Here is a 109,055-nt window from a genome sequence, read left to right on the forward strand (position 1 = left end):
TGAGTCGGAAGAAGATAGGCAAGTGCAGTTGGTTTTGGCATCGAACATTTCACAAACAGAAAAAGAGCAAATCGTTAAAGCGCGGCGCGGTCAGGGCTTGTTTAGACGAAGAGTGGCTCAGGTTGAGTCAGTCTGCAGGCTCACCGGTGTGTCGGATCCGAGATTTTTAGTGGCCAGTCATATCAAGCCTTGGCGTGTGTCAAATAATGAAGAGCGTCTGGCTGGACATAACGGCTTGCTGTTATCTCCGCATGTAGACCTATTGTTCGACAAGGGATACATCTCTTTTAAGGATGATGGGGCCATGCTGGTTAGCCAACGAGCCGCGGCGGTTCTACGAGCTTGGCAATTGCCCTTAACGGAGAGCGCTCGGCCGTTCACTCCTGAACAGAAAGTGTTTCTTGAGTATCACCGTGGGCATATTTTCAAAGAGTAAGCTCTTGTGTTTGTGGATTTATTATCTCCGTAGTGATGGGCAATAAAAACTGTCTGGTGGTCATGGCTTGATCCTAGAAAAGAAAAAACCCGTTGAGCGAATCAAACGGGGTTATGGGGTGTTGCTGTAGTAGTGATGCTTCATAGGGGATGCATCCTATGTCTTAGACACAGAGGATCGACTATGATCCCGGCGGGTGCAGAAAAACGAAATTGTTTGGAGATTATTTTGAAACGGGTGCTGCGCTGGCTAGAGGGGCCATGTCACTGGATCAACAAAACGGCAGCGAGATGGTGGGCTGAAACGCTATGGTTTTTTAGCTGTGCGCTAGTTGTGCTTATGGCCGGCAGCTATTTCCACACAGGGCAGGTATTTGGAGCTAAATGGTGGGAGGCCTTGACTGCATTCGGTACGCTTGCGGCAGTTTTGGTCGCTTTGTTTCTTGCTGCAAAGTCAGAAAAGGATCGGCGGGCATCAAATGAACTTCAAGCGAGTATTTATGCTGTTTACCTTACTAAGCGATTAGAACCAGTTATAGGCCCACTTAAAGCGGCTTGTACAGGCCCTTTGTTTGACTCCCTGGATGGCTCTGATAATAAATATCAGCGTTTCGTAGAGGAGTTCTCAGAGGTGAAGGTCGATGTTGATTTAGAGGATGTTGCTAAATTGGCAGACATGGGGAATTTGGCTGCGCAAAGAATTGCCGCAGCAATCGCCGATATTGAGTGCTTAAATTTAAAAATTCGCGAGTACGAGAGGCTTGATCAGTTAAGTTCTGCTGATAAACGCTTGCCGGACGAGTGGCTGGATATTGCGAACAGGGCTAGTGATTGTTTATCAGCAGCAGTAAATAGTCTCGTTTATGCAAATTTGCGTTATGCTTCGCCTCCCACTGGTGAAGAAATATACGGAAATCCAGAGGACTACGGCAGCATAAAAAAATGCTGATCTACTCAGTTTTTGCGCTCACCAGCTAACACCTCGACCAGATCGCTGATCATCTTGGCCAGTTCGGAGGTCATCAAGGTCATGTCGGCATCAAATATTTCGTCATCGTTGACAGCCGTCACGTCTTGTTTTTCAGTCAGGATGTCCAGCGGGCTGATGCGCTTGATGTCCAGCGCATCGGTCAGCACAAAGCTGATGCGATCAGCCCAGGTCATGGCCAAACGAGTGCATTGCTTGCCGGCTTCAACGTGCTTGCGCACTTCGTCAATGTCGGCGCTTTGTTTCACGTAGCGCACAGCAGCACCGCTATCGCCGGTGGAGCGCAGCTCGGTGTCCTGGTCGACCGTGAAGTTGGCCAGTTGCTCTTCGTCGACCAGCCAGGAGGTCATGGCCGCACCAGGCGATTGCTCGGTGTACAGAGGCTGCACGGGGAAGGGCTCCACGCTCTTGGCCAGCAAGCCCAGTACCTCATCACTCTTAGTCACGGCAGCGGTATCAATCACAAACCAGTGGTTTCTTGTGTCGATCCACACTAAAGTGCCGCGCTGTACAGCATGAGAGCGGGGCATCAAATCAATGATGATCTGCTCTTTGATTTCCTTCATCTGCTTGCGGCCTGGCTTGTAGCCTTGCTGCTCTTCGATTTCGCGGGCCTTCTCGCGGGCCGCCTGGTTAACCACAGCGCTTGGCAGCAGCTTCTTTTCGGCGCGCATGCAGATCAGATACTGCCCGTTTACTTCATGCACCAGCTCACCACCTTCACGCGGCGGCACCCAGCCTAGGCTGATCGGTTCTTGACTGGAGCCGGGGGTAAAGCTGTGCTTGTCCAGCATTTCGGCCAGTGCTTGGGCTGAGACCTCAAATTGAGGGTCCAGGCGGAAGATACGCAGGTTTTTAAACCACATGGGTGTATTCCTTTCAGGATGGGCTATGCTCACGCGGATAGAGTTTCTGCACTGAGTAGAGCAATGGAATTAAGTAAGAAGATGAGGCAGAAAGAGCGTGCGTTGATCAGTGCGCTGAAAAATACTGACCCTTCTGCGATCAATAGCTTGAATGATGCTAAAGGTGCTAGGTTCGCAATAATTTATAGCGATGAGTTTTCTGAGCTGGCATCGGAGCTCGTAAGGATTTATAGAAATGGGGGTGTTAAAGACCCTCTTTTACGCCTATCGGCAGTACTCCAAGAAAATGGAATCACCTCGTGTCGTGGTGCCGAGATGAGTTATGAGCGGGTGAAGTATTTCTTTGACAAGTACTTAGATAGAAAGCTTAGGCGGCATCCTGGGTACGTTTTTCCCAGCTCATTTGGCAAAGAAAAGTGCTCTGGCTGTGGGAGGTTGTTTGCAAACCTGTCGCATCACCTTGAGTTCTGCGCGGGCTAATTCCTGAGCCGTAGAAATGAGCGGATAACATTAAGTGCAGTACGCGTTGCGCGAGAGCAGGGGAGCGAATGGAATGTCATCGTCCATATCTGCCAAGTTGCCGGACGAGGGCGGCGGAGCCGGCCTTTGCTGCTGTCCACGCCCGGTAGCCTCTGCGTAATTGTTACGCTGCTGGCCCTGGGGCTGCCCCTGATCTTGCTGGAAAGACTCACCGTAACCATCACCGCCACCTTCACGGCCACCCAGCATTTGCATTTGCTCGGCAATGATCTCGGTCGTGAAACGCTCCTGACCGTCCTGCCCCGTCCATTTACGCGAACGCAGGCGACCTTCTACATAAACGGGACGGCCTTTGCGCAGGTACTTGCCCGCGATTTCAGCCAGACGGTTGTAGAACACCACACGGTGCCATTCCGTTTCCTCACGGCGCTCGCCGGAGGTACGGTCTTTCCACTGCGAGGTCGTGGCAATGGAAATATTGCAGATGGCCGAGCCTTCTGCGCTGTAGCGTACTTCTGGGTCGCGGCCGAGGTTGCCCACCAGAATGACTTTGTTGACTGAGGCCATTTATGCAGCCTCCAGCAAGGCGTCGCGCAGTTCGTGCTGATACTTGGTGACCGTCCGCTCAAACTCCATCAGGTCGGATTCAAGTGATTCAATCAGGTTGTCGTCGCGGTCGATGCGGATGATCTTCATGCGGCCCAGGTCGTGAACCCACAGCACCAGATCCACCCATTTACGTCCGAGCAACCACATTGCGCCATTGCACTGGTCTACATAGGCGGCAATATCGCCGTTCACAAAGGCGGTGAACAGCGTGTCGCTGCTGACCATCGTCTTGATTTCAATGATCCCGTCATTGCCCACCAAACCGTCTACGCTCACCCCAAATAGGCGGTCCGGCGTTGTGATGAAACCGGCCTCGTCAACGATGTGCCCTGTCTTACGCTCATAAACAGCGCGGGCGTAGGGCTCTTGCTCGGTGCCCAGGCGCATCGCGCCGTTCACAAAGACTTGCATGGGCTCACCGCCTTCGCGCTCTCGGGCCACATCCATGGCGTAGTCTAGGCATTTCTTGGATGGGGCACCGCTTTTCAGGCGGTCGCGGCAGTCTTTGAAACGGCTGCCGGTGATGACGCCCTTGCGAGCCTGGAGCCAGTCCGGCGTGCCCTGTTCGGCAGTGTGAATGATTAAGCCTTCCATTATTAAGCCTCCGTGAGTATCTTTTTCTTGTCCGATACGGCCTTTTTGAAAGCGTTGTAATCGGCAAGGCTGTTGGTTGCGTAGATGACGTTGCCGCCTTCCTGCCAGATGGTTTCCAGCCGTTCCAGCGTTTCGGCTTTGGCCACTTCGCTGATCCACTCGTCGCGCAGATCTGCGCTGATCTTCGAGTTCGCGCTGCCTAGCCCATCATCATCGTCACCTTTTTCAGAAACGCCAGTGATGGCCTTGAGGGTGTGGCGCTGCAGGTAAGTGACGGTGGATGCGATGGCCTGGATGTTGTTCTTGCTTCCGCTTTGGTCCGCATTGGCCTCAAGGGACACAGAATCGGTATGACCCTGGCGGTGTTTGAGAATGCAGGTTACGCGGATCAGGTCTTTCTCTTGATGGGTTTTCCAGCTCCAGGCGAAGCCATGCTTTGAAAGGGCAGGGCCGACCGCTTCGACCACATCGGAAAGTTCTGCGTGCTTGTAGTGAGTGCGCCCGTTCTTCCCGGCGAAGTCGACCGTTTTGCGTTTGATGATTTCGACAGCTTCGGACTTGAATGCAGCCAAGGCATCGTTGAAGGCCTTTTCGGCCTCGCGCTCTTCCCAGCGTTGCTGCAGGTTCATCATATGCTCCACCTGGTCGAGCGTGGCGCCTTGTTTCATGGCGGCCATCATCATGCCCATGGGGGAATTGGCGGGTACTTGATCAACCGGCGCGGTCAGGTCGCGCTGGGGAGCTTCAATAATCTCTGTGCTCATGGTGTCCTCAATATTGGATTCGGATGGCTGGGATCAGGCCCTTGGCGATCAGAATGACGGCCTGTTTGGCGCACTCGTTGGGCAACCCGTTTTCGATAAATGCGGCCAGAGCGGCGTTGTTGATACTGGCTTTGTGCGCGATATCGGCCTCGCGTTTTCGCTGTGCTGCTTCCTCGGCTGCCTTGGCGTCGGCTTGGCGCTTGATTTCTGCCTGGCGGGCAGCTTCGGCGGCATCCTTGGCGCGTTGCTCTGCGGCTAGCTTTTCAGCTTCGGCCCGGGCTTCGGCTTGTTTCTGGCGTTCGATGGCTTCGGCTCGTTCTTGCTCAGCACGGTCGGCGGCTGCTTTTGCATCAGCTTCACGCTTGGCGGCAGCATCACGTTCATCCTGGGCTTTGGCTTCCGCATCGGCTCGGGCCTTTTCAGCGGCTTGGCGGGCAATCTCCGCCTCACGGTCTTTCTGCTCCTGCTCGGCCTGCTTGCGTCGTAGCTCAGCCAGTTCTGCCTGCTCGGCTTCGTATTTCTGGCGCTCAGCCAGGGCTGCGTTCAGGATTTCCAGCGCTTTGGCCTTTACCCGGTGAGCCTCGGCCTCAAACTCTTCCCAGGACTCGTCCACGGCCACAGACTCAACCGCAGCCAGGCGTTGCCGGAGACTGTCAGCGTCCATGCCGCCAACATCCGTCGCACGGCCCGCGATGTTGGCCAGATTCGCCCTGTGCTGCGCCACGCGGCGCTCTTCCGCTTCTTCCCAGTCCGTCAGCGGCTTGCGGACCTCGTCGCGTAGCGAGTCCATCTTGGCGTTCCATTCCCGACGCTGTGCGTCGATCTGTTTCGGCACTTCTTTGTATTTCGCCGACAGCGCGGCACCCATCTTTTCAATAGCCGTCTTTGTACGCGTTACCTTGTAGGCGTCAGCGGCGCAGGCTTCACGGTCCTTGCGTATCTTCATGTCGTACACCGTGCCGCTGACCTTCTCGCGCACCTGCTCGACATAGTGATCCAAGCCGCCAGGTGTGGTGAATGTTGCCAGCGCTGTGTCTTCCGATGGCAGCTCAATCAGTTCTGTGGATTCGGTCATGTCATGCTCCAGCGGCGCGAGCTATTAGCGCCGAGCCGTAAAAAATAGCGCCGCAGAAGGCGGCGATAATGGCGATGCTTACAAGGATGGAAGGAAACCATCCCCAAGGTGGGGTGCTGCTATTTGGTGCGTAGCATCCCTGGCCATCGAACGGGTTACGGCGGCGAGTGCGGGGGAAGCCGGGGTTTTGGCTGTTAGGCATCAGGCTCTCCTTGCGTGGTGTTCCGGGCTCGTAACATTGCCTCTGCCATGCCGTATGCCATAAGAGCGGCTGTTTCCACATCCACTTCTGCAGTCATGCACATCGGTAGAGCGGAGATAGCGAACGCATCGCGCAGGCTCATTCCTGATAGCAGGCGGCGTACCTCTTCAACGTTTTTTGGCTCGAAGGTCTGATAGTCCCAGTCTGCAATTGGGTACGCTGGCCCGCCGTCATTAACTCGCGTTTTCATGGCTGCCTCCAGATACTGAGAACGCCCTCAATCCCGAGTGCGATAAAGAAAGCGGCGCAGCAGAAGAACACCGCAAAGATGAAAAACTCGATCAGCACGGCAGCGCCTCCAGTTCTTGCTGGGTCATGCAGTTATGCGTGGTGGTGTCTGCCCAGTCGCCGATGATTCGCTCACGCTCGGCGCGCAGGGCAGGGCGCAGGCTTTCATCATCAAGCGCAGCAAGCAGCTTGGCTGAATAGTCGAAGCCTGCCGAACTGGAAGCCAGAAGCGCATTCTCCATTTCTTCGATCAGCCCTATGCGGCTTACCTTTTGAGGAATCGATTGCAGGGTCCAGGCGATGTTTACGTACAGCGTTTTGCCATACAGGCAGTTGCGGATCTGCTCCGCGATATAGGCGCGGCGGCGCTCCGCCAGCTCGTAAGCGCGTACCTCGCGCTCTGCGATAGCGTTCATGGTTAGCTCCGTGGGGATTGCGCCGCGTCCGGCGCCATTGAAAGGGGAGAGGGTTAGCCTGCGTCTGCCGCCGTCACTGCATCTGCGCAAATGCAGGTGTTGGCGGGTTTCGGGGTTCTATGCCCTCTAGTCGCAGCACTCCCGCCGCCCATGGCGTGGGCGGTTTTGACATTGAAATGGTTGAGGGAGTGGGAATGCTGCGGCTGGAGAGCGTGAGTTTGGGGGTGGCTTAGTGGCTTACTTTGTAACAAGGCTATCTATATCTGTGAACAGCCCTCATAGTGTGTTCAGGGACATTTTTCCCTAGAATAATTAGGACATACATTGAAAACAGAAATTGGTATCGTGAAGTGGTTCAATAACGAAAAAGGCTTCGGCTTCATCATGCCGGAGAGTGGCGGTAAAGACCTCTTCGCACACCACAGTGAAATTCAGGGTTCTGGGTTTAAGTCTCTTGACGAGAACCAACGAGTTTCTTTCGTTGCAGGCGCTGGCCAAAAAGGCCCTTGCGCTACCCAGATCCAAATCGTTTGATCCCCTGCTTGCCTTCCTAGGCAAGTGTTGAGTTGATCGGTTAAGGCCGGACCCTTTGAAACATTGGGTTCGGCCTTTTCGTATGTAGGTGCCCGCTTTCACCATGCGGGCCATGGACCTGTGCGCCTACAGGCTGGCGTTGCTGACTATTGGATAACGCGAATATTCATTCAGCATCCCGTCGCACGGGGTGATGGTGGCCGGGTGCTACCCGTATGCCAGCGGCGGGGAGGCCAGCGGCACATCATCCCCGTTATTCCTGGCTGGCCGGATTACTCGATCCGGTGCCTGCTGGTTTCCTGCTGACCATCACATAGCAGCCCCGGCACTGATCTCCGGGTTGAGGCGCTTCTTAGGCGGCGTCGAGCTTGCTTATTCGCTTGAGCCATACCCGGGAGTCAGCCACGTCCCCCTGCGTATCAGCCTACGCATTGCTACTATGTGATGCCCCTGTCCTGGCGCAGGGGAGGCAGATCACTATCTGCTGCCAGTACGGCTACCCAGGTCGGCCCGCCTGGGCGGGTGATGATTCAGTAGGGCAGCCATGCCATGAGCGGCTTGCCTGTACGCTTATTGATGGAGCCGTCGGGTTTCGGTCCGCGAAACATCACGCGCAGACCGTTGGCTTTGACTGTCTTGTGCGCCAAGTCGATCCAGTCCTGGCAGAACTGCGGTGCGTCAAACTCAGGCGACACTTGTCGGGGCTTGCTCGATTTGAGAATTGTTGCCGCCCGCTCCGCGTACCACTCGTTCAGCTCTTGGGCAGTCATCTTCTCCCGCACCTTCTTGGGGGGGGCTTTACGCGCTGCCAGCGTCTTGGCCAGCGGCTCGGTCATACCAAATACACAAAATGCGGACATGGGTCTCTCCGTTGGTTGCCATCCGGCGCGGCTCTCAATGAAACCCGCCTCGGATAACTCCTGCGCCGGCCAAGAAACCACGATGGCCCGGCGCAGGTTGCCGACTTGCACGGCGCATCCCGGTTGGGCCGGGTGTCGTCTCCCTGATTACGTCGCCATCAGAGCGTGGGCGCTGGCTGTATCTCGCCAGTCACCAGCTCGCAGAACCCTTCACGCGGTCGCACACCGCAGGCCCTGGTCGCCAGTTTTCACCCTATTGCTGATCGGCGCGGGGTGCATTCGTCGCGCGCCTACCCGGTCGCATCTCTCCAAAAGAGCCGGGCGCATTGTCGTCGGGTTGTTAAAGAGCCTCCGCCGTAGCGGGCGCAGCCTTTGCTGCTGGCGCTCTCTCTGTACCGTTACTTACCGTGGCTTTGCCTAAAGGTGTTCTGCGGTTTTGGTGAAGCGTTGGAATGAAGTGTAAGAGTGCTAACAGATAATGTCAAGCATGCTAACGTATCTTTCGTAAGAATGCTTACGCTAGGTTTAGAAAAAAAGCCCGCATAAGCGAGCAGGGGAGTGTGGAGCGAGGCGCTCAGTCGATCAGAGTGCCGCTCTCAATGCCAAGGATTACGTCAATTAAGGTGCGGCGAAGGCTGGTCATGATGCGAAGCTTTGCATCGTCTTGTAGTGCTGGTGATAGCCAGGCGGCCTCTGCAGCGTCAATGACAGCACAGCTTTCTTCGAGCCTTTCTGCTGCAGCCCGCAGTAAAGCTGAAAGGTCGGCCGGAGGCTTGGTGTTCTGATTACTCGTCATATCGCAATGCTCTTCTCTTACAAGTGGGCGTTTTAGATACGCGCTCTGATTCGTGGGAGCTACGTGGAGCGCATCAATATGGCGGGGCAGGGGGATAGTAATACTGTATATCTGTACAGTATTACTGGTCAAGGCATTGCACTTTACTGGATGTCCGGACTGTTGTCGGACAGGTAGGCCACCTCAGCTTTCCGCTACCCCTGTTCTGGTAGCATTAGGTTTTCGACTGTTACGGATGGAGAAGGGATGAAAAGGCTATTTGTCGTGGCCGCATCTGTCGCTGCTCTTGCAGGCTGTGGGGATTCTGCTGAAAAGAATGCGCTGCGTAGCGAACTGGATGAGTTAAAAGGACAGCTAGATAAAGCCACTGCAGAGGTTGCTAATCAAAAGCAGCAGTTGCAAGCCCTAGGCGTGGAGCGAGACGGGCTAAAAAAGCAGGTGGAAGAACTGTCTATTACAGCTCCAATTATTTACGCTGAGCTTCAGGAGCTTATTAAAAAGGCTCAGTTGGCCGGGGCGAAGGATAAGCTAAGTACGCTACAGCAACGCTTTTCTTTATCACCAGAGTTTGCGAAGGCACAGAAAGATGTCGTCGAGTTAGAAAGCAAAATAAAAAAGCAGGAAGAAGAGCGAAAACGATTAGCTGCTGCAGGCTTTATGGGGCTGCCAGCTTCGGGGGCTATCAAGAATGGTGAAATACAGGTGACGGTTGGCCAACTGAGCAGTGAGCGGAGGTTTGTGTTTGATCGGTATGACGATTCATATCACTACAATGAGGCTGACCGAGATCATAAGTTCCTTGTAGCCACTATGAGCGTCACTGCAGAAAAAGGTATAAGTGACCCCAATCTTTTCGGTTTTGCAGCATATGCAGCGGATGGAGAAACTTTAAGGAGGTTGGGTGAGGTTAGTTTTCGATTGTCCAGATGGAGTGGGTATGCAACATATCTCGGCAATTATTCAGACTCACGCAACGATTTTGCAAAAACCAGTAAGATTAATTTCAATATTGGCGTTCAACTAAGCGATGAAGACTTGAAGCGCCGACCTATTTATCTTGTCGCCAGTACTGCCGCATGCATAAGTAGGAGTTGGGATAGGTTCGGTAGGCCTCCTGTGAGTTACACTGGGTATTGCGCTAATTTAAGAAACAGCCTCAAGCTTGATGATTTCCTGGGCGATGATCCATCTGTCGTGGTTGTCCGTCGCTTTGGATGAGGGATATTTATTCCGGTACCTAATAGTAAAGCCCCTTATGGGGGCTTTGTTTTATGTGGGAGCATTAATTGAAAAGGCCTTGCTCTCTTAATCTGGTACGATTTCGTCTTTATTCGTTACTTGGGAGAGGGGCGTGTATAAACAGACATCCGGTGCGCTGGGGATGATGGCCCTAATTTTTGCACTGGTTACCATTGTTGCTGCTGCAGTTGCTATCCACACCTACGGCGAAGTGACCATCGTAGAACCAAGCCTGTATGGGCTGTCTCCGTCTGTTAAGACAGTGACTAACTGGCCTCTGATTATTTCGTGCGTTTCCGCTGGGTTTTATTCAATAGCGTTTGCTGCTTTGTTTATGTACGTAGAAACGACCAGGAACGCAGTTGCCAAGATAGTCAATCATCTTGGAATCAAGGAAGAAGAGCCCAGTAGCATCCAACCAACAAGCCAAGCCGATGAGCAAGAACAACCAATTGCCAGCACGTCCCCAACGCAGAGGCAGGTTAGGCGGGGAAATCGCTCTGTATAGTGCAGTGACCGCAGTAGACAACAAGAAAGCCCCGGGAGGGGCTTTGTCGTATAGGCTCGTTACGTGAGCTGACGTATCAGAACGGAAGGCCGGGGAATCGGTCTTTTAGCTGTCGGATAAGTTTTTGCCGGGTCGACACCACTTGTTTTGTATAGGTTTGATGGCTTTCGACTGTTCGGCGAGCGGGCTCGCGCAACGGAGAAGTGTGTAGTGGGCTGCGACTAGCCTGGTTAAGTTTTTCGTAGATAGTAATACCTTCTGTATGACTTCAAATTACCGCTGCAGCCTGGAAATGGAGGTGATCCAAGGCAATGGTTCAGCAGAGAACTTAAAGGGTAGTGAGGTAGCGAGATTGCCACCTTTGAATGAGATCAGTCTCATTGTACCAGTATGGGCTTTTCGCTCACTTAAGCATAGAAGTGCTTTGTAACGCTTCCTGGGGCATAGGGGTGTCAGGGCCGCCTGGTCTGTACGCCTAACAAGAAAGCCCCGGGAGGGGCTTTGGTGTTTATGGGCAAAGAAAAGCCGCTTTGGTGGGCGGCTAGTGTTTCCAGGTAAAAGCGTTTGTTAGTCATAATCTATAACTAATAAAACTGATTTCGCTGTGTCGTAAAGTATGCAAAGGCTGTATGAGAATAATGAAAAAACCACAACGCCCATTGTGAACTCAAAGTCTATTATTTTTTCTTTGGCAATCGGGGAATCCCATGTTGCAATTGCTAAAAGAGTAAGAATTATTAAAGCTATCTGTTCTTTTATTGATAATAGCATTTGTTTTCTAGTGTTCTTGAAGAAATTATTGTCGTTTTTTTTATCTATAAGATCTCTTATTTTAGATAAAGTCACACTAAGCGTGGCAGAGTTAATGGCTAGTAAAGCTATTTGAAGTTGAGATGTATTGTTTTTTAACCATTCATTTAGAAAGGTGGTTCCTAGGTGATGCTGGATTGTTTGCGATATAAATCCAGCACCTAGGCAAAACAGCGAAGTTTTAACTATTTCTTTAACCATTGAAAAGGGCGGTGACCGCATCGATGATTTTTTCATGGTCTTCCGATTCTATTTCTAATTTATCAATTTCTGTTTCTCTGGTGTTGTCGCCAATAGTTACTTTTTTTCGTAATCCCCGTATTTTGACACGTATCTCTCCACCACCAGCACTACTATAAGAAACTAATCCTACAGCCTGCTGATTGTCTTTCTCTACAACAAGAGTGGAGTTTTCATGTGCCCTAATTTCAAGTTTGTTTTTGGCAGAGTTAGTTGATTTAGCGAATTCTTTCAAGTCCTCAGTGATGGCCTTCGAAATTGAAGACATATTTGGAGTGAGGAAAGAGAACTCTATCGCCTCAATCTTCCCTTTATGGCTTTCAATATATTGCCAGAACTCACTTTGGTTGTAAATGGGATAGGCGTACATGCTAAGTTGATAAATGTTTAGAAACTTGTTCGTATTTCTGACAATCGTTCTAAGTAAAGTGTCTGTTGATCCAAAAGCCTGTGGGTTATGTTGAATAGCAATCATTTGCTGTTCTGGATCATTCCATAATATAACTAGGCTGTCGGGCCAAGTATCTAGTATTTCTTCCTTAAAATCTTCAGTCGCTCTTTTTAATTTTCTTTCTACTCCACTTCTAAATATCGCAATATCTTTGCTGTCAAATATTTTTTTTGTTATTGATTTAGACCGATTGGAATGGAAAATGTCAATTTCGTCTTTGGCCTCCCAAAATAATTTATTTTTATTGGCAATGATATCTTCTACGCTACGACCGTCGAATATAGATCCTTGGAATGTGCGATCGTTTGGGAGTAACTGATACCGGTAGATGCGGAAGGAAATCATTACTAATTGGCCTCACCTGTTATAACAATCTATATATTTTTTCTTAAAGGATAAAAAATAAGGAGCTAAACGGCTCCTTGTCTCTTCCTGCTCAGTCCTTCTTACGTACAGCCTCCCTGGGCTGGGTCACGTTACCAGTCATTCACTTGCTCTCATCTTTCTTCACGTCCAGGCCGAGTTGGGCGGCGGATAGGAGGATGGCGGTTTCAAGCTGCATACGCTCTCTGTCTGGGTCTAGAGCGCGAACTTTCTGATCATCTATAGAGACGAAGGGCCAAGACTCAGCGGAAAGACGGTCTTTCATTTTCTTGTGGCCTACGCCCTTGGCTATCCAGAGAGCGCTGTATCCCGTGGCGCGCTCAAGGTTTAGTGCAACCTCCACATCGCCAATCGTGTGGATGATTTTGCTTCCTTTTCCAGCCCACTGAGACACGGCTGATCGACTCACGCCAGCGGCATTTGCCATCTGGGTGTCGTTCCAGTTCATTGAGGCCTTCACCTCTTCGATTCTTTCTTTAAGTTCGCTCATATGTAAGCGCAATTACACTCTATTTTGAGAAAAGCGTGCTTGCAATTAATACGTAAGCAAGCTAACATTCGTACATGAAGAAACAACATGCCATCCAGCTACTAGGCGGCTCTGTGAGTTCCGCCGCTTCTGCTATCGGGATCATGCCTCAGGCAGTTACCCAATGGCCGGAAGACCTGCCTCCGCGAATTGCAGATCGAGTAATCGCGGCAGTTGCTCGACAGAATCCAAAGCATTGGCCTGCTGCCTGGAAGGCGATAAAGGAGACCGCCAATGTGTGATTCAGAAAAGCGAGAGCCGATACCCATCGGCCCCACAGATATTTAGTGAAGGGTGGAGGCTCCGGCCTCACCTAAGCCGTGAAATTCATTCCATAGCAGTCGATCCAGCACGCCCTCTACATGGGCCTCTGTTGGGTATTCAAACATTTGCCTGGCCAGCTCTTCGGCACGGTCCAGCAGCTCCAGGCGCTCTAAGTCGATTTCTTCTTCCATGCCGGTAGTGTCCGGCCCATTCAGATTCTTATCCATACGTAGTTCCCGAGGATTGCAAAGGTCTCAGGGGCTACTTTACGAAAGCAGGACGGATCAATCATGCGAAACGAGTCGCACAAATCCAAGCTGAAGACCTTGCTGCATTACGTGGACCAGTGGCGCGCACGCGTGGGTAGCCGGGAGGCGGTGGCGCTGGCAATTGTTGAGACCCATCAACGCCACGGACTGGAGTCCAGCAGCAAAATCCGTTTCGAGACAGCCGGTGACACATTCACGCTGGCCAAGAATGCAGCTGATCGGATCTTTCGTTGGCTGGATGACCAGACCAAAGACAACAACTACATGCCAGCGAACTTTGAGCAGTCCATCCTGCTGGCCATGCCAGAAGACCTGCGCTACGCCTATGTGAACGAAATGCTGCGTCCGCTGGGCTTCTCCGCGCGCAAGTTCATCTTCTGCTTCGGGCAAGAGTTCGATGTGGTGGACCGCGTAAAGGCGATCAACAAGGAAGGCTCGGAAGCCATGGCGGCGGTGCTGAACCTTTCCCAGGACAGCAGCTTGGATGCGATGGAAGCCGCACACAAGGAACTGTCTGAATCAATCGGTACGCAGCGCGCGGCTCGCTCGGCTCTGGAGGAGCAGATCGCCCAGCGTAAGCATGTGGGAGCCTGATATGCGTTTGATCTATCGGGAGTTCACGCTTCGGGATGGACTGAGTTGGAACAACCTTGTGGCATTGGTGCGGGCGAATGCGCGTGCCGCGATCGACAACGATAAGCCGCTCAAGGTCATCGTGACTCAAGCAGAGGCAAAGCGTCGCAGCGTCCAGAATCGCTACTACTGGGCCGCGGTGATTACTCCGATCGCTGAGCAGGCCTGGGTAGGCGGGCACCAGTTCAGCAAAGAGTCCTGGCACGAACTGTATGGCCGGATGTTCGGAGTCTGCGAAGACATCACGCTGCCGGATGGTGAGGTAGTCACCCGCCGACTCTCCACCACCGATATGATGGTCTCGCAGTTTTCGGAGTACTGCGAGCGTGTTCAGGCTCATGCCGCCCAAGAGTATGGAGTGGAGTTCTCATGAGAGCCTGGAACAGTACCCTGCGTGCCAGTGGACCGCTGCGCACTTATAAGCCGATGAAAGCTACGGCCTGGAAGAAGCGGGCGCCCAAGAAGCGACCAGGTCGGCACGATGCCAAGCTGCGTAATGCCGTGCGTGGCCACCCCTGTTATTTGCAGATTCCCGGGCTGTGTCGCAGCTATCCCGACGACCCGACTGTGGTCCCGTGTCATCCCAACTGGCTGGAGTACGACAAGGCAGGCGGACTGAAAGCCCCTGATTTTTATACCGTCCCTGGCTGCCATGCCTGCCACGCAGAGCTGGACCAAGGACGACGGTTTACTCGCGATGAGAAGAAAGCGATCTGGGAGCGTGCATTCACTGCTTGGCGCCCAGTGCGGGATAAGGAGTTTGTATGAGCGTCAAGGTAATGACGGCCGTATTTGAACGGTACCCGGTCGGTGGCGGTGAGATGATTCTCGCCCTGGCGCTGGCCGATCACGCTGATGACGATGGGGCCAAGGTTTTCCCGTCCATTGAGCATCTGATGATCAAGACGCGGCAATCGCGCCGCACGGTCCAGTATCAACTGCGCAGGATGGAGGAGTCTGGCTGGCTGATTCTGGTCAATAGCGGTCATGGTGGACGTGGCCAGTCTCGCGAGTATCGAATCAACTTTGATTGGATTAAAGGTGGCGAACTACCGGGCCAAAAAAACGGTGCAGAAATTGCACCCATTTCCGATGAAAAAAACGGTGCAGATTTTGCGCCCATTAATCGACCCGAAAAGGGCGCAATTCACAACATAAAGGGCGCATCTGACGACACAAAGGGTGCAAACGACGACATGAAAGGGTGCAACGGGTTGCACCCGCATATAACCACCATAGAACCATCAAGTAACCGTCATAAACCATCAAAGGCTGGCGCCTTGGTTTTGCCTGATTGGCTAAATTCTGATGCGTGGTCGATGTGGGATGAATTCCGAAAAGAAAAATCCGGTAAGGCTTGGACGGAGGCAGCCAAACGGCTTTCTCTGCGAACGCTTGCCAAGCTGCATGCCGCCGGGCAGGACCCAACAGCCGCCATTGAGCAGAGCATTGAGCGTGGCTGGACCGGCTTGTTTGAATTGAAAAAATCGATTGTAGGAGCAGTGAAACATGGAAACTTTGCAGACCAAGACTACCGGGCAGGTGTCGGTGCAGACGGCAGTTTCTAGCCTGGTCGGCCAGATGCAGACCGAAGAACGGTCGTGCGTTCAGCATGGGCCTTATGTGTCCAGCTTTTGGGGTCTAGGCGGTGGTTTCTGGACTGACTGTCCTGCATGCGAGAAACAGCGCCGAGACCAGGAGCAGATAGAAGCCGTGCGCCAAGCAGAGCACAACAGGGCGCAGGCTCGTATGCAGAACGCGTTGCAACGTGCCGCTATTCCTGCTCGCTTTGCTGACCGACGATTTGAGAATTTTGAGCAGCATTGTGACGGCGCGGCCCACGCATTGACAAGCATGCAGGAGTACGCCGGGAATTTTGCTGAAACCCTGAAAGCGGGCCGCTGCATGCTGCTGGTGGGAACGGTAGGGGCGGGTAAGACGCACTTAGCAGCTGCGACCGCACATAGCGTGATAGCCCAAGGTTACTCAGCCGTGTTTGCCTCGGTGATGAGTGCGGTACGTAGCGTAAAGGAAACCTACCGACGGGATTCTGACCGCACGGAGCGCGATGCGATCGATGCACTGATTGCTCCTGACCTGCTGATCCTAGACGAGGTTGGCGTGCAGTTCGGGAGCGAAGCAGAAAAGCTGATCCTGTTTGAGATCGTCAATGGGCGCTATGAATAGGTCAAGCCCACGATCCTGTTAAGTAATCTGAATATAGAGGGCTTAAAAGCATACATGGGCGAGCGTGCTGTCGATCGATTGCGCGAGGGCGGGGGCAGGCAGATTGTTTTCGACTGGCCTAGCTATAGGGCTAACGTGAGCCGCGGCGGATAGTCATGTCTGAAATTGAAATATCTTTGAACATGCTCCCAGTGCCGAATTCTAATTTTTGGATTCTTACTGAGACAGTCTCTTTCACGAGATCAGTTAGTGCCAAGGAAATTGTTTCCTCGATTTCTTTAATAGAAAACCCTTTCATTACCTCAGACAAGGAAGGGGGATGGCGGGTTAAAGATAAATCATCAAAAGCATCGTGCGTCTTCAGCTCTTTGGAGTCAGTCATGGGGCCTCTACATAAAAAAAGCGGTGTGCTTCAGTGTATGAGAAAACTAATAACCGCGCAGCTTTCGGAGGCCGCATGAAGAGCAAGTACGGAAACCGCAAAGTCACGCTGGACGGCTACACCTTCGATTCCAAGAGGGAAGCCATGCGATACAGCCAACTCCAATTGCTGCAGAGGGCAGGGCAGATTACGGGCCTGGAACTGCAGCCGCGTTTCGAGCTGATCCCCAAGCAGCGCCGCGATGACGGCAAGCCCGAGCGGGCATGTGAGTACGTGGCGGACTTCCGCTATACAGATTCCGCTACCGGCCAGACCGTAATCGAGGACGCCAAGGGCATGCGTACGCGGGACTACATCATCAAGCGGAAATTGCTATTGCAGGTCCACGGCATTTCGGTGAGGGAGGTTTGATATGTCATACCCAAGCTGGATGTACCAAGACCCATCGAAGCATGTTGATTTCGTGCGCCGGAAGCGTCAGGAGCACGAAGCACGGCTGCCAGAAGCAAAACGGGAACGAGCGCGGGAAGGATTGAAAGAGCTTTTCGGGGAGAAGAGGAATGCAACGGTACGACGCTGATTCGATCCTGTGGAACTGGGCTCGCTGGTGCGCATCCGGCGAACGCGTGGGGAACATGTTGGATGTGGTGCCGCATTGCGACGACGAGGAAGCGCTTAAACCGGTCATTTTGCCGGAGCAGGCCGAGCAGGTCGACCGCCTGCATAAGACGCTGCCGCATCATGAACAGATGATCATCATTGCTGAGTATCCGCAGCGCCATGGCTTCTTTCGGGGGCTGCCGGCCCGCCAGCGACGCGAGAAGGCCCAGCGGTGGATTAAGGACGTGACCGGGGTGTGGATTCAGGAGCCGGAATACAAGCTGTACCTGGGGATGTTTAAAGAATTGGTGTGGAGGAAGGTGCGGTGAAGTACGCGAGCGAGGTTATCGGTTTGCTGGGCGCGCATCCAGGGCGTGCGTTCAAAATGATCCAGATCGTGCGCCATGTAGCTGATCGCCACCCCGGAAGCCCCAAAGAGTGGGAGCGCGTTCGCAAAGGGGTGCGCCGTGTTCTGGATAGCCTGGAAGAAAGCGGGCAGGTCAGCTCAACCCGGATTGGGGTAATGAATGGCGGCTCCGCCCTGTATCAATGGAAACCGGGACATGAACTTATGGCAAACCGGGACGTAAACCGGGACAATATCAGCAAGCACAACTGTGCCCATAGGTTTTGAGTAGGTCCGCCCATCGAAAGATCGGCGGGCTTTATTTCCATTAGTAGGAGAACATACCGGCTGTTGACACTACTTCGAACGTGGATTCAAGCACGGTGGTGGGGCTTCCGGGTTTAAAAGAGAAGAGATATTCATCGATACCTTCTGAAAAGGTGCTACTGTCTTTCTGGAGTTCAATCCTGGCTGGATTGCGACTCATTTTAGAATATTTGAAGTAATCCGTTAAGAGCGAGATGAGATGTTTAGGCGCTTCTTGGGAAGATGGATATGGTAAAGAATTTGAGATTAATTTAACTTCCCAGTTCATTGATGAAAGCAGCGCTCGGAATTCTTTGGTATTACTTTCTCCTCTTGGCATCCAGTGGATCTTACTGAAGATATCTGGTTTTGCAGATTTAAGTTGGGTTAAAAACATCAGCCAAGCCCCAGGAAGCGGGATTCTTAGAGGATATGCTTGACAGCTTGTTTGAAAGATTGCGAAAGCCTGCTCTTGCTGACGTAGGGTTAGACCCATTGCGCGAGAGAGCGCGAGCCAGTATTCCGCCTTCGGGTCGTCCAAATCAGGTCCATCGATTCTATATCTACCCATCGAAATATTTTCAGGCAATGGTCTCTGACACAGGAGCTTGGAGAAACTGCTTTCTGACAGACTCGGCAATGTCAGCTCTCGATCAAAAAATCTGCCTAGGTATTCCCGTCCACTAAAATTTGCACCATACACAACTTGAATGGATGCTGTTAGCTGAGCTAAGTTTGTGGCAAACACGAAGCAGACGTTATCTACGCTGAAAAGATGCTTGATTCCCTCTAAAAGCTGAACGGCAAAGTTGGGCCGACATCGGTCGAGTTCATCAATGATGATAATTACAGGTCCAATTGGCTCATTATCTAACGTTCTAGCGTCTGAGATTGAGCGAGCCAAAGATGCTAGATCGTCGCGGAACTTTGAGATAGACGCTTGATGAAGCTCATAATCAGACAGCATTTGATCTAGATAGGTGTCGAGAGCCTTATCCAAGATTTTCGTATCGCTATCAGCAATGGGCTCTTGATCATCCTCAGAGAGGGTTGCTGAGAAGTCAGATAAAGAGGAGCCTATTGTTCGTTTCAAAAAACCGCTTGCGGCAACGATGAGCATCGGTTTGATAGCTTTTTTGGCGCTTGCGATGGTTGTTTTTATTTTTGCTTCTATTGCCTCAGAGGTGGCTTTCTGAGATATGACGTGCTGGCTCAACTCCTGGAGCTGCCGCCGTAGCTCGCCGATTAGCGCTAACGATGGCTCAGGAGCGCCGTCGTGCTGCCAAGCATTGAAGCTGATGACGAATCGGCCATTGCTGATTAGCTGTTTCGTCCACCGCTCAACGAAAAACGTTTTTCCTGTCCCCCATCGGCCATCGAGTGCTAATGATAGCGGGGCATGGTTGCCAGCAGAGAATCTATTTATTAAATGATCTTCTAAGATCCTGCCGAGGGCTTTCCTTTCCAGCACGTCATCGTGCCAAGGGTCTTGCTCTTCAATCTGATTTTCTGTAGTCACGCCTGTGTTTCCATGTAACGGCGGTATACATCCGCCCGAGATTTCTACTATCGACTGATTATTATGCCCCTGACTCCAAAGCAGGAGGCCTTCGCCCTTGCTTATGTTGAGACGGGCAATGCTTCCGAAGCATACCGGCGTTCTTACAATGCCGAGAAGATGAAGCCGGACTCCGTGAATCGAAAAGCCAAGGAGCTTTTGGATCACGGCAAGATCACGGCAAGGATTAACGAATTGCAGGCTGGCCATGCTGATCGCCACAAGCTGACCGTGGATGATCTTCTGGCCGAGCTGGAACAAGCTAGGCTGGCAGCATTGACGGCTGAGACCGCTCAGTCCTCTGCTGCGGTAGCCGCAACGATGGGCAAGGCAAAGCTGCTGGGCCTGGATAAGCAGGTGATCGAGCACAGCGGCCCCAATGGCGGCCCGATCCCCACGTCGCCCACGGTGATTGAGTTGGTGGCTCCCAATGTCGAAAGCAAGGATTGAACTGCCGCCCAAGCTGATTCCGGTATTCAGTGGACAGGCCCGATACAGGGGCGCACACGGCGGGCGGGGGTCTGCCAAGACGCGCAGCTTTGCGCTGATGACTGCGGTGCGGGCGTATATGTTCGCTGAGGCCGGTGTATCGGGGGTGATCTTGAGTGCCCGCGAGTACATGAACAGCCTGGAAGAGTCCTCGATGGAGGAAATCAAGCAGGCGATCCGGGCGATACCTTGGCTGGATGCGTACTTCGATATTGGCGAAAAGTTCATCCGTACCAAGAATCGGCGCGTGTCGTATGTGTTCGCTGGCCTGCGCCACAATCTGGACAGCATCAAGTCCAAGGCTCGCATCCTGATCGCCTGGGTTGATGAGGCTGAGAACGTCAGCGAGGTGGCCTGGCAGAAGCTGGCGCCGACCGTGCGCGAAGCTGGGTCAGAGATCTGGGTCACCTGGAACCCGGAGAAAGACGGAAGCCCGACCGACAAGCGATATCGCAAGACTCCGCCGCCCGAGTCCAAGATTGCTGAGCTGAACTACACGGACAACCCATGGTTCCCGGCGGTGCTGGATCAAGAGCGCCTATCTGATCGGGAGCGCCTGGACGACCAGACGTATGCCTGGATCTGGGATGGCGCATACCGCGAGAACAGTGAAGCGCAGATTCTGTCTGGCAAATACCGGGTGGCTGAATTTGAGTTTGACCAGTTCGACGGACCGTATTTCGGGATTGACTGGGGATTCTCGCAAGATCCGACGGCGGGCGTCCGGCTGGGCATCCACGATCAGCGCCTGTATGTCGAGTACGAGGCTGGCAAGGTCGGCCTGGAAAACGACGACATTGCCAAGTTCATGATTGAGCGCTTGCCGGGCATTGAGCAACACACAGTTCGGGCAGACTCAGCACGGCCTGAGACGATCAGCCACGTCAAGAGCACCGGCGGCGGGATACGTCCGGCCATACCACGCATTGAGGGTGTGGAGAAATGGAAGGGCAGCGTTGAGGACGGCATTGCCCACCTGCGCAGCTACAAGGAAATCGTCATCCACCCGCGCTGCACTAAGTTTCTGCATGAGGCCAGGACGTACAGCTACAAGGTGGACCGACTGACAGGCGATGTTCTGGCCGACATCGTGGATAAGAACAACCACTACATCGATGCAACCCGGTATGCGCTTGGCCCGCTGATCAAACAGCGCAACGCAGCCATGGGCTTGATGATTCCAAAGCGCCTACTTCAAGGCAGATAAATGGCAATTTTCAATGTTTCAGCGCGAGACGGCAGCGTTTCGCTGGTTATCCGTGCGCGCTGCATGTCCTGTGCGCGGCAATTGGCGGCTGATCGGTCGCCTGTACATGAAAAGCGCTTGTGGCGTGATCCGGAGATGTCCAGCGTCGAGCTGGTCGACCATCCGGAGCGCCTGGGCTATTTCAGCGAAGGCATGAACGGGATACTTAAGCGGATTACGACATGACGGTAAGCAATCTACAACTGGCGGTGAATCATGCTATGCATGACGCCGCGTTGGCGCGTGCCCGCATGAACCTGCTCAATCCTTTGGGCATGGGACTGGACGATAAGCGGGTTGCTGCCTGGTGTGAGTACGGCTTTAAGCAGAACCTGGACTTCCATGACTTCTACAAGCTTTATCGCCGCAATGGTTTGGCCAGTGGCGCGGTAGAGAAGCTGGCCGGGACTTGCTGGAAAACGAATCCTGGGGTAATTCAGGGTGACGAAGAAGACGAGTCCCGCAAAGAGACGGACTGGGAAACGAAAACAAAGCGAGTGCTGACGGCCCGGTTGTGGCGTCGGTTTCGTGAGGCTGACGCCCGGCGCTTGGTGGGCCGTTACTCTGGCCTTGTCTTGCGGGTCAAGGATAGTGGCAAGTGGCATGAGCCGGTGAAGGGCGGCGCCAAGGCCCTTGTCGATGTTGTGCCGGTCTGGGCTGCAACGCTACGTGTATCAGAGTGGAATACCGATCTGTCGTCAGAGGATTACGGCAAGCCCAAGTACTGGAGCTATGTAGAGCAGAGCACAAATGGGCAGCCTGGGCGGAACATCAAGATTCACCCTGACCGCGTGTTCATCCTGGGCGACTACTCCGGTGACGCCATCGGTTTTCTCGAGCCTGTCTATAACAACTTCGTGTCACTGGAAAAGGTGGAGGGCGGCTCGGGTGAGTCGTTCTTAAAGAACGCAGCCCGTCAGCTCAACATCAATTTCGACAAAGAGATTGACTTTAAAAACCTTGCAGCGATGTATGGCGTTTCGGTTGACGAATTGCAGGAGCGGTTCAACGAGGCCGCAAAAGAAGTAAACCGAGGCAATGATGTGCTGCTGCCGACACAGGGCGCAACGGTCACGCCGTTAGTTTCAGCGGTTCCAGACCCCGGGCCAACCTACAACATCAACCTGCAGACCATTTCAGCCGGCCTGGATATTCCTAGCCGCGTACTGGTGGGCAATCAACAGGGGGAGCGGGCCAGCACCGAAGACCTGAAGTTCTTCTATGCGCGTTGCCAGTCACGCCGTATGGATCTGTCTTTCGAGATCGAGGATCTGGTTGATCACTTGGTGCGTATCGGCGTGCTGGATGCCACGGGCGAGAAGATAGTGATGTGGGATGACCTCACAGAGCAGACCTTTGCCGAGCGGCTGGATAACGCTGCGAAGATGAGCACGATCAACCAGACCGCTTTGGCGACGGGTGAGGAAGTGTTCAGCAACGACGAGATACGAGTTGCTGGTGGCTTTGACCCTAAAGACAGCGAGCCGTTAGAGGAAGGCGAGGAAGAGGACGAGGATGGCGACGAAACCGAAACCACCGATCCTGCCCCGTGACCTGCGTGACCCGACTGGCGTGGACACGCTGGAACGACGCGCAATGCGTGATTTCAATGTGCGCATCAAGAAGGTAGCCAAGGCTTACCGCGCTGCGCTGGATGAAATACCAGCTGAGCCAGTGGTTAACCGGCGCTACCAGTTCCGACTCGACACGTATTTGCTGCGCACCTTGCTGGCCAGGCTGGACGCCATTGTTGCTGAGATCCTACTGGAAGGGGGCGACGAGAATATCTGGCTCTTTGACCGGTACGTGGAGGTAGCCGCTACACGTGGCACGGCCCAGGTGTTCGCCAATCTGTCTCAGCAGTCCGCAGCTTACAGGGGCGGGCGAATTTCTCTGCAGGAGATTTTGCGCAGTGAGCCACATCGCCGCCGCATGGCCTTACTCAGCGCCCGGGTGGCGGAGGAAATGAAGGGTGTCGTCGGTGACGTGAAGTCAAACATGACTCGGGTGCTGACTGAGGGGATAGGGCGCGGCTTGAATCCCCGAGAGGTGGCAAAGAACCTGACCGCCCAGGCCGGTATTGAGACACGGCGGGCGCATCGGGTTGCACGCACTGAAATCACCACGGCGCTACGGCGTGCCAAGTGGGACGAGGCCAGCGATGCCGAGCAGGACTACGGCCTGCAAACTAAAGAACTGCATCTATCTGCGCTGAGTCCCACGACCAGGGCTACGCACGCAGCCCGGCACGGGAAGCTATTCACGCGGGACCAGGTTCAGGACTGGTGGAGCCAGAACGGGAACAGTGTGAATTGCAAGTGCACAACAGTGAGTGTGATGGTCGATGACGATGGGAAACCGGTTGTGCCTTCGATCATTCAGCGTGCGAAGCAAGCAAAAACCAATATGGAGAAACGAGGCTATGCCTGGTCAGACACAGAATAGCGGGCCGATGCAGGTCAACGTGACCACGCAGGTCAACAGCCAGCAGATCCGCAAAGTGACGCATAACAACCGTGAGCATTGGGTTCTGCCCAGCTACACGCTGCCTGCCAACGTGGTTATGAACGGCGGCTTGTACCCGGCCAGCGAGATCGACGCCCACTATCAGGGGCTGGAAGGAACACTAGCACCGCTGGGCCATCCGCAAGTGGATGGTCAGTTCGTGTCGGCATTCAGTCCCGAGGGGATCAATGTCGGGCACGTAGGTGCTTTTAACCGGAACGTGAAGAAATCCGGCAACCGCGTCTATCTTGAAAAATGGGTGGATGTAGAGGTTGCGCAGCGCACCGAGGAAGGCCGAGCCTTGCTTGAGCGCGTGGAAGCTCTGGAGCGTGGCGACGATGTGCCGCCGATCCACACCAGCGTGGCGGTGTTCCTGGATCGCCTGGAGGCGAACGAAGAACAGAAAGCGGCCGGGGCGGACTGGGTTGCCAAGATCAAGAGCATGGACCACGACGCCATCCTCATGGATGAGGTGGGGGCGGCCACGCCAGAGCAGGGCGTTGGCCTCATGGTCAATGCTGATCAGGCCAAGCCCTTGCAAGCCAATTCTGGCGCGTTGGTGGGTGAGTCGTTTCGAGAGCGTGAGCAACGCCTGGACCGAGCCGCCAAAGAGCGATTTGCTCAAGGCACTGACGAATATGCCTGGGTTGCCGACTTCACGGACAGCCAAGCCATCATCGTGCGCAACGGTGGAGCCGCTGAGGTTTATGGATACAAGACTGAGGCCGGGAAGATCGTCTTTGACGACACCGGCGCGGCTGTTGTGCGCCAAGAGTCCTGGGTGGCAGTAGTCGCCAACAGCATCAAGAAAGGCGCACAGAAGATTTTTACCCCGCAGGCCCGGCCTGCAGTCAACAACAAGGAGGGCGAAATGCCTCTGACTCCCGAAGAAAAGGCCGAGCTGACCAGCGATATCAGTAAAGCCGTAACTGCCAATATTGGCCAAGCCGTGGCCGACGCCATCAAGCCGGTTTCCGATGCCGTGACGGCACTGCAGGCCAATCATCAGGCGTTGTCCGACACGCTGACCGCAAACGCCAAGGCCGAAGAAGCCGACAAGCGCAAAGCCGTGGCTGCTGTGCACGGTGACATTGTGGCCAACGCGTTGTCCGGTGAAGCCCTGGATGCCATGCACAAGTCCCTGGGCACCGCTGCACCGCTGGGTGCCGGTCATATCGAAACCAACAGCAACGCGCTGACCGCTGATGTCACTGCGCTGCCCAAGGAGTAAGACATGAGCCGATACCGCCGTGTGAATATCGATGGCAAGTCCATCACTGAAACCCGTGTAGCCGCCACTGCGCTGCTGCCTGGCACGTTCACCGTCATTGATGCCGATGACAAGTTCGCCCAGGCCGCTGCCGCCGTCGGTCGCGTTTACGTCATCAACTGCGCCTATCACCAAGGCCTGAACATTCGCGATGCAGTCCCCGCTGGTGATTCCGCCGTGGGCGATTACGTCGAAGAAGGCCGCGAACTGGCTGTCCTGTGTCCTGCTGGTGCCTATAAAAAGGATTCGCCCATCAAGATCGGTACGAACGGCCAGGGCGCTTTGGCTACCGACGATACCGACACCGTGATTGGCTACAGCCAAGACGAAGTGACGCTGACCGCCGCTGACTTTATCCGCGTGCGCATGCGTGTCGGCACTGTCGCCCCTTAAAGGAGAAACACATGTTTTTTACCCAAGCGGCAATCTCCGCTCACCCACGCTTGATGGGTCACCTCCAGGCGTTGCAAGCCAATCGCAATATCTGGAACAACCAAGACGCGGCGTTGCTGGCAGCAAACCGTGCCGTGATGACGCCGGAAATGCTGCAGGCCAACGCACTAGCAGGTCTGGGCCGTGAGTTTTGGCAGGAGGTGGATAATCAGATCGTCTCTTACCGTGACCAAGAAACCGGCATGGAAATTGTCAATGACCTGCTGGCCGTGCAAACGGTGCTGGACATCGGCAAGACCGTGAAGTCGTACAATATCGCTGGCGATATCGCTGACGATGTGTCGATCAGCATTGACGGCCAGGCGCCGTACTCGTTCGATCACACCGAATACGACAACGACGGCGACCCGGTGCCAATCTTCACGGCAGGTTACGGCGTGAACTGGCGGCACGACGCAGGCCTGCGTACCGTTGGCATCGACCTGGTGCTGGATTCCCAAGCCGCCAAGCTGCGTAAGTTCTACAAGAGCATCGTCAGCTATGTGTTGAGCGGCTCCGAGCGAATCCGAGTGGATGGTAAACCCGGCCAAGGTCTGAAGAACCACCGCAATACGGTCAAGCTGAACCTGGGCAGCGGTGCCGGTGGCGCGAATATCGACCTGACTACGGCCACGCCGCAGCAGATCATCGAGTTCTTCACCAAGGGCGCATTTGCTCAAGCAGCGCGCAACAACAAGGTCGAGGCCTACGATGTGTTGTGGGTATCGCCCGAGATCTGGGGAAATCTGTCGCAGCCGTACCTGATTCAGCTGGGTACCGGTGGTGGCACTGTTGCTGGCTCCGTGTTGGATGCAGTCAAGAGCTTCATCCCCGCTCGGTCTATCCGCCAGACGTTTGCTCTGAAGGACAACGAGTTCATCGCTTACCAGCGCCGCCAAGATGTGGTCTCCCCTCTGGTTGGGATGGCAGTAGGCACTGTGCCCCTGCTGCGCCTGCGCCCGCAGGACAACCACAACTTCCAGATCATGTCGGCCATGGGCTTGCAGATCAAGCGCGACGGCGATGGTAAGTCCGGCGTGCTGTACGGCGCTGACCTGGACTAAGGAGATGGGAATGGCTAAATATCAAGTCGTTCGTGCTTGGCACGGGGTAACCGTTGGTCAGGTAGTAGAGATGGAGAAGGTGCACCCATCTCTCAAGGCCAACGTCATCCCGTTGACTCAAGTGGCTCCAGCCTCCGATGAGGCCGGCGATCTACTGAAGCAGGCCCAGGCGGAGATTGATGCGATGCGCGAACGTGCCCAAACCGAACTGGCGCAACGCGTGGAGGAAGCCAAGCAAGAGGCCCAGGCCGAGGCGGACCGCATTATCAGTGAAGCAACTGTCGAAGCTGAGCGTATCAAGCTGGACGCACAGCAAAAGGCCGGGGAACTAACGCCAGCAACGCCAGACGCGGGCAGTAAGCAGACGAAAGCCAAGTAACCGCCATCCAGGCGGTTTTTTACGCCCGTTCATTCGGGCAGACGCTTCCAAGCAACCTTAAATCGGTAGATGCCGAGCCCGAGAGGGTGGAAGAGCTTTGAAAAGTCCGGGGCTGCCCATTGCGGGCGGCCCTTTTCTTTTCGGAGAACGAAATGAGTTCGCTGACAATCATCGATACAGTTATTCAGCAGGATGGAGACGGCCGGTATAGCTTGAACGACCTGCACCGTGCATCCGGTGGCAGCCCTAAGCACCGGCCTGGGCAGTTTATGCGGCTGGACGCCACCAAGTCGCTTGCCAAGGAAATTCAGTGCGCAGATCAGCGCAGTGCATTTCACGTCGTTAATGGCGGGCCATTGCGTGGCACGTATGTATGCAAGGAGCTTGTTTACGCCTACGCAATGTGGATCAGCCCTGCGTTCTGCTTGAAAGTAATTCGTGCATACGATCAGGCGCAGACCAATGCTATGGGAGCCTATCGGCAGCTTCAAGCGCTGATTGCAGAAGAGGTATCTACGCAAGTACGCGCTTCGTTCGGCTCCCGCCTGATGCTGGAGCGCAAACGAGCCATCCCTGAGCTGCAAAAGCGGCGCGAACGCCTGGAGCATGAAATCCAGCCATCCCTAACACTTAACTGACCCGGCCAAGCGCCGGGTTTTCTTTTTTTGGGGGTTACATGATCACCGCTGAGCAAGCCCAGCAATATCTGGCCAGTCAAGGGATTAGCAAAGTCCCTGATTTCATCTTGGCCGCCTGGATTGAACTGGTGAATAGCATCCAGGGGTGCTTGGACGAGCATTACACGCCAGCGGTAGCGCTGCTGATCCAGTCCTATCTGTTGGCCCTCATGGCTTACGGACAGGGCGATAAGTACATCAGTAGCCAAACAGCCCCGAGCGGCGCGTCCCGTTCCTTCCGATACCAAAGCTTTGCAGACCGGTGGCGCGGGATGCTTGGGTTGCTGCGCGGCCTCGATAAGCATGGCTGCGTCACCGGGCTGATTCCTCCTGATCCTACAGTCCAGGCCCATGGCGGCCTGTGGATTGCCAAAGGGAATTGTTATTCCGGGGGGGCTCTGATGAGCGAGACAGCCAATTGGAGCTACACCAACACCGCCACTGTGAAGCCCTATATAGGCACGGACGAGTGGGGCGGCAGCAAATACGGCGAGCCTTACGAGATTGCCTGCACCTGGGCCGCCAAGTCAGAGCAGATGCGTGATTCGCTGGGCGCGGAGTTCGTCACGCGCAATCAGATCTACACCGAAGACAAACGCCCTCGCTTTCTGGACCTGATTCAACTCAATGGCTCGACTGAATGGCAGGAAATCCGAGCAGTAACAGGCTGGGATATGTCTTTTTTCGACGAAGAGCCTGACTTTCTACTGGTGACGTGATGGCAGTCCGAGGAATCAAGCAGGTCAAGAACAATATGCGCAAGCTCCAGGCTGAGATCCAAGGGCGCAGGACAGAGGCTGCCGTGTACGCGGTCCTGTCCCAAGGGGGCGCGGCTGCAGCCACGATGACGCCGGTGGATACCAGCACGTTGATCAACAGTCATTTCGTGGAAATCAAAGCTGACGGCGACAAGGTGACAGGCCGAAACGGCTACAGCGCCGAGTATGCCGCTGCTGTTCATTCTGCGCCTGGTGTGCTTAAAGGCCAAGACCGTCCCGGAAACCGGGGCCAGTATTGGGACCCGGACGGCGAACCTCACTTTTTGACGGCGGGCTTCGACCAGATCGCTGCAGACGTGCCGCGCATTTTAAGGAACGCATACCGTGCTTTTGATCGACGTTCGTAACTGGGTGGTAGCGGCTCTGCCGGCAGATTATTTGGCGATGTTCTCCTGGGTGGAGTCATCCAGGCCCGAGGATGCCGCCAGCCGCTACTGCATTGTCCAGCAAACAGGCGGATCTGGGCCCGTCGTTGAAACCCGCTATCCACGTTTTCGCGTGGTACTGCTGGGTAAGCGCAACGAGCGCAGCGATGCGCAGAAGGTCATGGCAGACATCGAAGCGTTGCTACAGGCAGCTATGGGCGATGCCTTCCCATGCGGGGCCGCCAGTATCCGAGCAATTACCGAGCCAGTCGGCCCGGGGTTCACCACAGAAAACCGGGCTTGGGCTCATGTTGATTTTGAGATCATTATTTAGGAGGGCCTAATGGCTACCTGCAAGAATCAGAAATTTGTCGGCCGCACGGCCATTTTGGAATACGCCATCGGTTGTGGCGACCAGATGCCCGCCGCGGCAGACTGGAAACGCCTGGGTGCCATGCGCGCCAAAGAGCTGACTATCGAATGGGAAACCACCGATGCGACGGCAGACGACTCCATTGGCGCATTGCGTGAGAACCTGGCTGCGTTCCAGACCTTGAGCGTATCTGGCGACGGTGTACTGAAGGTTGCGGGCACTGGCGCTGCTGCCTTGATCGCGCTGACCAAGCACGTCATTAAGCCAGAAGCAACGGGCGGCGAGCCAGTGGCTTGGATCCGCCTGACGTTCCCCGATCTGACGTTCACCTTCTTCTCGATTGTGACGAACATGTCGCGCTCTGCGCCTTATGACGATGTAGCCACCTACTCGTTTGAGGCCAGTGCGACTGCCAGTGACTTCGGCTTGATGGTGGAAGATACGCCAGATCCTGACGCTCCAGCTGTGGATACTGTGGTCGTTACTCCGGCTACTGCCAGTATTGTCGAGGGTGCTACCCGACAGTTGACTGCAGCGATCACGCCCACCGGCGCGGCCCAAGGCGTGATTTGGTCGTCCTCGGACACTGACACAGCGACAGTCTCCCAGACGGGGCTGGTCACTGCCGTAGTAGCCGGTACCGCCACTATCACAGCAACCAGCACGGCAGACTCGGCTAAGAAGGGAGAGTGCGCCGTTACGGTGACCGCATGATGATCCTTACGGATGTCGGTGAGGTCGGCGTCCACGTAGGCGAGCGGGTGCATATCCTGCGCCCGTCGCTCTACGCGATGTCGCAACTCGGCGAGCCTCGGGAGATTGTGGAGTTGTTTGCCGCAGTGATGGGCGAGGCCCCAAGTCTGGTGGATGCGCTGGCGGTGGTGCTGGCCTGCTCGGATGAGGATTTGTCCGACCTGTTTGGCTGTGTTTCGGCTGAGGGTGACAAGCTGACATACGCGCCAGGGCTAGTTGGGTCTGATGCCGTTGTGCTGCTGGCGCGCTGCCTGCTTAAGCATGGCATTACGGGCTCGTTGCCTGAACTGCCCCGGCCAGCCGATCAAGAGCCGGAGTATGTGCAAGAGTTTAATGCTCGTTCTCATGTCGCTATGGCTATGGCGCATCTTGGGGTTTCTGAGCGGGACGCCTGGCAGATGACCATGACCGGCTTAGTGGGGGCGCTGCGTGCGAAGTTTCCGCCATCGCAGAATGATTCGCCTGGCGCAAAAGCTCCTAGCAAGGCTGAAATGGAAGAGGCGCTGGCTTGGCATGATCGGGTTCTGGCCGCCAGGGCTTAGCGTTGTCTAGCGCGGGTTTTCTGCGTTGGTTAATATCTCCTCATGCATAAAGGGAGATAGGTGATGAGTAGATTGGTTTCCAGCTTGGGGCAACTGATTGGAGCGTTGTCCGGCTTGGTTCTGATTGTGGCCGGGCTGGCATTTATGGCCACAAATACTGGACCTGGGGGCTTGATTACCTTGGTTTGTGGTGTACTTTTGCTGCCACGAATATTTCCAAAGTTCGCCTCAAGATTTAAGCCACAGCATCAATTTTTAATTGGAATTGCACTGGTTGCTTTCTCTTTAGTCGCTGGCACTGCTTGGATAGGCGATCCGCCCGAGAAAGAGACGGCAGCAGACCGATACGTGGCTGCTATTGATGAAAGGCGCGACCGAGACAAGGCCATGTGCAGTGACACGATAATGGCCTATGTGATATCTCAAAATTTTGTAAAGGCCAAACTGGTAGCTCCATCTACCGCAGAATTCCCGTCGTTCTCTGATGTCAAGATACCTAAGTCAGGTGAGTGCAAGTTTACGGTGATTGGGTATGTGGATTCGCAGAACTCATTCGGCGCGATGCTAAGGACAACATATTCGGCGGATGTCCGATATGACCGCCAGTCAGGCAAATGGGCGCTTGAGAGTTTAGCAATGTAGTTGTGTAAATTGATTAGCAATAGCCACCTTCGGGTGGCTTTTTTTATGGAAGATCGAAATGGCCGAAAATGTCGGAGCTATCTATTACACAGTTGAGGCAGAAACTGCAAAGTTAATAGGCGAGCTCGGCTCCGTATTGAAAGGCCTCGACTCCCTAGGCGTAGGATTTAACAAAACAGATAAGTCAGCTCGCCAGACTGAAATGAGGCTGACTAAAGTGGCTAGTGCGGTGCAAGGCTTGGGCCGCTCAAGTTCAGCAGCTTCTCAGGCATTGAGAGGACTTCTTCCGGTCTTGTCTGGAGCTGCGCTGGTGAAGCTGGCGCAAGATATTATCGCCACTGCCGACGCGTGGACACAGCTTCAAAACCGTCTGCGTTTGGTGACTAACGGGACAAAAGAGCTTGCGCAGGCCATAGAGGCGGTTTTCAACATATCGCAGTCAACCAGCCAAGAGATTGATACTGTCGCTCAGGTTTATCAGCGATTCGCTCAGAACGCTAGCCGTTTAGGGCTGAGCCTAAATGACGTTGCAGAAGTGACGGATGTTGTGGCAAAAGCGGTGGCAATTTCTGGTGCCTCAGCAGAGGCGGCTAGTGCTGCCCTCACACAGTTCGGTCAGGGTTTAGCTTCCGGCACATTGCGCGGCGAAGAATTGAACTCAGTAATGGAGCAGACGCCTGCATTGGCGCAGGCAATTGCAACTGGTCTAGGCGTTAGCATCGGTCAGCTTCGCCAATTGGGGCAAGACGGGAAAATTACGGCAGGAGAGCTTATTAAGGCCCTGAAAGCCGCAGGCGATTCGGTAAACGAACAATTTGACACTCGCGTCAAAACGGCTGCGCAGGCCTGGACAGAGCTAAGAAACTCTGTAACCCGCTTTGTTGGTGAGCTAAGCGGTGCGACAAATATGTCGAATAGCTTGGCTGATAGCATTGAGCGAGTCTCAAAAGCCATCGACGAAGCCGACTTAGATTCTCTGGCTCAGGAAATTGAGAGCATAAAAGCCACAATTAGCCTGGTCGTGGACGGCGTTGAGGAGCTTTCTGCTGTTTTCAAGAGGCACTTCCCAGATATGGCTGGGACGGCAGAAAGATCGTTCACGCAGATGGCGCTAACCACCGCCAAAGAGGTGGATAGCATGGTGGCCGCATCAAGGGGTGCGGCTGGCGCAATCGGCTCACTCTGGGATGCATTGGCCCATAACATCCCCACGCTTTTTAAAAACGCTTGGAACATCGTAAAGAGAGATACGGCTGACACGGTTAACGCCTTGGCTGACATGCTGAACAAGCCTTTACAGGCTGTTGGGTTGGAGGGGTTCTCAAAAGTCACCTTCGGGGCGCAGGAGGTGGAAAGCCTCATAGATCTTACGGATGCACTTAAATTCGGCTGGGATAATGCCGCAATCGGAGCTGGCGCATACGAACGAACTCTGAAACGAGTGACTGACAACGCCATCGATTCGAGCATAAATGACTGGATGGAAAAGTACAGTGAGTCAACTGAGAAGGCTGTTACGGCAACAACCAAGCTAGATGAATCCATCAAGAAAAAGAAGAAATCACTATCCGATGCCGAGAAAGCCTCCCAACAAAATAAGAAGGTGATCGACGATTTGGCGACGTCGTTGTATCTGGCTGGCTTAAAAGACGAGGAGCTGGCAGCAGCCAAAGCGAAAATGGCGCTTAACCCCGCTGCTACAGAAGATGAGGTGTTAGCTGCTGAGGCCCTTGCTCGCGCCCTGTGGAATGTGGAGGAGGCTGAGCGCCAACGAGGTAAGTTCGGCGAGAAACCGAAGGATGCCGACCAGTACATCATGGGCGATACCTCACCCCTTTCAGGAGGTGTGTTTGATGATCAATATGCACGGTATGAGGCCGAGGCCGAAGCCGAGCAGAAGCGGTATGACGATCAGTTAGAGCGTTTACGCCAAGCTCGTGAACTGCAGATCGAGACAAAGCGATCCTATGATGAACTGGAGCAAGAGGCGGCTAAGCAGCACGCAGACCGAATGGCTCAGATTGAGCAGGCGAAAAATCATGTGATGTTGGCTTCGGCGAGCGATGCGTTTGGCGCCTTGGCTGGCGTGATGAAGCAGTCTCAAGGAGAGCAGTCAGGGATCTATAAAGCGATGTTTGCGGCTTCCAAGGCTTTCGCTATCGCAGACGCTACGGTCAATGCCTACAGTGCAATCTCGAAGGCATGGAACTCTGCTCCGTTTCCAGCAAACCTTGGGGCAGTTGCGGCAACAACGCCTCAAGTTATGTCGGTAGTGTCGGCAATCAGTGGCGCTAGCTATAGTGGCCGCCAATACGGCGGCCCCACACAGCCAGGAAAGATGTACCGCATCAACGAAAACGGGGCGCCAGAGGTGTTCAATACGGCCAACGGTCGGCAATTTATGTTGCCCAATACCCGTGGCCATGTCGTTAGCAACAAGGACGCGTCTGTCTCTAAAGGGGGCGAGGGCGCACCGCGCATCACGCTGAATCTGATTGAGGATGCCTCGCGTGCTGGGCAGGTAGATCAGCAGCAGTTAAACGACGAGCATATTTTAAATGTGTGCGTTGCCAGTATCAGAGGTGGTACACAGATGGCAGGCGCTATTGAAGGTACGTACGGAGTGCGGAGACAGGGACGATGATAGAAACCAGCATTGATTTCCCTGCAGGCCTCCCGAATGGACTGCGTGCTGACCACCAGGCCAACCATGTTCAGCCGTTCCAGCGTACGACCATGGCTGATGGACGGGCACGGCAGCGCCGTCGTTTTAGCTCCGTGCCCAGCATGCAGACCTTTACCTGGATCTTCAAAGCCAATGAAGCCGCGCTATTTGAGGCTTGGTTTCGGGACGCCATTAAAGATGGGGCAGATTGGTTCAACATCAACCGCCTGACTCCGCTGGGGATGTCTGTGCTGGTGTGCCGCTTTTCCAGCATGTATCGGGGGCCTGTGCTGCTTGGTGTAGACCGCTGGCAGTTTTCGGCGGAGCTTGAAGTATGGGAGCGACCACTTATGCCGGTCGGCTGGGGCGAGTTTCCCGAGTTCGTTCTTGGGTCGAGCATCATCGATATTGCACTTAACCTGGAGTGGCCAGAAGCATGAGTGTTCTAGAGATTGTGTATGCCAGCGCTCCGACCGATTCGATGCTGTTTTATACGCTTGAGGTTTCCGCACCTGGTGTGACCCCGGTGCGGATCGTTCAGGGGTATGAAGATCGAATGCTCGGAGTGGACGGCCAACTGGTGCTGTTCGAGGCAGCAGCCGTTGAGTTGTCGCTGCCGTCGCGTAACGCCTCAGGCCAACAGACTTTGCGGTTTGGCATTGCCGGGGCCAACGATCGAATCCGGCCGATTGTCGATGCCATGCTTGAATCTGGGCAGATGGTGACGCTGACAAGCCGGACGTACTTGGCAAGCGATATTACGGCACCGGCAGAGCGGCCGTATGTCATGACTGTGCTGAGCGGGCAGTTTGAGAACGGCACTTTTGTGGCGGAGGCCAGCTACTACGACATGCTGAATACGGCCTGGCCACGAGAGCGCTACACGGCAGAGACGGCACCGGGGATTCAATGGCTATGACGATCAATGACTTTCTGCGGACGCGGTACGTTCCGTTTGGTCGTGCCGTTCCGGAGCTTGATTGTTGGGGCCTGGTCAGGCTGGCCAGAGCTTCGCTGTTCGGCAGGGCCATGCTTCCAAGCTATTCGGAGACGGACCCGGAGGATAAAGCAGGCCTGACCGTGGCAGCCAGTAAAGTTCGGGAGCAGGGCGGTTTTAAAGAAGTGCAGCCCAGGCCAGGCGCAATTGCTACCGGCTGGCGCGCACGGCTCTGCGTGCATGTCGGGCTTATCGTAGAGGCGGACGGCAGACTCTGGGTGCTGGAGACAGACACTGGCACGGGCCCCACGCTTACCAAGATTAACGCTTTTGAGGCCCGCTACACGCGGGTTGTTTTTTATGACGATCAGAGTCTTTCTTAGCGGGACGTGTGAACAGCCTTGCGAGACGCATGAATGGACCGGCACTTTAGCCGGTTTTTTTGCGTCCAAGGGTTTGGCGTATACGCTGGCCGAGCTGCCTAAGTCGCACGTAACGGTGAACGGTCAACCACTGTCGATGCTGGAATGGGCCGATCGTCACCTGGATGCTGGTGATGACGTGGAAATGCGTCTGATACAGCATGGAGGCGTGTTCTCGGGGTTGGGCAAGTTGCTTGGCAGCATCTTCAACTTTGCCTTTGGCTGGCTGATGCCTAAAAGCGGGAGCCAGAACTACGGCTCCCCGGAGCAGGGCCAGCGTCTTGAGACGACTTCAGCAAAGGCCAATCAGCCCAAGCTGGGCGATGTTGTGCCTGAGCTGGCCGGTCGCTTTCGTCGCTTTCCTGATTACCTGACGCCGCCACGCCGACGTTTCGTGAACTGGCGCGAGCAGTGGCTGGAGTTCCACGCATGCATCGGGCCTGGCCAGTACCAGATACATAACGCAGACGTGAAAGTAGGGGACACACCGTTCTCTGCCTTGGGCGCGGATGGCTCCTATGCTATCTACGGCCCAGGGGCAGATCTGTCGGGAACGTCTACACATGAGCACTGGCACACAGTACCTGCGGTCGGTGGCACGTCCTCTGGCACGGCAGGTCTGGAAATGTCCACTGAGCTCGCAAACCGGGAGAACACGCAGCCAGCAAGTTACTCATTTGGTGGTAGCTATATCTGGCGCTCCTCGGAAAGCGAGTTTCCACAGGGCTGGGGAGCTGGGACGATCGTCAATATCACCCTGCCACTGACATACAGCGTCACGCGGGAGGGGGTAATTCTGAATGTGCGCAACCGCTTCCACGGCGAGTTTAAGCACCTGATGCCACTAGGAGCCACGCCGTTGACTATGGGGTTGAACGGCCAGACTTACACGGTGGTTGTTAGTGCATCGGATTTAGATGCGAACGGCGCTGGCTGGATTGAACTTCAATTCCCGCGTGAGAATCCGGAAGACCCGGTCAACTGGGTCAATTTTTTGGAGCCGGGGGGCTACACCATCACCTTCTCCCGCACCCCTGCGTCGCGGTGGCGCATTCAGCAGTACGCGCCCGACAATATCGTCGTTTGGCGGATGTTGCCCAACGGGCAAGACGACCCCGATTGGCTCGGCTTCCCAGCAGTGACCACAAGCGACGCAACGGTGACATTTAATGGCGGCACTGTGTATGGAGAGTGGAGCAGCGAGTTCGTTGCAACGCCAGGAAAGGAAACAACAACCGCTATCGAGATCGACTTCTTCTTTCCGAATGGGCTGGGATACATCCGAGATAACGGTGATGTGACCGCCCAAGGGCTGGGCATCGAAATTCAGTACCGGAACGCTGACGGCGGCCCACGCACGACGATCAGCAAGTGGTATGAGAACTGGACGCTGGACCAAATCGGGATTACCGAGTCGATCAATGTTCCGCAAATGCGGCCGTCTGTCCGTGTTCGACGGGTGGGCGCTAGCGCTACGTCAACGCAGGTCAAAGACACCATCCAGTGGTATGGCCTGAAAAGCCGCCTCCGGACGCGAACAAGCTACCCGCGCTGGACCACCATGGCGGCCAAGCTGCGAGTCGGTGGACGTCTGGGTGCGCAGTCGGAAAACCAGATCAACGTGGTGGCTACACGGATGCTGCCAGTTCTGCAAAGCGACGGCACCTGGTCAGCCCCGCAGCCGACGCGGGACATTTCTGCGTTTGCGCGCTATATCACCGGCTCGATCGGGTATTCAGACTTGAACCTTGATGCCGACGAGCTGCGGCGATTGGATGCAATTTGGAAGGCCAGGGGCGAAACGCTTGATCATGTGTATGACCTGACAATGGCTCAAGATGCCCTGAAACTTGCTTTTCGTGCCGGGTTCTCTGAGCTTACGGTGTCGCATGGCCTGATCCGACCGGTCCGCGATGATGTACGCACGCAGTTCGAGCAAAGCTACTCACCGCTGAGCATGAGCAAACCTTTGCGTGAAAGTGTGAGCCCCCGCAAACCCATGGATCCGGATGGGGTGGAAGTGGAGCACATCAACGCAGAGACATGGACATCAATGAGGGTGAAGTGCTTGCTACCAGGTGATCAGGGGTTCAAGCTGGAGAAGTTAAAGCTCGATGGCGTGACGGATCGGGTCCGAGCTTGGCGAATTGGTATGCGCCGGCGTCGAGAGCAGGCCTATCGAAACCGTGAGTACAGCTTCGGCACAGAAATGGACGCTTTTAACAGTGAGTACCTGTCTTATGTGCCGCTGTTTGATGACGAACCTGGTAACGCGCAGATGGGCCTGCTGGCCGATATTCAACCTGTCTCTGGTGGCGCACTGCTGCGCATCATTGAGCCTTTGCGCTGGGTTGCTGGTGCGCCGCATTCCGTGGGGTATCGAACACCAGAGGGCAAGTTTGTTGGTCCGTTTGTGGCGTTGCCAGGGCCTGATGACTTCTCGATCATTGCTGACATTCCGCAGCCTTGGCCAGAGGTCAGTCTGAAACAGGAGCTCCCACATATCTACTTCGGCTTGACTGCTGATTGGATAAAGCCAGCTCTGATCACGAACATTCAGGCCCGTGGCACCGACGCTACGGATGTGACAGCAGCCAATTACGACGTGCGTGTGTACGCCGATGACAACAACAATCCGCCGGATTAACCCCGGCACCAGCATCAATCAACCCGCTTCGGCGGGTTTTTTTATGGGCGTTTGAAATGACGACATACAAAACCGGAAACCCGCTCGGCAGTGTTTCGCCAAAGGATCTGTTTGATAACTCCGAGAACTTGGACTGTGCAGTCAATGGCGCCGCGTTAATCTGGAAAGATCGGTTTGATGGAAGCAGGCTCAGTTGGGCTGGCATTGAAGATCGCGCCCGAATCGATGTATTGGCAGCCGCTGAACTGGCGGCACGCGAGGCAACGGCCCAGGCAGCTGAACTACGCGATCAGGCGCAGGTTGCTCGGGACGATGCGCGTGAGGCTCGAGACGATGCCATCGCCGCCGCTTCTGCGAGTGGTGAGTTTGTGTTTGCCGAGACCTATGCTGACGCCCTTGGAAAGCTGCCATTGTCAGAGGGAGCTGTCGTTGAGGTTGGCCGCGATGAGACCTTAGATGAAAGTCGGACTCGGTACGTAGTCGAAGGAAATCAGCTTCGGTTCGCCGTAAATTTGGATCTCGTCCGGATTGCTTTAGCGCAACCTAATGGCGCTGAAATTGTTGGATTCCGTCGCCCGGAATCGACTGCAGTACGTCGGAACTTGCTGGATCGGGGTAATGACACGATTAGCGTCCTGGATTACATCGATACACCTGTCGACGGGGAAACTAGCAACCAGAACGGAATTGCCGCTGCTGTGGCGGCCGCCGAGGCGCTCGGCGCCGATCTGGTGTGGCCCGCAACGGAAGGTGATTACATCAGCACGGACAATATCCCAGGCTTCAACTCAGTTAGGCACTTAGGCCCTGGAGTAATCAGTCGGGGAACAGATCGCTTCTACATTAGCCCGCAAGGCCCTGGCGTGCGCAACTCTTTTTATTACTCTCCAACTGGTAGCGATTCCAATGATGGCTTGTCTGCTGATATGCCACGGCAAACTTTGTCCGACGTCGCACAGGTCCTGAATCATTGGTCTGGCGCTGGAAGTATGCAAGACGGCCGATGGCGTTTCCTATTTTCTGCTGGTGAGTGGGTGGATCAAACTCTGAGGATTAACTGTCGTGTTGATTCAAAATACCCAGTTGAGTTTGAGGGTGTGATAGACAGCTCTTCGGTGCCGACTTCGATTTGGCGACATACCTCATCTTCTGCGTTCTCAAATGTTGTTTGGATCGAACCTGGTGGAGAGTTTTCTTTTCGCAATCTCTACTTTAAAGGTGTCGACAACACTCAGTTCGCATCATACGGAATTATCCAGAAACAGGGCGGCCGCCTATCTTGCTATGACTGTCGTGTCGAGGGCAAGAGCATTGGGTTCGCGGTTGTCGATAGCGTAAAAGGATATTTCGCACGATGCTGGGCGGTGAACTGCCAGGACGGATTCCGCGTCAGCTATCAATGCACTGGCACTATTGGGGATGCCGAAGATACTTTATGCAGGGCACTCAATTGCACAAATACCGGCGCATTTATATCCCGCAATGGAACCGCTCATGTTGATTACTTCAATCCAGAAGACTGCCTGGTTGGTGTCTTCGTTGATATGGGTGCTCGAGCTGCCTGCGTTGCCGGCAATTACAAGCGCTGCTCTGTTGGCGTACGAACACAAGGCAGTGGCGAATTCACAGATGGTGGAATTAATTTTAATACAGGCACCCCTGATGCTTGCCTCATCACTTTCCAAAGCCAGGGAAGCGGCGGAGAAATTCGGCTTTATAGCCAAACAAGTCAAATGGAGCACAGGGCTGGGTGCGACGTTGGGAGCTGGAGCGTTTCTGGCCCTTCGTATTCAACATTAACAAATATCGTCGATTACAACGGTACGCGCTTAAAAATCCCAAAAGGCTGGTTCGTTGATTCAAAAAAGACGATTCGGCTGAAAATTTGGGGGGAGAAAATAGGCACTGCAGGGAATAAGTTCTTCCGCTTTATGGTCCTTAACCACGCGGATCAATCAAACCCGCAAACGCTCCTTACGGCCAACCTAGGCAATGCTGCTGGGGCGTTTATTTACGAAATCCTCGTTACCTCCACTGGCGTAAATAGCCAGCAGACGGACGGGGAGCTTCTATCATCTAGCGGAACGAGCATACTCCGATCTTCTGGCGGTGTTAGCTTCAGTGCGGCCGACCGCATGCTGAGGTTATATGGCATGACAGAAGATGCTGGTGACAGTATCGCTATTCGCCGATATGAGGTGACGTTGCTAGGTTAATTTACTGATGCTCCCCATATCTTACTGGTTACTACCCGCAATTTCTTTGATTTTTTTCAGGGCTAGGAGTTGCGAAGCTTCACTGAAATGAAAAGGGGAGGGACCCCATTGATGATCGTCAGGGCATGTTAATTCGTTGTTGTATTCAATGAACTGGCTTGATGGTAGAGACTTTTTTTGTGTTTCATATATTTTAGAAAGCAAATCGTTGATTCTGTTCACCCTATTTTCATCAAACTCAATTCCTTTTTCGGTCTTTTTTTGACAAAAAACCTTATTTATTAATATTTTTTCTTTTAGTTTTTTTTCTTCTAGAATTTTGAGCAGCTGAAGCCACCCAGCAGTCCACCACTCCATAAATAAGGGAGTGCCTGCTCTAATAGTTTTTGCGCTTGGAGGGACTTCCATCTTAGTTGATATCAACTCCGAAGATAGCGTGCAGCGCCCTCCATTTTGGAATGAGGCTATGCTAAATCTCTCATCAATGCTATCAACTATTACTACATCGGCAGATGCTGCTCGCAATCTATCTATCGATTTTTTCTTGATGTCCCATTCGACTAGTCTTCTCTGAAATGGTGATTTTAATTTTTCACTATATTCATCTTTAAATGGGGGCGGTGAAAACATTGAGGCTAATGAGCTTCGTGCTATGTATAAGGAAATTTCACAGTTTTCCGCCTCAGGTAGATTAATGATATCTCTTGAAACGCAACTTCCAATAATTAATATTTTCATTTTATTTCAGGTTTGCTTTTCCATACGGCAGGGCACAAGGGGTTCTTCTTGTATTTCAGCCCTTTATTCTAGCCCAGAGTGGCTGAGGGTAGCCAAGGGTAAAACATGGATGCGACTTGTGTGGTGCTTCGCGGGAGACAACTATGCTCCAAAGGACATTAAGAATGTTTGATAACGACGCAGCTCATCTGCCGATAAGCACTGGCTCTGCGCTGGTCATGTATGGATGGACGATGCAAGACTTTGTGCTGACGCTCTGGGCCGCCTATGTGGTGATTTTGATTGTGACCAAGCTGCCGGACTTTACTCGTGCGGCCGCGCGGATTGTGGGCGGGATCCAGCGTGCCTGGCGCCAGCTCAAGGAGTGGAAGCATGGATCTGAAGACTAAGCTGGGTGCAGGGGTAGTCTCGGCGGCGATTGCTTTGGTTGCCGCCTGGGAAGGGCGCTCTTTGATCGCCTATGTGGACCCGGTGGGCATCCCGACTATCTGCGACGGCTATACCCATGGCGTGAAGCTGGGCGATGTGGCTACGCCGGAGCGTTGCGATGCTTTGACTGGGCAGGAAGTGCGCAAGGCCCTGGCTGTTGTGGATGGCTCGGTGCCGCAACCCTTACCTGATGGTGTGCGTGTGGCGCTGGCCAGCTTTGTCTACAACGTGGGCCGTGGTGCTTATGGCAACTCCACTTTGTTGCGCAAGCTGCGGGCTGGCGATCTGGCCGGGGCCTGCAATCAGCTCCCGCTCTGGGTGTATGCCGGCGGCAAGAAGCTGCGCGGCCTGGAGCGACGCCGAGAGGCAGAGAGAAAGATATGTCTATCCGGTCTTCAGTAGTTGGGGCTGCTGTTCTGGCGGCCCTTTTCATTGGGCTGCAGCTCTATGGCTCAGCCCAGCAGAAGAAGGGCTATGACAAAGCCCAGGCCGAATACATGATTGCTGTCGCGCATGCAGAGGGTAGGGCACGACAGATTGAGCATGAGTTAACTGAAGAAATGGAGGCCCGTGATCGTGAGACCCAAGAACAACTGGCGCAAATTGCTATTGCTGAGCGCCGCGCTGCTGATGAGCGCGTGCGCAAGTCAGCCGAAGAATATGCAGCCCGTTATCGTCGGGATACCGCGCTTGCCAGCGCTGCCGCAGAGCGCCAGGCAGCCGACACCGCCATCGGAATGTTTACCGAGCTGCTTGGAGGGTTTGATGAGGCTGCGGAAGTCTACGCAGCAGAGGCTGATCGACGCCGAATAGCGGGCTTGGCGTGTGAAGCTGCATATGCCGATGCCCAGGTGCGATAGCTATTGCGCGGCCGCCCAGCGTCCGTTCCAGTGGCGCTCTGATACTGAGATCGACGCTACGCCGATCAGGGTGGTGCGCTACGTAGAAGTTGAGGCTGAAACTTGGGCGCAGCTGTGTCAGAGATAAGGCTAATGCAGACTGCCACCGATATGTTGGGAGTCAAGTGTCCGCTATCGACCTATAGCGTTGAAAAACGTGGGTTAAACGGAATTCGCCAGCCTGCCAGAAACTATGGTCAAATTTGTTATAATAATAGTTGGCCCGAAGCACGGGGCCTGCCTGCCCGAATTGGCGAAGCCGCAAATGGCGCGTGTGGAAAGAGAGTCTCAGTGACCTGGCTTTGTCTGCCGTGGTCTTTGACGGGCACATCGACTTGACGGCATTACTTAGCGAGGTTTCAATGCGAACTCATTTCACCACCAACAGTATCGACCGGCTAAAGCGCAACGCCAAAGACTTGCGTCGCAGCAATCCCTTACTGAAGCAAAGTCAAGCTCTTGACCATATAGCGCAGCAAAATGGCTGGCCAAACTGGGCACTACTCCAAAGGAATTCTGTCACTCCTAGGCTTGAATTGACTCTCCAGCCTTTTAAGCTTGGTTCTCGAGGAGTATTTTTCCTTAAGATTGCCATACGTGACACAAAAACATGTGCCGAATTGGAACGTGCTGGCGGCCTTTCATTCTACTTGCCACGCATACCCTCCAACTGGCTAATCCGCCGCTTCACTGCGGTCCGCGACTACAAGCCAGACCCATACCTGAGTTTTGTTCATGAACGACCACGAGGCAAATTCGTTAATGGCAAATTTCTCTGCATCGTCTCGACTAATGGCGTTCAAGAGCCCGAGATTGAAAACGAAATTAAAAAGGGATTGATGCCAATTGGAGCACAGCTTTGGGATGCGGCTATCGCAATGGCTGAGACTTCTCTTACACCTTCACCCATAGCTACCAATGTTCGACTCTTCTTTAGCCGACCCGGCACTAGCGATGTTTATCAGATAGAAGAGCAAACATTCGAAACACTGGAGGCAGCAAAGAACGCCACGCTGCCTTTAAGGGCTCAGCCTATTGGTATATCTGGGCCGGAAGGATGGTGCTCTTTCAGCCGTCATTTGGCTGGCAGACTCCGCAGTAGTAAGGATTCCCGTCAGTACAAAGGCTGACTCTGTATATCCATAATGCGAATAGCGCTGCATCCGCATAACCGAAAGAAATTGCGGATGACCGCTACTGGCTGATTATGTTGAAAAACTCTGCTGAATTGTAGAACCGTCACGTCGTTCTGGTGTCTTATCCTCATCAACGGAGATGTGCATCATGATGGGTCAAGCTACGGTTCAGGATCAGCTCTTCTACGCGTTCAACCTTGAGGACCATGTCCCACAAGGCCATCTCCTGCGAGGCGTTGACCGCTTTCTCGATCTTGGCGAGCTACGCCAGCATCTGGCGCCGTTCTACAGCCACACCGGCCGACCTTCGATTGACCCCGAACTCATGATTCGTATGCTCGTGATCGGCTACTGCATGGGCATCCGGTCTGAACGGCGACTTTGCGAAGAGGTTCACCTGAACCTGGCCTATCGTTGGTTCTGCCGCCTTGGCCTTGAAGACAAGGTTCCTGATCACTCCACCTTCTCCAAGAACCGACATGGCCGCTTCCGGCAGAGCGACGCGTTTCGCTTCGTCTTCGAGACCGTGTTGCGCCGGTGCATGAGCGAAGGTCTGGTTCAAGGTGAAGGGTTCGCCGTTGATGCCAGCATCATCAAGGCCGATGCCAATCGGGCAGGCAAGATGCCCAGCTCAGAGCTCGTCAATTGGCGTCAGGAGTCTCGGTGCAGTCGTGCTGTGCGCGAGTATCTAGAAGCATTGGATGCCGCTAATCCGGTGACCAAGGACGCTCTCGAGGCAACACCTGGCGCAGACGTTGCGCCTCGGAATATCTCTCCGACTGATCCTGCTGCACGCTGGACTGCCGCATCGGGTGGCCCTGCGTTCTACGCTTACTCCACTAACTACCTAATCGATCTGTCAGCCGGAATCATCATGGATGTTGAGGCCACACCGGCGCACCGCACGCGGGAGGTGGAATCTACCCGCACCATGATCGACCGAGTCGAGCAGCGCTTCGACATTAAACCTCAGCGCCTGGTGGGCGACACCGCTTATGGAACCGCACCGCTGCTGGGTTGGATGGTCCAAGATAAACAGATCGAACCCCATGTTCCGGTATGGGATAAGACGGTTCGCAAGGACGGTAGCCTGTCGATCGGCGAGTTCCAATGGGTGCCTGAACGCAACGAGTATGTCTGTCCGGAAGGACATGCACTGCGCAATGATCGACGCCAGTTCACCACGCCGCGTACACGCATCACCAAGGCAGACACCGTGATCTTCCGCGCGAGTCAGGCTAATTGCACTTCCTGTGTGCGCAAAGAGCATTGCTGCCCCAACACGTCGTTCCGCAAGATCGCGCGCAGCATTCATGAAGACGCGCGGGACGTGGCACGATCGATCGCTCAGACACCGGAGTACAGCCAGTCGCGCAGGCAGCGAAAGAAAGTGGAGATGCTCTTCGCACACCTCAAGCGCATCATGAAGCTAGATCGGCTCAGGCTGCGCGGGCTTAGCGGTGCGCGCGACGAGTTCTTGCTGGCTGCAACGGCTCAGAATCTGAGAAGAATGGCGAAGTGGCTGATGCCAGGGGCAACAAATGCAGGATTGAAGATCGCATGAGGTAGGCAGAGAGGTTTGCCTTGCGATCTACTCGCGAAAACTCGATCATGAATCCTGCGCAGCTGCCGCCGCCAAAAAATTCAAAGCGAGTTTTTCAACAGAATCGACCCAAAGGAATCAGTCAGTTAGGGTTTCTGGTAATCGACGCTGCAGTGCGAAACACGGAGGGGCATGTAAGTCTAGCTTGCAGGTCGTGCATCTTAATCGCCAAGCTAGGGGTTCTTTCGTGAACAAGAGGTCTCGTCAGCAGTCGGCACACGATAAGAGAGCTCGTCTCTTGCCAGGAGGTCTTCGTACCTTTCCTTTTCCAAGGTTTCAGTTAGGCGGTCACAAAGCAAATCAAACTCTGCGATAACCCAAGATTTTGCCTTTTGAATTAGGAGTTTGAGATTGCTGTAATTTCCTTGCTGAAGTGTTGCTCCATAAGCAGCGAAGCAAACAATCTTCTCAATCTTGTAGGCCTTCGTCCCATTGTTCAAAACCGCGCCCGGAATACTTTGAGCATAGGAGTTTTCATCATGGACGAAATGCTTGTTCCGAAGGTCTTTAAAGTAATTGAAAGCCATTAGTGCTTCTGGAGGCTGATCCTTGTAAATCTTAGCGGCAGGAAGCTGGAATCGAGCGCTATTACCAAAGCACTTTATAAAGTGAATAATGGCCGATCGCCAAAGGGCCTCACGGGCTACAGCTGGGTTCTCTGGTATTTGGTTGATTGCATCAAGACAAGTATCAGCAAATTCTAAGTCTTCCTTATGGAGAGACAGGTCAGCTAGACGCTTGGCCTCTGGGCCATTAATCGTTACTGCCTTTATGGCATCTGGGAAGCCTTCTAAGTGCAAACCTGAATCTGTCTTGCGAACGGAAAAATATTCCATAAAAACCTAATAAGAATTAGACGACAATCATATGCCGATCAGCAGACGGAACAAAAATTCTATTTTATCGAAAAAGCTCACAATATTGTTGTTTTAGAAAGCATGGTTTTTCCTCTTGAGATATTAGCGTATTAATTCGGATAGCAAGCGACCAAGGTTATATTTCGGCGATTGCAGTCACTAAATTAATAAGCTGTCGTCGTCAGCTATCTTTGAATCTCCGGGCGGGCTAGGATCCGGCTGATAACAAAACCACAGCATGGAGCCGCTTTGTAAACAAGGAACTGCGTAAACACGTTTTCAGCGATGAAATTAATGTGCGAATAAAGAATTGTATGGAATATAAAACAATCTTATTCAGTGAACAGTCTGCTTAATTTCACTTACTTCATCATGAAGCAGATTTGTATTCCAGCTACTGCCTCAGATTGCTGTTGGGTGATTTGTGTTCGGCGCTTGGTATTTCACATTGCTCATCTGACGAGTAACCGGATGCCACTTGAAAGCAGTCTCAGGCCGAGCAGTGCTCAACAACTCCAGCGCCGACTCGACGCTTGTGTCTGGCGAAGTCCATTTGCGAGCAGCATCAGACGATAGAACAACAGGTCTGCGGTCGTGAATATCCACCATCCCACCAGCTGATGCGTCTGTGACGATGGCAAAGCCGTGCTCAACATCTTCGGCTTTACCCGGCTGCCAGGCGGTAATTGCTGCCATATAGATTGGCTCTGCGTCTTTGGCATGAATGAACCAGGGCTGCTTATCACCAGTTTCTCCAGTCCACTCAAACCACCCGTCAGTCGGAACAAGCACGCGCTTACCGAGCAGGCCCCTCCACATGGGCGACTTCTTCAAGATGGTGTCCAGTCGGGCATTGATCACCGGCGAGCGTTTGTACCACTCTGGCTTGTAGCCCTAGAACAAGCGGTCGATCTGGTCGCTGCCGTCTCCAAGTCGGTGCATGACGAGAGGGCGGGTGCCAGGCGGAACGTTGTATTTCAGCCCGTCTGTAAGCTTTCCAAGGTTATGCGGGTTCCAGTTCATCGACTCTATATAGTCAACCGGTTCGCGGGCCTGTCTAATTCGTCCACACATGCATGTCCCCATCAAGGTTTGGTTGCTGGATCTTGCTTGTAGCGCTTTAGGTAGTATGCCATGTCGCCATCTCGACCTTGGGTGCGATGAGGGAAGTTGAGCCGGTCTCGATGCTCTGATGCCCGCATATACCCCTGAACGGCATTCTCCATCTTTAAGGCTTCGAGTAGTGGGCTCAGGCGTAGCCGGTTCTCACCCAGACCGTTCAAAGGCATGGTGCCCAGGATGGAGTAGGTCAGCACGGCAAGCTCGCGTAGGCGTTTCACCTCGCGCAACAGGTTCATCACGTCCTGATTGCGCCGGTTGCCTTCTTGTATGGCTTTCAGTTCGCGGTAGGTAAGCATGGTAAATTGCTGTATAAAAAAACAGTAATTTAGCACTTAACCGCTTGACAGGTGTTACAGGCCGTGGAGCGATAGGCAGCCTGTCTGCCTACGGCGTAATGGTGGGAAATTAAAAAAACCGCCCGAAGGCGGTAGTGTATCTTTTAGGACTGCTGCGCTAACGGTGAGCCACTACCGGGGTATCTCTCATCGGCTCATTGCGGCCGCTCAGGCCGGTTTTCCCAATGCCTGCTATGCTCTAGTGGAGGTGACAGGTTATTCGGATGATTCCTGCTGCCAAGATTAAACCGAGCGAACACAAAATAAGCGCAAGTTAACCAAACTGGAGAGATTCCCATAGGCACCAAAATTTTTACTGAAGCCGACCGTAAGCGTACTCCCCCTCCTGCCACTCCCAAGGGCGTGAGCCTTAGTACGAAATTCCGGGGTCAACGTGTTAGTCAGGAGCGTGGTGCGCATACCCGCAGCAAGAAAAATCCCGGCAAGCGCGCACATTCAGGCTAATTTCTGGCGGCTGACTGGTACCTGGCTAGGTTTTAATGGTGCACTCTAGGAGAGTTAACCAACTTCCAGACGCAAAAAAAGCCCGCTCTATAGCGGGCTGTTGATGAGTTGTCGGGGTTTAACTCGTACGGGAGTCATCTGCTCCCTGTAGAAGCACTTTCACTTTTGGGGGCATGGATGGGGGTACGAAGCCCATCCTCGAAAGATGAATCCCAAGCATAACAACAACCTAGCCGAACACCCCCGTTCCAGTACTGCCTACCAGAATACATGCACACAGCTCCAAGCTGTGCCAAGAAAAGCCCCAAAGATCAATGCTTTGGGGCTTTTTTGTTTTCTACAACTATAGCCTGCACTATTAATGCCTATATTGAATCCAGCGCGCGTCTAAGCTCTCTAGGCTCAGGGCTGACCCCAACGGCCCGTAAATGGCGATTACAGATAAACCAGATTTCGTCCCTGTCGTTAGCCAAAATAAAGAAGGCATCCGATGTCTCTGACGGGTTGAACATCCCCAGGGCACGGTAAGCAGTCTGCATATTGAATCCGCTTTGAAGCGGGGAGGGCTTGGGCCCATCCTTCAGCTCTTGAACACGAAGATATAGTCCCGTCTCTAGTGTGATCATGCAAGCCTCGCTTCTAGTTGCGTTGCTTTATTCTAGGAGCAGGAAAAGATCTTCGCCACAGGTCCGTACCTTTAGGTGTAATAAGACTTCATCAGATATAACAGAGCTTATGGCAGTCGACAAAAAAACCTCGGTAGAGGCTTTTTTGTGTGTTCGCGCCCGGGGTGTTTTGTCTTACATGACAACATACTGGGAGATGGCCAGAAAATGCGCAGCGCTGCCGGCCAGTACAAATAAATGCCAAATGCCGTGCCAATGTCGGAAGCGCTCGTCAAACACAAAGAACACGATCCCGGCGGTATAAATTGCTCCCCCAGCCGCCAGCCAGGAAAAACCTTCCGAGCCCAGGTTGTCTGCCAGCGGGCCCAGTGCCAGCAACACAATCCATCCCATAACGGCATAGATCACCAGCGATAGTATGCGTGCCGGCGAACGTGGTCGGATATCTTGAAGAATGCCAATCAGTGCCAAACCCCAGACCACGCCGAACAGACTCCATCCCCAAGGGCCTCGCAGCGTTACCAGGCAGAAGGGCGTGTAGCTGCCAGCAATCAACAGGTAGATGGAAAAGTGATCCAGCTTGCGGAAGACGTTTTTGGCCCGCCCCTTGAAGCAGTGGTACAAGGTGGAAATCAGGTACAGCAGGATAAGTGTGGCGCCGTAAATGGCCGTGCTGGTGATGCGCCAGGGGTCCCCGGTAAAGCTCGCCATGACAATTAACCAGGATACGCCGCCTACAGCCAGAACTGCACCGATCAGATGTGACCAGGCATTGAAACGTTCACCGTAATACATGATGCTTTATTCTCTCCGAACATTCGGCACGCCGATTGCAAGACCGTCGACGTGGTCGGAAAAGCTTAGCGCATAAATCAAGCTCTCGTATTGATCTCTGTTAGCTCAATGCGGGACATTCGTTCGCCGCTTTGGATGAGGAATGCCGGTCGAAGTGTCCACTACACAAAACCTGATGAGTTGCACTTTTTTCCTTGTTTGGGTTCTTGCCTGACTTGATGTCATATCTCTTGCGTTGTCAGTAAAAGAGGTGTGGTTTGATGGAAATTCAGTCACTTGTTGGCCTGCCACGTAAACCCCAATACCTGCTGACCAACTCCAGTTTTAGGATACGGTTTGCGCGACGTGCGCTCATACCTAAAGAGGGTCATCATGAAATTTGTGCTTTACAAGGACAAAAGTGGTGAATGGCGGTGGCGATTCAAGGCCGCGAATGGGAACATTATTTGCGTTAGCTCCGAGGGCTACAGCAGTAAGCAGAGCGCACAACACAGTATTGAGTCTGTGAAAAAAGGGATGGCTGATGCTCCGGTTGTCGAGGAGTAAGCAGAGACTTTCCTTAAGTTTTTACGCACAGCTTGTAGACTTATGAATAAAAAAAGCTCCCCAGCGAAAAGGGAGCCCAAAGACCTCGTCAAGATCCGAGGTCTTTTTTATGTCGACTCCGTACGGGAGGCGACTCAACAGCAGCGATCAATCCAGCATCGCTTCAGCCTCAATCTCGATCAGCCACTCAGGCTTGGCCAATCCACTGATCAAGATCCAGGAAGAGGGTGGTGGATTGACGGGAAATCGTTTCAGCAGCGCAGCGGCTATTTCGTCCTGCTCTTGTGGTGAGCTTGCATCTTCCCGGATAAAAATCCGCAGCATGATTACCTGATCAATCTTGCCGCCAGCCTCGGCCAGGACCAGTTCAATATTGTCCAAGGCGGCTTCTGTTTGCTCGCGCATACCGCCAGCTACGGTTTGCTCCTGAGCATTTACGCCTACTTGGCCAGACAGCATGACACGGCGGTTGCCAGTGACCACCAGGCCCTGGCTGAAACCGTATTGCAGGGAATTGAATACGGTGGAGGGATTAATAGCGCTTTTTGTCATCTTGATAAATTCATTAAAAGTTGAGTGGGTGTATTTACACACCACACTCCTACTTTGGGGCGTTACGCTGGAAAGCAAGGGCTTGTCTTTGAGGAGGTTTTTTGTGGGTTTGATAAGGGAGTGTTGAGCCTGGTTTTCAACGGAAAAAGGTAGGAAAAATTCTTCAAAATTAATTAAGTTTTATGTAAAGTGTCCATCGTCTGGCTTTATGCTTTTTTGTCCTTAATAGGCCGACCCTTCCTGCTATACTCGCCGCTTATTTTTTTTGGTAATAAAGGAAGCGGGAAATGAAGAAGATCGTATTTATAGCTGCCCTGTCAGTGGGCTTGGCGGGATGTGAAACGATGAACTCCATGACTAAAGGCATTGATGATGCGTTTGCCAGTGTCAATGAAGCGATGGGGGCGGGCCCGATTGCTGACACTCCGGCACAGATTTGTTCAGAGATGCGTTCCAATCATGCGCGTGCTGTGAACAAGTACAGTGGGAAAACCGTTGAGGTAACTGGCAAATTGGTGGCCATGGAGCAAAACACATTGGCTGAGGCCATGAGTGGCATGAACTCAAAAGTATGGGGCAGTGCCAAACAGTTTGACGTTCGAGTCAGCAGTGGGCCTATCGTCTTTTCTTCCTTGATCAACCGCCGCACCGAGCAACTGAATGTGTTCAATATGGGTGACACGGTGACCATTAAAGGCCGTATCAGGACGATTGGCAAAGGGAGGTCTTGCACCGTTAGCCTTGAAGAAAACATGAGCATCAAGCAGCAGTAAATGAGTAAGGGTCCGTTATGGCGGACTGCACGAATAAGCCCGCTTTGTAGCGGGCAATGTTGTTTCTGGGGCCCAGGTTTTGTTGCACCTGGCCTTGGGAAAGCCTCATATCGAATTTCCATTACGGGACGATTCAGCCGTTAGAATTGCTTATCCATCTACCTACAGAGGCTCGTATGGCAAACAATAAATCCACGATTCACGGCAACTGTCTGTGCGGTGCCGTCTCGATCAGTTTTCAGCAGCAAAAACCTTCGATCAGCGCTTGCCATTGCGGCATCTGCCGCAGCTGGTCCGGTGGCCCCTTCTTGTCGCTGGAGTCCCATGAGGCCCCAGTAATTGAAGGCGCGGAGCATGTGCGTTCCTATGCTTCTTCGGAGTGGGCGGAGCGCAGTTTCTGTGATGTATGCGGTACGCACTTGTTTTACAAGCTCAAGGCCGGTGGTTTCCATGCTGTTTCTGCTGGCTTGTTCAAGGACAGCGCGAGCTGGCCGTTCGAGCTGCAGGTCTTTATTGATGACAAGCCTGACAACTACGCATTCGCTAACAAAACGCGAGAGATGACGGGCGAAGAGGTGGTTAAGCTGTTTTCGTGATGCTATGACTGGCCAGATGCATATGCAGGGGCCAGGGCAGTGCTTGCTGAAAACTGGACTGGTCGAACTATCAAAGGACGATTCCATAAACTCGATCTTGGGTCATCTATAAGGAGAACTCCGTAATGAAAAGAATTTTTTTCCTGTCGCTGTCTACGTTATTGGTCGCTTGTGCTTCTTCCAATGCCGATCTGGCGACCCAGGAAGATGTAGACCTGGGTAAGTACATGGGCACCTGGTACGAGCAGGCGCGTCTACCCAATAACTTTCAGCGTGAATGTGCCGGAGATGTGCAAGCTAATTACGTGATGGAAGCGGACAAGACGATTACCGTTACCAATCGTTGTCAGGGTACGGACGGTGAGGTGAAGGAAGCCATCGGGCAGGGGCGCTTGTCGACGAGTGTGGAGCCTGTTGATCCGGCGATACTAGAAGTGCGTTTTGCTCCGAAATGGCTGTCCTGGTTCCCTATGGTGTGGGGTGACTACTGGATCATGAAGCTGGAAGGGGACTACCAGTATTCTTTGGTCGGTACGCCGGATCGAAAATATCTCTGGGTCTTGTCCCGACAAAAACAGGCTGATCCGCAGCTTGTCAGTGACTTGCTGGATTACGCGGCATCCCAAGGCTTTGCGGTCCAAAAGGTGATTTCCACCAAGCAGTAGCGTGCATTCGATGATCGAGGCTTCTGCGCCTGCATAAAACAGTATATCCTCTTAGCGTTTTTAGTTATAAGCATGGGGAAATTAGATCGTTTTGAAGAGCTTGCGGCTGTGGTCGAATGGCACGACGGTATGTATCGGACGTGCCATTTTTTTATCGGAATGTTTTTACTATGAAGTCGTTTTTAAGCATTGCCGCGACCCTTACCCTGGCGTTGGTGGCTGGAGTGGCCCAGGCTGATCGTCTGGATGACATCAAGAAAACGGGTGTCTTGAAAGTAGCGTCTTTCGACAGCAATCCACCTTTTGGTTTTGTGGATCAGAAGTCCCGCCAGATCACCGGTCTGGATGTGGATTTTGCTCAGGCTCTGGCTGACAAGCTGGGCGTGAAGCTGGAAGTCTTGCCAACCAACCCGGCCAATCGTGTGCCGCTGTTGACGTCCAATAAAGTAGATCTGGTTTTGGCCAACTTCACCATCACGGAAGAGCGCGCCAAACAGGTAGATTTCAGCATTCCGTACTTTGCATCGGGCCAGCAGTTCCTGGCTAAAAAAGGCGTCTTGTCCTCGCCCGAGCAGTTGAACTCGCTGCGTATTGGTGTGGATAAAGGGACGGTCAATGAGATCGTTCTGCGTGAAAAATACCCCCAGGCCAAGCTGCTTGCCTATGACGATACGCCCTTCGCCTTCACCGCTTTGCGTAACGGTAACGTGCAGGCCATCACTCAGGATGGTCCCAAGCTGATCGGTTTGCTGGCGAACGTGCCGGACAAGGAAAACTATGAAATCCCGGCCTTCAGCATTTCCGAGGACTTGATCGGCATTGGTATCCCCAAAGGCGAGACAGCACTGAAGTCTTTTGTGGATGAAACTTTGCTGGAGCTGGAAAGCCAGGGCAAGGCACAAGCCATTTATGACGCCTGGTTTGGCCCTCAGTCCAAAACACCGCTGGAGCGCTTGTACCGCATCGGTCAGCAACAGTAAGTCATCACTTGCTTGCAAGCCAGCCTTGAATGTTCAGGCTGGCCTTTTCCTGTTTGTGTTTTTAACAGCGGGATCACTTGATCCTGCTTTTTGGTGTTTGCTATGCCGTCTTCTGATTTCTGGCTGGCACCCCACTATGTGGGTTGGTTGCTGCAAGGGTTCTGGGTCACGATCCAGCTCTCTTTAGTCGTCTCCTTCGCTGCAACTGTTTTGGGTTTTCTGGTTTGTATTGCCAGGCTCTCGCCGTTTGCCTGGCTGGCCTGGCCAGTACGTGCTTACCTGAGTCTGTTCCGTAATACGCCCTTGTTGGTGCAACTGTTTTTCTGGTATTTCGGTGCCTCGGTGTTGATGCCGCCGGAGCTGGTTCAATGGTTGAACACCCAGCATGTCTTGCAACTGGTCTTGTTCGATGTGCATTGGCCCAGTTTCGAGATGCTGGCCGCTTTTGCAGGTTTGACGATCTACACCACGGCTTTTGTTGCAGAAGAATTTCGTTCTGGTGTGCGGGCAGTTCGCAAAGGGCAGTGGGCCGCAGCAGCCTCCTTGGGCATGTCTTCCATGCAGGTCTGGCGCTATGTGGTGATGCCGCAGGCCTTGCGCAATACCTTTCCCTCGCTGATCGGGCAGTACATGAATGTCATCAAGAACACCTCGTTGACCATGGCCATTGGCTTGGCAGAGCTGTCTTATGCGTCTCGTCAGGTGGAGACTGAAACTTTCAAGACCTTCCAGTCCTTTGGGATTGCAACGCTGTTGTATGTCTTGCTGGTCATGCTGGTTGAAGTGGCTGGGCAGTGGTTACAACGCCACCGTCTGCAAGTGCGAGGTGGGCTGTAATGGACTTCGACGTAATTCATGACAATTTGCTGTACTTCCTGGTGGGGGCGTATCCGCATGGCCCTTTGGGCGGTGCTGCGTTAACGCTCTTGCTAAGCGTGCTTTCAGCAGGCTTGTCGGCCGTTCTGGGCCTGGCTTTTGGTATAGCTCTGGTCTTGACGCGTGGTGTGGCGCATACCGCTTTGCTGCTGTTTCTGGGCTTTTTCCGCGCTATCCCCGTCATCATGCTGATTTTCTGGGTGTATTTTCTGCTGCCCATTCTGTTCAAGGTGGATGTGCCGGGCCTGTTTACCGTCGTCTGCGCCTTGTCCTTGATTGGTGGCGCCTATCTGGCGCACTCGGTATTTGCGGGCATCAGCAGCTTGCCGGCGGGGCAATGGCAAGCGGGCAAGGCCCTGGGCCTGAAAACTGCCCAAATCATGAAGTCCATCATCCTGCCGCAAGCTTTGCCGGTGATGCTGCCTTCTTTTATTAATCAGTGGGTTGCCTTGATCAAGGACACGTCGCTGGCCTACGTTATTGGCGTGGCGGAACTGTCTTTTGTGGCCACCCAGGTCAGCAACCGGGTTATGGTGCACCCCACTGAAATCTTCTTGTTTGTCGGGCTGATGTACTACGTGATCTGCGCAACGCTGGAGTTGATTGCGAATCGTGTGGCTCGACGTTATGACAAACATCTGCGACTGGATGGCGAATGATCCGTATCGATAGTGTTTCCAAGTGGTATGGCACGTTTCAGGTGCTCAAGAACTGCACGGCCCAGGTGGACCGTCAGGAAGTCGTGGTGGTGTGCGGGCCTTCGGGCTCGGGCAAGTCCACCTTGTTGAAAACCGTCAATGGTCTGGAACCGTTTCAGCAGGGCACGATTGTTGTGGATGGGATTTCTGTCGGTGATCCGGCAACGAATCTGTCCGACTTGCGCAGTCGGGTCGGGATGGTTTTTCAGAACTTCGAGCTGTTTCCACATCTGAACGTCTTGGCCAATCTGACCTTGGCGCAGCGTAAAGTGCTGGGCAGGGAGCGGGACGAAGCGAATGATCGGGCCTTGCTGTACCTGGACAGGGTGGGCCTGAAAGCGCTGTCGGATCGTTATCCAGCCAGTTTGTCGGGCGGGCAGCAACAACGTGTCGCCATTGCGCGGGCCTTGTGCATGGATCCGGTCTGCATGTTGTTTGACGAGCCTACTTCGGCTCTGGATCCTGAAATGGTCAACGAGGTGCTGGACGTAATGGTTAGTTTGGCGGAAGAGGGGATGACCATGATGTGCGTGACCCATGAGATGGGCTTTGCCCGCAAGGTGGCGGATCGGATGGTTTTCATGGATCAGGGTCAGATTCTGGAAGATGTGCCCACGGATGTGTTCTTTGGTCATCTGGATGGCAGGCCGCAGCGGGTGCAAACCTTTTTGTCCAAGGAGTTGCGGCTGTAGCTTGTTTCTTTGTACGGCAGCTAGTTTGATGTTGCCAAGCCAAGCCAAGCCAAGCCAAGCCAAGCCAAGCCAAGCCAAGCCAAGCCAAGCCAAGCCAAGCTGCGCGTAGCAGAAGCTGGAGTCCGCATCCATAAAAAAAGCCCGCCTGTTTAAAAATGGGCGAGCTTCTTTTATGGGCGAGCAAACCAGGCTTGATGAAACTGGGCTACTGGCATGCTTGCCCGGCCTGGAGAGTGTCGCTATGTGCTCAGGATGACTGAGTGGCTGTGTCGAACGATTGCAGCAGAGCTTCTGATGCCAGTACGGCACGGCGTGCCTGCTCGTGCTGATCATGCAGGGCCAGGTAACGTGCTTCGGCCTCATCGCCTCGCGCTACATCCCCGTTGTATGACTGCGCTACGTAGTTTGCGTACCAGATGGACTCGGCTACGGTCATACCCACAAACACGTCATTGTCGTCCTGATCTTGGGACAGGGCACGGATACCAGATAAATACGCCCGTTCACGGGGCTGAAATTCCAACATAAGACTCCTTAGATAAGCCCCCATTGTAGTAGGTGGGGTGAATCATGCCAGTGTTGGGCGTAGCACGGTGTTCGGTTGATGTTTGGCTGCTGGAGTATAAATAGTCTTGGGATTGGGGGTAATCAAGTGTTATTTTGAAAATGTCGAGGATAAACAGTGCATAAGTTATTTTCTAATTTGGTTTTGGGCCTGACCTTTGCCTCTGTACCAGCCTTCGCTTCAAGTATGCAAGAGAGTGCTCAACTAGGACGGATACACATACAGGCGGACCAGGTTGACGTGTTGAGCACGCATGAGCTGAAAGCTTCGGGTGATGTGACAGTAACCGGCAAGGAGAGCGTCATACATGCTCAGGAGGCTGTTATTCGTAGACGGGGCCCTGTGATTGAAGTGCTGGCACAAGAGTTGGTGCAGTTTGAGCCAAGCTCTAGGCCTTCTTCTGAGTTCAATCCGCTTAGCTTGCAAGATGCTCGTGCGGCAGGCGGGGAAATGCGGTTGCAAAAAGAAGGGTACGTGCCAGTGAGAGTGCAGGGTTTAAGTGCCATGTGGTGGAACGATTCAAACCAGACATGTATCACTGTTAAAACTAGCCAAGGGCGCTACAGTGATGTTAAAAAAGTGGGGGCCGAGGCATGCAGCGGGAGTTAGGTCTGGTCTGGCTTGGTTAAGGATGTATGCGGCTGTAAGGAGAGGGCATGGGCATTAAGTGGGAGTCGTCGTTTCATCAAGTGGCCTCTGTGCTGGCAACAGCTCTCTCTTCGCTCGTATTTATTCTGGCTCTGATCTTTTTAATTGATGGGTTGGCCAATCCACAAGTCCAGTATGGGGCAATCAATTATATATTTGCCAGTATCGGTGTCGGTTTTTCTTGGCTGATCTTTGTGGTGAACAGGTATTACGGCAGGGTTTGTCGATCCTTATCGATGGGTGCAAGGCGTGACGCCCGGCTTCTGGGCTGGTCCTTAAGTATCCTCTATGCCGTTTTGATTGGTTTGTTCATGCTGGGGGCCTTCGGCATAGGTGCCAGGTTGCTGCAAGGTCAGCATATTTTTGGTTAAGTGCCAAAACTGGGAAATTGTTGCAGAGGCAAGGTTTGGTCGGGCTTAGCCGATAGCCTGGGCAGCGCTGTTGTCCCTATGTCGGTATCGCTACCTTCTTCAGCCTGTATGCCAAAGCAGGGCGTGTCAGCCCCAGTCGTCGCGCAGCTTCTGAAATATTCCCGTTCGTTTTCTTCAGCGTCAGCTGGATGATCTGTTCTTCCAGGTCGTCCAGGTTGAAGGGCGTTTCCAGCAGGTTCTCCAGATATTGCGTCTGGTTTGCGCTGAAACAGGACTCTTTCGCCATAAAGCCTTGCGTATTCAAACTGCTCAAATACTGCAAGGCACTTTTCTGTTGCGGGAACAGGTGGTGAGTTTCGATTTCGTGATTGTGCTCGGTCAGGATGACGCCACGTTCGATCATGTTTTCAAATTCGCGGATATTGCCTGGCCAGTCGTATTGCATCAGTAATTCACGGCTGCGGTCGCTCACTCCCAGCACGTGCTTTTTGTACATGCTGGAGTATTTGTTCAGAAAGTATTCGGTCAGCAGCGGAATGTCTTCTTTACGCTCGCGCAGCGGCGGAATGTGAATGGGAAAGACATTCAGGCGGTAGTACAGGTCGGCACGGAAGGTGCCTTTCTGTACGGCTTCGGCCAAATCCTCGTTGGTGGCCGCCACCACGCGCACGTCGATATGGCGAGTGTTCTCATCACCCACGCGTTCCAGTTCCTGTTCTTGCAATACACGCAGCAGGGCGGCTTGGGACCGTGGCGATAGCTCCACGATTTCATCCAGAAAGATGGTGCCGCTCTGGGCACGCTCAAAGCGTCCGGGGCGGGATTTATGTGCGCCGGTATAAGCGCCTTTCTCGACACCAAACAGCTCTGACTCAATCAGCTCCGGGGGAATGGATGCACAGTTCACTGCAACAAAGGGTTGATCAGCCCGGTCGCTGGCGGCGTGCAGGCCGCGTGCGAAAGCTTCTTTCCCTACGCCGGTTTCCCCCAGCAGCAGCACGGAGACTTTGCTTTGCGCCGCCTTTTCCAGCAGATGACAGGCGGCCTGGTAAGCGGCGGACTGACCAATGGAGTTGGGCAAGGTGAAGTTGGCGCTGGAGTGCTTGAACTCCTGTTCGCGCAACTTCACCAGCTCACATCGCAAGGCAAACAGTTCGTCCTGGACTGGATCGGGCAGCATGAAACGGTCAATCTCGGGGTCATCATCTTCCCATTCCTCGGCTGGCTTGCCCACGATCTTGCAGTGGCTATGGCCCATGGCGCCGCATTGGGTTTCTTTGTAAATGATGCTCTTGCCCATATAGAAGCTGGTGTAGCCGCTGGCATAGCCCAGCAAGCTCCAACAGACCGGCTCGCTGGACTGGCCATGTTCTTTCTGGTGATTGCTGACTTCATAGGAGTCAAACCAGTCAAATTCGCCGTAGTACTGGCCTGCGTCGCGGTCAAAGGTCAGGGCGGTAGGGACGACTTTGACCATGCCGCGGATGGTGTGCATTTGCGGGCCAGCCAAAAAGGTCTCTTTCAGTGACAGGTCCGGGCGCACTTTTTGTGAGACCTCGGCATCTTTCATGCCCGCGTGGTAGCCAAAGCGCATCAGAAAGTATTTGGCGCGCTCGCTGCCCAAAGAGGCAATCAGCTCCTTGCGTAGCTGGCCAAAACCGCTGGCGTGCAGCAAGAGCATGCGCTGCTCGCCAAACCATATTTTGCCTTCCCGCGCATCAAAACGAATGGCGTCGATCAGGTCCTGACTTAATGGCAGTGTGAGTTCAGTAGCCCCCATGGCTGTCTCCATCCTGTGATTTCTTATTGTGGTTTTGAGTGTTCTAAAACCAGTATGCCGCCTGTCTTTCCAGTGACTCAAGGAAAACATAATAGTGTCCAGAGGACGGATAAAAGGGATTTTGCTAAGGTTTTACCCTAACTCAGCATTTGATGAAAACGGCGCTAAGCACTTGATCAAATGATCAATTTTCCTGCCGCCACCCCTTCGCAGGCCGCATTCCTTCTAGGCCGGGTTTCAGCTATCTCTTTAATCCTAAAGGGTTAAATCCTTCAAATTTAAAGTTGGCACGCGGTTTGCTATGAACAGGCTGTGGACACTCATGCAACAGCTTGATCAGGAGGAGAACAGATGTCAGACACGAGCTTGCCCACTTTGACAAAGTACGTACGCGTACGCAGTCCGGCCAACGCCCGTTTTGTGGAGTTTGATTTTGCCATCGGCCAGCCGGACCTGTTTGTGGAACTGGTCATGCCCCCGGCGGCGTTTGAGCAGTTTTGTCTGCAAAACAATGTCCAGCCCATGAGCGATGAGCAAATGCGGGTCAATGACGAGAACGAAGAGAAATGGCGTTTTGGTTATGACACTTTGGTCGGCAACAGTCGTCAGGCTGAAGCCCAGTAGGTTTTATTCAGGAGAACAAGAGGATGACATTAGAAATTAAAACGGCCAGTTTGCAGCCCGTGCGGCAAACCTTTGCCAACGTGGCCCGCCGCTTTGGCGAAAAACCGGCCACGCGCTACCAGGAAGCCACATACGACGCCCAGGCGACGGCCAACTTCCATTACCGACCCCTGTGGATGCCGGACAAGACCCTGAACGACCCCACACACACCGCCATTCAAATGAAGGACTGGTATGTGTTCCGTGACCCTCGTCAGTTCTACTACGGTGCTTACGTGCAAAACCGTGCCCGCATGCAGGAATCGGCTGAAACCAATTACGGCTTTTTTGAAAAGCGGGAACTGGCTCAGTATCTGAGCGAGGACGTCAAAGCCAAGGTCACCCGCTTGCTGCTGCCTTTGCGTCACATCGAGCAAACCGCCAACCTGAATTTCATGTCCGGCTCGGCTTACGGGTATGGCACCACCATTACCCAAGCCTGTCTCTATGCCGGGATGGACTCGCTGGGTATGGCGCAATACGTCTCCCGTATTGGGCTGCTGATTGATGGCAATAGCGCCGATTCCCTGAGCCAAGCCAAAGAGGCCTGGATGCAGGATGCGGCTTGGCAAGGTCTGCGCGCCTTGTGCGAAAAAACGCTGGTCCAGAAAGACTGGTTTGAACTGCTGTTGGTGCAGTCCTTGCTGATCAATACCGTGGTGCATCAAGTGGTGTATCAGGGTCTGGTCGCGGATCTGGCCAAGGAAGGCGGCCGCGATCTGGATATGCTGCTGGAGTTCATGCTGGAGTGCCATAAAGACCTGTCCAACTGGAGCGATAGCGTCTTCAAGATCGCGGCGGCTGAAAGTGAGGAAAACAAGCAGCAACTGCAAAGCTGGCTGAATCAGTGGCTGCCACAAGTGCAAGCCGCCTTCATGCCGTACATCCAGGCTGCCTTTGCCGACCAGGCGGATCAGGTCTGGGAGCAAGCGCAGGAAACCATTGCCAAACGCGTCACGAAAGCAGGCTTGAGCCTGGGTGGAGAAGCCTGATGACATCCAAGGTTTATATCGGTCTGCAAGACAACGACATGTCGCGCTACATCGTCGAGGCAATCGAAGAGGACAACCCGGACGCCACGGTGATTTATCAGCCAGCCATGATTCGCATTGAGTGCGTGGGCCAGCTGACCGTCAAGCGCGAGACCGTGGAAGAAAAGTATGGGCAGCAGTGGGACATGCAGGAGCTGCATCTGAATCTGATCACCTTGGGTGGCAACGTGGATGAAGATGAAGACCGCTTGTTTTTGCACTGGAACAGCTAAATCAGAAAAGGGGGCAACATGGCCACGAAAAAACTAAATATCAAAGACAAATATCGCTATCTGACTCGTGATCTGGACTGGGAATTCAGCTACCAGGATCGCAAGGACGCCTTCCCCTACGAGGAGTTTGAGGGCATCAAGATTACCGATTGGTCCAAATGGGAAGATCCGTTCCGTCTGACAATGGACGCGTACTGGAAATACCAGGCCGAAAAAGAAAAGAAGCTGTACGCCATTTTTGATGCCTTCGCGCAGAACAATGGCCAGATGAATATTTCCGACCCGCGTTACTTGAACGCGATCAAGGTGTTTCTGACCGCGGTGACCCCGCTGGAATACCAGGCTTACCAGGGCTACTCCCATGTGGGACGTCAATTCAGCGGCATCGGCGCACGTATTGCGTGTCAGATGCAGTCGATTGACGAGCTGCGTCACGTCCAGACGCAGGTTCACGCCATGAGCCATTACAACAAGTTTTTCAATGGCTTCCAGGACTGGAGCCATATGCACGACCGGGTCTGGTACCTGTCGGTGCCCAAGTCCTTTTTTGAAGATGCCCGCGCTGCCGGCCCCTTCGAGTTCCTGCTGGCAATCAGCTTCTCCTTCGAGTACGTGCTGACCAACCTGCTGTTCGTGCCCTTCATGTCGGGTGCAGCCTACAACGGCGACATGGCCACGGTGACTTTCGGTTTCAGCTCGCAGTCTGACGAAGCACGCCACATGACACTGGGCCTGGAAGTGATCAAGTTCCTGCTGGAGCAGCACGAGGACAACGTGCCTATCGTTCAGCAGTGGATCGACAAATGGTTCTGGCGCGGCACCCGCCTGCTGTCCGTGGTCGGCATGATGATGGACTACATGCTGCCCAACAAGGTCATGTCCTGGAAAGAAGCCTGGGAGGTCTATTTCGAACAGGCTGGTGGTGCACTGTTCAAGGATCTGGCCCGCTACGGCATCCGCATGCCCAAGTACAGCGAAGTGATCGAAAAAGAGAAAGAGCACATCTCGCACCAGGCCTGGTGGATCTTCTACAACTTCGGTCACGCTGCCGGTTTCCACACCTGGATCCCTAGCGACGAGGAATTGGATTGGTTGAGCGCCAAGTACCCCGATACTTTCGACAAGTACTACCGCCCACGCTGGGAAATGGCCAAGAAGATGGAAGCCGAAGGCAAGCGCTTTTACTCCAGCGGTCTGCCGCAGCTGTGTCAGGTATGTCAGGTGCCCATGACCTTTACCGACATGGAAAAACCCGACGAAATTACCTACCGTCAAAGCCAGTACAAGGGCGAGCGCTATCACACCTGCTCGGACGGCTGCCGCGACATTTTCGAGCACGAGCCCGAAAAGTACATCCAGGCCTGGCTGCCAGTGAACCAGATCCTGCAAGGTGGCTGCGGTGGTCCCGAGCTGGAGAAGATCCTGAGCGACTACTACCAGCTGAACGTGGGTGTCGACAATATGGACTTCAAGGGCTCGGTGGACGAGGCACGCTGGAACGAATGGAAAGGAGTGACGGCCTAGTCACACGAGAAAAAGGGCAGTGCCTCGGTGAGCACTGCCACTACCTATAAAAATTGGAGATCAATATGGCAGTTACTGCAATTACCCCGGACTACCAAGGCTATGCGCGCGACCAGCAGTCGCACTATGGCGACAGCATGTTGCTGTATATCGGCTGGGACGAGCACCTTTTGTTCTGCTCGGCCAAGGCCTTTCTGGTTCAGCCCGACATGACCGTGTCCCAGATGATCCAGCAACTGTTGCCTGCCGGCTTTGCCCAGCATCCTGACTTCGAGCAGATCGAATGGAGCAAGGTGCAATGGAATTTGAATGGCGAGGCGGTTGAACTGAATCCTGACGACACCCTGGGTTCCAAGGGCTTTGATCACAAATCCTTGTTGCGTTTCAAGACCCCGGGCCTGAATGGCTACAAGGGTACGGGCGTATAAGAGGCGGAGGCAGCAATGACGTATCAGGTAACCGTAGAACCCACAGGTGATGTGGTAGAGGTGGAAGATGGACAAACCTTGTTGGACGCTGCGTTGCGACAAGGGGTTTGGTTGCCTTTTGCCTGTGGACATGGCACGTGCGGCACCTGCAAGGTGCAGGTGCTGGAAGGCTATGCAGACGCAGGTGATGCGTCCAGCTTTGCCCTGATGGATTCGGAGCGGGACGAAGGCAAGCTGCTGGCTTGCTGTTGCCTGCCCGAATCCGATATGGTCATCGAGGCCGATATCGACGTAGACCCGGACTTCCAGGGCCTGCCGGTGGAGGACTATCAGGGCAAGGTCGTCCTGATTGAAGACTTGTCGCCCACGATCAAGCACATCCGTCTGGAACTGGATCGCCCAATGGCGTTCCAGGCCGGGCAATACATCAACCTTCATGTGCCGTCCATTGACAGCACCCGTGCCTTTTCCATCGCGAATCCGCCGTCCATGAGCGGCATTATTGATTTGCATGTACGCAAGGTAGAGGGGGGCGCAGGTACGACGTGGCTACACGAGGAACTGGAAGTGGGGCAGTCTTTGGACGTGTCCGGCCCTTACGGCCAATTCTTTGTGCGCAAGTCCGACCCGCAAGGCGCCATTTTCATCGCCGGTGGCTCGGGCCTGTCCAGCCCCGAATCCATGATTATGGACTTGCTGGAAGAGGGCGATACCCGTCCTATTTATCTGTTCCAGGGTGCGCGCAATAAAGCCGAGCTGTATCACGCGGATCATTTCTATCAACTAGCTGAAAAGCACGACAATTTCCACTACATTCCGGCCTTGAATGCGCCTTTGCCGGATGATGCCTGGGAAGGCTTTGTGGGCTTTGTGCATGAAGCCGTGGGGCAGTTCTTTGAGCAGCGTTGCTCGGGTAACAAGGCCTACTTGTGTGGCCCGCCCCCCATGATTGAAGCGGCCATTTCCACCCTGATGCAAAGCCGGCTCTTCGAGCGCGATATTCACATGGAACAATTCCTGACAGCCGCGGATGGCGCAACCGGCAAGGTACGTTCAGCGCTGTTCAAGCGTATCTAAGCGGTTTTAACTGACTGCCGAGCAGACCTTTTTTCAGTGAAAAGGTCTGCGGCTGGTGGTCGTGAACGCCGCATCTTTCTGGCCTTGCAAGAAGTGTTAACGACGCTTTGCAGGGCCTTTTTGTATTAGACGGGTGGCAGCCCGTTACTCAAGGCGCTGTGTCCCGGAATCAGCCAGGGCGGTTTCTCCGCATACATTTCCTCAATAAAGGCATGCATCTGGGCGATGTACCAGGAGTTGTCGTTTTTCCTGTGGCTGAAAATAATCGGCGACGTTACTTTCTCGTCGTCAATCAGCCGGTAGACCAGATCACTGCGTATCTGTGCGGCTGAAGGAATCAGGCACAAGCCCACGCCGCCGGCGACCAGTCCCATGGCCGTCTGCAACTCCAGTACTTCATGCACTTCGGTGGGAAAGATGGCGTTGTCATGCAGGATATTCAGCACATGATCGGCAAAGCTGGGGCGTGGGGACTTGGGATACACAATAAAGGCGTGATCGGCGATGACCTGCAAGGACACCGGCCCCCGATCCTTGGCCAAATCAATTTTCGGCGGAATCGCCAGCACCAGGCGCTCTTCACGCAAGACAGTACGGCACACCGCGCTGTCATGAATACGCACACGTCCAAAGGCAATATCAATGCGTCCGGCGCGCAAGGCGGCGATCTGCTGGCTGCTGGTGAGTTCCAGAAAGTGAAAGCGGATATCCGGGTAGGCGTGGCGGAACTTCTGAATCAGGATAGGCAGACCGCCGTACAAGGTGGAAGCTACAAAGCCAATCGACAATTGCGGGCGCTGGTTCAGGCCGACTTCAGTGGTCGCCGCTTTCATGACCTCCACACGATTGAGCAATTGCAGGGATTGCTCGTAAAAAATGCGGCCCGCTTCGGTTAGCTGCAGGGGGCGGCTCTCCCGTGACAGCAGCAAAACATTGAGCTCTTGTTCCAGCAACTGAATCTGTCTGCTGAGTGCAGGTTGGGCAATGTGCAACTGCTCGGCAGCGCGAGTGAAATTGCGCGCTTTGGCGACCGCAACAAAGTAGCGGATTTGTTTCAAGTCCATATGCTTTGCCCGTGGTCCAGGTCCAGAAAATCCGGACCAATATATCACCTATCTCGACCATCCAAGCTTCAAGCATATACCTGACAAGCTCTAGGGTTAACGATAGGTTTTGTTTTTCATGCCCTGCAAGATTCTGATTTTATTGGAAAAAAAACAAACTATAGCATTTTGCTATAGAGCGGGACCGATATTGTATTGGAAGCCTGCTGGAGCAAAGACTGTAATGAACGTCATGCAGAGCAGCCCCGAATTTCCTTGCGAAAGTGGGCTGGGCAATATCGGCCCGACGGTGTCCCTATCGGGTTTGAGTCAGGCTCAAGGCTAAGCCAGCAATACGCTGCCACGAGTCAGTCCGGTCTCAATCCGGAGCAATTTTTCTTTTCTATCACGCGTACTTGCTATGCCTTCATGGGCATGGGCAGGGACGGCTGCAACTCTCATAAAGGCCACATTATGTCAGTCCTTATGGATAAAACTAAAGATATCAGGCACTTGCTTGATACCGCCCTGGAAGAAAATAAAGAAACAGGCGTGTATCGCTGCCGTCGTGACATCTTCACGAATCCGGATCTGTTCGAGCTGGAGATGAAGCATATTTTTGAAGGCAATTGGGTCTACCTGGCGCATGAAAGCCAACTGCCCAATGTGAATGATTACTTCACTACGTATATCGGTCGTCAGCCCGTGTTTTTGACGCGTGGTAAGGACGGTGGTTTGAATGCCTTTATCAATGCCTGTGCTCACCGCGGCGCCATGTTGTGCCGCCGCAAGCATGGCAATAAGGGCAGCTTTACCTGTCCTTTCCATGGCTGGACCTTCAATAACGCGGGCAAGTTGCTCAAGGTCAAGGACGAGAAAAACACTCAGTATCCCGAGCAGTTCAATACCGAAGGCTCGCATGACTTGAAGCGTGTCGCGCGCTTTGAGAACTATCGCGGCTTTCTATTTGGCAGCCTGAATCCGGATGTGGTGTCTCTGGACGAGTATCTGGGTGAAACCAAGGTCATCATAGATCAGATCGTGGATCAAGCCCCTGAAGGTCTGGAAGTGCTGCGTGGCAATTCTTCCTATATCTACGATGGCAACTGGAAACTGCAGATGGAAAACGGCGCGGATGGCTACCACGTCAGCAGCGTGCACTGGAATTACTCCGCCACCATGGGTCGCCGAAAAGAGGGCGGCACGCAAGCGGTGGATGCGAACGGCTGGAGCAAGAGCCTGGGTGGCGTGTATGGCTTTGATTACGGTCATATCTTGCTGTGGACCAAAACCATGAATCCAAGCGTGCGTCCGGTCTACGAGCATCGCGAGGAGCTGAAGCAGCGTTTGGGCGAGGACCGTGCCGAGTTCATCGTGAATCAGACTCGCAATCTGTGCCTGTACCCGAATGTGTATCTGATGGATCAGTTCTCTACCCAGATTCGGGTAACGCGTCCTATCAGTGTGGACAAGACTGAAGTCACGATCTACTGCTTTGGTCCCAAAGGGGAAAGCGCTGAGCAGCGTGCCATCCGTATCCGTCAATACGAAGACTTTTTCAATGTGTCCGGCATGGGAACGGCAGACGATCTGGAGGAGTTCCGCGCCTGTCAGGAAGGCTATGCGGGTATTGCGGCGCCCTGGAATGATTTGAGCCGAGGTGCGCCTTTGTGGGTGCACGGGCCGGACGAGAATGCCAAAGCCATGGGCATGAAGCCCTTGATCAGTGGCGGGCGTAGTGAAGATGAAGGCTTGTTTGTCTGCCAGCACGAGTACTGGGCCAAGACCATGAGCCAGGCGTTAAAAGCAGAAAACGGGGAGGCCTGAGCCATGAACGCAACGTATCACTCTATTTGCGCTTTCCTGTATCGCGAAGCCCGCTTGCTGGATGACCGTCAGTGGGATGAATGGCTGGAATGCTATAGCCCCAACGCCCAGTACTGGATGCCTTGCTGGGATGATGATGATCAGTTGACCGAAGATCCGCATAGTGAGATTTCCTTGATCTTCTATCCCAACCGTAACGGTCTGGAGGATCGGGTGTTCCGCATCAAGACCGAGCGCTCCGGTGCCTCCACACCTGAGCCGCGTACCGCTCACATGCTCAGCAATATCGAGATTCTGGCCGAGCGCGATGGGCAGGTGGACGTCCGCTACAACTTTTTGACGCTTAACCATCGCTACCGGGTGACGGACCAGTTCTTCGGCACGATTTACCTGACCTTGTCGCCTCAGGAGCAGGGCTGGTTGATCGAGCAAAAAAAGGTAGTGCTCAAGAACGACTACATCCGTCAAGTGATTGATGTGTATCACATTTAAAGCTGGGGGTTAGTCGTGAACAGCTATCGTATTGCGCTGAATTTTGAGGACGGCGTCACCCGTTTCGTGGACTGTGGTGAACATGAAAAAGTGCTGGATGCTGCGTATCGTCATCAGATCAATCTACCCATGGATTGCTCGGACGGCGTGTGCGGCACCTGTAAATGTCAGGCCGAAAGTGGTCAGTATGAGCAGGGCGATGACTACATCGAGGATGCCCTGACGCAAGAAGAAGCGGACAAGGGTTTGGTTCTGACCTGCCAGATGATTCCCAAGTCTGACTGCGTGATTGCTGTGCCGATTTCATCGGGCGTGTGCAAGACGGCCGTGGCCAAGTGGCAGGGGCAGGTGTCGGAATGCCGTCAGTATGAGGACGCGGCGTACGAGCTGAAGATTGATGCCGCCGATGAAGCCTTGCCTTTTCTGCCTGGGCAGTACGTGAACATTACGGTGCCTGGCGGGCAGGCGCATCGTTCCTATTCCTTTAGCTCTGCACCGGGCGAGTCGCGCTTGAGCTTCTTGATCAAGCAGGTTCCGGGCGGTCTGATGAGTTCCTGGCTGGCGGCGCAGCCGTTAGGTCAGCAGGTGGAAATGACGGGGCCTTTGGGCAGTTTTTATCTGCGGCAGGTGACGCGCCCCTTGTTGTTCCTGGCTGGCGGCACGGGCCTGGCTCCGTTCTTGTCCATGCTGGAAGTCCTGGTCAAGCAAGGCTGTACGGAGCCTGTGCATCTGGTCTATGGCGTCACCCGTGATCAGGATCTGGTGATGCTGGCAGAGTTGGAGTCCTTTACCCAGCGTTTGCCCGGCTTTAGCTACACCACCTGCGTGGTGGACCCGCAATCCAGCCACGAGCGCAAAGGCTACGTGACCCAGCATCTGGATCCGGCGCATTGGCATGAAGGGCAGGTGGATGTGTACCTGTGCGGGCCGCCACCCATGGTGGATGCCGTCAGCCAGTTCATTGATGCGCAAGCCCATGCTCCCGCGAATTTCTATTACGAAAAATTCATCACCAGCCAATAAATGTATTCAGACAGCGCCCCTTTGCGGGGCGCCCTGTGTTGGATGACTCCTACAAGGAAAGATCATGACTGCGCCTGTGCGTTTTCATCAAAAAGTGGCCATTGTGACGGGCGCGGCCCAAGGCATTGGCCGTCGTGTTGCCGAGCGCTTGCAGGCTGAAGGAGCCTGGGTACTGGCCGTAGACCGATCCGAGCTGGTGCGGGAACTGGCCAGCGAGGCGGTCCTGACACTGGAAGTGGATCTGGAAACCGTTGAAGGTGCTCAGGCTGCGGCCCAGGCGGCGCTGGATAAATGGGGACGTATTGATATTTTGATCAATAACGTCGGGGGAACGATCTGGACGCGCCCTTACGAGCACTACACACCGGCACAGATCGAGGCCGAGATACGCCGTTCCCTGTTTCCAACCCTGTGGTCCTGTCATGCCGTTTTACCCAGCATGCAGGAGCAGGGTAGTGGTGCCATTGTGAACGTGTCCTCGATTGCCACTCGCAGCATTAACCGCGTGCCGTATGCAGCGGCTAAAGGGGGCGTCAATGCCTTGACCGCCTCATTGGCTTTTGAGAATGCCCAGCGCGGCATTCGGGTCAATGCTGTCTCGCCTGGCGGGACCGAGGCTCCGCCACGGCGTATTCCCCGCAATACCCAGAACCAGGATGATCCCCAAGAAGCGATCTGGTATCAGCAGATTGTGGATCAGACCGTGGCCAGCAGTTTGATGAAGCGTTACGGGAGCCTGGATGAACAGGCCGCCAGCATTTTGTTTTTGGCCTCGGATGAGGCTTCGTATATCACCGGCACTGTCTTGCCAGTAGGAGGCGGCGACCAGGGCTGATCAAACGATGCAGGCGGCTTGTAGAGCGAAGGGCATCAAGACAAAAAACTCCATTTGGGGGAGACAAATCATGAAAACACTAGACGTTAATGAAGTGATTGAGCAGGCGCGCTTCGGGCGCTTTCACTGGATGGTGATGAGCCTGTGCGCCTTGTTGTTGATATTCGATGGCTATGACTTGTTTATTTACGGTGTGGTTTTGCCGGTGCTGATGGACGAGTGGAATTTGACGCCGGTGCAAGCCGGGGCCTTGGGTAGTTACGCCTTGTTCGGCATGATGTTTGGCGCGTTTGTATTTGGGCCGCTGGCAGACAAGATTGGCCGTAAAAAGGGCGTGACGATCTGCTTTGCCTTGTTCAGTCTGGCTACCTTCCTGAATGGCTTTGCGAGCTCACCGACCGAGTTTGGTGTCTACCGCTTTCTGGCCGGCTTGGGCTGTGGCGGCTTGATGCCCAACGCTGTGGCCTTGATGAACGAGTATTCGCCCAAGCGCTCGCGTAGCACCTTGGTCGCCATCATGTTCAGCGGCTATTCATTGGGTGGCTTGTTGTCGGCAGCGATTGGCATCTACATGCTGCCTCGTTTTGGCTGGCAGTCCATGTTTTTCTGTGCAGCCATTCCGTTGTTGCTGCTGCCGTTTATCGTCTGGAAGCTGCCGGAGTCACTGGCGTTTTTGATGCGCCAAGGGCAAGAGGAAAAAGCACGCCGCATTGTGCAGACCTTGGCCCCAGAAATGGGTGTGTCCCACGATACCGTCTTGACCTTGCATGAGCAGAAAAAGACGGGAGTGCCCATGCTGGATCTGGTCAAGGAAGGGCGCTTGCTAGGCACTTTGATGATCTGGGTGGCGTTTTTCTGCTGCCTCTTGATGGTTTATGCCCTGGGTTCCTGGTTGCCAAAATTGATGGCCAACGCGGGCTATAGCCTGGGTTCCAGCCTGTCTTTCCTGGTGGCCTTGAACCTGGGCGGCATGTTTGGTGCGATTCTGGGTGGTTGGCTGGGGGATCGTTTCAGCTTGCCTAAAGTGGTGGCCTGGTTCTTTCTGGTGTCGGCGGTGTCCATTACCTTGCTGGGTTTCAAGAGCCCGACTCTGGTGCTGTATGTGTTGATCGTGATTGCCGGTGCCACCACCATTGGCACGCAGATCCTGCTGTACGCCAATACGGCGCAGTTCTATCCCTTGTCCATGCGTTCCTCGGGACTAGGTTGGGCTTCAGGCGTGGGGCGGATCGGTGCGATTGCCGGGCCTTTTCTGGGCGGCACGCTAATGGCGGCCAAGTTGCCCTTGCAGATGAATTTCATGGCCTTTGCCGTGCCGGGTGTCGTGGCAATGCTGGCTTTCCTGGTGTTTATGGTGTCCTTGCGTTCATCGCCCAAAGTGGCGCTGAATGCCGTGGCCGGTTGAGAGGGCTGAATTTTAAAGCTGACTGGAGTAAAGTTCATACACACTGTTTTCAATCGACGAATGCCAGCCTTTCAAATTGAATGGCTGGCATTATCTATGGAGCCTGCCGGAATCATGACCGCTAGTAGTCTTTTGCTGTTTCTGCCCGCCTGTTTTGCCCTGAATATGGCCTTCGGACCCAATAATCTGCTGTCCATGACGGTAGGGGCCAAGCAAGGGGTGTCGACTGCCATGGTAGCGGCCATGGGGCGTCTGGTCGCCTTTGCCATCATGATTGTGGTGGCGGCCTTGGGAATGGGAACCTTGTTGATGGTTTCGGAGACGGCCTTTACCGTGGTCAAGCTTGCGGGAGCGGCGTATCTGATCTGGCTGGGTATCAAGGTGCTGCGTGCCAGTAACAAAACATCAGCAGAGCAAACCGAGGTGAGCAAAAAAGATATCTGGGGCCTGGTGCGCCAGGAGTTCTTTGTGGCTATCGGCAATCCTAAAGCCATTCTGATCTTCACCGCCTTCTTCCCGCAGTTTGTAGATATGAACAACTATTGGGCTAGCTTCATGACACAGGGTGTGATTTTCCTGCTGCTGGAAGTGATCGCGATTGCGGCGTATGCCTATGTAGGCACTCGTTTGTCCGGCGTGATGCAAAATGCGCGTGGTCTGCGTTGGGTGAACCGCATTAGCGGCAGCATGATGATAGGTTTTGGCGTGATCCTGGCCATGGCTCGACGCTCCTGATGTAAGCCCCGATCTGGGGGCACAAGTCGGAAAATAAAAGGCTCTCCTTGCGAGAGCCTTTTTGATGTTTCTATTTGTACAGGGTAAACACTGAATATGCTATTTAGTGCTTGAAGTTTGTAAATTTTTTGTTAGGATAAAAATTCGTTCTAGGCTTTCTCGATTAAATAAACAGCAGGAGGTTTGGATATGAATGACACGCCCATGAACTGGCCCAGTGATTTTCCGAGCAAACACGATTCAATATAAAACCTCAAAAAAAACGGAGACCGTTAACTAGCCAGGCCGCCCTATGGGCGGCTTTTTCATTGGCGCCTCACTGTTATGATTTTTAGATCGATATGTCTTGAGATTGAGCTGCCCGTTTATTGATAAGATTCAAATTCTGAATTGCTCAGGATTGGAAAGTTTCACTGGGCTACCTGAAATTGGGTTTTATTGCATTTTAATGCATGGAGTGGCTTGGAAAAATACGGAGCGGAAAAAGAATGAATGACATCAAGGCCTTGTTTGCTTTGTGTTTTTCCCTGCTTCCTGCTGCTTGTTCCTGTATCGCCGTCACTTATCCTGGCGATCCCGAAGGAGCCACTGTTGTTTGCAATGGCAGTGCCTATGGCGAGACGCCACTGACAATTAACAGTCTGCTGGAGGGGCGTCGAAATGTTAGTGTCCCCTTGAGTAGGTATTAACTTGTAATATGGCTCCTGAACGAGCTTGGCCAAACACTCTAGCTAAGATTCTTTGTTTTTAAAATTTGGCTGATTCACTGCTTTGCTCTACGTAAACAAGCTCCCAGCGCTATGCTATTTTCCTCTCTCTCCCTTTTCTGATTGATCCAGCCTTGCCACGTTCCTCTGCTACCCCCCCTCGTCGTATCACCATCCGCGATGTCGCCAAGGCGGCAGGGGTGTCTTTGACTACGGTTTCACACGCCTTGAATGACAGAGGGGTGGTGGACCCGTTAACGCGTGCCAAGGTCAAACAGATCGCGGCTGATATGGGCTATAGGCCCAATGTACGAGCGCAGCGCTTGCGCTCGGGGGCGGCCAACAGCATTGCCCTGGTATCGTCCATGCCTTTTGCCGTGTCGGGTGGCGTTTCGCGTCTGGGCTTCATGATGGAAGTGGCGGGCATTGCGGCCGAGGCAGCTATGCGGCGTGGCCTGGCTCTGGTGTTCGTGCCGCCCTTGGAAAATGCCCAGGCCTTTCTGGAAGGTCTGGATATTGATGGGGCGATTCTGTTGGAGCCCATGACGGATGATCCCAATGTGCGCTTGTTGCAAGAGCGTGGCGTGGCCTTGGTGTCGATTGGGCGTCAAGGCGGTAGCGTAGACAACATTCCCTTTATCGATCTGCAATCGACCGCAACCGCGCATTTGTTATTGAATCACTTGTGGGAGCAAGGACGGCGACGTATCGCCCTGGTGCAAAGCAGTGCCGCACGTGACTCTTACGCCAGCCATAAAAAAGCCTACGAGAATTTCGCTGCAGCGCACGCCATGCCAGTGCGCTATATGCAGGTAGAGGAAAGCTTGGGTGAAGCCGGTGGATTTGATGCCTGCGCCCGGCTTTTAACACAGTATCCCGATACGGATGCCTTATGTGTGCCTGTGGATGCCTTTGCAGTGGGCGCCTTGGCGGCTGTGCAGCAGGCCGGTTTGCGTGTCCCGCAGGATGTAATGATCGCCACTCGTTACGATGGCTTGCGTGCCCGTACCGCAGAACCGGCGTTGACAGCTGTGGATCTTCATCTGGAACAAGTGGCCACCCTGGCGGTAGAACTGCTGTTCGAGCATCTATCGGGTGATAAGAGCCGCCTGTCGGCTTTGGGCCCAAAGCCGGAACTTCGGGCCCGTGCCTCTACACAGCTGGACGATTAAGTCAGCATGACGGCCAGACCGGAGACGGTCGCAAACATCAGAACGCCAATGCGCAAACGGCGTTGATCCAGCTTGTGATGTACCAGGCTGCTCAAGCCCATCCCCAGCAGCAATGCGGGCAGGCACAACACGGCGTAGCTCAGGTGGGACCACTGTAGCGCGCCGGAGATACCCAGCACGGCCAGCGAAATCACTTCTCCCACCAGAAAGCACAAGGCAACTGTCGAGCGCAAGGTGGCGACAGGGGCGTGTTGGTACACCAGAGCCAAAGGCGGGCCACCAATGCCAGTGGCGGTTTCAGTGATGCCGGTGACCAGACCTGTGGCAATAAAGGCCTTCTTGCCGGGCGTGAAGCTGGGAGCCAGCACCGACGCCAGTACAGCCAGCAAGGTACTGATACCGACAAACTGGTTTAACCAGTAAGTCGACAGCACCAGCAAAATCCCCAAACCGGCAAAAGTCCCTGCAAAACGTCCGACGGTGATCCAGCCCGCGCCGCAGCGGTCGATCGCCCCACGTTCACGCCAGGCAACATAGGCGTTCAGCGGCAGCATCAGAAACAGGAGCGCTCCTGGTATGGCCTCGGGATGAACCAAAGCCAGTACCGGGACTACGATCAGGGCAAAACCCATCCCGCTGGCACCCTGAATAAAGGCACCCGCCAGCACGGCGGCAAAAGCAATCAGCAAACCCACTGTCATGCCAAGGCCTTTTCCTGCTCGGCGTGACGAGCCAGGTGTTCGGTGGATGGGGCGTGCAGCTTGCGGATATCCGATTGCGCGACCGCATGGCGAGCCAGCTCACGCACTTCTTCCAACAAGGGCAGGGGATCCCAATCCACAGGCTGGCCTTCCCACAGACGCAGCTTGCCTTGGACAACGACAGCCCGAATCTGATCGCGAGCAGCAATCCGAACCAGTTCCCAAGGCAGATCCCAGGAGGGTGTCATCTCGGGCACTTGCAGATCGACCACGAGGAAGTCGGCTTGGGCGCCCACCCGAATCTGCCCGGTTTGAGCTCCCAGGCCTATGACTTCGGCCCCCCCTCGGGTCGCCATATCCAGCCAGGTCCAACCCGCACCGCAAGAGGAGTCGCCCACCATCATGCCGAAGGCAAAGCGTTGCGCCGCCTCGCCATAATCCATCATGCGAAAGGCATCGCTGCGAGTGCCGTCCGTCCCCATGCCCAAACGTATGCCTTGAACGCGCATGGCTTCGGCAGGAGCGACGGCATTGCCTTTCCAGGCGCTGGCAACCGGGTTGTAGGAAACGGCAGCGTTCAAATCAGCCATCAGCCGGATTTCGCTGGGGGTAACCAAGGTGGCATGGGCCAGCAAGGAAGCCGAACCCAGGGCACCAATATGGGCAAGATGCTCGATCGGGCGACGACCATGGGCATTCAAGGAACGCTCCACCGCGACCAAATGCTCGTTGGCATGGGTCTGGAATACACGGCCCGCTTCTTCGCTCATGGAATAGATACGATGCAACATCGCATCACTGGCGGCTTCGGGAATAGAGATAGCCAGTGAAGGGCTGATCAAAGCATGGTGCTCCCATTGCTGAAGGTGGGCCTGGGCGCGAGCCACAATAGGCTCTGCATCCAATAGTACCGCGCTGTGCTTGTCGTTGCAGATCAGCCCCAAAACACAGCGTATACCTACGTCTGTGGTGGCTTGCACAATCGCGTCCAGATCCTCGGACGATCGCGTGCCAGCGTCGCAAACCGTCGTGAAACCGCCCCGCAAGGCTTCCAGCGCAGAAAGCTTGCTGGAGGCATACAGATGGCGTGCATTCAAGGTGCTTTCCAGCGGCACCCAGACCCGGCGGAAAATTTCCGAAGGTTCGCCATATACCAACGACTTTCCATATGACTGGGTGACGTGATGGTGTGCATCCACAAAACCGGGCATCAGCAAATGGCCGGGCAAGCTCAGACGTGGCAGTCCAGGGTGGCGGGCGGCTATCTCTTCTACCGTGCCAATATCGCTGAAGCGACCTTCTTCAATCAGGACAGCGTGTCCGCTGACAGGTCCTTGGGGCAGCAAGAGGTGTTCGGGTTCCAGAATGCGGGCCTGAGCCAGGTCGTGGGATTGGAATAAAGAAGCGTGATTCATGGCACAGCTCATCAAGAATGTTGAAGGGGAGCGGGTTTGGGCGAGCGCTGGCCGAGGTGAATGAACAGGTAGTTCAAAACAGCCGCCGTCAGCGCACCCATAGCAACGCCGTTGGACAATAGCAATCGCACTTGGGAGGGAAGTTGGTCGTAAATGCCGGGAACGACGATGGGCAGCAAACCGACCGCCAGGGCCGTGGCAACCACATACATGGCGGCATGGCCGCGCAGGTCTACCTTGCGCAACATGTCTATGCCCATGGTGCCGACGATGGCAAAGACCACCAGCCCAGTTGCGCCAATGACAGAGGCAGGAATGACGCTGATCAGCGCGGAGAGCGGCGAGAACACGCCAAATAGAATCAGGAACAGTCCGCCGACGGCCGTGACATAGCGGGAGCGCACTTGGGTCGCGCGAATGATGCCGATGTTTTCACCACTGGTAATGATCAGCGAGGTCCCGAAAATACCGCCCAGCAAAGAAGCCAGCCCGTCGCCACGGATCGTATTGGGCACTTGTGCCTGTTGTTCGGCCTCGTTTTCCTTGCCCAGGACCTCATTCAAGGCAATGGTCTGGCCAGTGGCTTCCACCATGGAAATCAAGGTGAACAGCAGCAGCGGCAAAGCGGCGATCAGATCAAAGTTGGGCGGGCCAAAGGGGAAAGGTGATGGCAGGGCCAGCAGTGGGCCACTGCCCACGCCGCTCAAGCTGATGTCGCCCATCAAGGCAGCGGACAAGGCACCCACAATCAAGCCCAGCAAGATAGCCAACTGGCGGCACATGCCCTTGAGCAAACGGGCAAACAGCACCGTAGACGCAATGGTGATCAGGGCCAGCAGCAAATTGTCGGTATTACCGAAATTGGCCGAGCCGGGTGTGCCGGCAATTAATTTGCCGGATATTTGCGCCAGGTTGATGGCAACCAGCAAGAGCATGATGCCGATGACCAGCGAAGGGAAGTAACGCAAAAAGCGTTTGAAGATGGGGACGATCAGAAAGTACAGCAGGGCGGACAGAATCACCGCCCCGGAGGCGGTGGGCAGATCAGTTTGTTGCGCGATCAGAATGAACAGGATGATGGGCGCACCACCGGGCAGCATCACAAAAGGTAGTTTGGCGCCTATACCGGCTGGGCCGAAGGATTGGATCAAGGTGCCTATGCCACAGACCAGAAAGGTGGCGCTCAGCAGCTGAGTGGTCAGGGCAGCATCAAAGCCCAGGGCCTTGCTCATTAAGAACACGGCGGCGATAGGGGAGGCGGCCATGACCAGTACGTGTTGCAGCCCGAAGGCAATCATGCGCTGAGGGGAATACAGCTCATCCACTTGCGCAGTGGGGGTGTCTTTCATAAGTGTCTCCTGTGCTGCATTGTCAGGTGCTAAAGAGCCTGCTGCAGTCCTTTAGGTTTTTATCGAATTTATGAGTAAAACGATTTGGTTTTGATTTTATGCTCAACCAAAACGTTTTGGTATTGTATTTATGCTTAGCTGAAAAGTCGATGCGCAAATCAAATAAGGATTATTTCTGCAGGCTGAACTAGCCTGTTGGAGGCAGAGGCAGAGGCAGAGGCAGAGGCAGAGGCAGAGGCAGAGGCAGAGGCAGAGGCAGAGGCAGAGCGGGGCATTGGGCAGCCTGCCTGGCGATCTTATGCAGATGCAGGGCGCGGCATGGCGAGGGCCATCGTTACGGGGAGTGAGGCGATCGCTGGTTTAAAAAGCGGGAGGGGCAAACTATGAGGTGTAGATGACAAAAATGAACGTCAGCACAGAGGGATTGTTTACCCTTTAGATAGCCAGTTACGATCATCTAAAGGGTGTTTTTACGTAACAGGCTTTAATCCACGATGTAGAGTTTGGCGCCCGTCTGAGTGGAGGAACGGTGCGGCTCGGCATTGTCAGCCACATGGTAAGACTGTCCCGGTTCCAGGGTGAAGCGGCGGCCGTCTTCCAGTTCGGTATCCAGCCGGCCTTCCAGACACAGCAACATATGGCCCTTTACGCACCAGTGGTCGGCCAGATAGCCGGGGCTGTATTCCACCATGCGTACGCGAATGGGGCCAAATTGCTGGGTGCGCCACAGGGCCATACCTGTTTCGCCTTTGTGTTCTGTAGGAGTAATGTCGGACCAGTTAACGGTGCAAAAGGGTAGGTTCTGAATATCCATGCTTGCGGCTCGTGAGGAGGAATGACGTTTATAGTAGGCCTCTTTGCGAGGTTTGGTTTGTTGCCTTACTGATTCTTCCTGATACAGGCAATTTCAATTTAGAAATTTGCTGACGTCACAAACGCAGAGAGATCAGGAATACTCGCGCTCAACAGGGGCTTGTCATGGCACTTGTACTGACAAAAAGGGGAAGCGCATGAGTCTGTTTCAATCAACATTATTCGCACGGCACCGTGGACGGTGGGGCGTGCTGGCCGTTGCCTTGTTGCTATCAGCTTGCAGCAGTGTGCCTCAACAATCGGCACAGCGTGAGGCGGTCTCAGCGGCAGCCCCACAAACGGCCTCGACTTTGGGTACGCAATGGGGAGAAGGGCGTGAGTCACGGGCCTATTCGGTTCAGGCTCAGCGCGTCGAGCCTTTGCGTGATGAGCTGCAATTAGCCTATTCCGATGAACGCAGTATTCGCCAGGCTTTGGGCCAAAACCTGGATGCCCAGCGCAGTATTTTGCTGGATCAAGGCAAGGTGGAATTGTCTGTGCATGATGGGCGCGACGCACCTTTGACAATTTTCAGCAGCATCGGGCAGAAAAACTATCAGCTGGCGGGTAAAGCAGGGGAACGTTACGTTCTGGTCTATACCAATCGCAGCGCTACGCCTTATGAAATCATCACCACGGTAGATGGTCTGGATGTCTTGTCGGGCAAACCGGGCAGCCGCAGCTATAACGGCTATCTCTTGCAGGCCGGGGCCGTATTGCGTATCGAGGGCTTTCGTAAAAGTGCTGACGAAGTGGCCGCTTTTCGTTTCTCGGGCAAGGACCGGGCTTACGCGGCGAACACTCTGGCGGGTGACAAACGCAATATCGGTGTGATCGGTACGGTGCTTTACGAAGTACGCCCGGTGACTCCGACTCAAGCTACCGTGCCGTCGCCCAATCCTTTTCCTGCTGACAAAGGCAATGGGCAATACGCGCCTGCGCCGCGTTATTAAGACTTGACCGTTTCCTTCGGCAAAAGAGCAGTCGGATTTTGACGAAGGGACGAAAGATATTCACGCAAATATCAGGGCTCTTAGCGGGAAATTACGCGCTTGGAGCCCTGCAATGACTCTGTTAAGGTGTGCCAGGATTAGCCACTTTGCAAGGACAGCGCGTGCCGCCAGAGTTGATCCATCCAGAGCATTTTGTCCACGTACGCATCATCATTGGCATGGTGCTGGGTATCAGCATTTCCAGACTGATCGTAGGCGTCTCTGAATTCATCCAACACCCCAAAGCCAAGCGTATCTATCCCATTCACTTGGGGTGGGTGCTGTATCTGTTCCTGACGATTATCCATTTTTGGTGGTATGAATTCAGTCTGGTGAAAGTGCAGGTCTGGTCCTTTCAGCTGTATTTTTTCCTGATTTTGTATACCTGTGTGTTTGCCATCATGGCGTCCTTGTTGTTTCCGTCCAATATGGAGGAATACCGCGGTTTCGAGGATTATTTCCAGACCCGGCGGCGCTCGCTTTACGGCTTTTTTGTGCTGATTCAGCTTATGGACCTGGTCGATACAGCCATTAAAGGAAAAGAGTATTTCTTGTCGCTGGGTGTGGAATACCCCTTGCAGCAAGCCGTGTTCATTGTCATGGGCCTGATCGCCATGCTGGTGCCCAGCAAGCGCTATCAGGCGGCCTTGGTGGTGCTGACGATAGTCTATAAAGGGCTGTGGATTTTCCGTTTGTACGATATTTTGAATTGAGTCAGCCGCTCGTTTTTTCGGGTTCTGTCTGTCCTTAAAGGCGCAACGGTTTTCTCCGGCTGCGCCCCTTTCGTCTAGCTTGTCCGCATTTCTCTTTAGCTCCTGCCCGGTCAAATGGGGAATGGATAGGCTATAGGGCGGTCAAACATCCGCTTTAGCAGATCTGTCATTAAGGCTGGGCTAGAATCGCTTTTTTAGTTGTGTTCTTGGAGATGGTGACGACATGAGTGGCTCCTTTACTTTTGTGGTGATGTTGGCGTTCTTGGCTGTGGTCGTGGTGATGGCTGGGGTCAAAGTTGTGCCTCAGGGCCAGCAATGGACGGTCGAGCGCTTTGGTCGCTACACCCGCACCCTGACGCCGGGCTTGTCCTTGCTGGTCCCTTTTATGGACCGCGTGGGTCGCAAGCTCAAAATGATGGAATCCGTGCTGGATGTTCCCTCGCAAAATGTGATTTCCCGCGACAACGTGGCCGTGACGGCTGACGGTGTCGTGTTTTATCGCATCGACAATGCTGCCCAGGCTGCCTATGAGATTGATCACCTGGAAATGGCGATTGTGAACCTGACCACCACCAACTTGCGTTCGGTCCTGGGTTCGATGGAACTGGATCACATGCTGTCCAATCGCGAAGTGATTAACGATCGCCTGCTGGCAGCGGTGGATGCAGCGACGACACCTTGGGGGGTGAAAGTTACCCGCGTGGAAATCCGTGATTTGAATATGGCTCCCGAGTTGCAGGAAGCCATGAACCTGCAGATGACGGCTGAGCGTCATCGTCGTGCTGCCGTGACCAAGGCCAGCGGCCAGAAAGAAGCCGAAGTGCTGCAAGCCGAAGGGGAGAAGCAAGCGGCTGTGTTGCGTGCGGAGGGTGAAAAGCAATCCGCTATCTTGCGTGCTGAAGCGCGTGAGCGTGAAGCCGAGGCTGAAGCCCGTGCAACCCGCGAAGTGTCCGAAGCCATCAAGAGCGGTGATGTACAAGCCCTGCAGTACTTTGTGGGCCTGAAGTATGTGGAAGCCTTGCGTGATGTGGGCACGGGCCCCAATAGCAAGCTGGTTCTGATGCCTTTGGAGGCCAGCGGCATTACCGGTGCGGTGGCAGGTGTGACCGAGCTGCTCAAGACCACCGGCAGCAAGTTGGGACAAGGCTAAGCGGATAGCTGGAGGTGCTGATCTTGTCATTCATTTTTGATTCCTTTTGGTACTGGCTGGTGTCTGGCGTCGTGCTGATCGCTGCCGAGGTCGTCATCTCTGGCGTCTATCTGCTGTGGCTGGGTTTGGGGGCTTTGACGGTGGGCTTGTTTGCCGCCGCCTGGCCGGATGCTCCCTCCTGGTTGCAATGGTTGATTCTGGCCGTGGCCATGTTGGGGTGGGTGGTCGTTGGTGTACGTTGGCAACGGCGCAGCCGGGCCAATCAGCCTGATATTTTGAATACCGGCTTGAGTGCCTATGTGGGGGCTCGCGCGCAGGTCAGCGAAAGCTTTGTGAACGGCCGTGGACGTATTCGGCTCAACGATAGTTATTACAGTGCCACAGCGACCCAAAATCTGGAGCAGGGCGCTGCGGTTGTGGTCTTGGCGGTGGAAGGCGCTGAAATGCGTGTTCAGGCTGTTGAGTAAGACAAATAGCAGGATGTAGAACAATGATGAACAATCGCTACGGCAAGCTGGCTTCTTTGGTATATCACCTGGACAAGCCGGTAGGACGCTCTTTCGGGGATGTGGAGTACTACCTGGAGCGCTTGCAAGGCACAAGCGGACCCATTCTGGAACCCGCAGTAGGCACAGGGCGCATTCTGATTCCCTTGTTGCAGGCGGGGCTGGATATCAGCGGCTTCGATCTGTCGCAGGAAATGCTGGATTATTGCCACCGTGAATTGGAACTGCGTTCTTTGACGACACAGCTTCAACTGGCCGGTTTTACGGATTTCACAGCAGACCGCTCCTTGGAGGCGATTGTGGTGCCGGCTGGCTCTTTTCAGCTTCTGGATTCGTTTGAGCAAGGCATGGCCGCGCTAAGCCGTTTTCATGCCAGCCTGAAGTCAGGTGGGCGACTGTTGCTGGATCTGGACCCGGTGGCGGCGATTTTGAGTGTGCATCCAGGCATGCGGACTTGGTCGGCCGCTCCGCATGGGCTTATTACTCTCAATGCCACCGCCTTGGACAAGGACTATTGCGCTCAGGTAAGCCGTGAAATGCATCGCTACGAGTTGTGGGAGCATGGTGTCTTGCTGGAAACCCAGCTGGAACAGTTCTCGCTGCGTTGGTGGGGTGTTCAGGAACTGCGCATGGCGCTGGAGCAAGTGGGTTTTGGCGAGATTGTTATCTCCGGCGGGTATCAGTACGGCAAGACACCGCAGGACACTGACGGAATTATTTCGTTTGAAGCGCGCAAGCTGTAAGACTGGGGCTGGGACTGGGCTTGGTGCCAGTAATCGTATTAGTGTGGTGGCTAAGGTGGAAACTGTACGCGATATGAGCAATGGCATAGGTTCATGCGTGGATACTGGTACCGCAACCGCAACCGCAACCGCAACCGCAACCGCAACCGCAACCGCAACCGCAATTGCAGGATTGCAAGCTGCTGGGCTTGGATCCGGACGACGGATTCTTTCAGCCCTATCTGCTTTTATATTGGTTCTACTACCTGTATTCAGCCCCATCGCACAAGGGCAAAGCCTGATACAGGATGAACAAGGCTGGGTTTATGTGAATGAAAGGGGCGAAGCAGTTCTGCGTCCCTTTATTTACGACAACGGCCCTGATTACTTTGAAGAAGGTCTGGCCCGTTTCGTCGCCAAGGGGAAGATGGGCTTTCACGACCAGTCACTGAAAATCTGGATTCCGGCCCGTTACGATTTCGCCTTTCCTTTTGTGGATGGCAAAGCCAAGGTCGGCATGGATTGCAAGCTCATTCCACACGGTGAACACCATTCAGTTCACTGCCAGCACTGGGAAAATATTTCCAATCCTTTGACAGCACCAAAAGATCAACCTGAAAACTAGTCCGTGCACAGTACACTGCAGTACAGAATTTATCCGGAGAACACGATGACTAAATGGGGAATCCTGGGACTGGTCGGCGTCTTGGCTGCTTGCGCCAATCAAGCCTCGACACAGTCACCCGTGGGAATTGCCAATCCGGCCTCGGCTTATTGCGTGGAGAAGGGCGGGCGTTTGGATATCGTCAACACACCAACAGGGCAAGTGGGCATGTGCACCTTGCCGGATGGCACGGTGATCGAGGAGTGGGAGCTGATGCGCCGTGACCACCCTTCGGCAAAGTCCTGATGCCAGATCATAAAAGCCAGCTATTTGCTGGCTTTTATATTAGCGTTCGATACGGACCTCAAAGTACGCTTCGGACTCGCCCAGATCACGAAAGCCATCACTCATGGCGCGCGTGGCGGCGGCAATCCATTTTTTGGCCAGGGCAATGTCTTCCCCGGACAATTCCGTCTCTGCCGTTTCTTCGGCCAGTTGCCACGCTCGATAGGCCTGGACCACGGCCTCCGGGCCTTGCATGACTTTTTCTAAGCTGCGGCGAAAACGCTCCTCAGCCTCGCGGCGGCCGCGTTCGGTGATATCGGAAGGAGCGTCGTGCAAAGTGATGGTATAGGACATGATGCTTCTTTTTGCTGTATGGATGAACAGTAATTTAGCATGTCTTTTTATCTTGAGCCAGATTTTTTTGATGTCTGTTGCATCAACTATTAGTCGGCTTCTTCTGCGCCTCCAAACAGGCTGAAAAGATGTGTGCGCTTGTTCGACTTTGCACGACTGGCCCAGCTCTGATTTTCCACCATAGACTATCGGCTTGCGCCCGTGGGTATACTGCTCCAAGCAGATTCATGCTCTCTTTTTTCATGGCCGAGGTTCAGGGTGCAGCTTGTAGCGATTGGCAGTATTACCGTTGATATTGTGGTCTCAGGCATGCCAGCCGAGCTGGCGCGTGGTGACAAACAGGAAGTGGGCTCGATCGACTTGTATCCAGGTGGTGGGGCGCTTAATGCGACAGCGAGCTTCATGGAGCAAGGAGAATCGGTTCGCCTGCTTGGGGCACTGGGTCGAGACGGCCTGGGTGATCGTTTGCGTGCACATATCGAGCAGTTGGGGATTGATGTCAGCAGCATGCAGGTCTGTTCTGATCAGCCCACTGGTAAAGCCATCGTTCTGGTTGAACCGTCCGGGAGTGCTTCGGTGCTGGCACGACGTGGGGCAAATGCCTGCCTGCGTGTTCAGGCTCAAGATCTGCAAGCGGACCTGATTTATGTGGCTCCCTTGGCCTTGCAGCCTATGGAAAGTTTAGCGCAGGCCTTGGCAGACAGAAATGATACTTCGGCCTGCCTGGTAGTGAATCCCAGCGTGGCGTGTTTGCAGCATCAAGGTCAGGGATTCAAGCAGGTCTACGCACGCGCAGATGTGCTGGGCTTGAATGCAGTAGAGGCCCAAATGCTGGCAGGCGTTCAGGGTGCCGATATTCAGCTGGAGCTATCGATTCAGGAAGCGTGCGAGCTGGCTACGCGTCTGCAACACCATTCTCAACAAGCCTTGCTGATCACTTTGGGTGTCCAGGGGGCGGTGTTGGCTGTTAATGGTCAGCAGTATGTGGAACCTGCGTGCAAGGTGGCGGTGTGCTCAACGGTGGGGGCAGGAGACGCCTTTTTATCCAGCTTTGCCCTGGCCTGGAAAAGGGGGCTGGAGCCATCAGAAGCCCTAAAGTTGGCTAGCCAGGCAGCGGCGGCACGATTAGGGCAGTGGGCGGCCAATACCTTTCCGCCCATGTTCGGACAAGACGCAGCGCAAGCTCTGACTTTGTAAGTACCAAAAGCACAGCAAAACAAATCACAAAGGGGAGAGGATATGGCAGCCACTATCATTATTATTGGCTTGTATCTGCTGGTGACAGTCCTGCTGGGAGTCACACTCTGTCATACCCGTCCCAGGACATGGAAGCGTGATACGGCTTTATTAATGATTACCCCCTTGGCTGTCCCTGTGGTTTACGCCATTTTCACAATGCTCAATGGATAGGGGGCAGGCACAAAACGTCTCTTCCTGGCATTTTGTTGCATGTTATGCGCTTTTGCGAAGATTTTTGCCGCAAAAGTAAGCTTATGTAGTCTAATCCTAGTCTTTGTGTTGTCTCTGTGTCGGATCTTGACAATCGTTGACTTCATGTTTTGAAGGTGGCCCGCTACCATATTCTCAAGCTTGTTTTAGTTGGGACTTTGGGATGTATGCCATGATTAATGCCTCGAATCTGATCGATTATGTACCTATGGTATTAATGCTGGCTGGCTGCGGTATTTTGGGCTTTATTTTGTTGTCTTTTTGGCTGCATCGCTCTTGATCTACACCCAGCCTTGTCGTGCTTTGCAATAAAGCACCGATATTTACGCTTGATTTCAGCAGCTTCTTTTACCTGACGTGTTGCTTTTGCTGCACGCTTGCCTTCGTACACTTTTCATATCAAACAAGTGTAGTAAGCTACTTCCACGATCTGTTTCGCGACCAGCGCTTGAGGGTTTTAACCCTGCGCTAACAGCAGACGCGGCCTGGACAGTCTTCATCTCGAATGATTTGTCAGGCATCAGCAAACATCAGGTCAAGGAGAAGGAAATCATGTTTTTCCGCTTAGTTTCTGCCTGTGCAGGTTCTTTGATGTTGTCGGCATGCGCCAGCTCCCCCCAAACGGCCACCAAACCAGTCGGGCAGGCCAATCTGGCTTCCAGTTTTTGTCAGCGCATGGGCGGGCAAACCATTGTTCATGAAAGTGGACGTGGTGCCTATGGAACCTGCTTGATGAAAGATGGTTCGGAATCCGAAGAATGGGCCTTTTACCGTAGCTGGTATCCCCGGATGGACTGAATTCTTTGCCAAATGTGGTTTTTGTGGCGATACAACGCCGCGATAGCGGGCGAAGGTGATAAACTTATCCAATCAAATGTGTTATTTGGGAAGCAGAATCTTATGAACTCAACGCGAACTACCCGTCGGCAAATCTAGCCGTGGCCGCGTAGCGTTTCGTTTGCTTTCCAAGAACGTTCAATTCAAAAGCGCGGCTTTTTCAAGGCCGCGTTTTTTATTTCAGGAAGTGTTATGGTCCGAATCACACTGCCCGATGGCTCCCAGCGAGAGTTTCAGGGCCCGGTTTCCGTCAGCGAAGTGGCGAACTCGATTGGTACTGGCTTGGGCCGCGCCGCCCTGGCTGGCCGTGTCGGCACGCCCGGCACCGAGTCGCGTCTGGTGGACACCTCGTATGTGATCGACCAGGACAGCAATTTGGCCATCATTACCGCCAAGGACGCTGACGGTCTGGATTTGATTCGTCACTCCACTGCTCACTTGCTGGCTTACGCGGTCAAGAGCTTGTTTCCGGATGCCCAAGTTACCATCGGCCCGGTGATTGACAATGGCTTTTATTACGACTTTTCCTACAAGCGTGCCTTTACGCCCGAGGATCTGGAAGCCATTGAAAAGAAAATGGCGGAACTGGCCAAGAAAGACGAAGTGGTTACCCGCGAAGAGTGGTTGCGCGACGATGCCGTCGAGTTCTTCAAGAGCATTGGCGAGGACTACAAGGCAGAGATCATTGCCTCCATTCCGTCCAACGAGCCGATCAGCCTGTATCGCGAAGGCGATTTCATTGACTTGTGTCGTGGCCCTCACGTGCCATCTACTGGCAAGCTGAAAGTATTCAAGCTGATGAAAGTAGCCGGGGCTTACTGGCGTGGCGACAGCAATAACGAAATGCTGCAACGCATTTACGGGACTGCCTGGGCGACCAAGGAAGATCAACAAGCTTATCTGACCATGCTGGAAGAGGCCGAGCGCCGCGACCACCGCAAACTGGGCCGTGAGCTGGATCTGTTCCACTTCCAGGAAGAGGCCCCTGGTCTGATTTTCTGGCATCCCAAAGGTTGGGTGATCTGGCAACAGGTCGAACAATACATTCGCCGTGTCTATCAGGACAATGGCTACCAGGAAGTGAAAGCACCGCAAATTCTGGATTTGTCGCTGTGGAAGAAAACTGGCCACTGGGACAACTACGCTGAAAACATGTTCACGACTGAGTCGGAGAATCGTGTTTATGGCTTGAAGCCCATGAACTGCCCCGGTCACGTGCAAATCTTCAATTCCGGTCTGCATTCCTACCGTGAACTGCCTATCCGTTACGGCGAGTTCGGTCAGTGCCATCGTAACGAACCCTCGGGTGCCTTGCACGGCATGATGCGCGTACGCGGCTTTACCCAAGACGATGGCCATATTTTCTGTACCGAAGACCAACTGCAAGACGAGTGCGCTGCCTTTACTGCTCAGTTGCAAGCCGTCTACGCGGACTTTGGCTTTACCGAAATTCTGTACAAAGTGGCTACTCGCCCAGAAAAGCGCATCGGTGACGATGCGGTCTGGGACAAGGCTGAACAAGCCCTGATCGAAAGCTTGCGCCGTACCGGCTGCGAGTTCGAGATCTCGGAAGGCGAGGGTGCTTTCTACGGTCCGAAGATTGAGTACACGCTGAAAGACGCCATTGGTCGTCATTGGCAGTGTGGCACCATCCAGGTGGACTTTTCCATGCCAGCCCGTTTGGGCGCCGAGTATGTGGATGCCCAGGATCAGCGTCGTGTGCCTGTCATGTTGCACCGTGCTATTTTGGGTTCCTTCGAGCGCTTTATCGGCATGCTGATCGAAAACCACGCCGGTGCCTTGCCTGCCTGGTTGGCTCCTGAGCATGTGGTGGTATGCTGCATTTCCGAAAGTTCAGCCGATTATGCTCAATCCGTGGCGCAAAACCTGAAGAAAATGGGATTCCGTGCCTCCTCTGATTTGCGTGGTGAAAAAATCACTCGTAAAATCCGTGAGCACAGTATGCAAAAAGTGCCCTATATTCTGGTCGTGGGTGAAAAAGAGCGTGAAAACGGCGCAGTCGCCGTGCGTGCGCGTGGTGGCGTGGACTTGGGCGTCATGCCAATAGCCGATTTTTCAGCACGATTGAAGCAAGAGATCGATAGCCGTCAGTAAAACAGGAACGCTATCGTTTTTATCGACATTTTTAGGAGTTTTCGACATCGCAACCGAGAAAAAACATCGCATCAATGGTGAAATTCGTATTCCAGAGGTGCGACTCATTGGAGTCGAGGGTGAGCAGCTAGGTATCGTCAAGGTGCCTGACGCCTTGGCAATGGCAGAACAGCATGATGTGGATCTGGTGGAAATCGCCCCTGCGGCTGTACCACCGGTGTGCCGTTTGATGGATTACGGCAAATTCCGCTATCAGGAACAGAAACGCCAACAAGAAGCCAAGGCCAAGCAAAAAATCATTCAGATCAAGGAAGTCAAATTCCGTCCTGGTACGGACGAAGGCGACTACCAGGTCAAGCTGCGTAATGTGAAGCGTTTTATTGATGATGGCGACAAGGTCAAAGTGACCTTGCGTTTCCGTGGTCGTGAAATGGCTCATCAGGAACTGGGTATGCGCGTACTGGAACGGATTCGCGACGAAGTCAGCGAAATCTGTCAGGTTGAAGCCATGCCCAAGCTGGAAGGCCGTCAAATGGTCATGGTCTTGGCGCCTCGCAAGAAAGCGTCCTGATACTCTTGCACGATACTGCCTGGATCCGCCCAGGAGCATTATGCGTCGCTCGACTCGCTCCCAAGTAGCGGGTCGGGCACAATCGCCTTTGCAGCCCGGCTGCAAAGGCGTTTTTCTCTAGGTGTCATATGCACGTTTTATTCATCATTGATCCCTTGCCCAGCCTGTCGGCTTACAAGGATTCCTCCGTTGCCATGATGCGTGCATTTCTGGCGCGTGGTCATCGCGTCAGCGTGACCTTGCAGTCTGATTTGTACATTTCCCAAAGTCGGGTTCGTACGCGCAGTCAGGCTGTCAGTATTGCTGCAGATGCCGATTTGCGTGCGCCTTCGTGGTGGACACATCCCGAGCCTGCCACCGAGCAGGAATTGAATGTCTTTGATGCAGTCATCATGCGTAAAGACCCGCCTTTCGATATGGAATACTCCTATTCCACGCACTTGCTCAGCTTTGCGCAGGAGCAGGGGGCCAAGGTATTCAATTCAGGCGCGGCCATTCGCAATCACCCTGAAAAACTCGCTATTACCGAATTTCCGGAATTTACCCCACCCACCTTGGTCACCCGTGACATGGCCCGCTTGCGCGCCTTTCACCAGGAACACAAGGATGTGATCGTCAAGCCGCTGGATGGCATGGGCGGCATGGGTATTTTCCGTCTGCAAGATCCCGAACCCAACCTGGGTGCGATTCTGGAAACGCTGACAGCCAATGGTACGCAAACCATTATGGCGCAGCGCTACATCCCTGAAATCGTCAAGGGTGACAAGCGCATCCTGATCATTGACGGCGAACCTGTACCTTACGCCCTGGCTCGCATTCCCCTGGCCGGCGAGACACGCGGCAATCTGGCCGCAGGTGGCCGCGGGGTTGCCCAGCCATTGTCCGAACACGACTGGCACATTGCCCGTACGCTGGGCCCTGTGCTGGCCGCACGTGGCTTGTTGCTGATTGGTTTGGATGTGATTGGTGACTACGTCACGGAAATCAATGTGACCAGCCCAACCTGTTTCGTTGAAATTACTGAACAGACCGGCTTTGATGTTGCGCAGCGTTTTGCCGAGGCCGTCGAAAAAGCGACGGGACGCGCGTGATTCGCCTTGCCTTGATCATGCACGAGCCCCTGGCCAGCGCGTTTGCCAGCTGTGCCGAGCACGTCCTGGGCGAGAAGCCCGATCTGTTTGTCTTTGACATTCAGGCCGACGAATGCACGGATACGGCGGTAGACCGCTTGCTGGGGCTGTTGCAAACGCAAGCGCCGGACTCGCCCGCCACACTGATACTGTGTGATCTTTACGGTGCCACTCCCTTTAACGTGGCACGTCGAGTCCAGCAAGCTTTGCAAGATCAAGGGCAGGGCGCTTATTTATTGACCGGCACCAATATGTGCATGGTGTTGAAAGCCTTGACCGAGCGACGTGACAATCCCGAGCAGTTCGCTCAGGATGTCATGGCAGGCGCATTGCGTGGCATTGTTCACGCCGACTGCCATTGCTAATTTGAATTTTCACTTTCATTTTTCCAGTTGCCCTTATGCCTAGCGTATCCATCACGATCAGTAATAAATTAGGTCTTCATGCACGGGCAGCAGCCAAGCTTACCCAGTTGGCCGGCCGTTATAGCAGTGAGATTTTTATCGCGCGTGGCTCTCAGCGCGTGAATGCAAAAAGTATCATGGGTGTCATGATGCTGGCCGCCGGAATGGGGGTCACTGTGGTTGTCGATGCCCAGGGTGACGATGCCGATCAGGCCCTCAATGATATTCAGGCGTTGTTTGACGCCAAGTTTGGTGAAAACGAATAAGGAAGAAATCTGGTCATGAATAGTGCTGCAGCTCGAACCCCGGCGTCTGATTTGTCCGCGATGTTTACCGCTCAAGGTCAAGCAGTCGGTAAGGGGTATGCCATTGCCAAGGCCGTGGTAATGAGCGCAGCAGCACTGGAAGTCCCTCATTACCGGATTGCCGCCGAAGACGTCGATTCTGAAAGCCAGCGCCTGCTTAGCGCCATGGCCAGTACCCGTGACGAGCTTCGTGCCATGGTGGACCAGCTGCCTGTGGATGCACCACGCGAGCTTGCGCCTATCCTGACAGTGCACAGTCTGCTTCTGGACGATCCCATGCTGACGCAGCAAACCTGCGCCATCATTGCCGAGCGTCACTACAACGCAGAATGGGCTCTGACCTCGCAAGGTCAGATGCTGGTTGAGCAGTTCTCCCAAATGGAAGACGAATACCTGCGCGAGCGTGGTGCTGATGTGCGCCAGGTTATCGAGCGCGTATTGCGCGTTCTGGCAGGCAAGCCTGCTTTGCTGCCTGGTTTTTCAGCCGCTCAGGAAGAGCCGCTGATTGTGGTAGCACGCGATATTTCCCCGGCAGATATGCTGCGCTTGCGCGGTGGTCATTTCGCTGGTTTTCTGACGGATTTGGGTGGGCCCACCTCACATACAGCGATTGTGGCTCGCAGCTTGAGTGTTCCTGCTGTAGTGGGTTTGGGCAGCTTTCGCAGTCTGATACGCGATGGCGACTTTCTGATTGTGGACGGCTTCTCGGGTGCGGTAATTGTGAATCCGTCGGAGCAAGTGTTGGCCGAATACCGGGAGCGTCAGGAAGCTTATCGTCGCGAACGGGCTGAACTGGAAGAGTTGCTGGATGCGCCAGCGATGACGCTGGATGGGATTAACGTCCGCCTGGAAGCCAATATCGAGCTTCCCGAGGAGGCGGAGCTGGCTTTGAAAGCGGGCGCCGATGGCATTGGCTTGTTCCGCAGCGAGTTTTTGTTCATGGGACGCACGGATTTGCCTTCCGAGCAGGAACAGTACGAAGCGTACTCCCGTGTAGTAAAAGCCATGAAGGGCAAGGTCGTCACTATCCGTACACTGGATATTGGGGCCGATAAAACCCTGGATGGAGATGCCACGGTAGCGACTAACCCGGCCTTGGGCTTGCGTGCAATTCGCTACTGTCTGGACAGGCCCGAGATGTTTGCCACCCAGCTACGCGCCTTGTTGCGTGCCAGCTTGCATGGACAAATCCGTATTTTGATCCCCATGATTTCCTCCATGAACGAGGTGCATGCCAGTCGTCAGGCTATTGAGTCGGCAGCTCGGGAACTGGAAAAATCCGGTACCCCATTCGCACGCAACTATTTATTGGGGGCTATGGTGGAAGTGCCCGCCATAGCCATTGCCATTGAGCCCTTTGTACAGGAACTGGATTTTCTGTCCATCGGCACCAATGACTTGATTCAATATGTTCTGGCTGTAGACCGGGGCGATGCCGAGGTTGCCAGCCTGTACGACCCCATGCACCCAGCCGTCTTGCGTTTGATTGCACACACGATCAATGCGGCTGATCGTGCTGGCAAACCGGTGGCGGTCTGTGGGGAAATGGCGGGGGATGCTTCGGTGACTCGCATGTTGCTGGGGCTGGGCCTGAAAGAATTTTCCATGCATCCGCAGCAACTGCTGGATGTGAAAAAAGAAGTGCGCCTATCGCATTCCAATGCCTTGCGCGTGAAAGTGGCCAGTGCCTTGAACCGTGCCGAGCGCATCGATCTGGCTACCTTAGCCGCCTAAGTAATTGAAAACAGGCCAATTTAGTTGGCAAATATGTAACAAAGCCCAGCTGTAGTCCTACGAGGGATTCCATTTGTAACAACGTATCTGGACCTGTTCGCTCTCTAGATGCTTGTTGTTAAAGGGTTTGTCATGAAGCTTGAGCTATATCGTCAGAATAATTGAAATCAGGATTTACACTAATAGATTGGTCTGTGTGCTCAGCACCGATAGAATGGCTTCTAGGGGAGTTGTAACAGACCCAAGGCCGAGCCGGAAGTCGCACCAGGCATCGGCCCATTCTATCTAGCGACCTTGGAATAGTAGGAAGGAAATCTTATGAAACTGACTCGTGCTCATTTTGCTGTCATGGCCGCTGCTGCTTCGATGACTCTTTTGGCTGCGTGTTCCAAAGAGGACGACAAAGCCGCTACGAGCGCGCCACCTGCTCCTGTCGCTGCTCCACAATCGACAGCACCTGCCACTCCACCCGCACCAGAGGCTGACAAGTCCCTGGAGCAAAAAACGGAAGAACTGAAGCAGGACGCCGCTAAAGTTGCTGACGACGTCAAAAAAGAAGCAGAGGAACAGAAAGAGAACGCCAAGGAAAATACCCACTCCTTGAAGGAAGATGCCAAGGCTGCTGGCGATAAAGTCGCTGAAAAAGCTGGTGAAGCCAAGGATGCAGTAGCCGATGCTGCCAGCCGTACGGGCGATGCCATTAAAGACGGCGCTGCCAAGGCTGACAAAGCCATCCAGGACAAGCTGGGTAATGGTGTTGACTCCTCGCCATCTTCCGTGCCTTCGGAACAAGCCAAACCTTAAGGCTTGAATAATTCGGCTGATTGTCTGGCCAAATGCAAAAAGCGGGTGCCTTTGGCACCCGCTTTTTCTATACTGCTGGTAGTGTCAATATTTTAAGGAGAGGGACCATGATTAATCGTAGCGAATGGCTGGAAGATCTGCAAAAAAACGTCTCGGAGCTGATCGCCAAAAGTCCGGCTGCCGATATTGAGCGCAATGTAAAAGCCTTTATGGGTCAGGCCTTCAACCGTATGGACCTGGTTACTCGTGAAGAGTTTGATACCTACAAGCTGATGCTGGAACGCGCACTGGCTCGTGTGGCGGCTCTGGAAACACGTTTGCAAGCCTTGGAAGGGCGGCAAACTCCTGTTCCTCAAGATGGTGACACCTCTGCTCAAGAGGGCAGCCAAGGCTGATCACTTCATTTGAATACAGTCACCAGGCCTGGGGGCAAACAATCGGCCAGCCCCTTTTTTATTGCTGTTTTTCTGGTCTTGACCGGGGTGTGCGCCGCACAACATGTGTGGAAAGTACCCCCGGCCTTGCCTTTTATGCAGCGCGAACTGGGCATGGATCTGGTGCAGGCAGGTTTTCTGCTGGCCAGCGTGCAAATGGCCGGGATGTTGCTGGGGCTATGCATAGGCCTGATCTCCGAGAAAATTGGTCTGCGTCGCTGCATTTTGACGGGGCTGGGTATTTTGAGTCTGGCCTCGTTAATCGGCTCCTTGTTTGAACATAGCGCTCTGGTTTTGTTGGGGCGGATGATAGAAGGCTGCGGCTTTCTGATGGTGGTACTGCCCATTCCCGCCTTGATCAAACGTATTACTGATGCGGCGCGGTTGAGCCGAGTCATGGGTTTGTGGGGCTGTTACATGCCCGCGGGGGCTGTCTTGATGCTGTGGGCTGGCGCTGCCTGGTTGGCAGTTGGCTCCTGGCGTACCTTGTGGGTGGTTCTCGGTGTATTGACAGCCATCTTCATGATTTTGACCTTCCTTCTGGTGCCACCGGATTCTCAGACTCAAACCAGAAGTGCGGCGCAGCATACCTCTGCTCATCGCTGGACCAGACTGCTGCGCACGACTTTAAGCTCCGGCCGGGTTTGGTTGCTGGCTTTGGCCTTTGGTGTGTATGCGGCGCAATGGGCGGCAGTCGTGGGCTTCATGCCTACTATTTACAATCAGGCGCAGATAGCAGTCGGCACTGCCGGCTTACTGACAGCCTTGATTGCTGCTGGGAATGTCGTGGGTAATCTGGGGGCAGGGCGCTGTTTGCATGCCGGTATCCCACCTCATAGACTGCTGCAAGCAGGCTACTTGGGTATGATCGCATGTGCCATCGTTGCGTTCGGGCTGACACAAAGCTTGGTGGTTCAGTTTGTTGCCATCCTGCTGTTTTCGATTGTGGGCGGCTTGATTCCAGCTACCTTGTTCTTCCTGTCGGTCACGGCAGCACCTTCGCCGGAGACCACCTCGACCTCGGTGGGCTGGGTACAGCAATGTTCTTCACTGGGGCAGTTTGTGGGCCCCCCTGTTGTGGCGTCGGTTGTACATGCTTTGGGTGGATGGCAATGGGCTTGGGTCGCGACGGTTGGTTTTGCTGTATTGGGTTTGATCATTGCCTGGCGCTTGTCGCATTTGGGTCTGCCTAATGGCCGTTAGGCCTTGCTCAGATCAGCGCCGGATTAGATGAAAGAGATCATGAAAGAGCCAGCTCAATAAAGCTGGCTCAGTTTTTTTGGAAGGGAAAGCAGCATGCTCGTCAGTAATGTCCAGATCACAAGAGATGAGTTGGCTGATCTTTTGGCCGTCTCCCATGAGTCTTTGAGTTTCGAGAACTGCACTTTTGATGATGAGGATCTGTCGGGTCTGGAGCTGGATGGTGCGCAGTTTTCGGGCTGCAGCTTTTTGAATGCCCGCTTTACACGGGCGCATTTGCAAGACACGGTCTGGCAGCGTTGCAAGCTGGGTCAAGCGGATTTCAGCTTGGCTGATCTCAGTTCGGCGTGTTTTAGGGTTTGTGATCTGCACTTGAGCAAGTGGGTGCGCACCCAGATCGCTTCCTTGCAGATCGAGGATTCCAAGCTAAGCGGTGCTGTTTTCAACGAAACCCGTGGTTTGGACCTGAGCCTGCGCGAGTGCAAGCTGGTGGGTGCAACTTTGCGCGCCATTAATTTCCGTAAGCAAAATCTGGTGCAACTGGATTTCTCCTATGCGGACTTGGGCGGCTGCAATTTTCAGGATGCCGTATTTGAAGGCGGCAGCTTGAGGGGCGCCAGCTTGAGAGGGGTGAACTTCAAGGGAGCAGACCTGCGCAGTGTGGAACTGGGCAGCATCACCTTGTACGACTTGAATAACTCTTTCCAAGGCGCATGTTTGTCCGTAGAGCAGGCCGTCCAGTTGGTCAGTTCCATGGGGGTGCAGGTTCAGTAGGATCCTGGGACCGTACAAGTACGCAGTGATGTTTTAAGGCAGGCATCTGGAGCTTATTTCTCCCGACGGGCAGACTGAATGTTTGCCTTGGAAAGGGAGAAGGGCATATGTCCTTGGCCGTGTTGAACAGTTGTGCCTTGTCGGGCCTGGATTTTATCGACGTGCGTGTCGAGGCGCATGTCGCTCCAGGATTACCCGCCTTCCATATTGTTGGTTTGCCCGATGCCGGTATTCGCGAAAGCCGGGAGCGCATACGGGCCGCCTTGCAGGCCAGTGGCTTTGACTTTCCTGCAGCCCGACTGACTATCAATCTGGCGCCTGCTGATTTGCCCAAGGATTCGGGGCGCTTTGATTTACCCGTGGCTTTGGCGATTTTATTGGCCAGCGGCCAGCTGAGCCGCCCGGATGACAAGCAGCGTGAGCAAGCGATCACCGGTCTGGAGCGCTATGTCATGGCCGGGGAGTTGTCTTTGACAGGGGCCGTGGTTCCTGTGCAGAGTGCGCTAACGATTGCCCTGGGTATGGCGCGTCGGCATCCGGAGCTTTGTTTGCTTTTGCCTGCGCAGAGTGCAGAAATGGCGGCCCATGTTCCTGACCTGCAGGTCTACGGGGTTGCCAGTTTGGCAGAGGCGGCGAGGTATCTGCGAGGGGACAAGGAGCTGGAACCCGCATTGGCCAGGCCGTGGTCAGAAGAGTGGAATGATGGCCAACAACTTTGCTTGTCGGACGTGCTGGGGCAGCCTTTGGCTTGCCGTGCTTTGGAAGTGGCCGCTGCGGGTGGCCATAGCCTTTTGTTGAATGGCTCGCCGGGTGTGGGCAAGACCATGCTGGCTCAACGTCTGCCGGGTCTATTGCCAGACCTGGAGCGATACGCTCAGCTGGAAGTAGCCGCCTTGTATTCCTTTGTGCAGGAACAGGATTTTTTCAGCAGGCGACCCCCTTTTCGTGCCCCACACCATAGTGTGTCTACTCCTGCCTTGATTGGAGGTGGTAGCCGCCCAAGACCGGGGGAGGTTTCGCTGGCTCATCATGGCGTACTGTTTCTGGATGAGTTGCCTGAGTTCAGTCGGCGTTCACTGGAGGCGTTGCGCGAACCGCTGGAGCAGGGCTGCGTGCATATTTCTCGTGCCCAGAAGCAAGCGGTTTTTCCGGCGCAGTTTCAGTTTGTGGCTGCCATGAACCCATGTCCCTGTGGCTGGGCGGCGAGCCGTCATCGGGCGTGTCGGTGTTCTCCTGCTCAACGGGAGCTGTATCGGCAGCGCTTGTCGGGACCGATGCTGGACAGGATTGATCTTTTGGTGACCTTAAGCGAGTCCGAGCCGGAGCGTGATCAAGCAGCACAGGCGTCCAGTCAGGTCAGGCTGCGGGTACAGGAGGCGATCGAGAGGCAGTTGGCACGTCAGGCGGTACGAAATGCTCGTCTGTCAGTGGCAGGTTTGAAAGAGCATGGGGGCTTGTCTGCGGAGGCCTTGCAGCTACTGGCCAGTGCACGCAAGCGCTGGCATTGGTCAGAGCGAGTGCAGGGTAGAGTCTTGCGGGTAGCGCGGACAATTGCGGACCTGGCCGGAGTAAAGCAGATTGCCAGACCTCATATCGCGGAAGCATTGCAGTTCCGGCCTGAATTGCCTTGAATCGAGGTAAGAAGAAGGCGGGTGTCGCTAGGTGTGGCAGGATTGGGCTGACTGTAGGCTGAGGGCGACAGGCGCCATGACTTCCATGGTTGGCCTGTGCATTGCTTGATTAAATTTTCAGGCTGCGTATGAAACTGCGCGCCTCTGTGGGGGAAGGGGGGGAGGGCTTATCGCTGTTATCGGCTACCAGCACAATATTGGTGTTGATGTTCTCACCCAGCTTTTCGATAACTTGTTGCCTGATGTGGCCGTAATTGGTCTCGGAGAGTAGAGCCTTTAAATAAAACACATTAATGTTTCCAATCAGATTTTTGATTGCGAATTTCTGTGTGAATAATTCGTCGCTGACTGCCTGGCTGGTTTGGAAGAAAATATTGCACAGTGCGATTTCCGACCCTGTATGGGCAATACTGATTTGCAAGTTGACGCTATAAGTCTCTTTTTGGGGCGGTTTGATCACCTTGGTAGCCGCAGAGATCTGGGCATGTGATTTCGCGTTATAGAGGATGAAGGCAGGATCATCTTCAGAGAGTTGACTAAACAGATCAACACTTGCCGTGGCGCTATCGATTTGCGCTTGGTTGAGCCGTTTGAAAAAACTCTGCTCCAGTATTTGCAGCACGGTGATGCTTGCGGTACCGGCTGAGATTTTCAGCGTGCTGGTTCCCTGCTCGCTCAGGTTCCAGAACAGATTGCCTACTGTATTCTTGAAAAAACTCAGCCAGCCTGCGGGGTCAACAAAGCGGGAGCCCAGTTTTTTATCGGCGCCCATTTGGGCCAAAAGGTTGGAATGGATAAAGTCTTCATAGCTCAGCGTATTGGTGTCTTCCGTGGTGGCAGAAATCAGATTGCCTGACACCACATAGGTTTGCTCAGTAGAAAAAGCCATCTTGATTCTCCTTTGTTGAATCCAGTGTCTGCAAGCGCACTGCCCGGCTTTACAGGCCGGGCTTGATTCAGTGCTTAAATATCCAGATCCAGCACAAAGTTCACGGCGTTATCGCCGAGCTTGTCGATGACTGCCTGGCGTACTTTCGAGTACACCGATTCATTGAGCACAATCAGGTTGGCTGCGCGGTAGAGCCAAGCGGTGGATTTGCTCCATTTCCAGAACAGGAAGCTGCCGGATTGGATGTCGGTCCGTGCATTGATGGCGGTCAGCACCATGCTGACGGTGCCGTGCTGGTCCTGGCCAGCAGGCAGAATCTGGAATTTGCCGCGGTCTTCTTTGGTGCTGCTGTGGTCAAACAGCTTCATGGGTTTTTGATTGGCAGGCTTGTTCAAGGCGCCGAATGTTTCCTGGGCGATTTTGTATAGCGGATTATTGACGTTGTTAACCACTGTCAGTATCACCTCCAGTACGACCTGGTCCATGGTGACGTCCGTATTCTTGGGTTGGAAGCGTTCAAAGAAGCTACTGCTGCTACCCCAGCCCAGGTTGGTCAGCCCATCCGAGTAAAACTTGAACCATTTTTCGCGATCATTTTCGTTGGGGTATTTCTTGTCAGCGGCCAGTTGCATCAACAAGGTGCTGTTTTGCACGTCGGCGCGGGATTGTTCGGTCAGTCCGCTGACAAAGCAAGGGATGCTGGCTTTGGCAACGACGGCACCATCTTCGTCGGCACTGCTGGTCGCTCGTGCGGTTACACGGTTGCCGCCGGCCGGGGCGTCGGGAATGTCCAGGGCGTTAATCCATGCCAATACCTGCTTGTGGTCAGTAATCGTGCTCATGGTAATACTCCGAAATTAAAAAGGGTTTTTACTGCATCAAAAAGTCTTTTTCGATTTTCCTTTTGAGATAATCGATTTTTAAAAGACCTTAATTTTTAATTTGGTTTTATTTTTGGTTATTTATTAGTTAAGTCGATTGCAAAATTATTGTCAAAGACGTTTCCGAAATATATGAAAAGGTTGCAAGCGTTACCAGTTATGAGTTGGCTTGCAATATGTGATCTTACTTGAATTGCTTTGGCTGCCTATGGTGTGCTGGCTGCTTTGGTTTTCAAGTTAATCAATATTTAATTTAATCGAAGATTATTTTTTTGTTTGGTTATATTTTGATTTTATTAACGGTCTGTGCGTTATTTATTTATATTTAAAGTTCGTTTTTAGGTGTGGAGTGGATTTTTGGAAAATAGATACCACGCATGCGATGCATGCAATAAACAGCTGCGCAGCGACTGTTTGATCAAAGGTCGAACGGTGGTGATGGTGGGGAAGCACTGACAACAAGGTGTTGTAAAGCGTGGGCTGATCCATGCCTTGGGATCACCCGTAGTAATGAGGGCTTGTGAAATGCTTAGAGGCGGGTGGAGTCTTCCGCAAGGATTGAGCGGATCGCGTGTGCTGACGCGCATCCGGCTGGGTCATTGTTTCTGGTTTTCCTTTATGGCCTGCCGACAACGGCCCTCCTACAAAAATCCCTTTGATATCTGGACAATCCTTCAGGGATCACCCTATAATCAAGAGCTTTTCCCCTGTTTGGATCTGTTCTGGCAGCGGACAAAGAAAAAAATAAGTGCCTGTTTTGGGTCATACAAGTGTCCGCCAGCTTCCTAGGCGACCACCCGCAGACACAAATTAGTCGAGTAATTTCATGCCTAAAATGAAAACCAAAAAAAGCGCCTCCAAGCGCTTTGTGGTTCGTGGTAGCGGTTCCATCAAGCGGGGCCAAGCGTTCAAGCGTCACATTCTGACCAAGAAGACGACCAAGAACAAACGTCAGTTGCGCGGTGCCGTCGAGGTTCATAAAGCCGACGTCGCTTCCGTAAAAGCAATGATGCCTTTCGCTTGATTAGGGAGAATCGAACATGTCACGAGTAAAACGCGGTGTTAACGCACGCGCACGCCACAAGAAAGTAATTGCCCAGGCCAAAGGTTTTCGCGGCCGTCGCGGTAATGTATTCCGTATAGCCAAACAGGCTGTCATGAAGGCAGGTCAGTACGCCTACCGTGACCGCCGTAACAAGAAACGCGTATTCCGCTCGCTGTGGATTACCCGTATCAACGCAGCTTGCCGCGAACTGGATATGAGCTACAGCCAGTTTATCGCCGGCCTGAACAAAGCCTCCATCGCTTTGGACCGTAAGGTTCTGGCTGACTTGGCTGTTAAAGACAAGGCAGGTTTTGCTGCTGTTGTTGCACAGGCTAAGAACGCTCTGGCTGCTTAAGCGGTATCTGACTGTATAGTTCACAAACGGGGCCTTTGGGGCTCCGTTTGTTTTTGGAAAGTAACACGCCATGACTTCCTCCCACGACGATCTGATTGCCCAGGCTCGGGCCTTATTTGAGCAGTCTCAGGACGCCGCTTCGCTGGAAAACGCTAAAGCTCGATTTTTGGGCAAACAAGGTGCCATCACTGCCTTGATGAAAGGCCTTGCCCAGATGGAGCCGGAGCAGAAAAAAGCAGCCGGTGCCAGCATCAACGTGCTCAAGCGCGAAATTGAAGATCTGCTGAACGATCGTCGTGCTGCCCTGGCGGCAGAACAATTGAACCAGCGACTGGCTCAAGAACAAATTGATGTGACTTTGCCCGGCCGTGGTCGTGGCACCGGTGGTATCCACCCGGTGATCCAGACCTGGCAGCGTGTTGAAGCCATTTTCCGCTCTATCGGTTTCGATGTGGCTGACGGCCCTGAAATCGAAAATGACTGGACAAATTTTACCGCTCTGAATAATCCAGAGAATCACCCCGCTCGTTCGATGCAAGACACGTTCTATATCGATATGAACGACGAGCAGGGTTTGCCCTATTTGCTGCGTACGCACACCAGTCCCATGCAGGTGCGTTATGCACGCATGAATAAGGCCCCTATCAAGGTTATTGCTCCCGGCCGCACCTATCGTGTCGATAGTGATGCCACCCACTCGCCCATGTTCCACCAGGTGGAAGGGCTGTGGATTGCCGAGGATATTTCCTTTGCCGATCTGAAAGGCGTTTACACGAACTTTCTGCGCGCCTTCTTTGAAAGCGACGATCTGGTCGTGCGCTTTCGACCTTCTTTCTTCCCCTTTACCGAGCCATCCGCCGAGATTGACATGATGTTCTCCTCCGGCCCCAACAAGGGCCGTTGGCTGGAGATCTCCGGCTCCGGGCAGGTTCACCCGCAAGTGGTGCGCAATTTCGGTTTGGACCCAGAGCGTTACATCGGTTTCGCCTTTGGTTCCGGACTGGAGCGCCTGACTATGTTGCGCTATGGTGTTAACGATTTGCGCCAGTTTTTTGAAGGCGATCTGCGCTTTCTGAAGCAGTTCAATCGTTGATTCCTACTTCGCGCCGCTGGGCCTTTTAGGCCCGGTCGGTTCCGGTATACGCCGTTTTACGTCTCCATCTTTGCATCATGTTATTTTCCGAATCGTGGCTGCGCCGCTTTGTGAATCCCAAACTGGGAACTGAAGAACTGGGTCATCAACTGACGATGGCTGGCCTGGAGGTTGAAGAAATTCAAGCCGCCGCGCCAGCGTTCGAGAATGTTGTCGTCGGCTTTATTGCCGAGATTGCCCCTCATCCCGACGCTGACCGCCTGCGCGTATGCCAGGTCGATGACGGCTCGGGCAAGCTGCTGCAGATTGTGTGCGGTGCACCCAATGCGGCTCAAGGCATCAAGATCCCGGTCGCACGTGTGGGTGCAGAGCTGCCCGGTGGCATGAAAATCGGCCCGGTCAAAATGCGTGGCGTGGAGTCCGCCGGCATGTTGTGCTCGGGTCGCGAACTGGGTCTGTCGCAAGATCACGATGGTTTGCTGGTACTGGATGCTGATGCGCCCGTGGGCCAGAGCCTGCGCGAACTGCTGGATCTGGACGACCAGATCATCGAATTGAAATTGACGCCTAACCGTGCGGACTGCCTGTCCGTGCTGGGCGTGGCACGCGAAGTAGCCGCCCTGACTGGCGAGCCACTGACACTGCCAGACTTCACTCCTGTTCCTGTCACGATTGAGGATCGTGTTTCCGTTACCGTGAAAGACGCTGATTTGTGCGGCCGTTTTGCCGGGCGTGTGATTCGTGGCGTCAATGCGCGTGCCAAAACCCCGGACTGGATGAAAACTCGTCTGGAGCGCAGTGGCCAGCGTTCAATCTCCGCATTGGTGGACATCTCCAATTACGTCATGCTGGAACTGGGCCGTCCTACGCACGTGTTCGATTTGCAGCACGTACAGGCTGGTCTGGAAGTGCGTTGGGCACGTAAAGGCGAGACGCTGGAGCTGCTGAGCGGTTTGAATGTCGAGCTGGATACCGATGTGGGTGTGATTGCGGTTAACGATGTGCCGCAAAGCATGGCCGGTATCATGGGCGGCGAACAAAGCGCTGTCACACTGGATACGACGGATGTGTATCTGGAAGGCGCTTTCTGGTGGCCAGAAGCCATCATGGGCCGTGCCCGTCGCTACAAGTTTTCTTCCGACGCCAGCCACCGTTTCGAGCGTGGCGTGGACTTCGACTCCATTACCCAGCATTTGGAACGCACCACAGCGCTGATCCTGGAAATCTGCGGCGGCCAAGCGGGACCTATGGATGACCAGGTTGTGGCCTTGCCCGAGCGCAAGCCCGTTGCCATGCGCCTGGAGCGTTGCCGCCGTGTTCTGGGTATTCCTCTGGATCAAAAGCAGGTGGAGAGCATCTTCACCTTGTTGGGCCTGGACTTCTCGGTGGCTGACGAAGTCTTTACGGTCAATCCTCCCAGCTTCCGTTTTGATTTGACGATTGAAGAAGACCTGATCGAGGAAGTTGCCCGTATCTACGGTTTTGAAAATATTCCTGATCTGCCTCCGGTCGCTGCTGCACAAATGCGTGTGCCAGTCGAGTCCTTGCGTGGTCCGCACGCCTTGCGCGCTATATTGGCCGCCCAGGACTACCAGGAAGTGATCAACTTCTCCTTTGTGCAAGAGTCTTGGGAAAAAGATATTAACGGACAGGCTGACCCTATCCGTTTGTTGAACCCCATTGCCAGCCAGTTGGCGGTGATGCGTACCAGCCTGATTCCTGGTCTGCTGGCCAATATTGAACGCAACGCCAACCGCCGTCAGTCGCGCGTGCGTGTGTTCGAGTTTGGCCGCGTCTTCATGCGCGATGCCTCTCAAGAAAATGGTCCGTTGACCGTGGCCGGTATCCATCAGCCCAACCGCATTGCGGCCGCAGCCTGGGGCCCTGTTGTGACCGAGCAGTGGGGACAGCCCGATCGTCTTGTCGACTTCTTTGACGTCAAGCGCGATCTGGAAACTTTGCTGGGTCAACGTGCTGCTCAAGTCCGTTTCGAGCCTGAAGCTCACCCGGCCTTGCACCCAGGCCGTAGCGCCAGTGTGAAACTGGATGGTAAAACCATAGGCTGGATCGGTGAAATCCATCCTCAGTGGTTGAGCGAATTTGGTTTGAATCAAGCGCCGGTCGTCTTTGAGGTGGACGTTGATGCCATCTCTCACGACGAAGTGGTACACGCTCAGGAAGTATCCAAGCAACCCGTTGTGCAACGAGATCTAGCGGTTTGGCTGGATAAGGACGTATCCTATCAAGCTGTGCTGGATACACTGAACCAGGTGCGCAGCACGGCACCGCAAGCGGCTATCGTCAAAGATATTCAGTTGTTTGACGTCTGGCGCGACAAGAACGATGCATCGGAAAAGAGTCTGGCGATTCGATTCTGGCTGCAAGACAGCGCAAGCACGCTGGACGATGAACGCGTCGAGCAATGCCTGGATGCATTGTTGGCGGCACTGGTGTCTGCGCATGGCGCACGGGCACGAGCATAAGGAGACACAATGAACGTAGAGCGTACTCTGACCAAGGCGGATCTGGCCGAACTCTTGTTTGAACGTGTTGGCTTGAATAAACGCGAAGCCAAAGATATTGTGGATACTTTCTTTGCCGAGATCCGCGACTCCCTGGCTGACGGTGTCGAGGTCAAGTTGTCCGGTTTTGGTAATTTCCAGGTTCGGGACAAACCCCCGCGTCCTGGTCGCAACCCCAAAACGGGCGAGGTCATCCCGATTTCGGCGCGACGCGTGGTGACATTCCACGCCAGTCAGAAGCTCAAAAGTGTAGTCGAAGGGGCGCCAGTGGCGCCCGAGGATGACCAGGACTGAGCCCTGGTACGTTTGCGTACAGTTTTGCCTGACTGAACGTGTAAAATCACTCCTATTGTCGATGAGCATCAGTGGCTATGAGCACAAACGAAAAGACGGCGACCTTGCCACCTATCCCTGCCAAGCGGTATTTCACCATCGGTGAAGTCAGCGAGCTTTGCTTGGTCAAGCCCCACGTCCTGCGTTATTGGGAGCAGGAGTTTACGCAGTTAAAGCCCGTCAAGCGACGCGGTAACCGACGTTATTACCAGCACCATGAGGTGCTGCTGATACGCCGGATTCGCGGTTTGCTGTACGACGAAGGCTTTACGATCAGTGGTGCGCGCAATCGTCTGGGCGATGGTCCGGATATGCCTTTTGACCAGGAAGCCGCTGTGCGTCTGACCGGTCAGGAGATGCAGGCCTTGCGCACCAACTTGGGTCAGATCCAGGCAATGCTGGATCAAGCCTTGGCAATCACGGATCCTGGCTCGGCTCAGTAATCCGGGGTTGCTAAGCAGGAACGAAGGTCGGCCTTGGTGCCGGCCTTTTTTCATGGAAGGGATTAGCAGTGAACTTACGTAGTCAGGCTCTAAAGGCTTTGTTAGTACAAGAGCCGGCTGCCAAGCTGGCAGCAGTACGAGCAATTGCCCATGGCTTGCCCGTAGGGGCAGATGAGCATTTGGAAGAGCCGCCCGGCGTACCGGGACGGCCCGAGGGTTTGCGTTTTGTGAGCCCTCAGCATGTGCCCAAGCGGTCCGTGCGTACGATCCAGGGGCGAGCAGCCTTATTGCATTCCTTGGCGCATATTGAGTTCAATGCCATCAATCTGGCCTTGGATGTCTTGTGGCGTTATCCCGGTTTGCCCGACGCATTCTATGCGGGCTGGTTACAGGTGGCGGTGGAGGAGGCTTTGCATTTTGAGCTGCTGAGCGATCATCTTCAAACGATGGGTGTCCGCTATGGGGATTTGCCTGTCCATGACGGCTTGTGGGAGATGGCAGAGCGAACACGCTTTGATCTGCTGGCGCGTATGGCTTTGGTGCCGCGTACTCTGGAAGCACGGGGGCTGGATGCCTGCCCCCTGGTGCATAAGAAGTTGCTGGATGCTGGCGATGAAAAAGCCGCCGCGATTATTGCCATCATTTTGCGCGATGAGGTCGGGCATGTAGCGTTGGGAAATTACTGGTATCGCAAAGTCTGCCGGGAACAAGGCTTGCCTGATTTTGCTACGTATGGCGAGTTGGCGCAGCGCTATCGCGCACCGCGTTTGCGCGGCCCCTTTAATCGTGAAGCCCGCCTGGAGGCGGGCTTCACTGTCGAGGAAATCGACGAGCTGGAACGGCTGGATGCCGCTTTTAAGAGCGGGTTGCCGACGAGCTAGCTTCCGTGTTGGGCTTGGGCAGGTTATCCAGCTGCCCAAAGCTTACGATGCGGCCAATATACAGAACGGGGCCTTCCGGTGCACCACTATTGGAACCGCCTTCGGTTTCCAGTGTCATCTCAAAAATCTGCTCATCTTCTACGGTGCCAATCAAGGCCGCAGGAACGGTGATGGGGCGATTGGGATCAATCAAACCCAATGAACGAATTTGTGTGCCGCGTGGGGTGTGTGTCCATAGCTGCACCGACTGTGTTGCTTTGACTTCAGTGCTGACCTTGGGCACCAGCAGGACATTGCCTTGTGGGTCTACTGTTGCAATCCAGGCCGGAGTAGAGGATTGGCCAGGGGCCTGCAGGATAGCCGCCTGACGTGGCTTCATCTCAATAACATTGACAGGCGGTTCCGAGTTCATGTTCATGAGCAGGGCAATCACCAGGCCCAGAATCACGACCGCAGCCAAGCCGCCCCACAAAACAGGCATGGGCATGGCAAAGCCACGGGACTTGCGTTCGCCATCAACAGGTTCGGGTTTGCGTTTTTTCTCTAAGGTGACTGACTCAGGCTCGCTTTTGATGGGCTTTTTCTTGTCGGCGACCTTGGCTGGTGCTGTGGGCGCTGCTTCGGCTGTGACAGCAGCTGCTTTGGTGGCTGGGTCGGACTCTGCACGCAGCAAGGTGGGGAAGGGCGGTGTGTGATCGTCAGCCTTGTCGTTCGAGCTGTTGGCGGACCAGCGAGGTTCAGTGCGAGTGGCAGCTTCCGCTTTAGTGCTTTGGTCTGCCGAAATACTGATCTTGATACTAGGTTCCTGGCGCACTGCTTTGATAGCTGGAGCGCTTGTGCTGGCGTTGCCAGTGCTTTCCGATTTGGGAGCTTCAGCAGCCGGACTGCTTGTGCTCCCAGCCTGACGACGTGCGGCAGGTGGAGGCAAGCCCAGGGTATGGTGAATGTGAGCCAGACTAGTGGGGGCAGGCACTGTTGGGGTCAGGCAGTCCACTAGCTCCAGCCACGCTTGCTCCCAAGCCAATGCCAGACGCGCTGCCTGATCATTTTGCTGCATCAGGGTGTGGGCTTGGGCCAATTCATGCTGGCTGAGCAGCCCCAAGGTATATTCGCCAATCATCACTGCATGGCGTGGATCGTTGGCGTTGCCCTCATTAATCAGGGGAGTGAGCTGTTGCAAGCCATGCTGGACCACAGCACGCAATTGTGCGGGGGAGCGGTTCAGCTGAGGGCCCAACTGTTCGTAACTATTGCCGTGCAGATAGGCATGGATCATGGCGCGTTGGCTGGTGCCATCCAGCTTGCCCATGGCAGGGATGAAACGCTGTCCGGCTTGCGGCTTGATGGCAGGCAGGGCGTAATTGTTATCGCCGCTTTGCGCGCGTTGACGCAGGCGAGCCAGTAGCCTGAACCGCAGAATGCTGTAAATCCAGGCGCGCCCTTCGCCTAAATCGGGGTCATAGCCGGCAGCGTTTTTCCATAACAAAACAAAGCTATCGCGCAGAACCTCTTCGGCATCAATGCGGCGGCCCAACACGGCCTGGCCCAAAGCCAGCATCAAGGGGGCTTCCTGGTCGTACAGCACATCCAGCGCCTGGCTGTCCTGTGCGGCTAACTGGTCCAGGGAAGAAGAATACGAAAAAGAAGAAGACGGCATGGATGGATTTTGCACGGTAAAGGGATTCATGAGCCAGATGTCTGGTATCGGGCGCTATTTTTACTGTGTCTGCGCCAGTTTCAGACAAGCAGGTATTGTATGCCTTTCGTTGAAGGCTTGAAGGTAACAAAGTGCTGGATTGCCAGCATTTTCTTTGCAGTGACAAGCCTTGAATTTCCCGATTTTCAGCACTGGATGCTTGCTGGTCAGGTCCCTTATTCGTGTGACTGTGGTTTGCAGGTCAATAATCAGCCAAACAAGCATGCCGTCGGCAGGGTCTTGGCAAGGATAAGCAGTTCAAAAGGCTATACTTATTCGTTATGTGCTACCTGGCAGTTTTGATAATTACCCAGGCGTAGAACCTCATTTCTGTATTCGCATCAAGGACATGGCAGGGCCTGCCTGCCAGTGGAAAGCGTAGTCTGCTTGTCCTGCCTTGATTTCAGCGTTGTGCTGCAACTTATTTTTAAGCTGTCCGCGGTTTTTCGGCTTTGTGCTGTTGAACACGGACCTATTGCGTGTGCCTCCTCGTCCTGAAGTGCTTGATGGTGTCTCCGGTGGTCTGAGCACCCTGAAATCCTTATTTCCTTACGTTTGGCGATTCAAGACTCGCGTGGTCTTGGCTTTGTCCTGTTTGCTGCTGGCAAAAGTCGCCACCGTGATGATGCCGATCTACCTGAAGCAGGTAATCGATGCGTTGAGCCTGCCCGCTACGGCTTTGATGCTGCCGGTGGCCGCCTTGTTGGGATATGGCGCCGTACGTCTGGCCTCCAGCGCTTTTGGTGAAATACGGGATGCCCTGTTTGCGCGAGTCACGCAAGGGTCGGTGCGGCTGATTGCGAACCACGTCTTTCGGCACCTGCTGGATCTGTCCTTGCGCTTTCATACTGAACGCCAGACAGGTGGCTTGAGCCGGGATATTGAACGGGGCACCAAAGGCGTTAGCTTTCTGCTGAATTTCCTGGTCTTCAATATTTTGCCAACCTTGCTGGAAATAGCTCTGGTCTGTGGCATTTTGCTCTGGCGATACGACTGGGCCTTCGCGGCGGTGACCTTGGGGACGATTGCGGCCTATATTGTGTTCACCTTGCTGGTGACTGAGCGGCGCATGCGTTATCGGCGAGCCATGAACGACTTGGACAGTCGTGCCAACTCTCGCGCGATTGATGCCTTGCTCAATTACGAGACAGTCAAATACTTCGGTAACGAGGATTACGAGATCAATCGCTACGATCAGAATATGGGCCAGTGGGTCCAGGCTGCCGTGCGTAATCAGGTATCGCTGAACCTGCTCAATATTGGTCAGGCTTCGATTATCAGTGTTGGGGTGACGGCCTTGCTGTTCATGTCGGCGCAAGGTGTGCTGGCCGGAACCATGACGGTGGGTGACGTTGTGCTGGTGTCTGCCTTCCTGACTCAGCTTTATGCGCCTTTGAACTTTCTGGGTTTTGTTTACCGCGAAATCAAGAATTCACTGGCTGATATGGAGCGCCTGTTCTCCTTGCTGCGTCGCAAGCAAGAGGTGAAAGATGCGCCGGATGCCCAGGTCTTGTCCTGTGACCAGGCGGGTGTGCGTTTCGAGAACGTCAACTTTGCCTATGACAGCCGTCGCAAAGTCATTCAAAACCTGAGTTTCGAGATTCCCGCCGGCAAGACGGTAGCGGTGGTAGGGTCTTCGGGCGCAGGTAAATCCACCTTGTCGCGTCTTTTGTTCCGTTTCTACGATGTGACGGAAGGTCGCATCCTGTTCAACAATCGCGAGCTGCGCGAATGGACGCAAGAGAGCTTGCGCCGTCATATCGGTATCGTTCCCCAGGACACGGTCCTGTTCAACGATACGATTTTGCACAATATTGCGTATGGCCGTCCTGAGGCCAGTAAAGAGCAGATCGTGGCAGCAGCACGGGCCGCCAGTATCCACGACTTCATCGAAAGCCTGCCCGATGGTTACGAGACCATCGTGGGTGAACGCGGCTTGAAGTTGTCCGGGGGCGAAAAGCAGCGCGTGGCTATTGCCCGTACCTTGCTGAAGAACCCACCGGTGCTGATTCTGGACGAAGCTACCAGTGCGCTGGACACACGTACGGAACGGGCGATTCAGGCGGAGTTGAACGAGATTGCCCGCGACCGCACCACCTTGATCATTGCTCACCGTCTATCCACGATTACGGACGCGGATTTGATTCTGGTTCTGGAGCGCGGACAGATCGTGGAGCAGGGCACGCACAGCGAGCTTTTAGCCCTGGATGGCGCCTATGCCCGGATGTGGAATATCCAGCAAAGTCTGGAGGGATAATTTGACCATATAGTACCAAAGCGGTACTATATGGCTCTACGACCTGTTCAGAGAGAAGGAATGCTGCGAATCAGTAAAATCATTGATTACGGCACTTTGGTGCTGACACACATGGCTGGCGATCCAGACCGTGTGTTCAGTGCGTCTGACTTGGCCGCCATCCTGGGTTTGGGCCAACCGACTGTCAGCAAGGTGCTTAAACTGCTGGGCCAGCACGAGCTGGTCATCAGCAGCAGAGGCGCACGCGGAGGGTATGTGTTGGGCCGCCCCGCCAAACAGATAAGTGTAGCGCAGATTATTGATGCACTGGAAGATCAGCCCTTTGGCTTGACTGAATGTGTAGCTACTCCTGGAGCCTGTTCCGTGGAGTCAGATTGCCATATACGCAGTAATTGGCAGCGTATCAACGATATTGTCCGACGCACCTTGGAAGAGGTCAGTGTTGCAGACATGATACGCGTGCCCGTTAACGAATTTCCCCTGACACACAAGCCGGGTCCCGAATTGAAAAACAGAAACAAGGCGAACACCTCCAACGTGGAGTTAACCGAATGAGTACCGTCAACGAACATCTGGACACCTTCCTCGATCGTGATTACGAGGCAGGCTTTGTCACCGACATCGAGTCTGAAACCATACCGAAAGGTCTGAACGAAGACGTCATCCGTTTC

Annotated in this window: 128 protein-coding genes and 1 pseudogene (2 of these 129 cut by a window edge); 96 read left to right on the forward strand and 33 right to left on the reverse strand. The window is 54.0% G+C overall.

Translation table 11 applies throughout. The features are described from left to right. Positions 1-436: the 3' portion of an HNH endonuclease gene (locus NBV64_RS08935; protein WP_250757125.1), read on the forward strand. Its footprint begins 1,037 nt before the window's first position; only the last 436 of its 1,473 coding nucleotides appear in the window; the start codon falls outside the window, past its left edge; the stop codon is at positions 434-436. A gap of 183 nt (positions 437-619) precedes the next feature. Then, a complete protein-coding gene (locus NBV64_RS08940; RefSeq protein WP_250757126.1) occupies positions 620-1,384 on the forward strand; it encodes a hypothetical protein in 765 nt (254 codons plus the stop codon). 5 nt (positions 1,385-1,389) lie between these two features. Here NBV64_RS08940 and NBV64_RS08945 read toward each other — a convergent pair whose 3' ends face one another. The 7 genes from NBV64_RS08945 to NBV64_RS08975 all read right to left on the reverse strand — a co-directional run bounded on the left by NBV64_RS08945 (position 1,390) and on the right by NBV64_RS08975 (position 6,717). After that, positions 1,390-2,289, reverse strand: coding sequence for a recombination-associated protein RdgC (locus tag NBV64_RS08945; protein WP_250757127.1), 900 nt, complete (start codon positions 2,287-2,289; stop codon positions 1,390-1,392). Between the two features lie 510 nt (positions 2,290-2,799). Further along, entirely contained in the window at positions 2,800-3,336 is a 537-nt protein-coding gene (gene ssb / locus NBV64_RS08950; protein ID WP_250757128.1) for a single-stranded DNA-binding protein, read from the reverse strand. Next, on the reverse strand, positions 3,337-3,972 hold the full coding sequence (locus NBV64_RS08955) for a lambda exonuclease family protein (protein WP_250757129.1): 636 nt from the start codon (positions 3,970-3,972) through the stop codon (positions 3,337-3,339). Positions 3,973-3,974: 2 nt separating this feature from the next. After that, positions 3,975-4,736, reverse strand: coding sequence for an ERF family protein (locus NBV64_RS08960; protein ID WP_250757130.1), 762 nt, complete (start codon positions 4,734-4,736; stop codon positions 3,975-3,977). 7 nt (positions 4,737-4,743) lie between these two features. Then, positions 4,744-5,811 carry a coiled-coil domain-containing protein gene (locus NBV64_RS08965; RefSeq protein ID WP_250757131.1) on the reverse strand — a complete coding sequence of 356 codons (1,068 nt, stop codon included), beginning with the start codon at positions 5,809-5,811 and terminating at the stop codon, positions 4,744-4,746. A gap of 194 nt (positions 5,812-6,005) precedes the next feature. Next, a complete protein-coding gene (locus NBV64_RS08970; protein WP_250757132.1) occupies positions 6,006-6,263 on the reverse strand; it encodes a hypothetical protein in 258 nt (85 codons plus the stop codon). Between the two features lie 91 nt (positions 6,264-6,354). Then, entirely contained in the window at positions 6,355-6,717 is a 363-nt protein-coding gene (locus NBV64_RS08975; protein ID WP_250757133.1) for a hypothetical protein, read from the reverse strand. Positions 6,718-7,041: 324 nt separating this feature from the next. On the opposite strand from NBV64_RS08975, the gene NBV64_RS08980 reads away from it, so the two are divergent. Further along, the gene (locus tag NBV64_RS08980; RefSeq protein ID WP_268378299.1) at positions 7,042-7,251 is read left to right on the forward strand and encodes a cold-shock protein; all 210 of its coding nucleotides are present in this window, start codon (positions 7,042-7,044) and stop codon (positions 7,249-7,251) included. Between the two features lie 530 nt (positions 7,252-7,781). Here the strand turns inward: NBV64_RS08980 and NBV64_RS08985 are convergent. Both NBV64_RS08985 and NBV64_RS08990 read right to left on the reverse strand, forming a co-directional pair. Further along, complete coding sequence (locus tag NBV64_RS08985) at positions 7,782-8,111, reverse strand: hypothetical protein (protein WP_219236014.1); 330 nt, start codon at positions 8,109-8,111, stop codon at positions 7,782-7,784. A gap of 574 nt (positions 8,112-8,685) precedes the next feature. Further along, a complete protein-coding gene (locus NBV64_RS08990; RefSeq protein WP_250757134.1) occupies positions 8,686-8,907 on the reverse strand; it encodes a hypothetical protein in 222 nt (73 codons plus the stop codon). A gap of 246 nt (positions 8,908-9,153) precedes the next feature. Here NBV64_RS08990 and NBV64_RS08995 point away from each other — a divergent pair, with 246 nt between their 5' ends. Together NBV64_RS08995 and NBV64_RS09000 are read left to right on the forward strand one after the other, a co-directional pair. Beyond that, positions 9,154-10,125 carry a hypothetical protein gene (locus NBV64_RS08995; RefSeq protein ID WP_250757135.1) on the forward strand — a complete coding sequence of 324 codons (972 nt, stop codon included), beginning with the start codon at positions 9,154-9,156 and terminating at the stop codon, positions 10,123-10,125. 133 nt (positions 10,126-10,258) lie between these two features. Beyond that, positions 10,259-10,654 carry a hypothetical protein gene (locus tag NBV64_RS09000; protein ID WP_250757136.1) on the forward strand — a complete coding sequence of 132 codons (396 nt, stop codon included), beginning with the start codon at positions 10,259-10,261 and terminating at the stop codon, positions 10,652-10,654. A gap of 567 nt (positions 10,655-11,221) precedes the next feature. On the opposite strand, the gene NBV64_RS09005 is transcribed toward NBV64_RS09000, so the two are convergent. The 4 genes from NBV64_RS09005 to NBV64_RS09020 all read right to left on the reverse strand — a co-directional run bounded on the left by NBV64_RS09005 (position 11,222) and on the right by NBV64_RS09020 (position 13,559). Next, positions 11,222-11,701, reverse strand: a complete 480-nt coding sequence (locus NBV64_RS09005) for a hypothetical protein (protein ID WP_250757137.1) — start codon at positions 11,699-11,701, stop codon at positions 11,222-11,224. Further along, a complete protein-coding gene (locus NBV64_RS09010) occupies positions 11,658-12,500 on the reverse strand; it encodes a hypothetical protein (protein ID WP_250757138.1) in 843 nt (280 codons plus the stop codon). Before NBV64_RS09010 ends, NBV64_RS09005 begins: the two co-directional genes overlap by 44 nt. 142 nt (positions 12,501-12,642) lie before the next feature. Next, positions 12,643-13,029, reverse strand: coding sequence for a hypothetical protein (locus NBV64_RS09015; RefSeq protein ID WP_250757139.1), 387 nt, complete (start codon positions 13,027-13,029; stop codon positions 12,643-12,645). A 323-nt stretch (positions 13,030-13,352) separates the two neighbouring features. Then, positions 13,353-13,559 carry a hypothetical protein gene (locus tag NBV64_RS09020; RefSeq protein WP_003800272.1) on the reverse strand — a complete coding sequence of 69 codons (207 nt, stop codon included), beginning with the start codon at positions 13,557-13,559 and terminating at the stop codon, positions 13,353-13,355. Positions 13,560-13,622: 63 nt separating this feature from the next. Here NBV64_RS09020 and NBV64_RS09025 point away from each other — a divergent pair, with 63 nt between their 5' ends. From NBV64_RS09025 to NBV64_RS09045, 5 genes are read left to right on the forward strand one after another with little or no spacing between them, the layout of a single operon-like run. Then, positions 13,623-14,195: a toxin YdaT family protein gene (locus tag NBV64_RS09025; protein ID WP_003800270.1), complete on the forward strand. Its 573-nt coding sequence runs from the start codon at positions 13,623-13,625 to the stop codon at positions 14,193-14,195. A gap of 1 nt (position 14,196) precedes the next feature. After that, positions 14,197-14,607: a recombination protein NinB gene (locus NBV64_RS09030; protein ID WP_250757140.1), complete on the forward strand. Its 411-nt coding sequence runs from the start codon at positions 14,197-14,199 to the stop codon at positions 14,605-14,607. Further along, a complete protein-coding gene (locus NBV64_RS09035) occupies positions 14,604-15,002 on the forward strand; it encodes a nuclease domain-containing protein (protein ID WP_250757141.1) in 399 nt (132 codons plus the stop codon). Before NBV64_RS09030 ends, NBV64_RS09035 begins: the two co-directional genes overlap by 4 nt. Next, positions 14,999-15,802, forward strand: a complete 804-nt coding sequence (locus tag NBV64_RS09040; RefSeq protein WP_250757142.1) for a phage replication initiator YdaU family protein — start codon at positions 14,999-15,001, stop codon at positions 15,800-15,802. Before NBV64_RS09035 ends, NBV64_RS09040 begins: the two co-directional genes overlap by 4 nt. Further along, positions 15,744-16,421, forward strand: coding sequence for an ATP-binding protein (locus NBV64_RS09045; RefSeq protein WP_250757143.1), 678 nt, complete (start codon positions 15,744-15,746; stop codon positions 16,419-16,421). The genes NBV64_RS09040 and NBV64_RS09045 overlap by 59 nt, the downstream gene beginning before the upstream one ends. Positions 16,422-16,551: 130 nt before the next feature. On the opposite strand, the gene NBV64_RS09050 is transcribed toward NBV64_RS09045, so the two are convergent. After that, on the reverse strand, positions 16,552-16,803 hold the full coding sequence (locus tag NBV64_RS09050; protein ID WP_137430995.1) for a hypothetical protein: 252 nt from the start codon (positions 16,801-16,803) through the stop codon (positions 16,552-16,554). A gap of 33 nt (positions 16,804-16,836) precedes the next feature. Here NBV64_RS09050 and NBV64_RS09055 point away from each other — a divergent pair, with 33 nt between their 5' ends. From NBV64_RS09055 to NBV64_RS09065, 3 genes are all read left to right on the forward strand, one after another. Next, entirely contained in the window at positions 16,837-17,214 is a 378-nt protein-coding gene (locus NBV64_RS09055; protein WP_250757144.1) for a DUF1064 domain-containing protein, read from the forward strand. A gap of 149 nt (positions 17,215-17,363) precedes the next feature. Further along, positions 17,364-17,732 (forward strand): hypothetical protein, encoded by a 369-nt coding sequence (locus NBV64_RS09060; RefSeq protein ID WP_250757145.1) that lies wholly within the window; start codon positions 17,364-17,366, stop codon positions 17,730-17,732. Beyond that, entirely contained in the window at positions 17,729-18,037 is a 309-nt protein-coding gene (locus NBV64_RS09065; RefSeq protein WP_250757146.1) for a hypothetical protein, read from the forward strand. Before NBV64_RS09060 ends, NBV64_RS09065 begins: the two co-directional genes overlap by 4 nt. 40 nt (positions 18,038-18,077) lie before the next feature. Here NBV64_RS09065 and NBV64_RS09070 read toward each other — a convergent pair whose 3' ends face one another. Further along, positions 18,078-19,574: a KAP family P-loop NTPase fold protein gene (locus NBV64_RS09070; protein ID WP_250757147.1), complete on the reverse strand. Its 1,497-nt coding sequence runs from the start codon at positions 19,572-19,574 to the stop codon at positions 18,078-18,080. Positions 19,575-19,637: 63 nt separating this feature from the next. Between NBV64_RS09070 and NBV64_RS09075 the strand changes: the two genes are divergently transcribed. The 22 genes from NBV64_RS09075 to NBV64_RS09180 all read left to right on the forward strand — a co-directional run bounded on the left by NBV64_RS09075 (position 19,638) and on the right by NBV64_RS09180 (position 40,016). Then, positions 19,638-20,063: a terminase small subunit gene (locus tag NBV64_RS09075; RefSeq protein WP_250757148.1), complete on the forward strand. Its 426-nt coding sequence runs from the start codon at positions 19,638-19,640 to the stop codon at positions 20,061-20,063. Beyond that, the gene (locus NBV64_RS09080) at positions 20,044-21,309 is read left to right on the forward strand and encodes a PBSX family phage terminase large subunit (RefSeq protein WP_250757149.1); all 1,266 of its coding nucleotides are present in this window, start codon (positions 20,044-20,046) and stop codon (positions 21,307-21,309) included. Before NBV64_RS09075 ends, NBV64_RS09080 begins: the two co-directional genes overlap by 20 nt. Continuing rightward, positions 21,310-21,534 carry a hypothetical protein gene (locus tag NBV64_RS09085; RefSeq protein ID WP_207307411.1) on the forward strand — a complete coding sequence of 75 codons (225 nt, stop codon included), beginning with the start codon at positions 21,310-21,312 and terminating at the stop codon, positions 21,532-21,534. Further along, on the forward strand, positions 21,531-22,901 hold the full coding sequence (locus NBV64_RS09090) for an anti-CBASS protein Acb1 family protein (RefSeq protein WP_250757150.1): 1,371 nt from the start codon (positions 21,531-21,533) through the stop codon (positions 22,899-22,901). The genes NBV64_RS09085 and NBV64_RS09090 overlap by 4 nt, the downstream gene beginning before the upstream one ends. After that, positions 22,864-23,793 (forward strand): phage minor head protein, encoded by a 930-nt coding sequence (locus NBV64_RS09095; RefSeq protein WP_250757151.1) that lies wholly within the window; start codon positions 22,864-22,866, stop codon positions 23,791-23,793. Before NBV64_RS09090 ends, NBV64_RS09095 begins: the two co-directional genes overlap by 38 nt. Continuing rightward, positions 23,771-25,084, forward strand: a complete 1,314-nt coding sequence (locus NBV64_RS09100; RefSeq protein ID WP_250757152.1) for a hypothetical protein — start codon at positions 23,771-23,773, stop codon at positions 25,082-25,084. The genes NBV64_RS09095 and NBV64_RS09100 overlap by 23 nt, the downstream gene beginning before the upstream one ends. A 3-nt stretch (positions 25,085-25,087) precedes the next feature. Continuing rightward, on the forward strand, positions 25,088-25,516 hold the full coding sequence (locus tag NBV64_RS09105; protein ID WP_250757153.1) for a gp53 minor capsid family protein: 429 nt from the start codon (positions 25,088-25,090) through the stop codon (positions 25,514-25,516). 11 nt (positions 25,517-25,527) lie between these two features. Then, positions 25,528-26,619, forward strand: a complete 1,092-nt coding sequence (locus tag NBV64_RS09110; protein ID WP_250757154.1) for a major capsid protein — start codon at positions 25,528-25,530, stop codon at positions 26,617-26,619. A gap of 10 nt (positions 26,620-26,629) precedes the next feature. Beyond that, positions 26,630-26,998 (forward strand): hypothetical protein, encoded by a 369-nt coding sequence (locus NBV64_RS09115; protein ID WP_250757155.1) that lies wholly within the window; start codon positions 26,630-26,632, stop codon positions 26,996-26,998. Positions 26,999-27,150: 152 nt separating this feature from the next. After that, positions 27,151-27,636, forward strand: a complete 486-nt coding sequence (locus NBV64_RS09120) for a KilA-N domain-containing protein (protein WP_250757156.1) — start codon at positions 27,151-27,153, stop codon at positions 27,634-27,636. A 38-nt stretch (positions 27,637-27,674) separates the two neighbouring features. Further along, complete coding sequence (locus NBV64_RS09125) at positions 27,675-28,394, forward strand: DUF7370 family protein (RefSeq protein ID WP_250757157.1); 720 nt, start codon at positions 27,675-27,677, stop codon at positions 28,392-28,394. Continuing rightward, a complete protein-coding gene (locus NBV64_RS09130; protein WP_250757158.1) occupies positions 28,394-28,801 on the forward strand; it encodes a hypothetical protein in 408 nt (135 codons plus the stop codon). The genes NBV64_RS09125 and NBV64_RS09130 overlap by 1 nt, the downstream gene beginning before the upstream one ends. Next, positions 28,779-29,153, forward strand: a complete 375-nt coding sequence (locus NBV64_RS09135; RefSeq protein WP_250757159.1) for a phage tail termination protein — start codon at positions 28,779-28,781, stop codon at positions 29,151-29,153. Before NBV64_RS09130 ends, NBV64_RS09135 begins: the two co-directional genes overlap by 23 nt. A gap of 9 nt (positions 29,154-29,162) precedes the next feature. Then, positions 29,163-29,906 (forward strand): phage tail protein, encoded by a 744-nt coding sequence (locus tag NBV64_RS09140; protein ID WP_250757160.1) that lies wholly within the window; start codon positions 29,163-29,165, stop codon positions 29,904-29,906. Further along, positions 29,903-30,487, forward strand: a complete 585-nt coding sequence (locus NBV64_RS09145) for a DUF6246 family protein (RefSeq protein WP_250757161.1) — start codon at positions 29,903-29,905, stop codon at positions 30,485-30,487. Before NBV64_RS09140 ends, NBV64_RS09145 begins: the two co-directional genes overlap by 4 nt. Before the next feature lie 63 nt (positions 30,488-30,550). Beyond that, positions 30,551-31,129 carry a hypothetical protein gene (locus NBV64_RS09150; protein ID WP_250757162.1) on the forward strand — a complete coding sequence of 193 codons (579 nt, stop codon included), beginning with the start codon at positions 30,551-30,553 and terminating at the stop codon, positions 31,127-31,129. Between the two features lie 58 nt (positions 31,130-31,187). After that, positions 31,188-33,773: a tape measure protein gene (locus NBV64_RS09155; RefSeq protein ID WP_250757163.1), complete on the forward strand. Its 2,586-nt coding sequence runs from the start codon at positions 31,188-31,190 to the stop codon at positions 33,771-33,773. Beyond that, positions 33,770-34,234, forward strand: a complete 465-nt coding sequence (locus NBV64_RS09160; protein ID WP_250757164.1) for a hypothetical protein — start codon at positions 33,770-33,772, stop codon at positions 34,232-34,234. The genes NBV64_RS09155 and NBV64_RS09160 overlap by 4 nt, the downstream gene beginning before the upstream one ends. Further along, positions 34,231-34,713, forward strand: coding sequence for a DUF1833 family protein (locus tag NBV64_RS09165; protein ID WP_250757165.1), 483 nt, complete (start codon positions 34,231-34,233; stop codon positions 34,711-34,713). The genes NBV64_RS09160 and NBV64_RS09165 overlap by 4 nt, the downstream gene beginning before the upstream one ends. Then, positions 34,710-35,114, forward strand: coding sequence for a hypothetical protein (locus NBV64_RS09170; protein WP_250757166.1), 405 nt, complete (start codon positions 34,710-34,712; stop codon positions 35,112-35,114). The genes NBV64_RS09165 and NBV64_RS09170 overlap by 4 nt, the downstream gene beginning before the upstream one ends. Further along, positions 35,092-37,800: a sulfur carrier protein ThiS gene (locus NBV64_RS09175; RefSeq protein ID WP_250757167.1), complete on the forward strand. Its 2,709-nt coding sequence runs from the start codon at positions 35,092-35,094 to the stop codon at positions 37,798-37,800. Before NBV64_RS09170 ends, NBV64_RS09175 begins: the two co-directional genes overlap by 23 nt. Positions 37,801-37,856: 56 nt before the next feature. Further along, on the forward strand, positions 37,857-40,016 hold the full coding sequence (locus tag NBV64_RS09180; protein WP_250757168.1) for a hypothetical protein: 2,160 nt from the start codon (positions 37,857-37,859) through the stop codon (positions 40,014-40,016). Between the two features lie 21 nt (positions 40,017-40,037). Here the strand turns inward: NBV64_RS09180 and NBV64_RS09185 are convergent, their stop codons facing one another. Beyond that, positions 40,038-40,754, reverse strand: a complete 717-nt coding sequence (locus tag NBV64_RS09185; RefSeq protein WP_250757169.1) for a DUF6270 domain-containing protein — start codon at positions 40,752-40,754, stop codon at positions 40,038-40,040. Positions 40,755-40,918: 164 nt separating this feature from the next. Here NBV64_RS09185 and NBV64_RS09190 point away from each other — a divergent pair, with 164 nt between their 5' ends. From NBV64_RS09190 to NBV64_RS09210, 5 genes are all read left to right on the forward strand, one after another. After that, entirely contained in the window at positions 40,919-41,143 is a 225-nt protein-coding gene (locus NBV64_RS09190) for a hypothetical protein (protein WP_247965701.1), read from the forward strand. Further along, on the forward strand, positions 41,127-41,585 hold the full coding sequence (locus tag NBV64_RS09195) for a lysozyme (protein ID WP_250757170.1): 459 nt from the start codon (positions 41,127-41,129) through the stop codon (positions 41,583-41,585). The genes NBV64_RS09190 and NBV64_RS09195 overlap by 17 nt, the downstream gene beginning before the upstream one ends. Then, positions 41,564-42,043: a DUF2514 family protein gene (locus NBV64_RS09200; RefSeq protein ID WP_250757171.1), complete on the forward strand. Its 480-nt coding sequence runs from the start codon at positions 41,564-41,566 to the stop codon at positions 42,041-42,043. Before NBV64_RS09195 ends, NBV64_RS09200 begins: the two co-directional genes overlap by 22 nt. A gap of 311 nt (positions 42,044-42,354) precedes the next feature. After that, positions 42,355-43,212 carry a P-loop NTPase family protein gene (locus NBV64_RS09205; protein ID WP_250755763.1) on the forward strand — a complete coding sequence of 286 codons (858 nt, stop codon included), beginning with the start codon at positions 42,355-42,357 and terminating at the stop codon, positions 43,210-43,212. Positions 43,213-43,366: 154 nt separating this feature from the next. Continuing rightward, positions 43,367-44,782, forward strand: a complete 1,416-nt coding sequence (locus NBV64_RS09210) for an IS1182 family transposase (RefSeq protein WP_250755761.1) — start codon at positions 43,367-43,369, stop codon at positions 44,780-44,782. 212 nt (positions 44,783-44,994) lie between these two features. On the opposite strand, the gene NBV64_RS09215 is transcribed toward NBV64_RS09210, so the two are convergent. From NBV64_RS09215 to trhA, 4 genes and pseudogenes are all read right to left on the reverse strand, one after another. Continuing rightward, entirely contained in the window at positions 44,995-45,657 is a 663-nt protein-coding gene (locus NBV64_RS09215; RefSeq protein ID WP_250757172.1) for a hypothetical protein, read from the reverse strand. A gap of 423 nt (positions 45,658-46,080) precedes the next feature. Beyond that, a pseudogene (locus NBV64_RS09220) lies at positions 46,081-46,560 on the reverse strand (SOS response-associated peptidase); the annotation flags it as partial. Positions 46,561-46,763: 203 nt separating this feature from the next. After that, positions 46,764-47,096, reverse strand: a complete 333-nt coding sequence (locus NBV64_RS09225) for a hypothetical protein (protein WP_108727211.1) — start codon at positions 47,094-47,096, stop codon at positions 46,764-46,766. 1,304 nt (positions 47,097-48,400) lie between these two features. Then, positions 48,401-49,021 (reverse strand): PAQR family membrane homeostasis protein TrhA, encoded by a 621-nt coding sequence (gene trhA / locus NBV64_RS09230; RefSeq protein WP_009454498.1) that lies wholly within the window; start codon positions 49,019-49,021, stop codon positions 48,401-48,403. A 372-nt stretch (positions 49,022-49,393) separates the two neighbouring features. Between trhA and NBV64_RS09235 the strand changes: the two genes are divergently transcribed. Then, positions 49,394-49,567, forward strand: a complete 174-nt coding sequence (locus tag NBV64_RS09235; RefSeq protein WP_021446666.1) for a YegP family protein — start codon at positions 49,394-49,396, stop codon at positions 49,565-49,567. Positions 49,568-49,714: 147 nt separating this feature from the next. On the opposite strand, the gene NBV64_RS09240 is transcribed toward NBV64_RS09235, so the two are convergent. After that, complete coding sequence (locus NBV64_RS09240) at positions 49,715-50,119, reverse strand: RidA family protein (RefSeq protein ID WP_009454494.1); 405 nt, start codon at positions 50,117-50,119, stop codon at positions 49,715-49,717. A 287-nt stretch (positions 50,120-50,406) separates the two neighbouring features. On the opposite strand from NBV64_RS09240, the gene NBV64_RS09245 reads away from it, so the two are divergent. The 7 genes from NBV64_RS09245 (at position 50,407) to NBV64_RS09275 (ending at position 55,399) form a co-directional block, all read left to right on the forward strand. Then, complete coding sequence (locus tag NBV64_RS09245) at positions 50,407-50,892, forward strand: hypothetical protein (protein WP_250757174.1); 486 nt, start codon at positions 50,407-50,409, stop codon at positions 50,890-50,892. A 176-nt stretch (positions 50,893-51,068) separates the two neighbouring features. Then, positions 51,069-51,488, forward strand: coding sequence for a GFA family protein (locus NBV64_RS09250; protein ID WP_009454492.1), 420 nt, complete (start codon positions 51,069-51,071; stop codon positions 51,486-51,488). Positions 51,489-51,613: 125 nt separating this feature from the next. Beyond that, the gene (locus NBV64_RS09255) at positions 51,614-52,153 is read left to right on the forward strand and encodes a lipocalin family protein (protein ID WP_009454491.1); all 540 of its coding nucleotides are present in this window, start codon (positions 51,614-51,616) and stop codon (positions 52,151-52,153) included. 170 nt (positions 52,154-52,323) lie between these two features. Then, a complete protein-coding gene (locus tag NBV64_RS09260) occupies positions 52,324-53,133 on the forward strand; it encodes an ABC transporter substrate-binding protein (RefSeq protein ID WP_250757175.1) in 810 nt (269 codons plus the stop codon). Between the two features lie 102 nt (positions 53,134-53,235). Then, positions 53,236-53,970, forward strand: a complete 735-nt coding sequence (locus tag NBV64_RS09265) for an amino acid ABC transporter permease (RefSeq protein WP_250757176.1) — start codon at positions 53,236-53,238, stop codon at positions 53,968-53,970. Beyond that, the gene (locus NBV64_RS09270; protein ID WP_250757177.1) at positions 53,970-54,668 is read left to right on the forward strand and encodes an amino acid ABC transporter permease; all 699 of its coding nucleotides are present in this window, start codon (positions 53,970-53,972) and stop codon (positions 54,666-54,668) included. Before NBV64_RS09265 ends, NBV64_RS09270 begins: the two co-directional genes overlap by 1 nt. Further along, positions 54,665-55,399, forward strand: coding sequence for an amino acid ABC transporter ATP-binding protein (locus NBV64_RS09275; RefSeq protein ID WP_250757178.1), 735 nt, complete (start codon positions 54,665-54,667; stop codon positions 55,397-55,399). Before NBV64_RS09270 ends, NBV64_RS09275 begins: the two co-directional genes overlap by 4 nt. A 247-nt stretch (positions 55,400-55,646) precedes the next feature. Here the strand turns inward: NBV64_RS09275 and NBV64_RS09280 are convergent, their stop codons facing one another. Next, on the reverse strand, positions 55,647-55,925 hold the full coding sequence (locus NBV64_RS09280) for a hypothetical protein (protein ID WP_009454468.1): 279 nt from the start codon (positions 55,923-55,925) through the stop codon (positions 55,647-55,649). 156 nt (positions 55,926-56,081) lie between these two features. On the opposite strand from NBV64_RS09280, the gene NBV64_RS09285 reads away from it, so the two are divergent. Together NBV64_RS09285 and NBV64_RS09290 are read left to right on the forward strand one after the other, a co-directional pair. Further along, entirely contained in the window at positions 56,082-56,573 is a 492-nt protein-coding gene (locus NBV64_RS09285; RefSeq protein ID WP_250757179.1) for a hypothetical protein, read from the forward strand. Between the two features lie 47 nt (positions 56,574-56,620). Then, a complete protein-coding gene (locus NBV64_RS09290) occupies positions 56,621-56,983 on the forward strand; it encodes a hypothetical protein (protein WP_021446664.1) in 363 nt (120 codons plus the stop codon). A gap of 76 nt (positions 56,984-57,059) precedes the next feature. On the opposite strand, the gene NBV64_RS09295 is transcribed toward NBV64_RS09290, so the two are convergent. After that, positions 57,060-58,763: a sigma-54-dependent Fis family transcriptional regulator gene (locus NBV64_RS09295; protein WP_009454454.1), complete on the reverse strand. Its 1,704-nt coding sequence runs from the start codon at positions 58,761-58,763 to the stop codon at positions 57,060-57,062. Positions 58,764-59,114: 351 nt separating this feature from the next. Here NBV64_RS09295 and NBV64_RS09300 point away from each other — a divergent pair, with 351 nt between their 5' ends. From NBV64_RS09300 to NBV64_RS09325, 6 genes are all read left to right on the forward strand, one after another. Then, positions 59,115-59,387 carry a phenol hydroxylase subunit gene (locus tag NBV64_RS09300; RefSeq protein ID WP_009454452.1) on the forward strand — a complete coding sequence of 91 codons (273 nt, stop codon included), beginning with the start codon at positions 59,115-59,117 and terminating at the stop codon, positions 59,385-59,387. 23 nt (positions 59,388-59,410) lie between these two features. Further along, entirely contained in the window at positions 59,411-60,418 is a 1,008-nt protein-coding gene (locus NBV64_RS09305) for an aromatic/alkene monooxygenase hydroxylase subunit beta (RefSeq protein ID WP_009454450.1), read from the forward strand. Next, positions 60,418-60,690, forward strand: a complete 273-nt coding sequence (locus NBV64_RS09310) for an MmoB/DmpM family protein (RefSeq protein ID WP_003800437.1) — start codon at positions 60,418-60,420, stop codon at positions 60,688-60,690. The genes NBV64_RS09305 and NBV64_RS09310 overlap by 1 nt, the downstream gene beginning before the upstream one ends. Before the next feature lie 18 nt (positions 60,691-60,708). Continuing rightward, positions 60,709-62,214, forward strand: coding sequence for an aromatic/alkene/methane monooxygenase hydroxylase/oxygenase subunit alpha (locus NBV64_RS09315; RefSeq protein WP_021446663.1), 1,506 nt, complete (start codon positions 60,709-60,711; stop codon positions 62,212-62,214). A gap of 65 nt (positions 62,215-62,279) precedes the next feature. Then, positions 62,280-62,642 (forward strand): phenol hydroxylase subunit P4, encoded by a 363-nt coding sequence (locus NBV64_RS09320; protein ID WP_035267737.1) that lies wholly within the window; start codon positions 62,280-62,282, stop codon positions 62,640-62,642. Between the two features lie 15 nt (positions 62,643-62,657). Next, positions 62,658-63,719: an NADH:ubiquinone reductase (Na(+)-transporting) subunit F gene (locus NBV64_RS09325; protein WP_009454447.1), complete on the forward strand. Its 1,062-nt coding sequence runs from the start codon at positions 62,658-62,660 to the stop codon at positions 63,717-63,719. Positions 63,720-63,844: 125 nt separating this feature from the next. On the opposite strand, the gene NBV64_RS09330 is transcribed toward NBV64_RS09325, so the two are convergent. Continuing rightward, positions 63,845-64,783, reverse strand: coding sequence for a LysR substrate-binding domain-containing protein (locus NBV64_RS09330; protein ID WP_009454446.1), 939 nt, complete (start codon positions 64,781-64,783; stop codon positions 63,845-63,847). 453 nt (positions 64,784-65,236) lie between these two features. On the opposite strand from NBV64_RS09330, the gene NBV64_RS09335 reads away from it, so the two are divergent. The 8 genes from NBV64_RS09335 (at position 65,237) to NBV64_RS09365 (ending at position 72,958) form a co-directional block, all read left to right on the forward strand. After that, positions 65,237-66,589, forward strand: coding sequence for a Rieske 2Fe-2S domain-containing protein (locus NBV64_RS09335; protein WP_250757180.1), 1,353 nt, complete (start codon positions 65,237-65,239; stop codon positions 66,587-66,589). A 3-nt stretch (positions 66,590-66,592) separates the two neighbouring features. Continuing rightward, a complete protein-coding gene (benB, locus tag NBV64_RS09340; protein ID WP_009454444.1) occupies positions 66,593-67,081 on the forward strand; it encodes a benzoate 1,2-dioxygenase small subunit in 489 nt (162 codons plus the stop codon). A gap of 15 nt (positions 67,082-67,096) precedes the next feature. Continuing rightward, positions 67,097-68,104, forward strand: coding sequence for a benzoate 1,2-dioxygenase electron transfer component BenC (benC, locus tag NBV64_RS09345; protein ID WP_250757182.1), 1,008 nt, complete (start codon positions 67,097-67,099; stop codon positions 68,102-68,104). Positions 68,105-68,168: 64 nt separating this feature from the next. Continuing rightward, a complete protein-coding gene (locus NBV64_RS09350) occupies positions 68,169-68,939 on the forward strand; it encodes a 1,6-dihydroxycyclohexa-2,4-diene-1-carboxylate dehydrogenase (protein WP_035267721.1) in 771 nt (256 codons plus the stop codon). Between the two features lie 70 nt (positions 68,940-69,009). Further along, complete coding sequence (locus tag NBV64_RS09355; protein WP_250757184.1) at positions 69,010-70,344, forward strand: MFS transporter; 1,335 nt, start codon at positions 69,010-69,012, stop codon at positions 70,342-70,344. Between the two features lie 114 nt (positions 70,345-70,458). Then, a complete protein-coding gene (locus NBV64_RS09360) occupies positions 70,459-71,079 on the forward strand; it encodes a LysE family translocator (protein WP_226348811.1) in 621 nt (206 codons plus the stop codon). Positions 71,080-71,567: 488 nt separating this feature from the next. Continuing rightward, positions 71,568-71,768, forward strand: coding sequence for a PEGA domain-containing protein (locus NBV64_RS19150; RefSeq protein ID WP_352230611.1), 201 nt, complete (start codon positions 71,568-71,570; stop codon positions 71,766-71,768). A 152-nt stretch (positions 71,769-71,920) separates the two neighbouring features. Next, complete coding sequence (locus NBV64_RS09365; protein ID WP_250757186.1) at positions 71,921-72,958, forward strand: LacI family DNA-binding transcriptional regulator; 1,038 nt, start codon at positions 71,921-71,923, stop codon at positions 72,956-72,958. Here NBV64_RS09365 and NBV64_RS09370 read toward each other — a convergent pair. From NBV64_RS09370 to NBV64_RS09385, 4 genes are all read right to left on the reverse strand, one after another. Next, complete coding sequence (locus NBV64_RS09370; RefSeq protein ID WP_250757187.1) at positions 72,955-73,659, reverse strand: sulfite exporter TauE/SafE family protein; 705 nt, start codon at positions 73,657-73,659, stop codon at positions 72,955-72,957. The two genes, NBV64_RS09365 and NBV64_RS09370, sit on opposite strands and share 4 nt — an antisense overlap. After that, a complete protein-coding gene (locus tag NBV64_RS09375; protein WP_250757189.1) occupies positions 73,656-75,074 on the reverse strand; it encodes an amidohydrolase family protein in 1,419 nt (472 codons plus the stop codon). Before NBV64_RS09375 ends, NBV64_RS09370 begins: the two co-directional genes overlap by 4 nt. A gap of 11 nt (positions 75,075-75,085) precedes the next feature. After that, positions 75,086-76,423 carry a uracil-xanthine permease family protein gene (locus tag NBV64_RS09380; protein WP_035267711.1) on the reverse strand — a complete coding sequence of 446 codons (1,338 nt, stop codon included), beginning with the start codon at positions 76,421-76,423 and terminating at the stop codon, positions 75,086-75,088. 484 nt (positions 76,424-76,907) lie between these two features. Further along, positions 76,908-77,237, reverse strand: coding sequence for a DHCW motif cupin fold protein (locus NBV64_RS09385; RefSeq protein ID WP_026482692.1), 330 nt, complete (start codon positions 77,235-77,237; stop codon positions 76,908-76,910). Between the two features lie 196 nt (positions 77,238-77,433). Here NBV64_RS09385 and NBV64_RS09390 point away from each other — a divergent pair, with 196 nt between their 5' ends. The 7 genes from NBV64_RS09390 (at position 77,434) to NBV64_RS09420 (ending at position 82,268) form a co-directional block, all read left to right on the forward strand. Then, positions 77,434-78,228 (forward strand): hypothetical protein, encoded by a 795-nt coding sequence (locus NBV64_RS09390; protein ID WP_250757190.1) that lies wholly within the window; start codon positions 77,434-77,436, stop codon positions 78,226-78,228. A 146-nt stretch (positions 78,229-78,374) separates the two neighbouring features. Beyond that, entirely contained in the window at positions 78,375-78,980 is a 606-nt protein-coding gene (locus NBV64_RS09395) for a hypothetical protein (protein WP_250757191.1), read from the forward strand. 223 nt (positions 78,981-79,203) lie between these two features. Continuing rightward, on the forward strand, positions 79,204-80,130 hold the full coding sequence (locus tag NBV64_RS09400) for an SPFH domain-containing protein (protein ID WP_009454414.1): 927 nt from the start codon (positions 79,204-79,206) through the stop codon (positions 80,128-80,130). Positions 80,131-80,144: 14 nt separating this feature from the next. After that, complete coding sequence (locus NBV64_RS09405; protein ID WP_026482689.1) at positions 80,145-80,597, forward strand: NfeD family protein; 453 nt, start codon at positions 80,145-80,147, stop codon at positions 80,595-80,597. Between the two features lie 23 nt (positions 80,598-80,620). Beyond that, positions 80,621-81,379, forward strand: a complete 759-nt coding sequence (locus NBV64_RS09410) for a class I SAM-dependent methyltransferase (RefSeq protein WP_083053597.1) — start codon at positions 80,621-80,623, stop codon at positions 81,377-81,379. A gap of 55 nt (positions 81,380-81,434) precedes the next feature. Then, positions 81,435-81,983, forward strand: coding sequence for a WG repeat-containing protein (locus NBV64_RS09415; RefSeq protein WP_250757192.1), 549 nt, complete (start codon positions 81,435-81,437; stop codon positions 81,981-81,983). A gap of 45 nt (positions 81,984-82,028) precedes the next feature. Then, the gene (locus tag NBV64_RS09420; protein WP_250757193.1) at positions 82,029-82,268 is read left to right on the forward strand and encodes a putative hemolysin; all 240 of its coding nucleotides are present in this window, start codon (positions 82,029-82,031) and stop codon (positions 82,266-82,268) included. Between the two features lie 39 nt (positions 82,269-82,307). On the opposite strand, the gene NBV64_RS09425 is transcribed toward NBV64_RS09420, so the two are convergent. Beyond that, the gene (locus tag NBV64_RS09425) at positions 82,308-82,601 is read right to left on the reverse strand and encodes a hypothetical protein (RefSeq protein WP_003800394.1); all 294 of its coding nucleotides are present in this window, start codon (positions 82,599-82,601) and stop codon (positions 82,308-82,310) included. A 258-nt stretch (positions 82,602-82,859) separates the two neighbouring features. Here NBV64_RS09425 and NBV64_RS09430 point away from each other — a divergent pair, with 258 nt between their 5' ends. Together NBV64_RS09430 and NBV64_RS09435 are read left to right on the forward strand one after the other, a co-directional pair. Beyond that, positions 82,860-83,798, forward strand: coding sequence for a carbohydrate kinase family protein (locus NBV64_RS09430; RefSeq protein WP_021446651.1), 939 nt, complete (start codon positions 82,860-82,862; stop codon positions 83,796-83,798). A gap of 42 nt (positions 83,799-83,840) precedes the next feature. Further along, positions 83,841-84,011: a hypothetical protein gene (locus NBV64_RS09435; protein WP_250757195.1), complete on the forward strand. Its 171-nt coding sequence runs from the start codon at positions 83,841-83,843 to the stop codon at positions 84,009-84,011. Positions 84,012-84,264: 253 nt separating this feature from the next. Here the strand turns inward: NBV64_RS09435 and NBV64_RS09440 are convergent, their stop codons facing one another. Beyond that, positions 84,265-84,441 (reverse strand): hypothetical protein, encoded by a 177-nt coding sequence (locus NBV64_RS09440; protein ID WP_250757196.1) that lies wholly within the window; start codon positions 84,439-84,441, stop codon positions 84,265-84,267. Between the two features lie 161 nt (positions 84,442-84,602). On the opposite strand from NBV64_RS09440, the gene NBV64_RS09445 reads away from it, so the two are divergent. The 12 genes from NBV64_RS09445 to NBV64_RS09500 all read left to right on the forward strand — a co-directional run bounded on the left by NBV64_RS09445 (position 84,603) and on the right by NBV64_RS09500 (position 95,989). Then, entirely contained in the window at positions 84,603-84,848 is a 246-nt protein-coding gene (locus NBV64_RS09445) for a putative hemolysin (RefSeq protein ID WP_009454406.1), read from the forward strand. Positions 84,849-85,079: 231 nt separating this feature from the next. Continuing rightward, the gene (gene thrS, locus NBV64_RS09450) at positions 85,080-87,002 is read left to right on the forward strand and encodes a threonine--tRNA ligase (RefSeq protein WP_009454405.1); all 1,923 of its coding nucleotides are present in this window, start codon (positions 85,080-85,082) and stop codon (positions 87,000-87,002) included. Between the two features lie 46 nt (positions 87,003-87,048). Continuing rightward, the gene (infC, locus tag NBV64_RS09455) at positions 87,049-87,573 is read left to right on the forward strand and encodes a translation initiation factor IF-3 (protein WP_080584954.1); all 525 of its coding nucleotides are present in this window, start codon (positions 87,049-87,051) and stop codon (positions 87,571-87,573) included. A 128-nt stretch (positions 87,574-87,701) separates the two neighbouring features. Beyond that, on the forward strand, positions 87,702-88,664 hold the full coding sequence (gene gshB / locus NBV64_RS09460; protein ID WP_060185793.1) for a glutathione synthase: 963 nt from the start codon (positions 87,702-87,704) through the stop codon (positions 88,662-88,664). After that, on the forward strand, positions 88,661-89,068 hold the full coding sequence (locus NBV64_RS09465; protein WP_250757197.1) for a PTS sugar transporter subunit IIA: 408 nt from the start codon (positions 88,661-88,663) through the stop codon (positions 89,066-89,068). Before gshB ends, NBV64_RS09465 begins: the two co-directional genes overlap by 4 nt. 35 nt (positions 89,069-89,103) lie before the next feature. Next, positions 89,104-89,373 (forward strand): HPr family phosphocarrier protein, encoded by a 270-nt coding sequence (locus tag NBV64_RS09470; protein ID WP_003800381.1) that lies wholly within the window; start codon positions 89,104-89,106, stop codon positions 89,371-89,373. Positions 89,374-89,433: 60 nt separating this feature from the next. Continuing rightward, positions 89,434-91,146, forward strand: a complete 1,713-nt coding sequence (gene ptsP, locus NBV64_RS09475; RefSeq protein ID WP_021446646.1) for a phosphoenolpyruvate--protein phosphotransferase — start codon at positions 89,434-89,436, stop codon at positions 91,144-91,146. 318 nt (positions 91,147-91,464) lie between these two features. Continuing rightward, positions 91,465-91,950 (forward strand): hypothetical protein, encoded by a 486-nt coding sequence (locus NBV64_RS09480; RefSeq protein ID WP_009454399.1) that lies wholly within the window; start codon positions 91,465-91,467, stop codon positions 91,948-91,950. A gap of 107 nt (positions 91,951-92,057) precedes the next feature. Continuing rightward, the gene (locus NBV64_RS09485; RefSeq protein ID WP_009454398.1) at positions 92,058-92,345 is read left to right on the forward strand and encodes an accessory factor UbiK family protein; all 288 of its coding nucleotides are present in this window, start codon (positions 92,058-92,060) and stop codon (positions 92,343-92,345) included. 87 nt (positions 92,346-92,432) lie between these two features. Next, on the forward strand, positions 92,433-93,587 hold the full coding sequence (locus NBV64_RS09490; RefSeq protein ID WP_274984802.1) for an MFS transporter: 1,155 nt from the start codon (positions 92,433-92,435) through the stop codon (positions 93,585-93,587). A 93-nt stretch (positions 93,588-93,680) separates the two neighbouring features. Then, positions 93,681-94,358 carry a pentapeptide repeat-containing protein gene (locus tag NBV64_RS09495; protein ID WP_250757200.1) on the forward strand — a complete coding sequence of 226 codons (678 nt, stop codon included), beginning with the start codon at positions 93,681-93,683 and terminating at the stop codon, positions 94,356-94,358. A gap of 107 nt (positions 94,359-94,465) precedes the next feature. Then, the gene (locus NBV64_RS09500; protein ID WP_250757201.1) at positions 94,466-95,989 is read left to right on the forward strand and encodes a YifB family Mg chelatase-like AAA ATPase; all 1,524 of its coding nucleotides are present in this window, start codon (positions 94,466-94,468) and stop codon (positions 95,987-95,989) included. Positions 95,990-96,098: 109 nt separating this feature from the next. On the opposite strand, the gene NBV64_RS09505 is transcribed toward NBV64_RS09500, so the two are convergent. Then, positions 96,099-96,878, reverse strand: a complete 780-nt coding sequence (locus NBV64_RS09505) for a hypothetical protein (protein WP_009454394.1) — start codon at positions 96,876-96,878, stop codon at positions 96,099-96,101. Positions 96,879-96,952: 74 nt separating this feature from the next. Beyond that, positions 96,953-97,720, reverse strand: coding sequence for a hypothetical protein (locus NBV64_RS09510; protein ID WP_009454393.1), 768 nt, complete (start codon positions 97,718-97,720; stop codon positions 96,953-96,955). An 865-nt stretch (positions 97,721-98,585) separates the two neighbouring features. On the opposite strand from NBV64_RS09510, the gene rpmI reads away from it, so the two are divergent. The 7 genes from rpmI to NBV64_RS09545 all read left to right on the forward strand — a co-directional run bounded on the left by rpmI (position 98,586) and on the right by NBV64_RS09545 (position 104,431). After that, complete coding sequence (gene rpmI / locus NBV64_RS09515) at positions 98,586-98,783, forward strand: 50S ribosomal protein L35 (RefSeq protein ID WP_003800367.1); 198 nt, start codon at positions 98,586-98,588, stop codon at positions 98,781-98,783. 16 nt (positions 98,784-98,799) lie between these two features. Then, entirely contained in the window at positions 98,800-99,159 is a 360-nt protein-coding gene (gene rplT / locus NBV64_RS09520; RefSeq protein WP_009454390.1) for a 50S ribosomal protein L20, read from the forward strand. Positions 99,160-99,229: 70 nt separating this feature from the next. Next, complete coding sequence (gene pheS / locus NBV64_RS09525) at positions 99,230-100,252, forward strand: phenylalanine--tRNA ligase subunit alpha (RefSeq protein ID WP_009454388.1); 1,023 nt, start codon at positions 99,230-99,232, stop codon at positions 100,250-100,252. A gap of 77 nt (positions 100,253-100,329) precedes the next feature. Continuing rightward, positions 100,330-102,735, forward strand: coding sequence for a phenylalanine--tRNA ligase subunit beta (gene pheT / locus NBV64_RS09530; RefSeq protein ID WP_250757202.1), 2,406 nt, complete (start codon positions 100,330-100,332; stop codon positions 102,733-102,735). A 9-nt stretch (positions 102,736-102,744) separates the two neighbouring features. Next, on the forward strand, positions 102,745-103,068 hold the full coding sequence (locus tag NBV64_RS09535) for an integration host factor subunit alpha (protein ID WP_009454385.1): 324 nt from the start codon (positions 102,745-102,747) through the stop codon (positions 103,066-103,068). Between the two features lie 77 nt (positions 103,069-103,145). Further along, positions 103,146-103,550 carry a MerR family transcriptional regulator gene (locus NBV64_RS09540; RefSeq protein ID WP_021446644.1) on the forward strand — a complete coding sequence of 135 codons (405 nt, stop codon included), beginning with the start codon at positions 103,146-103,148 and terminating at the stop codon, positions 103,548-103,550. Between the two features lie 68 nt (positions 103,551-103,618). Then, entirely contained in the window at positions 103,619-104,431 is an 813-nt protein-coding gene (locus NBV64_RS09545; protein WP_021446643.1) for a ferritin-like domain-containing protein, read from the forward strand. Here the strand turns inward: NBV64_RS09545 and NBV64_RS09550 are convergent. After that, a complete protein-coding gene (locus NBV64_RS09550) occupies positions 104,406-106,118 on the reverse strand; it encodes an anti-sigma factor domain-containing protein (RefSeq protein WP_009454379.1) in 1,713 nt (570 codons plus the stop codon). The two genes, NBV64_RS09545 and NBV64_RS09550, sit on opposite strands and share 26 nt — an antisense overlap. A 69-nt stretch (positions 106,119-106,187) precedes the next feature. Between NBV64_RS09550 and NBV64_RS09555 the strand changes: the two genes are divergently transcribed. The 4 genes from NBV64_RS09555 to sufB form a co-directional block, all read left to right on the forward strand. Continuing rightward, complete coding sequence (locus tag NBV64_RS09555) at positions 106,188-106,430, forward strand: hypothetical protein (protein ID WP_128831580.1); 243 nt, start codon at positions 106,188-106,190, stop codon at positions 106,428-106,430. A gap of 172 nt (positions 106,431-106,602) precedes the next feature. Beyond that, positions 106,603-108,384, forward strand: a complete 1,782-nt coding sequence (locus NBV64_RS09560; RefSeq protein ID WP_250757229.1) for an ABCB family ABC transporter ATP-binding protein/permease — start codon at positions 106,603-106,605, stop codon at positions 108,382-108,384. A 60-nt stretch (positions 108,385-108,444) separates the two neighbouring features. Beyond that, complete coding sequence (locus tag NBV64_RS09565) at positions 108,445-108,939, forward strand: SUF system Fe-S cluster assembly regulator (RefSeq protein WP_003800349.1); 495 nt, start codon at positions 108,445-108,447, stop codon at positions 108,937-108,939. After that, on the forward strand, positions 108,936-109,055 hold the start of the coding sequence (gene sufB / locus NBV64_RS09570) for a Fe-S cluster assembly protein SufB (protein WP_009454374.1). 1,329 nt of this gene lie beyond the right edge of the window; only the first 120 of its 1,449 coding nucleotides appear in the window; the start codon lies at positions 108,936-108,938; its stop codon lies beyond the right edge, outside the window. The genes NBV64_RS09565 and sufB overlap by 4 nt, the downstream gene beginning before the upstream one ends.

The sequence above is a fragment of the Alcaligenes sp. DN25 genome (assembly GCF_023674485.1).
In the GTDB taxonomy this organism is placed as follows: Bacteria; Pseudomonadota; Gammaproteobacteria; order Burkholderiales; family Burkholderiaceae_B; genus Alcaligenes; species Alcaligenes phenolicus.

Excerpts from the sequence above, each read along its gene's own strand:
- NBV64_RS08940 (WP_250757126.1), top strand. The coding sequence starts at position 620 with ATGATCCCGGCGGGTGCAGAAAAACGAAATTGTTTGGAGATTATTTTG.
- NBV64_RS08945 (WP_250757127.1), bottom strand. The coding sequence starts at position 2,289 with ATGTGGTTTAAAAACCTGCGTATCTTCCGCCTGGACCCTCAATTTGAG.
- ssb (WP_250757128.1), bottom strand. The coding sequence starts at position 3,336 with ATGGCCTCAGTCAACAAAGTCATTCTGGTGGGCAACCTCGGCCGCGAC.
- NBV64_RS08955 (WP_250757129.1), bottom strand. The coding sequence starts at position 3,972 with ATGGAAGGCTTAATCATTCACACTGCCGAACAGGGCACGCCGGACTGG.
- NBV64_RS08960 (WP_250757130.1), bottom strand. The coding sequence starts at position 4,736 with ATGAGCACAGAGATTATTGAAGCTCCCCAGCGCGACCTGACCGCGCCG.
- NBV64_RS08965 (WP_250757131.1), bottom strand. The coding sequence starts at position 5,811 with ATGACCGAATCCACAGAACTGATTGAGCTGCCATCGGAAGACACAGCG.
- NBV64_RS08970 (WP_250757132.1), bottom strand. The coding sequence starts at position 6,263 with ATGAAAACGCGAGTTAATGACGGCGGGCCAGCGTACCCAATTGCAGAC.
- NBV64_RS08975 (WP_250757133.1), bottom strand. The coding sequence starts at position 6,717 with ATGAACGCTATCGCAGAGCGCGAGGTACGCGCTTACGAGCTGGCGGAG.
- NBV64_RS08985 (WP_219236014.1), bottom strand. The coding sequence starts at position 8,111 with ATGTCCGCATTTTGTGTATTTGGTATGACCGAGCCGCTGGCCAAGACG.
- NBV64_RS08990 (WP_250757134.1), bottom strand. The coding sequence starts at position 8,907 with ATGACGAGTAATCAGAACACCAAGCCTCCGGCCGACCTTTCAGCTTTA.
- NBV64_RS08995 (WP_250757135.1), top strand. The coding sequence starts at position 9,154 with ATGAAAAGGCTATTTGTCGTGGCCGCATCTGTCGCTGCTCTTGCAGGC.
- NBV64_RS09005 (WP_250757137.1), bottom strand. The coding sequence starts at position 11,701 with ATGAAAAAATCATCGATGCGGTCACCGCCCTTTTCAATGGTTAAAGAA.
- NBV64_RS09010 (WP_250757138.1), bottom strand. The coding sequence starts at position 12,500 with ATGATTTCCTTCCGCATCTACCGGTATCAGTTACTCCCAAACGATCGC.
- NBV64_RS09015 (WP_250757139.1), bottom strand. The coding sequence starts at position 13,029 with ATGAGCGAACTTAAAGAAAGAATCGAAGAGGTGAAGGCCTCAATGAAC.
- NBV64_RS09020 (WP_003800272.1), bottom strand. The coding sequence starts at position 13,559 with ATGGATAAGAATCTGAATGGGCCGGACACTACCGGCATGGAAGAAGAA.
- NBV64_RS09025 (WP_003800270.1), top strand. The coding sequence starts at position 13,623 with ATGCGAAACGAGTCGCACAAATCCAAGCTGAAGACCTTGCTGCATTAC.
- NBV64_RS09030 (WP_250757140.1), top strand. The coding sequence starts at position 14,197 with ATGCGTTTGATCTATCGGGAGTTCACGCTTCGGGATGGACTGAGTTGG.
- NBV64_RS09035 (WP_250757141.1), top strand. The coding sequence starts at position 14,604 with ATGAGAGCCTGGAACAGTACCCTGCGTGCCAGTGGACCGCTGCGCACT.
- NBV64_RS09040 (WP_250757142.1), top strand. The coding sequence starts at position 14,999 with ATGAGCGTCAAGGTAATGACGGCCGTATTTGAACGGTACCCGGTCGGT.
- NBV64_RS09045 (WP_250757143.1), top strand. The coding sequence starts at position 15,744 with ATGGAAACTTTGCAGACCAAGACTACCGGGCAGGTGTCGGTGCAGACG.
- NBV64_RS09050 (WP_137430995.1), bottom strand. The coding sequence starts at position 16,803 with ATGACTGACTCCAAAGAGCTGAAGACGCACGATGCTTTTGATGATTTA.
- NBV64_RS09060 (WP_250757145.1), top strand. The coding sequence starts at position 17,364 with ATGCAACGGTACGACGCTGATTCGATCCTGTGGAACTGGGCTCGCTGG.
- NBV64_RS09075 (WP_250757148.1), top strand. The coding sequence starts at position 19,638 with ATGCCCCTGACTCCAAAGCAGGAGGCCTTCGCCCTTGCTTATGTTGAG.
- NBV64_RS09080 (WP_250757149.1), top strand. The coding sequence starts at position 20,044 with ATGTCGAAAGCAAGGATTGAACTGCCGCCCAAGCTGATTCCGGTATTC.
- NBV64_RS09085 (WP_207307411.1), top strand. The coding sequence starts at position 21,310 with ATGGCAATTTTCAATGTTTCAGCGCGAGACGGCAGCGTTTCGCTGGTT.
- NBV64_RS09090 (WP_250757150.1), top strand. The coding sequence starts at position 21,531 with ATGACGGTAAGCAATCTACAACTGGCGGTGAATCATGCTATGCATGAC.
- NBV64_RS09095 (WP_250757151.1), top strand. The coding sequence starts at position 22,864 with ATGGCGACGAAACCGAAACCACCGATCCTGCCCCGTGACCTGCGTGAC.
- NBV64_RS09100 (WP_250757152.1), top strand. The coding sequence starts at position 23,771 with ATGCCTGGTCAGACACAGAATAGCGGGCCGATGCAGGTCAACGTGACC.
- NBV64_RS09105 (WP_250757153.1), top strand. The coding sequence starts at position 25,088 with ATGAGCCGATACCGCCGTGTGAATATCGATGGCAAGTCCATCACTGAA.
- NBV64_RS09110 (WP_250757154.1), top strand. The coding sequence starts at position 25,528 with ATGTTTTTTACCCAAGCGGCAATCTCCGCTCACCCACGCTTGATGGGT.
- NBV64_RS09115 (WP_250757155.1), top strand. The coding sequence starts at position 26,630 with ATGGCTAAATATCAAGTCGTTCGTGCTTGGCACGGGGTAACCGTTGGT.
- NBV64_RS09120 (WP_250757156.1), top strand. The coding sequence starts at position 27,151 with ATGAGTTCGCTGACAATCATCGATACAGTTATTCAGCAGGATGGAGAC.
- NBV64_RS09125 (WP_250757157.1), top strand. The coding sequence starts at position 27,675 with ATGATCACCGCTGAGCAAGCCCAGCAATATCTGGCCAGTCAAGGGATT.
- NBV64_RS09130 (WP_250757158.1), top strand. The coding sequence starts at position 28,394 with ATGGCAGTCCGAGGAATCAAGCAGGTCAAGAACAATATGCGCAAGCTC.
- NBV64_RS09140 (WP_250757160.1), top strand. The coding sequence starts at position 29,163 with ATGGCTACCTGCAAGAATCAGAAATTTGTCGGCCGCACGGCCATTTTG.
- NBV64_RS09145 (WP_250757161.1), top strand. The coding sequence starts at position 29,903 with ATGATGATCCTTACGGATGTCGGTGAGGTCGGCGTCCACGTAGGCGAG.
- NBV64_RS09150 (WP_250757162.1), top strand. The coding sequence starts at position 30,551 with ATGAGTAGATTGGTTTCCAGCTTGGGGCAACTGATTGGAGCGTTGTCC.
- NBV64_RS09155 (WP_250757163.1), top strand. The coding sequence starts at position 31,188 with ATGGCCGAAAATGTCGGAGCTATCTATTACACAGTTGAGGCAGAAACT.
- NBV64_RS09160 (WP_250757164.1), top strand. The coding sequence starts at position 33,770 with ATGATAGAAACCAGCATTGATTTCCCTGCAGGCCTCCCGAATGGACTG.
- NBV64_RS09165 (WP_250757165.1), top strand. The coding sequence starts at position 34,231 with ATGAGTGTTCTAGAGATTGTGTATGCCAGCGCTCCGACCGATTCGATG.
- NBV64_RS09170 (WP_250757166.1), top strand. The coding sequence starts at position 34,710 with ATGACGATCAATGACTTTCTGCGGACGCGGTACGTTCCGTTTGGTCGT.
- NBV64_RS09175 (WP_250757167.1), top strand. The coding sequence starts at position 35,092 with ATGACGATCAGAGTCTTTCTTAGCGGGACGTGTGAACAGCCTTGCGAG.
- NBV64_RS09180 (WP_250757168.1), top strand. The coding sequence starts at position 37,857 with ATGACGACATACAAAACCGGAAACCCGCTCGGCAGTGTTTCGCCAAAG.
- NBV64_RS09185 (WP_250757169.1), bottom strand. The coding sequence starts at position 40,754 with ATGAAAATATTAATTATTGGAAGTTGCGTTTCAAGAGATATCATTAAT.
- NBV64_RS09190 (WP_247965701.1), top strand. The coding sequence starts at position 40,919 with ATGTTTGATAACGACGCAGCTCATCTGCCGATAAGCACTGGCTCTGCG.
- NBV64_RS09195 (WP_250757170.1), top strand. The coding sequence starts at position 41,127 with ATGGATCTGAAGACTAAGCTGGGTGCAGGGGTAGTCTCGGCGGCGATT.
- NBV64_RS09200 (WP_250757171.1), top strand. The coding sequence starts at position 41,564 with ATGTCTATCCGGTCTTCAGTAGTTGGGGCTGCTGTTCTGGCGGCCCTT.
- NBV64_RS09210 (WP_250755761.1), top strand. The coding sequence starts at position 43,367 with ATGATGGGTCAAGCTACGGTTCAGGATCAGCTCTTCTACGCGTTCAAC.
- NBV64_RS09215 (WP_250757172.1), bottom strand. The coding sequence starts at position 45,657 with ATGGAATATTTTTCCGTTCGCAAGACAGATTCAGGTTTGCACTTAGAA.
- NBV64_RS09225 (WP_108727211.1), bottom strand. The coding sequence starts at position 47,096 with ATGCTTACCTACCGCGAACTGAAAGCCATACAAGAAGGCAACCGGCGC.
- trhA (WP_009454498.1), bottom strand. The coding sequence starts at position 49,021 with ATGTATTACGGTGAACGTTTCAATGCCTGGTCACATCTGATCGGTGCA.
- NBV64_RS09235 (WP_021446666.1), top strand. The coding sequence starts at position 49,394 with ATGAAATTTGTGCTTTACAAGGACAAAAGTGGTGAATGGCGGTGGCGA.
- NBV64_RS09240 (WP_009454494.1), bottom strand. The coding sequence starts at position 50,119 with ATGACAAAAAGCGCTATTAATCCCTCCACCGTATTCAATTCCCTGCAA.
- NBV64_RS09245 (WP_250757174.1), top strand. The coding sequence starts at position 50,407 with ATGAAGAAGATCGTATTTATAGCTGCCCTGTCAGTGGGCTTGGCGGGA.
- NBV64_RS09250 (WP_009454492.1), top strand. The coding sequence starts at position 51,069 with ATGGCAAACAATAAATCCACGATTCACGGCAACTGTCTGTGCGGTGCC.
- NBV64_RS09255 (WP_009454491.1), top strand. The coding sequence starts at position 51,614 with ATGAAAAGAATTTTTTTCCTGTCGCTGTCTACGTTATTGGTCGCTTGT.
- NBV64_RS09260 (WP_250757175.1), top strand. The coding sequence starts at position 52,324 with ATGAAGTCGTTTTTAAGCATTGCCGCGACCCTTACCCTGGCGTTGGTG.
- NBV64_RS09265 (WP_250757176.1), top strand. The coding sequence starts at position 53,236 with ATGCCGTCTTCTGATTTCTGGCTGGCACCCCACTATGTGGGTTGGTTG.
- NBV64_RS09270 (WP_250757177.1), top strand. The coding sequence starts at position 53,970 with ATGGACTTCGACGTAATTCATGACAATTTGCTGTACTTCCTGGTGGGG.
- NBV64_RS09275 (WP_250757178.1), top strand. The coding sequence starts at position 54,665 with ATGATCCGTATCGATAGTGTTTCCAAGTGGTATGGCACGTTTCAGGTG.
- NBV64_RS09280 (WP_009454468.1), bottom strand. The coding sequence starts at position 55,925 with ATGTTGGAATTTCAGCCCCGTGAACGGGCGTATTTATCTGGTATCCGT.
- NBV64_RS09290 (WP_021446664.1), top strand. The coding sequence starts at position 56,621 with ATGGGCATTAAGTGGGAGTCGTCGTTTCATCAAGTGGCCTCTGTGCTG.
- NBV64_RS09295 (WP_009454454.1), bottom strand. The coding sequence starts at position 58,763 with ATGGGGGCTACTGAACTCACACTGCCATTAAGTCAGGACCTGATCGAC.
- NBV64_RS09300 (WP_009454452.1), top strand. The coding sequence starts at position 59,115 with ATGTCAGACACGAGCTTGCCCACTTTGACAAAGTACGTACGCGTACGC.
- NBV64_RS09305 (WP_009454450.1), top strand. The coding sequence starts at position 59,411 with ATGACATTAGAAATTAAAACGGCCAGTTTGCAGCCCGTGCGGCAAACC.
- NBV64_RS09310 (WP_003800437.1), top strand. The coding sequence starts at position 60,418 with ATGACATCCAAGGTTTATATCGGTCTGCAAGACAACGACATGTCGCGC.
- NBV64_RS09315 (WP_021446663.1), top strand. The coding sequence starts at position 60,709 with ATGGCCACGAAAAAACTAAATATCAAAGACAAATATCGCTATCTGACT.
- NBV64_RS09320 (WP_035267737.1), top strand. The coding sequence starts at position 62,280 with ATGGCAGTTACTGCAATTACCCCGGACTACCAAGGCTATGCGCGCGAC.
- NBV64_RS09325 (WP_009454447.1), top strand. The coding sequence starts at position 62,658 with ATGACGTATCAGGTAACCGTAGAACCCACAGGTGATGTGGTAGAGGTG.
- NBV64_RS09330 (WP_009454446.1), bottom strand. The coding sequence starts at position 64,783 with ATGGACTTGAAACAAATCCGCTACTTTGTTGCGGTCGCCAAAGCGCGC.
- NBV64_RS09335 (WP_250757180.1), top strand. The coding sequence starts at position 65,237 with ATGTCAGTCCTTATGGATAAAACTAAAGATATCAGGCACTTGCTTGAT.
- benB (WP_009454444.1), top strand. The coding sequence starts at position 66,593 with ATGAACGCAACGTATCACTCTATTTGCGCTTTCCTGTATCGCGAAGCC.
- NBV64_RS09350 (WP_035267721.1), top strand. The coding sequence starts at position 68,169 with ATGACTGCGCCTGTGCGTTTTCATCAAAAAGTGGCCATTGTGACGGGC.
- NBV64_RS09355 (WP_250757184.1), top strand. The coding sequence starts at position 69,010 with ATGAAAACACTAGACGTTAATGAAGTGATTGAGCAGGCGCGCTTCGGG.
- NBV64_RS09360 (WP_226348811.1), top strand. The coding sequence starts at position 70,459 with ATGACCGCTAGTAGTCTTTTGCTGTTTCTGCCCGCCTGTTTTGCCCTG.
- NBV64_RS19150 (WP_352230611.1), top strand. The coding sequence starts at position 71,568 with ATGAATGACATCAAGGCCTTGTTTGCTTTGTGTTTTTCCCTGCTTCCT.
- NBV64_RS09370 (WP_250757187.1), bottom strand. The coding sequence starts at position 73,659 with ATGACAGTGGGTTTGCTGATTGCTTTTGCCGCCGTGCTGGCGGGTGCC.
- NBV64_RS09375 (WP_250757189.1), bottom strand. The coding sequence starts at position 75,074 with ATGAATCACGCTTCTTTATTCCAATCCCACGACCTGGCTCAGGCCCGC.
- NBV64_RS09380 (WP_035267711.1), bottom strand. The coding sequence starts at position 76,423 with ATGAAAGACACCCCCACTGCGCAAGTGGATGAGCTGTATTCCCCTCAG.
- NBV64_RS09385 (WP_026482692.1), bottom strand. The coding sequence starts at position 77,237 with ATGGATATTCAGAACCTACCCTTTTGCACCGTTAACTGGTCCGACATT.
- NBV64_RS09390 (WP_250757190.1), top strand. The coding sequence starts at position 77,434 with ATGAGTCTGTTTCAATCAACATTATTCGCACGGCACCGTGGACGGTGG.
- NBV64_RS09400 (WP_009454414.1), top strand. The coding sequence starts at position 79,204 with ATGAGTGGCTCCTTTACTTTTGTGGTGATGTTGGCGTTCTTGGCTGTG.
- NBV64_RS09410 (WP_083053597.1), top strand. The coding sequence starts at position 80,621 with ATGATGAACAATCGCTACGGCAAGCTGGCTTCTTTGGTATATCACCTG.
- NBV64_RS09420 (WP_250757193.1), top strand. The coding sequence starts at position 82,029 with ATGACTAAATGGGGAATCCTGGGACTGGTCGGCGTCTTGGCTGCTTGC.
- NBV64_RS09425 (WP_003800394.1), bottom strand. The coding sequence starts at position 82,601 with ATGTCCTATACCATCACTTTGCACGACGCTCCTTCCGATATCACCGAA.
- NBV64_RS09435 (WP_250757195.1), top strand. The coding sequence starts at position 83,841 with ATGGCAGCCACTATCATTATTATTGGCTTGTATCTGCTGGTGACAGTC.
- NBV64_RS09445 (WP_009454406.1), top strand. The coding sequence starts at position 84,603 with ATGTTTTTCCGCTTAGTTTCTGCCTGTGCAGGTTCTTTGATGTTGTCG.
- thrS (WP_009454405.1), top strand. The coding sequence starts at position 85,080 with ATGGTCCGAATCACACTGCCCGATGGCTCCCAGCGAGAGTTTCAGGGC.
- gshB (WP_060185793.1), top strand. The coding sequence starts at position 87,702 with ATGCACGTTTTATTCATCATTGATCCCTTGCCCAGCCTGTCGGCTTAC.
- NBV64_RS09470 (WP_003800381.1), top strand. The coding sequence starts at position 89,104 with ATGCCTAGCGTATCCATCACGATCAGTAATAAATTAGGTCTTCATGCA.
- ptsP (WP_021446646.1), top strand. The coding sequence starts at position 89,434 with ATGTTTACCGCTCAAGGTCAAGCAGTCGGTAAGGGGTATGCCATTGCC.
- NBV64_RS09480 (WP_009454399.1), top strand. The coding sequence starts at position 91,465 with ATGAAACTGACTCGTGCTCATTTTGCTGTCATGGCCGCTGCTGCTTCG.
- NBV64_RS09485 (WP_009454398.1), top strand. The coding sequence starts at position 92,058 with ATGATTAATCGTAGCGAATGGCTGGAAGATCTGCAAAAAAACGTCTCG.
- NBV64_RS09495 (WP_250757200.1), top strand. The coding sequence starts at position 93,681 with ATGCTCGTCAGTAATGTCCAGATCACAAGAGATGAGTTGGCTGATCTT.
- NBV64_RS09500 (WP_250757201.1), top strand. The coding sequence starts at position 94,466 with ATGTCCTTGGCCGTGTTGAACAGTTGTGCCTTGTCGGGCCTGGATTTT.
- NBV64_RS09505 (WP_009454394.1), bottom strand. The coding sequence starts at position 96,878 with ATGGCTTTTTCTACTGAGCAAACCTATGTGGTGTCAGGCAATCTGATT.
- NBV64_RS09510 (WP_009454393.1), bottom strand. The coding sequence starts at position 97,720 with ATGAGCACGATTACTGACCACAAGCAGGTATTGGCATGGATTAACGCC.
- rpmI (WP_003800367.1), top strand. The coding sequence starts at position 98,586 with ATGCCTAAAATGAAAACCAAAAAAAGCGCCTCCAAGCGCTTTGTGGTT.
- rplT (WP_009454390.1), top strand. The coding sequence starts at position 98,800 with ATGTCACGAGTAAAACGCGGTGTTAACGCACGCGCACGCCACAAGAAA.
- pheS (WP_009454388.1), top strand. The coding sequence starts at position 99,230 with ATGACTTCCTCCCACGACGATCTGATTGCCCAGGCTCGGGCCTTATTT.
- pheT (WP_250757202.1), top strand. The coding sequence starts at position 100,330 with ATGTTATTTTCCGAATCGTGGCTGCGCCGCTTTGTGAATCCCAAACTG.
- NBV64_RS09535 (WP_009454385.1), top strand. The coding sequence starts at position 102,745 with ATGAACGTAGAGCGTACTCTGACCAAGGCGGATCTGGCCGAACTCTTG.
- NBV64_RS09540 (WP_021446644.1), top strand. The coding sequence starts at position 103,146 with ATGAGCACAAACGAAAAGACGGCGACCTTGCCACCTATCCCTGCCAAG.
- NBV64_RS09550 (WP_009454379.1), bottom strand. The coding sequence starts at position 106,118 with ATGAATCCCTTTACCGTGCAAAATCCATCCATGCCGTCTTCTTCTTTT.
- NBV64_RS09555 (WP_128831580.1), top strand. The coding sequence starts at position 106,188 with ATGCCTTTCGTTGAAGGCTTGAAGGTAACAAAGTGCTGGATTGCCAGC.
- NBV64_RS09565 (WP_003800349.1), top strand. The coding sequence starts at position 108,445 with ATGCTGCGAATCAGTAAAATCATTGATTACGGCACTTTGGTGCTGACA.